This is a genomic window from Endozoicomonas sp. NE40 (assembly GCF_040549045.1).
Classification (GTDB): Bacteria; Pseudomonadota; Gammaproteobacteria; order Pseudomonadales; family Endozoicomonadaceae; genus Endozoicomonas_A; species Endozoicomonas_A lisbonensis.
The window spans coordinates 57,672-173,014 of sequence record NZ_JBEWTB010000002.1; the positions used below are offsets into that span (position 1 = coordinate 57,672).

112 protein-coding genes, 1 tRNA gene, 1 other RNA gene and 2 pseudogenes (2 of these 116 cut by a window edge) are annotated in these 115,343 nt (G+C 48.3%); 43 read left to right on the top strand and 73 right to left on the bottom strand.

Annotated features, from left to right (window positions below; translation table 11 throughout):
* Nucleotides 1-672, bottom strand: the 5' portion of a protein-coding gene (gene lhgO / locus V5J35_RS01275; protein WP_354009532.1) for an L-2-hydroxyglutarate oxidase. It extends 357 nt beyond the left edge of the window; the window shows 672 of its 1,029 coding nt (coding positions 1-672); the start codon lies at nucleotides 670-672; its stop codon lies beyond the left edge, outside the window.
* Nucleotides 673-1,133: 461 nt separating this feature from the next.
* Between lhgO and V5J35_RS01280 the strand changes: the two genes are divergently transcribed.
* Nucleotides 1,134-1,730: a hypothetical protein gene (locus V5J35_RS01280; RefSeq protein WP_354009533.1), complete on the top strand. Its 597-nt coding sequence runs from the start codon at nucleotides 1,134-1,136 to the stop codon at nucleotides 1,728-1,730.
* A 319-nt stretch (nucleotides 1,731-2,049) separates the two neighbouring features.
* A complete protein-coding gene (locus V5J35_RS01285) occupies nucleotides 2,050-3,393 on the top strand; it encodes a hypothetical protein (protein WP_354009534.1) in 1,344 nt (447 codons plus the stop codon).
* Between the two features lie 105 nt (nucleotides 3,394-3,498).
* On the opposite strand, the gene V5J35_RS01290 is transcribed toward V5J35_RS01285, so the two are convergent.
* Together V5J35_RS01290 and V5J35_RS01295 are read right to left on the bottom strand one after the other, a co-directional pair.
* On the bottom strand, nucleotides 3,499-3,621 hold the full coding sequence (locus tag V5J35_RS01290; RefSeq protein WP_354009535.1) for a hypothetical protein: 123 nt from the start codon (nucleotides 3,619-3,621) through the stop codon (nucleotides 3,499-3,501).
* A gap of 78 nt (nucleotides 3,622-3,699) precedes the next feature.
* A pseudogene (locus tag V5J35_RS01295) lies at nucleotides 3,700-4,664 on the bottom strand (IS3 family transposase).
* Between the two features lie 432 nt (nucleotides 4,665-5,096).
* Between V5J35_RS01295 and V5J35_RS01300 the strand changes: the two are divergent.
* Nucleotides 5,097-5,693: a hypothetical protein gene (locus tag V5J35_RS01300; RefSeq protein ID WP_354009536.1), complete on the top strand. Its 597-nt coding sequence runs from the start codon at nucleotides 5,097-5,099 to the stop codon at nucleotides 5,691-5,693.
* Nucleotides 5,694-5,796: 103 nt separating this feature from the next.
* Here V5J35_RS01300 and V5J35_RS01305 read toward each other — a convergent pair whose 3' ends face one another.
* Nucleotides 5,797-7,536, bottom strand: a complete 1,740-nt coding sequence (locus tag V5J35_RS01305) for a hypothetical protein (protein ID WP_354009537.1) — start codon at nucleotides 7,534-7,536, stop codon at nucleotides 5,797-5,799.
* Nucleotides 7,537-7,892: 356 nt separating this feature from the next.
* Between V5J35_RS01305 and V5J35_RS01310 the strand changes: the two genes are divergently transcribed.
* The 4 genes from V5J35_RS01310 to V5J35_RS01325 all read left to right on the top strand — a co-directional run bounded on the left by V5J35_RS01310 (nucleotide 7,893) and on the right by V5J35_RS01325 (nucleotide 14,805).
* Complete coding sequence (locus tag V5J35_RS01310) at nucleotides 7,893-9,101, top strand: multidrug effflux MFS transporter (protein ID WP_354009538.1); 1,209 nt, start codon at nucleotides 7,893-7,895, stop codon at nucleotides 9,099-9,101.
* Between the two features lie 73 nt (nucleotides 9,102-9,174).
* A complete protein-coding gene (locus tag V5J35_RS01315) occupies nucleotides 9,175-9,399 on the top strand; it encodes a hypothetical protein (RefSeq protein WP_354009539.1) in 225 nt (74 codons plus the stop codon).
* A gap of 221 nt (nucleotides 9,400-9,620) precedes the next feature.
* Nucleotides 9,621-13,337 (top strand): methionine synthase, encoded by a 3,717-nt coding sequence (gene metH / locus V5J35_RS01320; protein WP_354009540.1) that lies wholly within the window; start codon nucleotides 9,621-9,623, stop codon nucleotides 13,335-13,337.
* Nucleotides 13,338-13,479: 142 nt separating this feature from the next.
* Complete coding sequence (locus V5J35_RS01325; RefSeq protein WP_354009541.1) at nucleotides 13,480-14,805, top strand: MATE family efflux transporter; 1,326 nt, start codon at nucleotides 13,480-13,482, stop codon at nucleotides 14,803-14,805.
* A 27-nt stretch (nucleotides 14,806-14,832) separates the two neighbouring features.
* Here V5J35_RS01325 and V5J35_RS01330 read toward each other — a convergent pair whose 3' ends face one another.
* Complete coding sequence (locus V5J35_RS01330) at nucleotides 14,833-15,729, bottom strand: DUF4892 domain-containing protein (protein ID WP_354009542.1); 897 nt, start codon at nucleotides 15,727-15,729, stop codon at nucleotides 14,833-14,835.
* A gap of 115 nt (nucleotides 15,730-15,844) precedes the next feature.
* Nucleotides 15,845-17,464, bottom strand: coding sequence for a hypothetical protein (locus V5J35_RS01335; RefSeq protein WP_354009543.1), 1,620 nt, complete (start codon nucleotides 17,462-17,464; stop codon nucleotides 15,845-15,847).
* A 323-nt stretch (nucleotides 17,465-17,787) separates the two neighbouring features.
* Between V5J35_RS01335 and V5J35_RS01340 the strand changes: the two genes are divergently transcribed.
* Nucleotides 17,788-17,864, top strand: a tRNA-Pro gene (locus V5J35_RS01340).
* 283 nt (nucleotides 17,865-18,147) lie between these two features.
* Here the strand turns inward: V5J35_RS01340 and V5J35_RS01345 are convergent.
* The 19 genes and pseudogenes from V5J35_RS01345 to V5J35_RS01435 all read right to left on the bottom strand — a co-directional run bounded on the left by V5J35_RS01345 (nucleotide 18,148) and on the right by V5J35_RS01435 (nucleotide 38,218).
* Nucleotides 18,148-18,495, bottom strand: coding sequence for a hypothetical protein (locus V5J35_RS01345; RefSeq protein ID WP_354009544.1), 348 nt, complete (start codon nucleotides 18,493-18,495; stop codon nucleotides 18,148-18,150).
* A 915-nt stretch (nucleotides 18,496-19,410) separates the two neighbouring features.
* Nucleotides 19,411-20,232: a Cof-type HAD-IIB family hydrolase gene (locus V5J35_RS01350; protein ID WP_354009545.1), complete on the bottom strand. Its 822-nt coding sequence runs from the start codon at nucleotides 20,230-20,232 to the stop codon at nucleotides 19,411-19,413.
* A gap of 182 nt (nucleotides 20,233-20,414) precedes the next feature.
* Entirely contained in the window at nucleotides 20,415-21,212 is a 798-nt protein-coding gene (locus V5J35_RS01355) for an undecaprenyl-diphosphate phosphatase (RefSeq protein ID WP_354009546.1), read from the bottom strand.
* A gap of 142 nt (nucleotides 21,213-21,354) precedes the next feature.
* Nucleotides 21,355-22,179: a UTP--glucose-1-phosphate uridylyltransferase GalU gene (gene galU, locus V5J35_RS01360; RefSeq protein ID WP_354009547.1), complete on the bottom strand. Its 825-nt coding sequence runs from the start codon at nucleotides 22,177-22,179 to the stop codon at nucleotides 21,355-21,357.
* 124 nt (nucleotides 22,180-22,303) lie between these two features.
* Nucleotides 22,304-24,331, bottom strand: coding sequence for a polysaccharide biosynthesis protein (locus tag V5J35_RS01365; RefSeq protein WP_354009548.1), 2,028 nt, complete (start codon nucleotides 24,329-24,331; stop codon nucleotides 22,304-22,306).
* A gap of 24 nt (nucleotides 24,332-24,355) precedes the next feature.
* Nucleotides 24,356-25,535, bottom strand: a pseudogene (locus V5J35_RS01370) (DegT/DnrJ/EryC1/StrS family aminotransferase).
* Nucleotides 25,536-25,592: 57 nt separating this feature from the next.
* Nucleotides 25,593-26,264: an HAD family hydrolase gene (locus V5J35_RS01375; protein ID WP_354009550.1), complete on the bottom strand. Its 672-nt coding sequence runs from the start codon at nucleotides 26,262-26,264 to the stop codon at nucleotides 25,593-25,595.
* Nucleotides 26,261-27,244, bottom strand: coding sequence for an ATP-grasp domain-containing protein (locus tag V5J35_RS01380; protein WP_354009551.1), 984 nt, complete (start codon nucleotides 27,242-27,244; stop codon nucleotides 26,261-26,263). Before V5J35_RS01380 ends, V5J35_RS01375 begins: the two co-directional genes overlap by 4 nt.
* A 69-nt stretch (nucleotides 27,245-27,313) precedes the next feature.
* The gene (locus tag V5J35_RS01385) at nucleotides 27,314-27,943 is read right to left on the bottom strand and encodes a sugar transferase (protein ID WP_354009552.1); all 630 of its coding nucleotides are present in this window, start codon (nucleotides 27,941-27,943) and stop codon (nucleotides 27,314-27,316) included.
* Nucleotides 27,936-29,153, bottom strand: a complete 1,218-nt coding sequence (locus V5J35_RS01390; RefSeq protein WP_354009553.1) for a glycosyltransferase family 4 protein — start codon at nucleotides 29,151-29,153, stop codon at nucleotides 27,936-27,938. The genes V5J35_RS01385 and V5J35_RS01390 overlap by 8 nt, the downstream gene beginning before the upstream one ends.
* Complete coding sequence (locus V5J35_RS01395) at nucleotides 29,150-30,121, bottom strand: hypothetical protein (RefSeq protein ID WP_354009554.1); 972 nt, start codon at nucleotides 30,119-30,121, stop codon at nucleotides 29,150-29,152. The genes V5J35_RS01390 and V5J35_RS01395 overlap by 4 nt, the downstream gene beginning before the upstream one ends.
* A gap of 45 nt (nucleotides 30,122-30,166) precedes the next feature.
* Nucleotides 30,167-31,549: a polysaccharide deacetylase family protein gene (locus V5J35_RS01400; RefSeq protein ID WP_354009555.1), complete on the bottom strand. Its 1,383-nt coding sequence runs from the start codon at nucleotides 31,547-31,549 to the stop codon at nucleotides 30,167-30,169.
* 10 nt (nucleotides 31,550-31,559) lie between these two features.
* Nucleotides 31,560-32,537, bottom strand: coding sequence for a GNAT family N-acetyltransferase (locus tag V5J35_RS01405; protein ID WP_354009556.1), 978 nt, complete (start codon nucleotides 32,535-32,537; stop codon nucleotides 31,560-31,562).
* Nucleotides 32,534-33,487 (bottom strand): methionyl-tRNA formyltransferase, encoded by a 954-nt coding sequence (locus tag V5J35_RS01410; protein WP_354016240.1) that lies wholly within the window; start codon nucleotides 33,485-33,487, stop codon nucleotides 32,534-32,536. The genes V5J35_RS01405 and V5J35_RS01410 overlap by 4 nt, the downstream gene beginning before the upstream one ends.
* Nucleotides 33,480-34,031, bottom strand: coding sequence for an acyltransferase (locus tag V5J35_RS01415; RefSeq protein ID WP_354009557.1), 552 nt, complete (start codon nucleotides 34,029-34,031; stop codon nucleotides 33,480-33,482). The genes V5J35_RS01410 and V5J35_RS01415 overlap by 8 nt, the downstream gene beginning before the upstream one ends.
* 184 nt (nucleotides 34,032-34,215) lie before the next feature.
* The gene (locus tag V5J35_RS01420; RefSeq protein ID WP_354016241.1) at nucleotides 34,216-35,766 is read right to left on the bottom strand and encodes an asparagine synthase C-terminal domain-containing protein; all 1,551 of its coding nucleotides are present in this window, start codon (nucleotides 35,764-35,766) and stop codon (nucleotides 34,216-34,218) included.
* A 1-nt stretch (nucleotide 35,767) separates the two neighbouring features.
* Nucleotides 35,768-37,093 (bottom strand): oligosaccharide flippase family protein, encoded by a 1,326-nt coding sequence (locus V5J35_RS01425; protein ID WP_354009559.1) that lies wholly within the window; start codon nucleotides 37,091-37,093, stop codon nucleotides 35,768-35,770.
* A 26-nt stretch (nucleotides 37,094-37,119) separates the two neighbouring features.
* Nucleotides 37,120-37,764 (bottom strand): DegT/DnrJ/EryC1/StrS family aminotransferase, encoded by a 645-nt coding sequence (locus V5J35_RS01430; RefSeq protein ID WP_354016242.1) that lies wholly within the window; start codon nucleotides 37,762-37,764, stop codon nucleotides 37,120-37,122.
* A 43-nt stretch (nucleotides 37,765-37,807) separates the two neighbouring features.
* Nucleotides 37,808-38,218: a DegT/DnrJ/EryC1/StrS family aminotransferase gene (locus V5J35_RS01435; protein ID WP_354016243.1), complete on the bottom strand. Its 411-nt coding sequence runs from the start codon at nucleotides 38,216-38,218 to the stop codon at nucleotides 37,808-37,810.
* A gap of 58 nt (nucleotides 38,219-38,276) precedes the next feature.
* Here V5J35_RS01435 and V5J35_RS01440 point away from each other — a divergent pair, with 58 nt between their 5' ends.
* Nucleotides 38,277-38,711: a DUF29 domain-containing protein gene (locus V5J35_RS01440; RefSeq protein ID WP_354009561.1), complete on the top strand. Its 435-nt coding sequence runs from the start codon at nucleotides 38,277-38,279 to the stop codon at nucleotides 38,709-38,711.
* Here the strand turns inward: V5J35_RS01440 and V5J35_RS01445 are convergent, their stop codons facing one another.
* From V5J35_RS01445 to V5J35_RS01510, 14 genes are all read right to left on the bottom strand, one after another.
* Entirely contained in the window at nucleotides 38,712-39,296 is a 585-nt protein-coding gene (locus V5J35_RS01445) for an acyltransferase (RefSeq protein ID WP_354009562.1), read from the bottom strand.
* Nucleotide 39,297: 1 nt separating this feature from the next.
* Nucleotides 39,298-40,347: a Gfo/Idh/MocA family protein gene (locus tag V5J35_RS01450; protein WP_354009563.1), complete on the bottom strand. Its 1,050-nt coding sequence runs from the start codon at nucleotides 40,345-40,347 to the stop codon at nucleotides 39,298-39,300.
* Nucleotides 40,348-40,376: 29 nt separating this feature from the next.
* Entirely contained in the window at nucleotides 40,377-41,690 is a 1,314-nt protein-coding gene (locus V5J35_RS01455; RefSeq protein WP_354009564.1) for a nucleotide sugar dehydrogenase, read from the bottom strand.
* 352 nt (nucleotides 41,691-42,042) lie between these two features.
* Nucleotides 42,043-42,993, bottom strand: a complete 951-nt coding sequence (locus V5J35_RS01460) for a flagellar motor protein MotB (RefSeq protein ID WP_354009565.1) — start codon at nucleotides 42,991-42,993, stop codon at nucleotides 42,043-42,045.
* On the bottom strand, nucleotides 42,990-43,292 hold the full coding sequence (locus V5J35_RS01465) for a MotA/TolQ/ExbB proton channel family protein (protein ID WP_354016529.1): 303 nt from the start codon (nucleotides 43,290-43,292) through the stop codon (nucleotides 42,990-42,992). Before V5J35_RS01465 ends, V5J35_RS01460 begins: the two co-directional genes overlap by 4 nt.
* Nucleotides 43,267-43,854, bottom strand: a complete 588-nt coding sequence (locus V5J35_RS01470) for a motility-associated protein (RefSeq protein WP_354016244.1) — start codon at nucleotides 43,852-43,854, stop codon at nucleotides 43,267-43,269. Before V5J35_RS01470 ends, V5J35_RS01465 begins: the two co-directional genes overlap by 26 nt.
* Before the next feature lie 6 nt (nucleotides 43,855-43,860).
* Complete coding sequence (locus V5J35_RS01475; protein WP_354009567.1) at nucleotides 43,861-44,613, bottom strand: sigma-70 family RNA polymerase sigma factor; 753 nt, start codon at nucleotides 44,611-44,613, stop codon at nucleotides 43,861-43,863.
* Between the two features lie 2 nt (nucleotides 44,614-44,615).
* Nucleotides 44,616-45,056 carry a flagellar basal body-associated FliL family protein gene (locus V5J35_RS01480; protein ID WP_354009568.1) on the bottom strand — a complete coding sequence of 147 codons (441 nt, stop codon included), beginning with the start codon at nucleotides 45,054-45,056 and terminating at the stop codon, nucleotides 44,616-44,618.
* Nucleotides 45,057-45,069: 13 nt separating this feature from the next.
* Nucleotides 45,070-46,269, bottom strand: a complete 1,200-nt coding sequence (locus V5J35_RS01485; protein WP_354009569.1) for a flagellar hook-length control protein FliK — start codon at nucleotides 46,267-46,269, stop codon at nucleotides 45,070-45,072.
* Nucleotides 46,266-46,604 (bottom strand): hypothetical protein, encoded by a 339-nt coding sequence (locus tag V5J35_RS01490; RefSeq protein WP_354009570.1) that lies wholly within the window; start codon nucleotides 46,602-46,604, stop codon nucleotides 46,266-46,268. The genes V5J35_RS01485 and V5J35_RS01490 overlap by 4 nt, the downstream gene beginning before the upstream one ends.
* Complete coding sequence (gene fliS, locus V5J35_RS01495; protein ID WP_354009571.1) at nucleotides 46,591-46,989, bottom strand: flagellar export chaperone FliS; 399 nt, start codon at nucleotides 46,987-46,989, stop codon at nucleotides 46,591-46,593. Before fliS ends, V5J35_RS01490 begins: the two co-directional genes overlap by 14 nt.
* Nucleotides 46,990-47,004: 15 nt before the next feature.
* Entirely contained in the window at nucleotides 47,005-48,399 is a 1,395-nt protein-coding gene (gene fliD, locus V5J35_RS01500) for a flagellar filament capping protein FliD (RefSeq protein WP_354009572.1), read from the bottom strand.
* Between the two features lie 107 nt (nucleotides 48,400-48,506).
* Nucleotides 48,507-48,866 carry a hypothetical protein gene (locus V5J35_RS01505; RefSeq protein WP_354009573.1) on the bottom strand — a complete coding sequence of 120 codons (360 nt, stop codon included), beginning with the start codon at nucleotides 48,864-48,866 and terminating at the stop codon, nucleotides 48,507-48,509.
* A gap of 123 nt (nucleotides 48,867-48,989) precedes the next feature.
* A complete protein-coding gene (locus V5J35_RS01510) occupies nucleotides 48,990-50,096 on the bottom strand; it encodes a flagellin N-terminal helical domain-containing protein (protein ID WP_354009574.1) in 1,107 nt (368 codons plus the stop codon).
* 198 nt (nucleotides 50,097-50,294) lie between these two features.
* Between V5J35_RS01510 and V5J35_RS01515 the strand changes: the two genes are divergently transcribed.
* A complete protein-coding gene (locus V5J35_RS01515; RefSeq protein ID WP_354009575.1) occupies nucleotides 50,295-50,504 on the top strand; it encodes a hypothetical protein in 210 nt (69 codons plus the stop codon).
* Between the two features lies 1 nt (nucleotide 50,505).
* On the opposite strand, the gene V5J35_RS01520 is transcribed toward V5J35_RS01515, so the two are convergent.
* From V5J35_RS01520 to V5J35_RS01530, 3 genes are all read right to left on the bottom strand, one after another.
* Nucleotides 50,506-50,790, bottom strand: a complete 285-nt coding sequence (locus V5J35_RS01520; protein ID WP_354009576.1) for an addiction module antidote protein — start codon at nucleotides 50,788-50,790, stop codon at nucleotides 50,506-50,508.
* A 1-nt stretch (nucleotide 50,791) separates the two neighbouring features.
* The gene (locus V5J35_RS01525; RefSeq protein WP_354011348.1) at nucleotides 50,792-50,932 is read right to left on the bottom strand and encodes a hypothetical protein; all 141 of its coding nucleotides are present in this window, start codon (nucleotides 50,930-50,932) and stop codon (nucleotides 50,792-50,794) included.
* A gap of 320 nt (nucleotides 50,933-51,252) precedes the next feature.
* Nucleotides 51,253-52,398, bottom strand: coding sequence for a flagellin (locus tag V5J35_RS01530; protein WP_354009577.1), 1,146 nt, complete (start codon nucleotides 52,396-52,398; stop codon nucleotides 51,253-51,255).
* A 188-nt stretch (nucleotides 52,399-52,586) separates the two neighbouring features.
* Between V5J35_RS01530 and mntA the strand changes: the two genes are divergently transcribed.
* Both mntA and hepT read left to right on the top strand, forming a co-directional pair.
* Nucleotides 52,587-53,042: a type VII toxin-antitoxin system MntA family adenylyltransferase antitoxin gene (gene mntA, locus V5J35_RS01535; RefSeq protein ID WP_354009578.1), complete on the top strand. Its 456-nt coding sequence runs from the start codon at nucleotides 52,587-52,589 to the stop codon at nucleotides 53,040-53,042.
* Nucleotides 53,032-53,442 (top strand): type VII toxin-antitoxin system HepT family RNase toxin, encoded by a 411-nt coding sequence (gene hepT, locus V5J35_RS01540; RefSeq protein ID WP_354009579.1) that lies wholly within the window; start codon nucleotides 53,032-53,034, stop codon nucleotides 53,440-53,442. Before mntA ends, hepT begins: the two co-directional genes overlap by 11 nt.
* 15 nt (nucleotides 53,443-53,457) lie before the next feature.
* Here the strand turns inward: hepT and V5J35_RS01545 are convergent, their stop codons facing one another.
* Together V5J35_RS01545 and V5J35_RS01550 are read right to left on the bottom strand one after the other, a co-directional pair.
* On the bottom strand, nucleotides 53,458-54,798 hold the full coding sequence (locus V5J35_RS01545) for a hypothetical protein (protein WP_354009580.1): 1,341 nt from the start codon (nucleotides 54,796-54,798) through the stop codon (nucleotides 53,458-53,460).
* Between the two features lie 146 nt (nucleotides 54,799-54,944).
* Nucleotides 54,945-56,399, bottom strand: coding sequence for an AAA family ATPase (locus V5J35_RS01550; protein WP_354009581.1), 1,455 nt, complete (start codon nucleotides 56,397-56,399; stop codon nucleotides 54,945-54,947).
* A gap of 272 nt (nucleotides 56,400-56,671) precedes the next feature.
* On the opposite strand from V5J35_RS01550, the gene V5J35_RS01555 reads away from it, so the two are divergent.
* Entirely contained in the window at nucleotides 56,672-57,073 is a 402-nt protein-coding gene (locus V5J35_RS01555; RefSeq protein ID WP_354009582.1) for a hypothetical protein, read from the top strand.
* A gap of 135 nt (nucleotides 57,074-57,208) precedes the next feature.
* Nucleotides 57,209-58,624, top strand: coding sequence for a hypothetical protein (locus tag V5J35_RS01560; protein ID WP_354009583.1), 1,416 nt, complete (start codon nucleotides 57,209-57,211; stop codon nucleotides 58,622-58,624).
* A gap of 156 nt (nucleotides 58,625-58,780) precedes the next feature.
* On the opposite strand, the gene flgL is transcribed toward V5J35_RS01560, so the two are convergent.
* Together flgL and flgK are read right to left on the bottom strand one after the other, a co-directional pair.
* Nucleotides 58,781-59,704 (bottom strand): flagellar hook-associated protein FlgL, encoded by a 924-nt coding sequence (flgL, locus tag V5J35_RS01565; RefSeq protein WP_354009584.1) that lies wholly within the window; start codon nucleotides 59,702-59,704, stop codon nucleotides 58,781-58,783.
* A gap of 26 nt (nucleotides 59,705-59,730) precedes the next feature.
* Nucleotides 59,731-61,056, bottom strand: coding sequence for a flagellar hook-associated protein FlgK (gene flgK, locus V5J35_RS01570; protein ID WP_354009585.1), 1,326 nt, complete (start codon nucleotides 61,054-61,056; stop codon nucleotides 59,731-59,733).
* A gap of 177 nt (nucleotides 61,057-61,233) precedes the next feature.
* On the opposite strand from flgK, the gene V5J35_RS01575 reads away from it, so the two are divergent.
* Nucleotides 61,234-62,994, top strand: a complete 1,761-nt coding sequence (locus V5J35_RS01575) for a type IV secretion system DNA-binding domain-containing protein (protein ID WP_354009586.1) — start codon at nucleotides 61,234-61,236, stop codon at nucleotides 62,992-62,994.
* Nucleotides 62,995-63,060: 66 nt separating this feature from the next.
* Here V5J35_RS01575 and V5J35_RS01580 read toward each other — a convergent pair whose 3' ends face one another.
* The 9 genes from V5J35_RS01580 to flgB all read right to left on the bottom strand — a co-directional run bounded on the left by V5J35_RS01580 (nucleotide 63,061) and on the right by flgB (nucleotide 69,864).
* The gene (locus V5J35_RS01580; RefSeq protein WP_354009587.1) at nucleotides 63,061-63,369 is read right to left on the bottom strand and encodes a rod-binding protein; all 309 of its coding nucleotides are present in this window, start codon (nucleotides 63,367-63,369) and stop codon (nucleotides 63,061-63,063) included.
* Nucleotides 63,370-63,379: 10 nt separating this feature from the next.
* The gene (locus V5J35_RS01585) at nucleotides 63,380-64,519 is read right to left on the bottom strand and encodes a flagellar basal body P-ring protein FlgI (RefSeq protein WP_354009588.1); all 1,140 of its coding nucleotides are present in this window, start codon (nucleotides 64,517-64,519) and stop codon (nucleotides 63,380-63,382) included.
* A 10-nt stretch (nucleotides 64,520-64,529) separates the two neighbouring features.
* On the bottom strand, nucleotides 64,530-65,225 hold the full coding sequence (flgH, locus tag V5J35_RS01590) for a flagellar basal body L-ring protein FlgH (protein WP_354009589.1): 696 nt from the start codon (nucleotides 65,223-65,225) through the stop codon (nucleotides 64,530-64,532).
* 32 nt (nucleotides 65,226-65,257) lie between these two features.
* Entirely contained in the window at nucleotides 65,258-66,043 is a 786-nt protein-coding gene (flgG, locus tag V5J35_RS01595) for a flagellar basal-body rod protein FlgG (protein ID WP_354009590.1), read from the bottom strand.
* Between the two features lie 72 nt (nucleotides 66,044-66,115).
* Complete coding sequence (flgF, locus tag V5J35_RS01600; RefSeq protein WP_354009591.1) at nucleotides 66,116-66,853, bottom strand: flagellar basal-body rod protein FlgF; 738 nt, start codon at nucleotides 66,851-66,853, stop codon at nucleotides 66,116-66,118.
* Nucleotides 66,854-66,869: 16 nt separating this feature from the next.
* Nucleotides 66,870-68,024, bottom strand: a complete 1,155-nt coding sequence (flgE, locus tag V5J35_RS01605) for a flagellar hook protein FlgE (RefSeq protein ID WP_354009592.1) — start codon at nucleotides 68,022-68,024, stop codon at nucleotides 66,870-66,872.
* A 68-nt stretch (nucleotides 68,025-68,092) separates the two neighbouring features.
* Nucleotides 68,093-69,028 carry a flagellar hook assembly protein FlgD gene (locus tag V5J35_RS01610; protein ID WP_354009593.1) on the bottom strand — a complete coding sequence of 312 codons (936 nt, stop codon included), beginning with the start codon at nucleotides 69,026-69,028 and terminating at the stop codon, nucleotides 68,093-68,095.
* Nucleotides 69,028-69,438 (bottom strand): flagellar basal body rod protein FlgC, encoded by a 411-nt coding sequence (gene flgC / locus V5J35_RS01615; RefSeq protein ID WP_354009594.1) that lies wholly within the window; start codon nucleotides 69,436-69,438, stop codon nucleotides 69,028-69,030. The genes V5J35_RS01610 and flgC overlap by 1 nt, the downstream gene beginning before the upstream one ends.
* Before the next feature lie 36 nt (nucleotides 69,439-69,474).
* Entirely contained in the window at nucleotides 69,475-69,864 is a 390-nt protein-coding gene (gene flgB / locus V5J35_RS01620; protein ID WP_354009595.1) for a flagellar basal body rod protein FlgB, read from the bottom strand.
* Between the two features lie 414 nt (nucleotides 69,865-70,278).
* Here flgB and flgA point away from each other — a divergent pair, with 414 nt between their 5' ends.
* The 3 genes from flgA to V5J35_RS01635 all read left to right on the top strand — a co-directional run bounded on the left by flgA (nucleotide 70,279) and on the right by V5J35_RS01635 (nucleotide 71,927).
* Nucleotides 70,279-70,956 carry a flagellar basal body P-ring formation chaperone FlgA gene (gene flgA, locus V5J35_RS01625; RefSeq protein WP_354009596.1) on the top strand — a complete coding sequence of 226 codons (678 nt, stop codon included), beginning with the start codon at nucleotides 70,279-70,281 and terminating at the stop codon, nucleotides 70,954-70,956.
* 167 nt (nucleotides 70,957-71,123) lie between these two features.
* A complete protein-coding gene (gene flgM / locus V5J35_RS01630) occupies nucleotides 71,124-71,408 on the top strand; it encodes a flagellar biosynthesis anti-sigma factor FlgM (protein WP_354009597.1) in 285 nt (94 codons plus the stop codon).
* A 6-nt stretch (nucleotides 71,409-71,414) separates the two neighbouring features.
* The gene (locus V5J35_RS01635; RefSeq protein ID WP_354009598.1) at nucleotides 71,415-71,927 is read left to right on the top strand and encodes a flagella synthesis protein FlgN; all 513 of its coding nucleotides are present in this window, start codon (nucleotides 71,415-71,417) and stop codon (nucleotides 71,925-71,927) included.
* Nucleotides 71,928-71,981: 54 nt separating this feature from the next.
* Here V5J35_RS01635 and V5J35_RS01640 read toward each other — a convergent pair whose 3' ends face one another.
* Nucleotides 71,982-72,614: a putative adhesin gene (locus tag V5J35_RS01640; RefSeq protein WP_354009599.1), complete on the bottom strand. Its 633-nt coding sequence runs from the start codon at nucleotides 72,612-72,614 to the stop codon at nucleotides 71,982-71,984.
* Nucleotides 72,615-72,833: 219 nt separating this feature from the next.
* On the opposite strand from V5J35_RS01640, the gene V5J35_RS01645 reads away from it, so the two are divergent.
* From V5J35_RS01645 to V5J35_RS01715, 15 genes are all read left to right on the top strand, one after another.
* Nucleotides 72,834-74,390, top strand: coding sequence for an arylsulfatase (locus V5J35_RS01645; RefSeq protein WP_354009600.1), 1,557 nt, complete (start codon nucleotides 72,834-72,836; stop codon nucleotides 74,388-74,390).
* Nucleotides 74,391-74,537: 147 nt separating this feature from the next.
* Nucleotides 74,538-75,836, top strand: a complete 1,299-nt coding sequence (locus V5J35_RS01650) for an anaerobic sulfatase maturase (protein ID WP_354009601.1) — start codon at nucleotides 74,538-74,540, stop codon at nucleotides 75,834-75,836.
* 56 nt (nucleotides 75,837-75,892) lie between these two features.
* Nucleotides 75,893-76,867 (top strand): AAA family ATPase, encoded by a 975-nt coding sequence (locus V5J35_RS01655; protein ID WP_354009602.1) that lies wholly within the window; start codon nucleotides 75,893-75,895, stop codon nucleotides 76,865-76,867.
* A 5-nt stretch (nucleotides 76,868-76,872) separates the two neighbouring features.
* A complete protein-coding gene (locus tag V5J35_RS01660) occupies nucleotides 76,873-77,358 on the top strand; it encodes a DUF58 domain-containing protein (protein ID WP_354016245.1) in 486 nt (161 codons plus the stop codon).
* Nucleotides 77,339-77,785, top strand: coding sequence for a DUF58 domain-containing protein (locus tag V5J35_RS01665; RefSeq protein WP_354016246.1), 447 nt, complete (start codon nucleotides 77,339-77,341; stop codon nucleotides 77,783-77,785). Before V5J35_RS01660 ends, V5J35_RS01665 begins: the two co-directional genes overlap by 20 nt.
* Nucleotides 77,786-77,802: 17 nt before the next feature.
* A complete protein-coding gene (locus tag V5J35_RS01670) occupies nucleotides 77,803-78,291 on the top strand; it encodes a DUF4381 family protein (RefSeq protein WP_354009604.1) in 489 nt (162 codons plus the stop codon).
* Entirely contained in the window at nucleotides 78,284-79,330 is a 1,047-nt protein-coding gene (locus tag V5J35_RS01675) for a VWA domain-containing protein (RefSeq protein ID WP_354009605.1), read from the top strand. Before V5J35_RS01670 ends, V5J35_RS01675 begins: the two co-directional genes overlap by 8 nt.
* Before the next feature lie 14 nt (nucleotides 79,331-79,344).
* The gene (locus V5J35_RS01680; RefSeq protein WP_354009606.1) at nucleotides 79,345-80,898 is read left to right on the top strand and encodes a VWA domain-containing protein; all 1,554 of its coding nucleotides are present in this window, start codon (nucleotides 79,345-79,347) and stop codon (nucleotides 80,896-80,898) included.
* Nucleotides 80,891-82,159: a hypothetical protein gene (locus V5J35_RS01685; RefSeq protein ID WP_354009607.1), complete on the top strand. Its 1,269-nt coding sequence runs from the start codon at nucleotides 80,891-80,893 to the stop codon at nucleotides 82,157-82,159. The genes V5J35_RS01680 and V5J35_RS01685 overlap by 8 nt, the downstream gene beginning before the upstream one ends.
* A gap of 267 nt (nucleotides 82,160-82,426) precedes the next feature.
* Nucleotides 82,427-82,693, top strand: coding sequence for a hypothetical protein (locus tag V5J35_RS01690; RefSeq protein WP_354007673.1), 267 nt, complete (start codon nucleotides 82,427-82,429; stop codon nucleotides 82,691-82,693).
* Nucleotides 82,690-83,733, top strand: a complete 1,044-nt coding sequence (locus tag V5J35_RS01695; RefSeq protein ID WP_354007956.1) for a UPF0236 family transposase-like protein — start codon at nucleotides 82,690-82,692, stop codon at nucleotides 83,731-83,733. The genes V5J35_RS01690 and V5J35_RS01695 overlap by 4 nt, the downstream gene beginning before the upstream one ends.
* 32 nt (nucleotides 83,734-83,765) lie before the next feature.
* On the top strand, nucleotides 83,766-84,257 hold the full coding sequence (locus tag V5J35_RS01700) for a Crp/Fnr family transcriptional regulator (RefSeq protein WP_354016247.1): 492 nt from the start codon (nucleotides 83,766-83,768) through the stop codon (nucleotides 84,255-84,257).
* A 50-nt stretch (nucleotides 84,258-84,307) separates the two neighbouring features.
* Nucleotides 84,308-85,213 carry a LysR family transcriptional regulator gene (locus V5J35_RS01705; protein WP_354009609.1) on the top strand — a complete coding sequence of 302 codons (906 nt, stop codon included), beginning with the start codon at nucleotides 84,308-84,310 and terminating at the stop codon, nucleotides 85,211-85,213.
* 135 nt (nucleotides 85,214-85,348) lie between these two features.
* On the top strand, nucleotides 85,349-86,149 hold the full coding sequence (locus V5J35_RS01710; RefSeq protein WP_354009610.1) for a hypothetical protein: 801 nt from the start codon (nucleotides 85,349-85,351) through the stop codon (nucleotides 86,147-86,149).
* Nucleotides 86,150-86,200: 51 nt separating this feature from the next.
* Nucleotides 86,201-87,328, top strand: a complete 1,128-nt coding sequence (locus tag V5J35_RS01715) for an OmpP1/FadL family transporter (RefSeq protein WP_354009611.1) — start codon at nucleotides 86,201-86,203, stop codon at nucleotides 87,326-87,328.
* Nucleotides 87,329-87,371: 43 nt separating this feature from the next.
* On the opposite strand, the gene V5J35_RS01720 is transcribed toward V5J35_RS01715, so the two are convergent.
* From V5J35_RS01720 to V5J35_RS01760, 9 genes are all read right to left on the bottom strand, one after another.
* Nucleotides 87,372-87,803, bottom strand: coding sequence for a flagellar FliJ family protein (locus V5J35_RS01720; protein WP_354009612.1), 432 nt, complete (start codon nucleotides 87,801-87,803; stop codon nucleotides 87,372-87,374).
* Between the two features lie 14 nt (nucleotides 87,804-87,817).
* On the bottom strand, nucleotides 87,818-89,176 hold the full coding sequence (fliI, locus tag V5J35_RS01725; RefSeq protein WP_354009613.1) for a flagellar protein export ATPase FliI: 1,359 nt from the start codon (nucleotides 89,174-89,176) through the stop codon (nucleotides 87,818-87,820).
* A 30-nt stretch (nucleotides 89,177-89,206) separates the two neighbouring features.
* Nucleotides 89,207-90,193 carry a ParM/StbA family protein gene (parM, locus tag V5J35_RS01730; RefSeq protein WP_354016248.1) on the bottom strand — a complete coding sequence of 329 codons (987 nt, stop codon included), beginning with the start codon at nucleotides 90,191-90,193 and terminating at the stop codon, nucleotides 89,207-89,209.
* A gap of 82 nt (nucleotides 90,194-90,275) precedes the next feature.
* Complete coding sequence (locus tag V5J35_RS01735) at nucleotides 90,276-91,778, bottom strand: FliH/SctL family protein (protein WP_354009614.1); 1,503 nt, start codon at nucleotides 91,776-91,778, stop codon at nucleotides 90,276-90,278.
* Between the two features lie 46 nt (nucleotides 91,779-91,824).
* Nucleotides 91,825-92,847 (bottom strand): flagellar motor switch protein FliG, encoded by a 1,023-nt coding sequence (locus V5J35_RS01740; RefSeq protein WP_354009615.1) that lies wholly within the window; start codon nucleotides 92,845-92,847, stop codon nucleotides 91,825-91,827.
* A complete protein-coding gene (gene fliF / locus V5J35_RS01745; protein WP_354009616.1) occupies nucleotides 92,847-94,457 on the bottom strand; it encodes a flagellar basal-body MS-ring/collar protein FliF in 1,611 nt (536 codons plus the stop codon). The genes V5J35_RS01740 and fliF overlap by 1 nt, the downstream gene beginning before the upstream one ends.
* An 18-nt stretch (nucleotides 94,458-94,475) precedes the next feature.
* Nucleotides 94,476-94,733: a flagellar hook-basal body complex protein FliE gene (gene fliE, locus V5J35_RS01750; RefSeq protein ID WP_354009617.1), complete on the bottom strand. Its 258-nt coding sequence runs from the start codon at nucleotides 94,731-94,733 to the stop codon at nucleotides 94,476-94,478.
* Between the two features lie 234 nt (nucleotides 94,734-94,967).
* Complete coding sequence (locus tag V5J35_RS01755; RefSeq protein ID WP_354009618.1) at nucleotides 94,968-96,395, bottom strand: sigma-54-dependent transcriptional regulator; 1,428 nt, start codon at nucleotides 96,393-96,395, stop codon at nucleotides 94,968-94,970.
* A 67-nt stretch (nucleotides 96,396-96,462) separates the two neighbouring features.
* Nucleotides 96,463-97,299, bottom strand: coding sequence for a MotY family protein (locus V5J35_RS01760; RefSeq protein WP_354009619.1), 837 nt, complete (start codon nucleotides 97,297-97,299; stop codon nucleotides 96,463-96,465).
* A 573-nt stretch (nucleotides 97,300-97,872) separates the two neighbouring features.
* Between V5J35_RS01760 and V5J35_RS01765 the strand changes: the two genes are divergently transcribed.
* The 9 genes from V5J35_RS01765 (at nucleotide 97,873) to V5J35_RS01805 (ending at nucleotide 106,116) form a co-directional block, all read left to right on the top strand.
* A complete protein-coding gene (locus V5J35_RS01765; RefSeq protein ID WP_354009620.1) occupies nucleotides 97,873-98,922 on the top strand; it encodes a FliM/FliN family flagellar motor switch protein in 1,050 nt (349 codons plus the stop codon).
* A 154-nt stretch (nucleotides 98,923-99,076) separates the two neighbouring features.
* On the top strand, nucleotides 99,077-99,436 hold the full coding sequence (gene fliN / locus V5J35_RS01770) for a flagellar motor switch protein FliN (protein ID WP_354009621.1): 360 nt from the start codon (nucleotides 99,077-99,079) through the stop codon (nucleotides 99,434-99,436).
* Between the two features lie 5 nt (nucleotides 99,437-99,441).
* Nucleotides 99,442-99,870: a flagellar biosynthetic protein FliO gene (gene fliO, locus V5J35_RS01775; RefSeq protein WP_354009622.1), complete on the top strand. Its 429-nt coding sequence runs from the start codon at nucleotides 99,442-99,444 to the stop codon at nucleotides 99,868-99,870.
* A gap of 110 nt (nucleotides 99,871-99,980) precedes the next feature.
* Nucleotides 99,981-100,730 (top strand): flagellar type III secretion system pore protein FliP, encoded by a 750-nt coding sequence (fliP, locus tag V5J35_RS01780; protein ID WP_354009623.1) that lies wholly within the window; start codon nucleotides 99,981-99,983, stop codon nucleotides 100,728-100,730.
* A gap of 47 nt (nucleotides 100,731-100,777) precedes the next feature.
* Nucleotides 100,778-101,047, top strand: coding sequence for a flagellar biosynthesis protein FliQ (gene fliQ / locus V5J35_RS01785; protein ID WP_354009624.1), 270 nt, complete (start codon nucleotides 100,778-100,780; stop codon nucleotides 101,045-101,047).
* 3 nt (nucleotides 101,048-101,050) lie between these two features.
* On the top strand, nucleotides 101,051-101,815 hold the full coding sequence (gene fliR / locus V5J35_RS01790; RefSeq protein ID WP_354009625.1) for a flagellar biosynthetic protein FliR: 765 nt from the start codon (nucleotides 101,051-101,053) through the stop codon (nucleotides 101,813-101,815).
* Nucleotides 101,815-102,972, top strand: a complete 1,158-nt coding sequence (flhB, locus tag V5J35_RS01795) for a flagellar biosynthesis protein FlhB (protein ID WP_354009626.1) — start codon at nucleotides 101,815-101,817, stop codon at nucleotides 102,970-102,972. Before fliR ends, flhB begins: the two co-directional genes overlap by 1 nt.
* A 13-nt stretch (nucleotides 102,973-102,985) precedes the next feature.
* Nucleotides 102,986-105,094: a flagellar biosynthesis protein FlhA gene (gene flhA / locus V5J35_RS01800; RefSeq protein ID WP_354009627.1), complete on the top strand. Its 2,109-nt coding sequence runs from the start codon at nucleotides 102,986-102,988 to the stop codon at nucleotides 105,092-105,094.
* Between the two features lie 170 nt (nucleotides 105,095-105,264).
* The gene (locus tag V5J35_RS01805) at nucleotides 105,265-106,116 is read left to right on the top strand and encodes a FliM/FliN family flagellar motor switch protein (RefSeq protein WP_354009628.1); all 852 of its coding nucleotides are present in this window, start codon (nucleotides 105,265-105,267) and stop codon (nucleotides 106,114-106,116) included.
* 151 nt (nucleotides 106,117-106,267) lie between these two features.
* Here V5J35_RS01805 and recR read toward each other — a convergent pair whose 3' ends face one another.
* The 6 genes from recR to V5J35_RS01835 all read right to left on the bottom strand — a co-directional run bounded on the left by recR (nucleotide 106,268) and on the right by V5J35_RS01835 (nucleotide 111,777).
* Entirely contained in the window at nucleotides 106,268-106,867 is a 600-nt protein-coding gene (gene recR / locus V5J35_RS01810; RefSeq protein ID WP_354009629.1) for a recombination mediator RecR, read from the bottom strand.
* Nucleotides 106,868-106,885: 18 nt separating this feature from the next.
* A complete protein-coding gene (locus tag V5J35_RS01815; RefSeq protein WP_262567309.1) occupies nucleotides 106,886-107,212 on the bottom strand; it encodes a YbaB/EbfC family nucleoid-associated protein in 327 nt (108 codons plus the stop codon).
* Nucleotides 107,213-107,273: 61 nt separating this feature from the next.
* Nucleotides 107,274-109,442, bottom strand: a complete 2,169-nt coding sequence (gene dnaX / locus V5J35_RS01820; protein WP_354009630.1) for a DNA polymerase III subunit gamma/tau — start codon at nucleotides 109,440-109,442, stop codon at nucleotides 107,274-107,276.
* 204 nt (nucleotides 109,443-109,646) lie between these two features.
* Nucleotides 109,647-109,743: signal recognition particle sRNA small type (ffs, locus tag V5J35_RS01825), an RNA gene on the bottom strand.
* Between the two features lie 148 nt (nucleotides 109,744-109,891).
* Nucleotides 109,892-111,103 (bottom strand): nicotinate phosphoribosyltransferase, encoded by a 1,212-nt coding sequence (pncB, locus tag V5J35_RS01830; RefSeq protein WP_354009631.1) that lies wholly within the window; start codon nucleotides 111,101-111,103, stop codon nucleotides 109,892-109,894.
* A 5-nt stretch (nucleotides 111,104-111,108) separates the two neighbouring features.
* The gene (locus tag V5J35_RS01835) at nucleotides 111,109-111,777 is read right to left on the bottom strand and encodes an isochorismatase family protein (RefSeq protein ID WP_354009632.1); all 669 of its coding nucleotides are present in this window, start codon (nucleotides 111,775-111,777) and stop codon (nucleotides 111,109-111,111) included.
* 144 nt (nucleotides 111,778-111,921) lie between these two features.
* Between V5J35_RS01835 and V5J35_RS01840 the strand changes: the two genes are divergently transcribed.
* Nucleotides 111,922-112,599 (top strand): NUDIX hydrolase, encoded by a 678-nt coding sequence (locus V5J35_RS01840; RefSeq protein WP_354009633.1) that lies wholly within the window; start codon nucleotides 111,922-111,924, stop codon nucleotides 112,597-112,599.
* Here V5J35_RS01840 and V5J35_RS01845 read toward each other — a convergent pair.
* On the bottom strand, nucleotides 112,589-113,710 hold the full coding sequence (locus V5J35_RS01845; RefSeq protein ID WP_354009634.1) for a hypothetical protein: 1,122 nt from the start codon (nucleotides 113,708-113,710) through the stop codon (nucleotides 112,589-112,591). The two genes, V5J35_RS01840 and V5J35_RS01845, sit on opposite strands and share 11 nt — an antisense overlap.
* Nucleotides 113,711-114,267: 557 nt before the next feature.
* Nucleotides 114,268-115,343, bottom strand: partial view of a NupC/NupG family nucleoside CNT transporter gene (locus tag V5J35_RS01850; protein WP_354009635.1) — the 3' portion only. 175 nt of this gene lie beyond the right edge of the window; the window shows 1,076 of its 1,251 coding nt (coding positions 176-1,251); the start codon falls outside the window, past its right edge; its stop codon occupies nucleotides 114,268-114,270.

Here is a 115,343-nt window from a genome sequence, read left to right on the forward strand (position 1 = left end):
GCTCAGGTTGATACGCCCATACCCTTCTCGCTTCCAGCCCTGCACCGCATTGGGACCCACGGTCACAGAACCATCCATCATACGGGTCAGATGCACACCCAGAAATGGCAGGTCCGGATCAGGAATCGGATAGATCAGATGGTTGACGATATGATTATGCTGTGGAGCCAGCTGATAATACTCGCCCCGGTAAGGAATAATCTGAAAGTCTGTCCTGATTCCAAGCATGCGTGTCGTTCGGTCAGCCATTAAGCCACTGCAACACACCAGATAACGTGCCATTAACTCCTGATGTCCGGAGTCATTCTGTACTTCCAGACGGATGCAGTGAGACGTCTCCTCCATAAAGACGACGTTGGAGCGCAACTGAACCTCACCACCCAGCTGCTCAAAACAGCGCGCCATGGCCCTGGTCACCTGTTTGTAGTCGACAATTCCCGTCGCTTTTACATAGAGAGCACCAACCCCGGTAATGTTCGGTTCACGTTCCTTTAACGCTTTCGCATCAAGCCATTCCACTTCGATACCGTTTTCCTGACAGCGTTTATACAGCGCTTTCATACGCTGAATCACTGCATCCTCTTTACCTGCCACCAGAACAACAGGTAAACAAACCCACAAACGGTCAGCCACCATAAGCTTCCAGCCCAACCATAGGCTGTACTTAGCCACGGTGAACCAAAATATTCAGGAAGATTATCCAATCTCTGGCTGCGCACATAGCCCAGGTTCTGGCGCAACCGGGGGCATGCTGATTCAGCTGTTCAGCACGCCGAAGCCACAGCACACTGTAACCATATTGCCCGGCAAGGAACCAGCTATTGCCCCAGCAGCACTTATCCGGAAAACAGTTATAGAAAGGGGTTGTAAATACTGGACCCGGATCAATTCTGGACTCAACGTCTTGTGGACCCTCTGGCTGAAGGGATCACTGTGCACGAACTGCCAACATTTCGATACCGAAGCGAGGCAAGTCAAAAAACCTGAAACGATTACTTCAGCAAGCCGGAACAGAGACCGGATGGCAGCATACATACTCTGGCAACGGGCTTTCGATTCCCCGTATGGTGACTGGCGAGCCATGCTTCAAAAAAACGGTGGGAGGACGGCACAAGAAAACCAGGCCTGCCGTCGTGCATCTTGATGCTGTCGTTTTGCAGGAACTGAACAATATCCATCTTATGTGGAAAAATAGTAGGGGCGAAGAGGCTACCCGCCTGAATGACTCAGAGTCATCCGATACCCGCACCACTTTCCAAACAGCGAACAATGACAGCCTGGGCAGCAGCAGTTATAAAACCGCATTAGAAGGGCTTGTTGAGTACACCCTGCCTGAGTCCGGGATTGAATTTGATAGTCAGGCATCCAGTGTTATACCGAGACTGGGAAGAAAGCGAAAGCAAGGACAGGACCCTCCCTTTGAGCAGGAGCTTGAACATTTTTTCCAGTGGCTTGCCGGGCAGGACACCAGCAAGGATGGACAATGGTTGATAACAAGAGTCTGTAAAAATGAGAAGGGCGGCACCATTGAGCCGGGAAGCTATCAGTCACCCCCTGAAGCCAGCGATATTAAAGCAATATCCTGCTTTGATAACGAGCCGGGATACAAAACCTATTTAGATCAGAGGCGCATTCGAAAAGCGCTTAAAAACCCTTCAGCCGTTCTGGTTCAGGACAACATGCTACATGTTCTGCTCAAGGAGTGGCTATCACTGAAAAAACCGCTATAGTCATAACCCATGACTATTCCTGAAGCCACTGCCCCTTTTGACTGAAAACAGTGACCCACACCATTAATATAAATCCGAAGTGTAGGTGAGCCTGCTGACAGGGTTTGTGTTGATGGCTGTCGCTTTGTGCCATGTAGAGAGTCACCGTGTTGGGAGTCGTGTTCCGCTCGTCCCAACCTACAGCTAGGGGGGCTTAAGTCAGTACCATTAACCTTTAGATGAGTTCTTTAACAGTTGCTATCAATAGCGGCACAAGCAGGCATGCCTGTCTCAATTTTCTTGACAGATAAAGTATTTAAGCAGCTGTAAGGGGTTATAGATGAGAAAGTTTGTTATCGGACAGGTTTTTATCATTGTTGCTATTGTGATGCTTTCACCAAATATTTCAGCGGATGATGATTGTCTGAACATTTGTTACGGCAATATTATTTACGGACCTGATGACGTTTATTTTAACAACCAGGCAAAAGAGGCTGAAATAAAGTACCAGGTAGAGTTACTGAATGTGAATGGTACATCTGTTTCCAGCGGGTCGGTTGTTAAGAACATAGATATTTATTACAAGGAAAAAAACCGCGTTAAAAGCTTTGCAAGCCACTATAAAAGCGTTATTGCAAGCAGATATAACTGCGAAGAGTCACACTGGCAGCATGCTAATAATTACTTTGATGTCGGGTGTCAATATAAGACCTTATTACTGACGGTAAGAAATCCACGGGAACTCTACATCACAGCGAAACTAATGGGTGACAATCATTCAGTTATTCACAGCTATACAACCCACTTAAAAGAAAAGTCAGTAACAGAAACATCAGGAAGCGATTATTACTCCTCCGGGCAATGCATTTCAGATTACGATGACAGGAAAAGACCCTTCACTGAAGGTATTGTATCCATTAAGCCTGTTGAAGGGCCGGGTGTTGTTAAGGTTTCTCGTAATACCTACAAGCTGTATGTAAACTATAACGAAACCTCCCATGAAAAATATAAGTATGCCATTGCGCTTCAAATTGAAACATCTAAAAAGAAGAAGTTTTATGGGCTGGTGGTGACTGAGTGCTCGCCCTGCGAGAAATACGAAAAAGTGATATGGCTTGATCCCCATTGGAGTTTGTTACGCCACTTCCACACCAAAGGTATAGACAGATACGATTTCGCGGTCAGTAATGATGACAAAAAAATTATTTTTTGGAACTACAGCAAAAAATTTATAAATCGTAAGTTGGTCTTTCATACCATTCGAAGCCATGTGCACCCACTCCGGATTGACGTCATCAAAGATAGTCAAACTCAACATTGCGACAGGTTTCGAGCAGGTGGGTACAGTCACACCCCCATACCCGATGAGTCTGCTGGTTATTTAGGCGATGAACCGTGCGACTTACCTTCTTCAGCTATCTCTGGAGTAAGTTGCAAGCCAACAACACAGTTCACTAAGCCAGGGATATCTCCCACTACACCATTAGAGTTGATGACCGCCTCTCTTTTACCGGAAGCTCCTACATCAGAAGTGATCTTAATTGCTTCTACAAATATCACCGGGGATGGTGATATTCGGAATCAAACGGGTAACGCAACCCTCCATTCTGACGGCGACAGGCTGGACCCATTTATCTTCAGTCTGTTGGCAGTCGCTGCACTCGTTGCTCTGGAGTATGATTGACCATTTAACGCTTAGCTGCACTGGGTTGATTCCGTTTTTCCTAACAAGCCTGTTAGGTAGCTCCCTCATTTATAGAAAACCGCTTGTCTAATATTCTACTTCTTGTCAGTCTTCGTTATTGGTTTTCAGCATCAGTTTCCTGAACACAACTGCGTTATGGTCTTCAAAACTGCGTTCCGGCTCACCATCCAGTTCAAGGCTCGGGAATTGTTTGAACAACTCGGTCATGGTCAGGTACTGAAGTGGTCCCCAGTAATCAAACAACCTGAGTGGTAAGTAAAGCTCTAATCCATTGTTATTCAGGCCTCAGGCTGCCTGTTTAAAGTACATCTGATCCGGAGTATTATCATCCAAACTCTGATGGGGACGTTCCGAGTTATACAGCTGGAAATAGCTCTTTAGTTCTTGTTTCAGTTGAGCCCCATTATCGAATGCCTTCAGGTAGACACATTCATACTTTACACTGCGCCAGAGTCGCTCCACAAATATATTATCCCGGTAGCACCCTTTGCCATCCATGCTGATCCTGACATTGTGCTTCTTGAGAACACCCGTGAAAGCATCACTGGTAAATTGACTGCCCTGATCACTGTTGAAAATCTCCGGGGCTCCATAGCGATTCAGAGCCTCTTCAAGAGCATCCACACAGAAATCAGCGTCCATAGTATTGGATACCCGCCAGGACAGAACCCGGCGACTGTACCAGTCCATTGCCTCCAGACCCATTTGCCGCATCAGGCGACGGACTCGTTTCCTGTTAATGCAATAGCCTAAGTTGCGCAGGAATGTGTACATCTTTCGTGACCCGTAAAACGGTGTTTTTAGATGCTGCTCATCTATCAGACGCATCATTTCAAGATCCTTTGTCAGATCCTTGCGCGACTGGTAATACGGCGATGATCGTGAAATACCCAACAAACGACACTGCCTGACGACTGAGACTTCTGGATGATGGTGCTCGACCATAGAAACGCGTACGCATTTTTTCAATGATCGAGCTTGCGTGCTAAAAAATCGCGCTCCACAGAGAGCTGGCCAATCTGCCGGTAAAGGTTATCAACTTCATCCTGATGACTTTTGGAATTCTTGTCGGCCTTGCTGCCAAATAGCTCGGCAGCACGTTCCAGCAACTCCCGCTTCCAGGCACTAACCATGGTGGGATGAATTTGAAAATGCGCCGCCAGCTCAGAAGTGGTCTGGTCTCCCTTGATGGCAGCCAGGGCAACTTTAGCTTTGAAGTTTGAACTATATTGTTTGCGTTTTCTGCTCATGATCGCATTATCCTTCTTGCTCTGGGTCAGAGCTTACACCCATTAAAGAGCTAAACAGCCCCCACAATTCCGGGCTGAACGCCTTTCAGCCCGGGTTTACTTCTTCAGCTAAACCTTTGCAGGGATAACAAATATACAGGCGGGTCTGAACAGTCTGGCTCATCGTGACACAGCTATCTGCTGATTGTCTATCCTAAGAATTTAAGCTGGGGGGGGGATACAGAAATGAAAAACAGCTTTATCGCTCATTCGGTTAATACAACAGTTCAAGGGTTATTGAGCGAATACAATACACTGGGTACATCATTCAACATTTATAGTCAGAAAAATTTTTTCATGAATCATGTGCATGAAAAAATACAACAGCATGCCGCTTACCCCCGTTTGAAAAAGGCTTCTGTTTTTTTATACACCTCGCGGGGGTACTGCCGTTTGAGCAATCACAATGATTATGAAGCGGGGCGCAGGCTGTATGATCATTGCATGACACCTGGTTTAGCTGAAGAAGGAATAGCTGCCAATGCCCATGAGTGTACAGCGCTTGTTATTTATTCAGCTCTGAGCAGCACAAACCTGGTTCAGGTTAATCGTGCCATTGTCTTAGACCCGGGGCGCACCCCTTCCAGAAGAATCCTCCATGAGTTTGCCATCATTGGTGAGGTGACGGGCAATAAAACTCGCGTGGCGATGCCCATGGATGGAATAGCTGGTTTTTTAACAAAAAAACTGCTGCCCCGTTCAGAGCTTCCCTGGGCGGTTGATGCCGCTTTCAATGTTGTCTGTCCATTAAAGGATTATATCAACAACCTTGGTCAGGCTATTTCTACTGTTAACCAGGCAGGAACCAGTGGACAGGCTGAAGGCAACAACAGACTGCCTCCGCTCCAGATAGGCCCGGAAATCACGCCAATGGCTTTCTACGCCTTGATTTCTGGTGGCCATTTGCTAGCTATTGAAGTGACTCAGAAATCAACGCGCCTTAATATTTCCGAGAATGAGGGCAAGCTGAACTACAGTGATTTCTTTTAGCCGCAATGAGAGCGCCAGAAAGGCATTATCAAGTACACTACCGTCCGGTTAAGCGTTCCAGATCCAATAGAGGCTGAACTAACCGCTCTCCGGACGAAGAGCGTTAAAATGGTAACATTCTGGCTGAAATGTAAACAGTCACCAATAATCTGGCTATCGAATAACGATTGACCGCTTCTCCACTATGGTAATTTTTTGCAGTATCGCCTTGTTCCCCACCATAATTACTGGTCGGCATAGTGATGGCAGGTGTGGAGGCAGGTGCAAACGGAGAACCGTGATAAGTCAGAAAATTAGTATTGTCACTATTCTGGTATTTCTTCGCCCAGATAGCCGTCTTGTCCAGCCCTTTGTTCAGTGTGTGCTTTACAACCATATCAGTTCCCAGCCAGAAACAGGTACACGGGACACCTCCAGAATTACATTCCCTTCTGCTGATACTGGCAGCAAACAGGTACAGGTTCCCACTATTTGATAACACTGGCGCACCGACCACCCAGAAAGGCCTTCCCGTTTTATCGTTCTTAAAGTGTGGCGGAATGATCGTACTCCTTAACACCATGTCTTCCTGGCTGATGAGACTGAGAGTACCATTCTCAACCCTGAACTTATGCAAACGAAGCGTGGGTTTCATTTCAGGCTGTCCGATTGTAACTGGCCGAGTGGTGGTATTTGACTGTCTGGCGGGTGTTGTCTGGTTAGTATTTACAGCCCTGTCAGTACTGCCAGAGGAACTGTCCTGGTTAAAAAACTCAGGGCTTGCGACAAACGGCGTTTCGTTGTGAATAACAGCTGGAGCGATCAGGGTGCCACCCTCTGCCAGAAGCAAGCCTTCTGCTGGTGTAACAGCCTGAGGATAGATGTAGACACTGGATCTGAATTCAGCATCGAACAGATAAAGAGCTTTTTCCCCCTGGGTAAAAAATCGACCGTCTTTATCGATCACCAGGCCTTTGAGCGGCTGTGTTTCGCTTCTTTGCCGGGCCTGGAATTTTGTCTGCCCACTATGAACATCAAGCACCAGAATATCCTGATTACAAAGCAGGAACACATTGTCGTTTGAAAGTGCCATCTCAGGGCGACAGTTCAGTGATTCTTTCTGATCAGGCTCAAACTGACTGCGCCAGAGCAAACGTGATGACTCCGGGGCTGTAGACAGAAAAGCAGAAACCTCCAGCTTCCGCTGATCGTTTGAGCGTACAGGGGTCGATACCAGAACAACGTCTCCCAATACCGAAATGGCAGCCCTGCCACTGATTTTGGCATTAGTGTATGGAAATCTGTAAACAACTGTCTGATCGGCATGAGAGAAAGCCAGAAGCTTTTTGCCTTCTGTGGCCCATGTTAAACCGGCTTCGTTGTTTGTGGCCATATCGTTAGAATGCTTCCAGTACTGCCTTCCATGCTTTTTGAGTTGAACAACCTCATCCTCCCCATATTCCTCAAATCGGGCAAGGTATATGCCTGTATCATTATTGGAAATAAAAGAACCATTGCTGGTCTTTACCATATGAGTTCTCTGTCTGTAGACATAATCCACAGACCCCGGCAGTTCGATGCTCTTCAGGGTGATCGCTTTGCCGTATTCAGGTTCCGAAAAGGCATATATTCGTTTTTGATCAGTAAAAACAACTCGTCCGGAAGCCTCAACAACGATATCACCGGGTCCTGACAGGCCATCTTTAGAACAAAATATTCCAGTACAGGGTGTCTCTTCAAACAGGTCCAGAGAACTCCACCACTGATTCGCGTCCCTTCGCTTTAGGCGACTGGATTTCTGCTTTAACACTACCTGTTTTAAAGGAAAAGCAATCATTAAAGTATTGTCATCAATGTATTTCACTTGCGGCTCTTCGGACCGCGCTATAGACGAAAGCAAAAGAAGTAAAGCCACTGAAAGACATCCAAGGAGCCAGCCCGGATATCGTGGAACCAGGAAACGATAAGAGACAGGGCAGGCTAAGGTGGAATGGATCATGGCAAGCACTCCTCAAGATGAACAACGAGCACATATCACACTGCAGGCTCATTAAAGACCCCGTTTGACTTGATGTCTACCTGAACCGGTAACAGTTTGCCGAATGCGATCACCCCAAAGGCTGAAACGGAAGAAGCAGCTACAAATATGTGAAAACCACGAATTGATCTGAATCAAAAATCTCTGCATCCTGCCCTGCTTTTTGGTTAGATAAGAGTTACATGCGTCAACTAAACCCTGAGAAACATACCACCGCCGTACTGGTCGTACTGACCCTGTTTGCTGTTGTCGGTCCGGTGTCCATTGATATATTCACACCGTCACTGCCTGCCATCACACAGTACTTCAACACGGACTATGCCACCGCTCAATGGAGTGTGGGTATTTTTATGCTGGGTTTCTCTCTGTCCATGTTGATCGTTGGCCCGCTGAGTGACCGCTTTGGCCGTAAAAATACCCTGCTGGGCGGATACTCCCTGTACCTGCTGGCCACCATTGCGACCCTGACCACCAGCAGCATTCACCTGTTTATTGCTGCCCGTTTTGCCCAGGCAATATTCGGCTGTTTCGGTACAGCTGTTGCGCGAACCATCGCCCGTGATTATTACTCCGACAAAATGGAAGTAAAAATTCTGGCGTATATCAGTGCCTGTCTGACCATTGCCCCAATGGCAGCACCGATTGCCGGTGGTTATATCCAGCAGTACGCTGGCTGGCAGTACAGTTTCCTGGTTATGGCTGCGTTTGCGATTATCGCCATGCTGGCACTGACCCTGCTGCCGGAAAAAGCCGAGCGCAATGTTAACGCCACCACAGGTATGTTCAAAGGCTACTCCGCTGTTCTGACCGATCTGCGCTACATGCGTTTCTCGGTGGCTGCCGGTGTGGCTTTTGCCGGTGCCTTTGTCTTTGTGGCCGGTGCGCCTTTTGTACTGATCGAACAGCTGGGCATTAACCCGAAAGATTATGGCTTTATCTTTGCCTCTGCTATTGCCGCTTATCTGGTCAGCGCCACCATGGGGCCAAAGCTTACCGATCGCCTGAGCCGTGAACAGGTCACCCTGCTGTCTGGTTCTACCCTGGTGGCCGGTGCCCTGATCTCCATCGCCTCAGCGTGGTTCAGTGGTGGCGAGTCCGTCATGGGTTACGTGGCCGGTATTGTGGTCTACGAGCTGGGTCTGGGTATTTTCAACCCGTTGTGCCAGGCTCGTGCTACTGAGCATATGAAGAACAATATCGGCACCGCATCGGGCCTGATCTTCTTTATTGAAATGCTGATGGCGACCCTGATCAGTGGTGCTGTTGGCCTTCTGCCTGTTGCCGGAACCATGACCCTGGCCGCCGTAACACTGGCCTCTGCAGCTTTTGCCTCCCTGTGCCTGATGGGAACTGGCAAACCGGTTGAACAGCTGACTGCCCAGGCAGCATAAACCGCCGAGTGTTGTGAAGTTATTTTGAGGGTAGCCGATATATCGAGTGCAATTAACACACTTGAGGCTGATTATGAAAAAATTGCTGCTTGGTATCGCCAGCTTGGCTGTCTCGTTCCCATTGCTTGCTGGTGACGGTCCGAATCCTTGTGAGTTTCAACACTCCCCTAAGACAATGAATTGTGCTATTGATGAGCTGAGAAGCCCATCGCACTTTAAGTATGGAAAAAACAAAATAGAAAATAACATTGAGCCACCAAAAAAATGGCCTTTGCATCCGGAAGATGCCAGACCCTGAATAATTTCAGCAATAAAAAACCCGCTTTTCGCGGGTTTTTTATTGCTGAAATTATTATGTAATGTTTGGCATGCACCGATGCTTTTTATGTTCTGCCCGGATGTCATGACAAGGGTACTCTGCGATTCTTACTGTAGCGAGTACATCACTGCCGCTTTCTGATACCATTCCAGCTTCATCTGATTGACTCAACAAGAATGAACGGGCTGGAATCTGTACGCATGCCGCAACTATCAGAACAACGAATTCAAGAGGCACAGGAACGTGCCAGACTGCTGCAGGAACGACTGCAACAACAGATTTTAATTCTGGACGGTGCCATGGGTACCATGATCCAGGGTTACCGGCTGGAAGAGGACGACTACCGGGGTGAGCGTTTTGCCAGCCACCACTGCGATGTGAAAGGCAATAACGACCTGTTGTGCCTGACCCGACCAGACATCATTCAGGACATACATCAGTCCTATCTGGATGCCGGTGCCGATATCCTGGAAACCAATACCTTCAATGCCACCACCATTGCCATGGCAGACTATGAAATGGAAGGTCTGGTTCCGGAAATTAACCGTGAAGCAGCCAGGCTGGCCAGGGCAGTGGCTGACGCAGAAACCGCAAAAAATCCGGACAAGCCTCGCTTTGTTGCGGGCATTCTGGGACCCACCAACCGTACCGCGTCTATTTCACCAGACGTAAACAACCCCGGCTATCGCAACGTCAGCTTTGAAACGCTGACCACCGCTTACCGTCAGGCAGCCATCGACTTGCTCGAAGGCGGTGCGGATATCCTGATGATCGAAACCATTTTCGATACGCTCAATGCCAAAGCCGCCATTTACGCCGTTAAAGACCTGTTCGATGAGCTGGGTTTTGAACTGCCCATTATGATTTCCGGCACCATTACCGATGCGTCCGGGCGCACCCTGTCAGGTCAAACGACAGAAGCCTTCTGGAACTCAGTGGCGCATGCTAACCCGCTATCGGTGGGGCTGAACTGCGCCCTGGGCGCTAAAGAACTCCGCCCTTACCTGGAAGACCTGTCAAACATTGCCGACACTTTCGTCAGCGCCCACCCCAACGCCGGTTTGCCCAACGCCTTTGGTGAGTACGACCAGACACCGGAACAGATGGCAGACATTGTTGCTGAATTTGCACAATCCGGACTGATCAATATCATTGGTGGCTGCTGCGGCAGTACGCCTGACCATATTGCCGCCATTGCTCAAAAGATGTCGTCTATTCCACAACGAAAAGTGCCGGTTATCACCAAAGCCTGTCGCCTGAGTGGACTGGAGCCGTTCAATATTGCTGAAGATTCATTGTTTGTAAACGTCGGCGAACGTTGCAATGTGACTGGTTCTGCCCGCTTCAAGCGCCTGATTGTGGAAGAAGATTATGACACGGCACTGGACGTAGCCCGCCAACAGGTGGAAAACGGCGCTCAGGTCATTGATATCAATATGGACGAAGGCATGCTGGATGCCCGGCAGGCCATGGTCACCTTCCTGAACCTGATTGCTTCAGAACCGGATATCTCCCGCGTGCCGATTATGGTGGACTCTTCCAAATGGGAGATCATTGAAGCCGGCCTGCAATGCATTCAGGGCAAAGGCATCGTTAACTCCATCAGCCTGAAAGAAGGTGAAGAGCTGTTCCGTCACCATGCCAGACTCTGCCGGAATTACGGTGCTGCGGTGGTGGTGATGGCGTTTGATGAAGCGGGTCAGGCCGACACCGAAGCCCGCAAGATTGAAATCTGCCAGCGCTCATACGATATCCTGGTGAACGACATTGGTTTCCCACCGGAAGATATTATCTTTGACCCGAATATCTTCGCCGTCGCCACCGGCATTGAAGAACACAATAACTACGCCGTTGACTTTATCAACGCCACCCGCTTTATTCGCGACCACCTGCCCCACGCCATGGTGTCCGGCGGCGTCAGTAACGTCTCCTTCTCATTCCGTGGTAATAACCCGGTTCGTGAAGCCATTCATGCCGTTTTTCTGTATCACGCCATTAAAAATGGCCTGACCATGGGCATTGTCAACGCGGGGCAGCTGGCGATCTATGAAGACATTCCTGCCGAACTGCGTGACCGGGTAGAAGACGTCGTACTGAACCAGACTCCGGAAGCTACCGACGCACTGCTGACCATTGCCGACCAGTATCGTGGCGACGGAACGGCACAGAAGCAGGTGGAAGATTTAAGCTGGCGGGAGCTGCCCGTTAATAAACGACTTGAACATGCGCTGGTTAAAGGCATCACCACCTATATTGTCGAAGATACGGAAGCTGCCCGGCAGGCAGCGGAACGCCCCATACAGGTCATCGAAGGTCCATTAATGGACGGCATGAACGTGGTGGGTGACCTGTTTGGTTCCGGTAAAATGTTTCTGCCCCAGGTGGTAAAAAGCGCCCGGGTGATGAAACAGGCTGTCGCTCATCTGGTGCCGTTTATTGAGGAAGAAAAAGGCGACAAGGTTCGTTCTAATGGCAAGATCCTGATGGCAACGGTCAAAGGCGATGTCCATGATATCGGCAAAAATATTGTTGGCGTGGTGTTGGCCTGTAATAACTTTGAAGTGATTGACCTGGGCGTTATGGTTCCCTGCGAGAAAATCCTGCAAACGGCTGTTGAGGAGCAGGTCGATATCATCGGCCTGAGCGGGCTGATCACTCCTTCCCTCGATGAAATGGTCCATGTCGCCAGTGAAATGCAGCGTCAGGGCATCAATCTGCCGCTGATGATTGGTGGTGCCACTACGTCTAAAGCGCATACAGCGGTTAAAATCGAACCGGAATATCACGATGACCTTGCCGTCTATGTAACAGACGCCTCCCGCAGTGTCGGGGTAGCTACCCGGCTGATCAGCCAGGAACTGAAGCCCAAGCTGGTAGAAGAAACCCGTGCCGAATACGACAAAATCAGGGTTCGCCATCATAAGCGTAACAATAAACGTCAGCTGTTGACCTATCAGGAAGCCCTTGATAATCGCTTTCAACCAGACTGGAAGGGTTACCAACCACCGGTTCCCACTTTTACAGGTGTAAAAGTGTTTGAGGACTTCCCACTGCAACAGCTGGTTGACTACATTGACTGGACACCGTTCTTTATCACCTGGAACCTTGCGGGCAAGTTCCCCGCCATTCTGAATGACGACGTCGTGGGCGAAGCTGCCACCAGTTTATACAACGATGCCCGAACCATGCTGGATGAACTGATTCAGCAGAAAAAAATCAGGGCTCGTGCCGCCATCGGTTTCTGGCCAGCTGCACAAACGGATTTTGATGATATTGAGTTGTACAGCGATGATTCCCGCTCAGAGGTGCTGACCCGTCTGCACCACCTGCGCCAGCAGACACCCAAACCTGAAGATAAGCCTAATTACGCCCTGGCAGACTTTGTTGCACCAAAAGCAACGGGACTGAACGATTACATAGGTGGCTTTATCACCACGGCCGGTATCGGTGCGGAAGAACTGGCAAAAGCCTATGAAGAGGCCGGTGACGATTACAACAGCATTATGGTCAAAGCACTGGCCGACCGGCTGGCAGAAGCCTTTGCCGAGTGCATGCATGAGACAGTGCGGAAAGAGTTCTGGCACTATGCTCCAGAAGAGTCTCTGAGTAATGAGCAGCTCATCAAAGAGCAGTACACCGGCATTCGCCCTGCCCCCGGTTATCCCGCCTGTCCTGACCACACTGAAAAAGCTACATTATTCAAACTGCTGAAGGGTGAACATAACGCACAGGTGTCGCTCACCGAGCATTTCGCGATGATGCCCGCCGCCAGTGTCAGTGGCTGGTATTTCTCACACCCGGAATCCAAATACTTTGGACTCGGCAAAATCACGCCTGATCAGGTAGCTTCCTACGCCACCCGTAAAGGCATTACTGTCGAAGAGGTTGAAAAGTGGCTCAGACCTAACCTGCTGTAATTCTGTCAGGCAGCCTTTCTGTGCGCAGAAGGGCTGCCTTCCTTTATTCAATCCTCGCCAACCTGATTCCGAACCATTACAATCGCCCCTGAATTTTAACCCCCCTTTTCTCTTTTACTTTTCCCATGAGGCAGAGGCAGCCTTGAAGCAGCGCAGTCTGACCATTGTAAAACTGGCAACCCCCATTATTCTTGCCATGCTGTCACAGAGCCTGCTGAACCTGGTGGATGCCGCGCTGATTGGCCCACTGGGTGAAGAGGCGCTGGCAGCGGTTGGGGCGGGCAGTTATGCCAACTTTGTTGCTCTGGCTTTAGTGGCTGGGCTGTCTGCGGGTGTTCAGGCACAAGTGGCACGTCGCTGTGGTGCTGGCCAGAAGAGCCGTTGCGCAGTGCCTGTTAATCACGGGATTATTATTGCCCTGCTCTTTGCCCTTCCAGTCAGCCTTTTGTTAATGATCATGGCACCCTGGATTCTGCAACTGTTCAGCCAGGGCGGTGTGATACACAATGCGGCAGAGACCTATTTTCGTATTCGCGTTATGGCACTGATGGCCGCAGCCATGAGCCTGTCCTTTCGTGGGTACTGGAACGGTACGGGTCAGCCGTCCGGTTTTTTAAGGATTCTGGTAATTTCTCACCTGTTCAATGCCGTAATCAGCTATATCCTGATTTATGGAAAACTCGGCCTGCCTGCCATGGGTGTTGCCGGTGCGGCGATGGGTACTTTCCTTGCCATGTATCTTGGTGCATTACTGAATCTGTCTGTCCTGTTCAAACAGGTCTCTCATCATGGTTTTCTGCAACCGTTCCGTCGTAGCGACTGGCTGAACCTGAAAACCCTGGTCAGACTGGCTGCCCCCGATTCGTTGCAGCAAACCCTGTTTGCCCTGGGCATCATGCTGTTTTTTGCCATTATCGCCCGGCTGGGTACCCGGGAAATGGCTATTGCCCATGTATTGATGAATATTTCGCTGTTCCTGATTCTTCCCGGTATCGGCCTGGGTATGGCGGCCAACACGCTGGTCAGTCAGGAGCTTGGCGCACAGAAGCCGGAGATGGCTATTACCTGGGGTTGGAGTACCGTCCGGATAGCCACAATATTGCTCAGTATTCTGAGCCTGCCACTGTTATTTATCCCTGAATGGGTGCTGGGTCTATTCCTGCATGAGCCGGAACTGGTTAACGCTGCCAGACTGCCACTGCAGTTGACAGGCGTTGGCATTATTCTGGATTCTGCCTCTCTGGTACTGACCCAGACCCTGCTCGGAGCGGGTGCTAATAAGACTGTGCTGGGTATACGATTCGGGGCTCAATGGGGTTTCCTGCTACCTGTCAGCTGGCTACTGGGAACGGTTGTGGGGGCAGGATTAACGACACTCTGGCTGCTGACGATTTTACAGCGGCTGATCAGTTCTGCGGCTTTTATTGTGGTCTGGCAAAGACGGCAGTGGAGTCATATCAGGATTTGATATGACTCCCTTACCAAACGAGTTCTTCTATTGAGTCAGCAACAGCCTGATGCCTGCCTGACGGCTGGATGATGTACTGTAGGACGATAAGACTCTGAAGCGTTCAGACGCTATACCATCAGCCTTTAGCTGTTGCTGCAACATGGCCTGCTGCCGCTGCTGAGTAGCTATCTGTTCATCTGCACCATTAACTCCTTCAGACAGTACAACAGATAACTCTATATTAACCAACAACTGTCGTGAATCATTACGCCTGAGTGCCGAAAGTACTTCCCGGTACGTATCATTACGCGACAGCTGACCGGCGCTGACTGGCAGCCGGTCAATATAAAAAGCCATCGGCGAATCGTCGCTGCCTGACACAGCCCCGGCCTCTACGGTGAATTCATCCACCAGGGTATAAACCCGTCGATTGCCCCGCTTAACGGAGTACACGGTGTAATAAACGACCTCCTCTGGCCTTACCTTCCTACCAAGAAAGTAGTGCTGTTCCCTGCTCATACCGTAGAGTGTTGATACACGAAAGATATTGTTGGCCCAGAAATTACTGTCACCACAACCAAAGCTGTCACAACTGAACAGGGGATCAACATTCCGGGCTTTTAACTGTTGTATAAAAAACTGGTAACCATCGTCACTTTCGTGACCTGATGGCAGTTGATAAACCCGTCTTTCCAGGTGTCCATCCAGCCGTTGCATTTCATCTGCCAGTACGACACTGTTCACCTTTTTCATTGGACTGCTGACAATCGGGTGGTTACTGCGCTGTTCATTGACCCTGAGGCTGACAGAAGCGGCTGGATACGACTGAAGGTCCAGTGCTGTGGCAGTCGTTGGAATAAAGGCTGTCAGCAGAAATACGGTTCTGACAGACGACAGGCAAACTTGCCGGAGGCTATGAATAAGTTGATTCGCTCTAACCATGAGTCGGGTTCTACATCTTGTTATCAACGGTGACAGATTATCACAGGGTTACCAGTACATAACAGTACTGAAAGCACAATGAGCTTTTGTAGAAACCGGAAGGAAGGAAAATATCCTATGACTTGGGCTTGTATGCCTTTATAGCTTTTTCAAGTATTCTTTTGATGCCTGCTTTTCGTTTGGCAAGAATGATGCTGGTCAGCGATTCTATCGTATTCCCCTCCTTGTCCAGCAGCTTTTTCTTGCCCCTTGCTGTTCCTTCTGCATCTTTTTTTAACTCGGATTCAGCAGCTTGCATAATCTTGTCAGAGTTTAAAAAGGCTTTTCTGGACGTCGGCAATAATGGCAGGTCATGGTAGGTTTGAAGATCTTTATGCAGGCGTGTTGTTAATCGCTGTTCCAGAACGGCGTAACTGCGATCCCAGACATCATCCAGAGAGCGTCTGTCTCCCTCTTTCATGACCTGGTCGTGGGTTTCGATCTTGTCGCGCAGTGATGCTACGGCTGAATGTTTCTTGTTTAGCTCTGCGTCCAGCCCTCTGCGCTCAGCATCGCCAGTTTCCGGATTGGCCAACTTTGCCTCAAGCTTGTCAATTTCCCTGAATGTGCTTTTTAAGTCAGCCCGCAGGGCTATGCCGGAAACCGGCTCCAGCCCCATACAGGTTTGAAACAGGAGCTCATGCTGAGCTTTAGGGATTAAGCCTTTTCGAGTCACAGTGCTGGTGATACTGCCCACCATTGCCTCGTCTTTTGCCGCTCCTGCCTGTTGAATCTGCAATATTGTAGAAGCCAGCAATGCCAGTTTTTTCTTGTTCCGGGGTTTAAAGAGAGTGACACCTGAAACAGTAAACGACGAGGATTTAAGGTAGTCGCCATGGGCTCCAAGTTCAATCATGCCATTGAAAAACGCTTCCTGGAGTTCCGGTGGTGGACTGCTTCCCTTGTACTGTTCCTTAACATAATCCATGACCTTGGTAGTATATTGCATAAACGCCTTATGCAGGCTTTTTTCATCCTTCGCTTCCAGTCCGTTTTTGACAATTTCTCGAACAGTATCGGGTAATGGCGACGCCTCTATATTGGCTCTGCCGGAGGGAACCAGTGGAGGTATATCCCGGCTTTCTTCAACAGAGCCACCTACCCCTTCAGTTTGACCTGTCAGAGGTTCAGCCTGAGAAGCCTTTGAAAGCGACTCCATATCGTCGCGTTTTTCATTACCCTGAAGCTGAACATTCTGGATCTGATCTTTAGAATCTCCAGCAGACACAGCCAGTGTCTTAGAGGACTGTGGCATTATTTCGGGCTTCTGATGCCCGGCTCCAGCCTTTGACTTTAAATCAGGCTTGGGAGGGACTGGAGGCTTGGAGGAAGTCTGATTTCTGGTCTTTGGCTTTAAGTTTCGCTTTGGAGGAATTGCAGGCTTGGTAGATGCTTTTGATGCCTCGCTGACTCTGCCTCCATTATGAATCTGGCTGGGTTTGGGATTTTTAAGTATCTGTTCAACGGCTTCATCGGGAAGAACTTTTGCCATCCTCTCCCGAAGTAACATGTGCCTGGACGTACCACCGGTACTGCCTGACTGCTGCTGTGGAAGATATTTTGCCGGTTGCGCAACGCCGGTAATATTGATTTTCCCCAGACCGCTACCGACTAAATGCTCAGCTTTTTTGTCTGAAGCCTTCAATCCAGCAGTCTGAAGGTTCACTGAGAATTGGCTACCGGGAATCTCTGACATAAGGAGTTCTTATTTCATGGTCAAAAGGTGTATTTTTAATAGTAGTTAAATAAGTCTGAAAACTTGCCTGCTTTGAATTAAGCTCAATATTTTAAAAACTTTTGCTTATAAATTGACAACACTCAGTCGTTTTTGCAGTAACCCTGTTCCCTGCGTCAAAAACCGGACTCATAGAATTCACCCACTGATGTTTTATTGTCTTTGCTGTTTTCTTTCAACCATTATCTTTGAACTTCCAGAGAGGCCGAAAGTTCAAAGATAATGGTTGAACTCTAACAAAATCAAGGTATTATAAGCGTCACATGAGCAGTGATGCTGCTCGTCGGAGCGTAGCGCAGCCTGGTAGCGCACCACAATGGGGTTGTGGGGGTCGGAGGTTCAAATCCTCTCGCTCCGACCATTATTTTCAATACTTACAGCGTAAGTATTCACTCCTCTCAAAGCTTATTCCCCAAAGGCTTCCCAAAAAATCCATCTGGTTCCCTTATTCCTCAACGGTTTTCGAATATAGTTCTTCTGCGCTGACGCTGCTTTATGTCCCGATATTTTGGAGCCAGGCAATGCCTTCAAACGTTGCATCAAATAAGCTGTGACCGCTAAAAAAGCCTTCGTCTGGTTCGACTGTAACCGCAGCAATTACGGCGAGTGGTTCACCAACTCGAAGGCTGTTCGACCAGCATAGTTCAATTGATAAACAGTTTTCTAACGTTCCACCATAGTCGAGCGAATATTCCGCCTTTTTGCGCCTGACTTTCTGGCGAGGGGCGGTAAGGCGTGGGGGCTGGATCACCGATCATCGTAACAGTATCTTCCGGGTAGCGAACCTTATGATCTGGATCATAAGTTCTTTGAATGGCTGCACATCGCTCCTGCCTGGCAAGATCAGACAGTTCCTGAGCATCTCTCGCCAGAAAAACCGGCTTCTTGCACTGCTGGCAAAACCGCACATTGTCTTCAGGGGTCTTATCCAACTCTCTCCATTGCTTTGAACACAGGAAGCGGAAGGCAGGGGCTTTATCGGTTTGACTCATTTGCTCACCTTTCTTTCTGGCAGCGGCAATGTAATCCGGAGCCGGATGCATTTCCTGAAAATGAAAAATTTTTGAAGAGTTTTCAGCAACCACCTGACAAGTAAAATCGGATATACAGCGTTTTTTGAACGAAATACAAATCGCCTCCAAATAATGCACCCACATCACTGTATGCAAACCCCGGACTGCCTGTCATCAGTGCCTGGCAGGCAGTTGACCAGTTTTAATATTGTTACTCTGGCCTGGTCGCGTCGTGCTTTTCCTCTTTTTTAAATCGCGTTACTGGCTGTGGGGATGAGCGGCTAGTGGGACCAGTAGACAGTACTTTTTGTACTGTTGCTGCCTCTGTAATGATTCGTGAGATCTCGCTCATAATTATTCGCTCAGACCCAGAATAATAGATCTTTTCCTCTGGAGGGTCTGCTCTTTTGGTCATGAGATTGATAAGTTCCCGGGAGCAGTCTTTGTGATTTGGGGATATATGGTTCTGGCAGAGACGACATGCCTCCATTCGGATCAAGATGTTATCGAACTGTTCAGTTAGCGTTCCAGGTGTGTTGATCGTGCTGGCTTTTTCAACAAGGTGTTTCAGTCTGGCTTTATAGCTGGATATCCGGTCATTCAGTAATCTGTCGAGAGCTTCGTACTGCATTTTCTCTCGCCTTTTCTGTTGGTGAGAGAGAAAGCGTAGCAGTACAAACCCTATGTCCAAATACCGTTTTGTTGTTTTATCTGGAGTTGATATTAAAACAAATGATTCTTTGCTTCATGCCATCACTCAGCTATCCGACTCTCTGAGTTAATTATCCTGATCAGAAATAACCGTTATGGCGAATAACGAGCTATGTACTATCAGTGAAGGTTAAGCCGAGTGAACAGCTGAACCTTCACTTGGATTTTCAGGCAAAATACTATTCAGGCAGTACACAACGATGAAGAATTATCCAGCAACTGTCTGATGACCTGCATAACCCCGGACTGTTCATTACTTGGAGCATCAAAACGGGCAAAGGCTTTAACGTCTTCGTGTGCATTTTCTACAGCATAGGAGTAGTAGCTGGCTTTCAGCATTTCAATGTCATTGAAGTAATCACCAAAACTCATGGTTTGCTCATAGGTGAAACCCAGAGATTTTTGCAGGTATTCAATGGCTTTACCCTTAGAGGCTTCAATGTTCATCATGTCCAGCCAGATCTGACCACTGACCACAACCTGATGCTCTTCGCCAAACTGTTTTTTGAGTACAGGATAGACATTCGCCTCTGTACCGCCAAAATGACAGATGGCGACTTTAATAAAGTCATCTTCGACCGCTAAGAGATCATCAACCTGCTCACAGCGATGATAATACTTCTTTATTTCTTCCAGCGCCTGATGGTCGTCGGTTTCAATGTAGGCTGACCGTTTGCCGCACAGCACCAGGTAAGACCCTTCAATCTTTCGGGCTTCATTTACGATCTGGTTAATTGCAGCCTTCTCCATGGTGCAACTGTAAAGCTCTTTGTCCTGCTGCATGACCAGCGTGCCGTTTTCAGCAATAAATATCATTCGATCCCTGATAGGCTCGAAGGTTTCCCTGAGGCTGTAATACTGTCTTCCGGAAGCGGCGGCAAAAATAATGCCCCTTTGTTCAAGCTGCTGATGCAGATCAAAAAATGCTGAGTCGAGTAAACCCTGTTCATTCAGCAGGGTTCCGTCCATATCAGTAGCAATAAATTTGATAGAAGAGTCTGTCATGTATTACAACGCTGGTTTTAAAACCCTAAAAAGATTAATAGGTTAAATGATTAATAACAGCAAGCTTAATGACTGGGTAATCGAAATACAATGAGTGTAAATCTCATACTTGCCATATGGCGCATACAAAAAAAGCCTTGCCCAACAAATCAGGCAAGGCTTTTTTCGAATACTGACAGCCATTAAATAATGATTAACAGCACGAGGGCCAGTAGCAGTCGGTAAATGACAAATGGCATCAAACCTGCCCGACTGATCATGCCAAGGAAAAAATGAATACACAGCATAGCGCTGACACCGGATATCAATGCTCCGGCAATCAGTTCACTCCAGACCACCACTTCTGTCGACTTCACCAGATCCAGAATCACCAGCAAACTGGCACCCAGTGTAACGGGGATTGAGAGCAGGAAAGAAAATCGTGCGGCGGCTTCCCGCTTAAAACCCAGCATCAGGGCAGCAGTAATAGTGATTCCAGAACGTGAAGTACCCGGAATCAGGGCGATGGCCTGGGCAAAACCAATCATCATGGCAGACTTCAGAGTCATACCTGACATACTGGTTCTGCGTTTGCCAAAATAATCAGCTACGCCCATTAAGGTGCCAAATATCAGGGTGGTTGCAATAATGACATGGGTAGAACGCATGGCTTCGTCAATCCCGTACATTTTCAACAGCAACCCGAAAATAACCGCAGGGAAAGTCGCCAACCCAACATACCATGCCATTCGGCTGTACTCTGTGGTTCCCTTACCTGCCAGTGAAAGGGTCCAGTCACGAATCAGCAACCAGATATCCTTGCGGAAATACAACATAACAGCCACCAGGGTACCTATGTGAACGGCGGCATCAAAAGCAATTCCCTGGTCTTCCCAACCCAGCAGTTGCGCTGGAAGAATCAGGTGTCCAGAGCTTGAAATCGGCAGAAATTCGGTAATGCCCTGTATCAGGGCCAGTACAGTAATTTGGACAGCATCCATAGTGATTAAGCGCTACAACTTGTTAAACGAAAATACAGACAATAAAAAAGGCATACAGGTGCTGCAATCGGCTCCCGTATGCCTTTGAAATACTATTAACAGCCAGTACCCTGGCTACAAACAACTCGCTACATACAGTTAGTTACTTGCGGAACGCATCATAACAGTAATTCGTGGCCTCGATAAAACCTTCAATACTGCCACAATCGAAACGCTGCCCTTTGAATTTGTACGCTAAGACACAGCCTCGTTCAGCCTGAGCCATCAGGGCATCGGTGATCTGTATTTCACCACCCTTTCCTGGCTGAGTGTCGGTGATCAGATCAAAGATATCCGGAGTCAGAATATAACGACCAATAATGGCCAGGTTGCTGGGCGCATCTTCCTTAGCAGGCTTCTCAACCATATTCTCAACGCGAATCAGGTCATCAGAAATTGCCTGACCCGCAATCACACCGTATTTATGAACTTCATCCTCCGGTACCTCCATCACCGCAACAATACTGCAACGGAATTGCTGGTACAACTGTGCCATTTGCGACAACACCCCGGAGCCATCGGTATTAATACAAAGGTCATCGGCCAGAACAACGCCAAATGGCTGGTCTCCAACCAAAGTCTGCCCGGTGAGGATGGCATGTCCCAGCCCTTTCATTTCCCTCTGTCGGGTATAGGAGAATGTGCATTCATTGATGATTTTACGGATACCGACCAAAAGCTCTTCCTTAGAAGAGCCGGAAATCTGGTGTTCCAGTTCATAGTTGGAATCAAAATGATCCTCCAGCGCACGTTTACCCCGACCGGTAACAATGCAGATATCAGACATGCCTGCTTCCAGGGCTTCCTCTACCCCATACTCGATCAGTGGCTTACTGACGATTGGCATCATTTCCTTGGGCATGGACTTGGTGGCAGGCAGGAAGCGGGTTCCGTAACCTGCGGCGGGGAAGAGGCATTTTTTGATCATGGGTGTCCTGGAGTCTTGGGGTAACCTGATTAGAGCAATAGTACAATAAATAGTTCAGCATGAAACAGAGAAAAATCAGAACTTCAGCCTGCTTTCAATTTGCTGGTCTTTAAGCGACCATTTCTCAAGCAACTATATCAACATCAGCCTGATGAAGTGGCTGCCTGTATAACCAGTCAACCACCTTTGGACTAGGAACATAGCCATTGACATACCTGAGCAGCAATTCACTGGTAGTCTTGTACCTGTGTTCACCAAGTGTCCGGTTGATATCATCCAAAGCCCGCTTGAGCTCGCTCCAGGGCATCATTTCTTCAGTTGCGCGACAAATCAGTGGATGTTCGGTTTCTGTTACATTGTCTCCAATAAGTAACTCTTCATACAGCTTTTCACCGGGTCTCAAGCCAGTGTATAGAATACTGATATCGCCATCAGGGCAATCTTCATCCCGAATGGTTAAGCCAGACAAAGACACCATACGCCTTGCCAGGTCAGCAATTTTCACAGGCTCCCCCATTTCCAGAACAAAGACATCCCCACCTTTACCCATGGCACCGGCCTGAATAACCAGCTGAGCAGCCTCAGGAATGGTCATAAAAAAGCGGTTAATATCGGGATGTGTCACGGTAATGGGGCCTCCTGTACGAATTTGCTCACGAAAAACAGGTATAACAGAACCGCTTGAACCCAGCACATTACCAAAACGCACCATCGAAAAATTCGTTCCGTTTCTAATAACCTCGCCTGATCGAACCCCGAATTTTTCCGCGTGGTAAAAAGTCAGGTGAATTTCTTTGCTAAGAGCCTGAAGTGCCATTTCAGCAAGCCTCTTGGAGGCTCCCATAACATTGGTAGGCCTGACTGCCTTATCCGTTGAAATAAGTACAAAGTTCTTAACGCCTGACGCTATAGCAGCCTGTGCCGTGTATAGCGTGCCAATAACATTATTTTTTAACCCCTGGGACACATTGTATTGAACAATAGGAACATGCTTATAAGCTGCGGCATGATACAGGGTGTCGACCTTGTACGTTTTCATCACATCCAGAAGTCTGGTGGGGTCATTAATCGATCCCAGCACTGAAATGACTCTGGTATTATGACCAGTGGCTCGGATTGTCTTTTGCAATTCCTGGTCAATGGTGTAGAGATTATATTCAGAATGCTCAAACAAAACTAATGCTTTCGGCTGCCTTTGCAAAGCCTGCCGGAGCATTTCAGAACCAATAGAGCCACCTGCACCCGTCACCATTACCACCTGCTGGGTAATGTGTTTTGCAATCAGTTCAGGTATAGGTTTAACCTCTTCCCTGCCAAGAACATCAGCAATATCGACTTCCTGAACATCCTGAATTTTAAGGCGCCCGGAGGTCAAGTCTTGCAGATCTGGCATGGTTTTTATGGGAAGGCCGGATGACTCAAGGGATCGAACAATATCGGTCCTGCGCCTGCGACTGACAGATGGTAATGCCAGCAACACTTCTTCAACTCCGGTATCAGAACGCATGGCATTTATTTGAGAAGGCTGATAGACAGGCTTCCCGGAAACAACTCTCCCTCTTAATGCCTGACTATCATCAAGAAACGCGACGGAACGATACTCTTTTGAGTGTTCAAGAGCATGCGCTAATTGAACACCTGCAGACCCAGCTCCATAAATTGCTACAGGTTTACCCCGCTGAGTTCGGGTAGTCGCATTTTTGTAGGCAACAGGAGAAAGAAGAATGTCACGCAATCGATAGCCCATCAACCAGTACCGAACAGCATACCGACTCAACCCGAGAAGCAGAGCAGAAATTAACCAGTACAAAGCAGGAATGCTCCTTGGAACATTCAAACCAATAAATGATTCAGCTACTGTAAACCCAATAAAGGCAATAAAAGATGCCCTGAAAATTGTGAAGGAGACTTGGGGTCCCATGTAGCGCAGGACAGCCCTATAGAGGCCCAGACGTATATAAATGGGTAATGAAACTACAACCGCCAACGCGCAGGACTTGAGGTAAACGGTTGAATAACTGTATATCCAGCCTTCAAAACCAAGACGAACACTAAAGGCTGCCGCCAGGGATAAGCAAATCAGAAGCGTATCAATTCCCAGAGTCACCAATCTTTTTTTTACTCTGGAAAAGCCCAGTATTTTCTCTCTCACAATCATTCCCGAAAACGTACGACCTTAACTTCGAACAGCCGATGCTACCACTTCAGAAATTACATCGCAGGTTTTTCCAATCTCTGCTTCCGTCAAAGTGGGATGCACTAAGAACATCAAACTGGTTTCGCCCAGCTCCTTAGCAACTGGTAAACGTTTTTCAGGTCTGTAGCCAGTGCCATCAAACGCTTTTTCAAGATACACTTCAGAACATGACCCCTGAAAACAGGGAACTCCCCGTTTAACCAGCTCGTCAACAATACGGTCACGACTCCACCCAGCTCGAAGGTAGTCAGGTCTCAAAAAGACATAGTGCTTATAACAGGCATGCTTAATATGGAAAGGTACGACGGGTACTCTCAAAGCAGCAAACTGTTTGCATACTTCATTAATACGCAGAGCATTTTCCTGTCTCTTTGTCGTCCAAATCGGCATGCGGCGCAGCTGAATTCGCCCAATAGCTGACTGCATTTCCGTCAAACGCCAGTTAGTGCCAAAGCTTTCATGCAACCAGCGAAAGCCAGGAGGGTGCTGCTGGTTATATACAGCATCATAGGATTTGCCATGGTCTTTATAAGACCACATTGTCTTCCATAAATGCTCATCATTAGTGGTCACCATGCCGCCCTCACCACCGGTTGTCATGATTTTATCCTGACAAAAAGACCATGCACCGAGATGACCGATACTACCAACCGGCCGCCCTTTATATGTAGCTCCGTGAGCCTGAGCGCAATCTTCAATCACAAACAAGTCATGCTTTTCAGCCAGCTCCATAATGTCGTCCATTTCACAGGGCCAGCCCGACAGGTGAACGCAAATGATGGCTCTTGTCTTATCCGTTATCACATTTTCGATCGTCTCTGCCGTCACATTCTGAGAATCAGCATCAACATCAGCAAAGACCGGAACAGCACCTGCGGTGACAATAGAGCTGGCAGAAGCCAGAAAAGTGCGGGAGGTAACAATGACTTCATCTCCTGCCCCAACAGGCAGTGGCCTTTAATGCAAGATCAAGCGCTACTGTACCGTTTGCTACAGCAATGGCGTACCCGGCCTGACAGAAGTCGGCAAATTCTTTTTCAAATTCACGTCCTTCATTTCCTGTCCAGTAGTTAACACGGTTAGACAGCAAAACATCAGAGACTGCATCAGCTTCTTCTTGAGAGAAGGAAGGCCAGGGGGAGAAATTTGTATTTAACATGACAGATTCAATTATAAAGAAGAGCTTGGTTATCCGAAAAACGGAGAAACAACCAGATTACATCGGTAAAATATGTTTGAGTTCTGATAATGAATGGATTATGAACTCAGCCTGAAAATCAGGTTGTACAGCTGCATGACTGTACTCACCGCTATCAGACGATAGACGTACTGTCATCCAGCCCATTTTTTTTGGCGTAACGAAGTCTTTATTAGGGTTGTCAGCAATATATACACATTGCTCAGGTTTAACTCCAAGCCCGTCCTGTACCAAAATATAGGGCTTCGAATGGGGTTTCCAAAATGCTCTTCCCAGTTCATCTGTCACACAAATTGCCTGAAAGTATTCTGAAATCCCCAAAGCTTTAATTTTGTTGCGTTGGGCTTCCTGATAACCATCAGTTATTAAACCTAATTTGTACTGACCTGAAAGCCAGTCGAGAATATTTACAGTATCCGGACTTAAAGTTATAGAAGGCACGTGACTACGATAAACAGCAATCAACCTTTTAATTAATGCTTCATCGTATTCGAAGTTTAAACGATCAAGAACTTCATTAAAAATTCTCCCCCTGTGACCTTTTTGAAAAAGGTGTTGAGCGTGACGATAAAAACCTGGAACACCAAGCTCTTCACAAAAGTATCGATCAACCGCTTTAAATCCACTCATTACATAGCTGGCTTCAGGATAAAGCGTATCATCCAGATCAAAAACAACGGCCTTTATCACCGGATGTCTTCCCCCTTAACTATAATTTCATCGTCATAACGCAACATGGCAAGATCATCCTTCCAGCATTCCTGATGAGCTTCACACTTACGACCTGTTAACTCCTGAATGATCCATTTTGGAAAATCCGCGCCAGCATGAATGGTAAGAGGATGGCCACCACCAAACCGGGGATTAATTTCAATAAAACTAATGCTTCCGTCAGGTTGTTTAAAACACTGAACTGTCATACACCCCACTGCATGAGGCAAAGCATTCAGAACCCGGGTGACTGCAGCGATTATCTCAGGATCATTAACGGTCAGACCTTTACTAACTTCACCACCTCGTGTTTCAAGCCTCAGACGAGGAACAACACAGCGAACCTTGCCCTTGAAATCAACATATGCATCGCAGGTATATTCATCACCTTGAATATATTCCTGCACCATTGCGTTGTTTACATAGTCTTTGAAAAAATTCAGCTCTTTCCGACTACTGACGACATGAACACCAACACTGCAACTACCATCCCACGGCTTAACCAGTAGGGGAAAATCGCTTTCAGCAATATCTTCCAACTCTTGATTACTATAAGTGTGTGGAGTATCAATTTTATTTTTTACAAAAAACTCGTAAGTATTTTTTTTATCAAAACAGATTTGATTGGTATCATAGTCACAAACCAGAACTTCTGTCCCTATCACTTTGAACTTTTCTCTATTTTCAGACAACAATGTCAAATCAGTATCAATAAGGGAGACAAGAAGCTTAATGCTTTTTTCTTTGCACACAGAAACAAGCGCATCAATGTAGTCCGGCGAAGATACCTTGGGAACATTTATATAATCATCAGCAATAAAGCCTGCAGGTGCACTTGAACCTGCATCCGCTGCAATGACATGCCCTGTGAGATTAAGTTCGGTAAGTGTTTTTTTTAAATGACGAAGTAAAGAAACTCTTCGCCCTGCTGCAGTACATAAAATATTGAAACTTGACATGACACTGTATTTTAGAATTAAAACCAAGAAATATAAGGCTTTATCAATACTTATAACTCTGACTATTAGTTACTTCTTAGAATTCTCAACATTACGATCATCTTGCACTGAACTTCCTGTAAAAACAGGCATCGTTGCATGGTTATCAGCACTGATATTTTCTTTACAAATAACTTTTTTAATAGTTAAAAATAGTATTTTAAAATCAAGCCAGAGACTGTGATTGTCTACATACCAGACATCCAAATCAAATTTCTTTTCCCAGGATATTGCGTTGCGGCCATTGACTTGAGCCCAACCCGTAATGCCCGGCTTTACCTCATGACGTCTGTATTGTTTTTTGGAGTAGCGCGGCAGATACTCCATTAAGAGTGGCCTTGGGCCTACTAGGCTCATATCACCTTTGAGTACATTCCAGAACTCGGGAAGTTCATCAAGGCTGGTTCGTCGCATGAAGTCGCCGAAAGGCGTAATACGATCTTCATCCGGCAGCTGATGCCCCTCTTTTCCTACAGAATCTTTCATAGTCCGAAATTTAATCATTTCAAATGCCTTGCCGTTTTTTCCTGGACGTATTTGCCTGAATAAAACAGGTGAAGCCATTGTCTTTGAAACTTTAAAAGCAACGTATGCCATTAACGGAGTAAATACAGCAAGTGCGAACAAAGAAATAACGATATCAAAAAAACGTTTAATCATCAGCGTTTAGTAATTTATCTATAGTTTTAAAAATTCGTTTGTAAGTTATATTTCTATCGAAATTATTTTCACCAATACATCTACTACTATTTGCCATTTTTTGCAATTTAGCAGCATCTGAATTCAACTCAACTATCTTATTAGCCAAATCAGAACTATCACCTGGTTCATAAAAGCAGCCAGCCGCATTACTTTCAATCAGATCTCGGACTTCCTTATTTTCTTGGCAACTTAGAACGGGTAATCCCGTACAAAAATAATCTGAAATTTTATTAGTGACACTCTGTGCAGCACCTTTTCTTATTGGATTAAGAGCTACATTACAAGTTTTGATGATTGAAATCATTTGATCATAAGGCATTGAACCCAAAAACTTTACATTAGAAGCTGATAAGTTTTCAGCATATCGCTGTACTTTCATACGGTGTGGCCCATCACCTATGATCAGTAGCTCAGTATTAACATTTTTTTTATCTAACTTCGAAAATGCTGTAACTAGAGTATTAATATCGTAGCTATGACTGATAGTACCTATATAAACACACCTGAATGTGTTGCTCGTTTCAAGATAATTGGAGTTAGTATTAATTTGATCTATCAAGGCAATATCTGCACCAATATAAACAACATCACTATTTAGGCTAACGTTTAAATTATTCTTTACATATTCTTGGTAAGTATTTGAAACACTAATTAAAAAATCAGCATTAGCAAAAGCTTTTTTCGCTCTATAAATAAATGGTTTAAATAAAAATTTAAAAATTTCTTTATTTAAAAATGGTAATGCAGAATAGATAGAATGAGGCCAATTATCTTGAATATCAATAACAAAAGGGATATTATTTTTTTGAGCAAAGCTGGACAAAATAATATTGCTTTTTATTAGAGGGTACGCTGAATAGATCAGATCAGGCCGATCTGTTTTTTGTAAGTACGACTCCAAGTTATTACAAAAAACTGTGTGGCTATACAACCTAGAAAAGGAGACATTTTTTCTATAACCGGGTTCATCCATTAACTCAAGCTGTAAATTTTTTATCTTAAATTTATCATTTCTCTCTCTATGCTTTTTCTCAAAATGTGAGTATCGACTAGTCAAAAGTGTAACATTATATTTTTTTGAAAGCTTTATGGCTATATATGAAAATCTATTAAAATATGGTTCTCCTGGCAAATTACAGTAAGGTGCTACTAGTAATATTTTCTTCATTTTAGAACTCTCAAAAACTGTTCTTTTGTATCAAGTCTTAATTTTTCATATCGTTTTATTGTTTTATTGTAATCTATTACTTTTTCAACAGTGCTACTATATAACAGTTCGTTGAGTTTTATTGTCCAGCTAGGAAACTTTAAATTCATTTCAAACAAGTTACTAGAACTTATTATAGGAAGCCTATATTGAATGGCTTGAAAAAGCTTGTTTGGTAAGCAATAGCGATAATTAAGGCTATTAGAATGGGGGACATGAAAAAGAAGATAATTGTAATTATTCAGAAAATCTAAATTATCACTTGAATATTTACCACACATTTTTATAGTGCCGTTTTTAAAATACTTGCTACTTTCTATATATTTCTTACAGCTATCAGATGCCCAGACCCCATATAAATCAAGAGTATATCCACACGCGAAAATTTCATCTAAAGAATCAAGTGGCAAGCGGTCTTCGTATATTAATCCAAAATATACAAGCCTTTTTTTAGCATCAACGTTACAGCATGTCATCGAAGTATCGATGCAGGGAATATTACTGATGACGTCAGGCGATTTTCCATACCTCTGATAGTATATTTTCGACAATCCCTTTGAAACCGTGATTACACTCACGTTCAAGTTGAAAACAATAAATTCAAGTATATACAAAATTGAATTTCTTATTTTTAACTGAAGTGTTTTTGCAGAATTAATCTCATTTATATCATGAATATCATATATACAATTTAGATTTTTCCAAAACAATAATACTTTAAAAATAATCAAGTATGGTAATGAAGCCTGCTGATGAAAAATAAATGTATATTTAGAAGTATCATTCTTAACACAGAGTACTACTAAAATTATAAGAGATTTGATTGATAGTTTTAGGGGAGTACTCTCAAATAGTTGATTTTGTAACTTAAAGCGTGTTGAATATTTAGGGTCAGGCTTGAGCAAGTGGAATACATTTTTACTTTGCACCAAATATAGTCTCGCACTCATATTGTTAATAGATAATTTAAATTTTCAAGACAGTAATTCTTCAAACAGGATACGGTCTTCCGAGTTATTAAAATTAGAGTTATGCCATAAGAAGGTAAATTCCCCTGAAAACTTCATGGATAAATCTTTCAATTTGTTCACATAGTCATTAGTTTTTTTTGAATACCCCATATTCAAATATCTTTCTGCTAGAACTGTACATTCCATAATAATCAATGGCCGCTGACGCAAATTAAGAGCACATTTTTTCTGCCAGCTCCACATTTTAAAAGTGTTAGATGTTCCATACCTAAAACCAGGATGATCAGCATAGCCACCAGTTGTATCATATGAAAACCCAGCCATATCAAGATAGTCGGGCGTCTTAGTTACATCCCACCTCAAAAAATGCTGACGATTACCATTTATTTCCGCTGCTATATTATTACTGTAACAAACATCTAAAAGTAGTTTACGTTCTTTAAATATCTGTTCAGCACTAGAAAATGAATTATAGCTTCCATGAAGACCAATCTCATGACCACGATCATGAATACTTTTCAGTAAGTTTATAATTCTTGGATTTTTAAGTGAATAGCTTCCATCAATTCTTCCGGCTGGATTATCAGCAATAAAATAAAATGCTGCTTTATGATTATTTTTTTCACAAGTATCCATATACCAGTTAAAACAGTCATAGGGATCTTTGTAAGATCCTGATAATTTCTGAAAAATCGACAATACAGAAGTTCCAAAGCTAGCGATACTCTTTCTTTTGAGTATATCACCTGCTAACGTTCTAGAAATATTCAGGGGACTACTAAATCTCGTATCATATGGAACATCAACATCACAAGTTACCTGAATTTTTGCAGTCCTTTTTTTCCTCTCGACATCTGGCCAAAGGCTTTTTATTGTAAGCCAGAGAATTTCTACATATTGATCAACAATTGGCTGCTCAAGTAAACCGGCCTTAAAAGCCATAGATTCAGATGCTGGAAATCTACTATGGCTATCTAGCTCATGGTTTATTGCTTCTTCATATCGAGACAGCATGAAAAAGCAGCTACCAAAAATGTCGATAGGTAAGAACAGTGATTCTGCTTTTTTACTTGGAAAATTTTCAACTCTGTTCATTCCAAAAATGACTGGTAAAGAAGTTGTGCCTGACAATTTAGAATTCTTAATTAATGCACATGGCAGAATCCAGTTTTTTAATGGTAATTCTGGTAGCCCTAATTCCTTAGCAAAAAAAACATCTGGTAAATTTATTTTTCTCCTATATCCATCACTTTTATGTTGAATTGTGTATTGATCAAAATCATAAGGTATTGCCTCAAAATCAAGACCTAAAAAATCATTAATAAGAACCTCATGAATATAAGCTCTTTCGGAAAGGTAAGAATTTGGATATAGGATCTTGAGCATGCTAAGGTGATTACTTATTACTCTGAGAGTATTGCTTGGCTGTTAATAGCAATGCTAATGGCAGGCTGTTTGTTTTAGATAAGGAGAAATAAGGCGTTTGTATAGCTCCAAACGCTTTGAAAAAATTTTCAATTGGCTCAATCATAGAGCCTTCAAAATCAAAACACTTTGCTACAGTTTTGCTAAATTTGATAGCTTCCCACATTGCTAAACTTGTAGCACCACTATTACGTAAATCTGGATCACCACCACCCATAAGATAATATGCATATTCATTATGCCAAACAATATAAATAGCGGCATGTATAATATTATTTTCATCTCTGGCAAAGAATATTCTTCTGCACTGTTTTTCCAGACATACTTTATCAAAATCAATAATAAATTTTTTTGAATATGGCAGTGTTAGCCCTTGTCGCGAAAATGTTTTTTTATTAATTTCAATAAAGTCTTCTATAGAACTATTCGAATCAACAACTATTTTATTTCGTCCTTCCGCTTTCTTTATTTCTTTACGAATATTACCTGAAAAGTTATTCCACAACTGGTTGCTATCTGCAATGTTACTTAAACGATATGTGTATCTTGTAGTTTGATCAAAACCTTCCCAATAAAAGGGTAGCCAGTTAGTTAGACTTGAATCAGCGTTTATTTTACAAAAATCATATTCAGGTAGCCCTTCTATCAAATCATTTATTATCCTTTTTTCGTAAGCTAATTTTCGTTCATATTTTTGATTGTCGGGGTACTTTAACCATGGCCCAAGTGTCTGTGTGAGTTTTGGCATTGTAATTAGTTTAAAACCATATTTTTTTTTAAAAACATATGGTAATGCTCCTACGATATCCCCCCCTTTTTCACTAATCACTACACCCCAATTTTCGTTACCTGCTACAGCATCAAGCCACCAATCTTGAGAAAAAATAGGTATCGTATGCTCTTTTTTACATAGTTCTCTATACTTTTGTTTGTTTGAAAAATCATTCAATTCCAAATACCTAATTTTATCAAAATATAAATTAATGTGTTTTTCATTTTTAATGATACTTTCAAATTAATAATACCATCCTTGCACACTAGGAAGTATTTACTATTTTTTTTATATATCTTACCAACTTTATAGTCTGATGTATCACACTTATGATAATCTAAAATTTCCCAACGCTGCCCAGAGTAAAGCCATCTAGGTTGTGGTATAGAATTTAGCCATGACTCAGTGCCTCTTAGCAAATGCCAAACTCTGGTTATTTCCCATTCATACCAACTAACAATTTGACTGTGTTCTTCAGGCTTGATGTTTCTCGCAATTTTTAGTTTAGTAATCGGTTGCTTTGTTCTTTGTAATTCATGTCCAAGTGATATTTTCTCAATAAGTCGATAAAGCATTCTTACTGCAATATCACCAATTGCATGATCATGCATTTCTGGCGATTTCATACCTAAAGGTACAGGATATTTTTCTTGATAAATTATATCTCCTGTATCCATTCCTTCATCAATATAATGAAGAGTCACTCCGAACTCTTCCAGCATATCATAGTATTGCCAAAACCAAGGGTTTGCCCCTTTATAGTAAGGTAAATAAGAAGGGTGTATATTAACAACACCCAGTCTAGGGATTTCGAGTGTCGTTTTCTTTAGCAGCTGCGACATTGAATATACAATAATCAAGTCTGGATTTTTTTCATCTATCCAGCTATCAAAACAGTCATAATTATTTTTTCTTAGATAGTAATAGTCTAACTTTTCTTCTTTGCAGTATTTTTTTAAGTCATTATGATTGAGAATATTTTTTAGCTTTTTTTTGAAAATTGTGTCTTCCTTTCTAAGTGATGATTCACAAATTCCAACTATATTAACTTTACTGTTTTCAACTAAAGGCCTTATTATGCGACTAATGCCTTGTGTTATGATAACTACTCTAATTAATTTATTCATTCAAGTATTTTGATCTAAACTTTTCAAACTTACTAAGCTCATAATATCCTATATATTCATTTTTATTTTTATATTGTTGACATTTATCCTTTTTAATTTTTTTAATTGGTTTAGCTGGATTGCCCGCGATTACTTGATAACCGTCTGTGAATGACTTTGTTACTACTGATCCAGCAGCTACTACAGTATGATCACCAAGTGTTACACCAGGTAAAATTACACTATTCATTCCTATCCAGCAATATTTCCCAATCTTAACACTTGATGGATTGTGTTTTCGATAATCATTTATGTCATGATTTCCAGAAATAATGCCAACGTTTGGTGCAATTATTGTATAGTCACCAATTTTTACTTTTCCAATACCTTGAATATAACAACCTGGTGATAGTCCTGGCGCTGTTCCTATTCCTATAAGTATATTATTTACAGAAGTTACTCTGCTTGTACTATCAACAGGCCAGTATGGTACTTTTTTTGGTAAAGCTTTATGTTTAAGATAGCTTGTAATTTTTATCGGCGCGGAGGTGCCTTGTGTTTCCAAAAAGCATTTAACTATGGGAATAAATTTAACAACAGATAAACATCGTAATAATATTTTGAGCATCGAATTCAATTTAGCATTTAATAGAAAATAATTTTATGCTATTGCTTAGCATACTCACTCTTAGTTAGGCAGTACAACTAAACATAATTAAAAATTATGTTATTTACCCTTAATCTAGATACTATTGGTTAAAATGTCTTTTTAGATATTGAATGGCTAAATAGCTATTAATATTAGCCTTACCTAAAGCTTTCATTTTCAACCTATAAATGAAAAATTCAAGCTTACTTGATGAAATACCTAAATTATCATCTTGGTTATAGATTGATTTTAGTTTATTTATAATTTTATAAATCTTATTATATTCAATGTTATTACCCGTAATTGCAGGCAATTTACTACTCATTTTATTCGCAATATAATTATCGTATTTTTTATAAAAGGATCTTCTAAATCTTTTTTCAGTATCAATCTTGGACCAAATGTTTACTATTTTTTTGTCCCAGAGCGGCAATCTCCATTGATAACCAAACCACTCATAGACCCTGGTTGAATTTATTATGAATTTAGCCTGCCTCTCTTTCCAATTCCATCGTTCAAATTCATCCACAGCTTCATCTCTGGTAAATTTATTTTTATTTGTAAGTAATGAATTTAATCTGGATGAAAAATTCATCGACAAGTACTTTTCACTTCTCCTTATCAATCCATAGTGCGTTTTGTATATACATTGTACTATTTCATTTCTTGTTAGAGTTTCTTTGTGGAATAAAAATTTTGGTATATGACCACCTGCTATAAAATCACCTGTATGGCCAGGTATAAATACTGCATCGTCTGGTACTAATTTGTTTGCTTTTAAATATTGAACTGCTGGCCAATCTTGCAAAAGAGCAACAGACGTTAGATTACTAGCATTTCTTTCATAATTTCTAAAGTTTTTTGACTCATAACAATGATCCCACATAACTTTAGTATATGGCACAAAGAACCACTCATAACCAAGTGCATCTGCCGTCAATTTAGAAATTTTTGATTCTTTGTTATCTGAAGCACCATACGTAAAACATATAACTTTTTCATAACCCAAACGTTTTAACATAACCACAATCAAGCGCGAATCATATCCGCCACTTAGCGGAACAACTACAGTTTTATCATTTAGAGACTTAATCAATTTACTAAATACGCTTTGATAAACAGAATCCATTCTCTCTAATAGTTTTATTTCTGTTTCGCAGTAAAAGTCTCTATGAATATTTAGTATATCCTTTTTTTGTTTATCTAATTCCCCTGTATTACTAAATTCCAAAATTTCCGCGGCTTGAAGTTGTTTGATATTTTTTATAAGTGTATGAGAGCCTGTAACATAACCTGTCTGACTGAACTCTAAAACTGACGTTTTATCTATCTCTTCGGCCATCAGCTTACTTCTTAGAAAATTAGCATCATCAGATACTAATAAACCAGATGATTCTTCAGCATAAAATAAAGGAAACGATCTAGTTTGATCCGAAATAACAAGAGTTTTACTTTCAGATTCTACAACACAAGAGTAACAACCATTCAAATTCTTATTAATTTCTTCTATATTTTCTATTGAATGAACATATTCACAAAACTCTTTTCCTGTAAGATAGGAATCATCTTCCAGCCATGCATACCCTTTAACACTAACACCTTTTGATTTATGCCATTTAAAGCCTTGATTATTTCTTAGATAGACATTCATATTAATTAAAAAACAGCCTGTATATTATAAACTGAGTCATATATATGGGCAGAATTATACCCATTGTACTAATAATTTTTAATTTACTCACTCCAGATAAAATCAATATAATATAACTCTGAGCAACCCATAATAGCATTCCAGTTAAAGCAAAACTTAAAACAACATGATCAATAGGCCAACCACTCACACTGGGTATAACGATTGATAATGCTCTAGCAATGAAAAAAATAACATTAACAGCAAGGCCATACTTTTGCTTCTCTAATATTGTATAAAGATTAGAAATTGGTGAAGCAGAAAAAACAAATAATAGCCATACTGATAGATATCTAGCGAATTCACCTGATTTTTGCCAATCTCCTCCAAAAGCCATACTAAAAATCGATTCTCCATAAAATGTTATTATTGACATACAGGCAGCACCTGTTATCAGCAATTTCAAGTATGTGTTTATGATCAGGTTAGAAAATAGCAATTTATCATTTTTTAATCTTGCTGCTTTCTGAAAAAAAACTTGCGCTACTGCAGCTCCCATTACTGAGATTGGTAAATTCAAAACTCTATGAGCTAGAGCGTATTGTCCAACCAATATCGAATTAAAATACAGTGACAATAACAAAACAGGAAGTTGAACAGAAAGGGTATTTAATAAAGCTGACCAGACATCATATTTTGGAAAACTCTTATATCGAACAGCTACATCTTTCATACCAATTATTGAAGATGGCCTACTGAGCTTCGCTCTATACAAAAGTACAACAACTATAGCTAGTTGACTCAAAATAACTGATGCAATCAAGCCATACTCTATATCATATATTCCGAAACTTAATGCGACTACAGCATTTGTAATAGCTTGAACAAATCGCCCTTTCGCCATTATTTTATAATTTTTTTTCCTGTTATGGTAATTGCTCAGTGCTTGCCAAAAACCTATTAACAAAATGCTTACAGGTAAATAATAAAGCCAATAAAACAATATTGGCTTAGAAATAAAGCCTGTTATTATATCTTTGAATACTATTAGAAGTACACAAACCATCAAGGCAAGAATAATAGAAATAAAACAAGACAACCAGAATAAATCATTTGCTTTTATTTTACTTTCAGGCAGCATAATAGCAAGTTCATAACGCCCGTTTGCTACAACTCCAAAAACCAACGTTATAGACATGTATAATGCCCACATTCCAAACTGCTCTGGAGAGTAGAGTCTGGTTAATAATGGGCTTATTAGAACCGGAATAGCTTGAGCTGCAACAGTACCACCCATAAGAGTGAGTACATTTTTCATAAAGTCATTATTTGAATTCACTATTCTCATTTCATAACTGCTTTTTATACTATTTTTTAAGATAAAATATAGCTTTGTAACTCATTTATTTTTCTTGTAATGCTTTTTTGAGTATTAATTGTTAGTACTGGTGAAAAAGGTAAGCTTATTACTCTTCCTGAAAGGTATTCACTAACATTAAATCTTTCTGAGGAAGAAACAGCAGGCTGCAAATGCAAAGGCAACGGATAATGCACCGCCGTAGGCACGCCCACCTCTTTAAGCCTACTCTGCAAACCATCCCTATCATCCACCTGAATAGTATACTGAGCAAACACACTGCTATTATGCGATTCAATAAAAGGCGTAACCACTTCAGGCACAGTCGATAAAAGGCGACTGTAACTCTCGCCAATCTCAGCCCTTTTCTTTACCTCATCATCAAACACTTCCAGCTTAGCCAACAGAACTGCAGCCTGAATCGTATCCAGACGACTGTTCACCCCTACCCGAATATGGTGATACCGGCGATCCTGACCATGTCGTGCAATTTGACGAAGTACAACTGCCAACTCGTCATCATTGGTAAACATTGCCCCCCCATCGCCGTAACAACCTAAAGGCTTGGATGGGAAAAAGCTGGTACATCCAATGGTGGTTAAGCTGCAGGAGCGCTTGCCTTTATAAGTTGCACCAAAGCTCTGGGCACCATCCTCAATCACAGGGATATTGTGCCTTTGGGCAATCTCGTTGATAGCATCATAGTCAGCACATTGTCCATACAATGAAAACAGGAATAATCGCTTTGGTCCGATCTGTTATGGCTTGTTCCAGAAGTGTAGGGTCAAGATTATAGGTTCTGGGATCAACATCCACATACACCAGCTTTGCGCCCAGCAATGCAGCGGTTTCAGCGGTTGCAATGTAGGAAAAGGCCGGGGTGATCACCTCATCTCCTGGTTCAATGCCACACGCCATCAATGCAATCTGCAAAGCGTCTGTGCCGTTGCCACAGGAAATACAGTGTTTTACCCCTACGTAATCCGCCAGTCGTTCTTCCAGTTCGTTCACTTCCGGACCCAGAATATACTTTCCGTGTTCCAGCACGGCTTTTATACGACGGTTTACGTCGTCTTCAATGCGTCGGTATTGGGATTTGAGGTCAATAAATTGCATATTGTTTCTATTCGTTCTATATCTTGCTGTACAGATAATGCTACGGAGGCAGAACACCATGGCCGAAGCACTCTACAAAACGGATTTCTATAGCTGGACACAGCAGCAGGCCGGTTTAATTCGACAAGGACGACTGGGAGAACTCGACTTGGATAATATCCTTGAGGAAATCGAAAGCATGGGCAGAAGTGAACGCCGCCAGCTAGGCCACCGGCTTGATGTTCTGCTTATGCACTTGTTGAAATGGGTATACCAGCCTGAACAGAGGAGCAACAGCTGGAAAGGCTCTGTTATGGAACAACGTTACCGCATCAACCGGCTTTTAAAGGCAAATCCGGGCTTAAAACCCGAAATCACCGAGATTATGTCAGAGGCTTATGATGCGGCACGTATAACAGCTTTTAAAGAGACGGGCTTGCCAGAAAACACGTTTCCTGAAGATTGCCCGTGGTTTTTTAAGCAAGTCATGGATAATGAATTCTGGCCTGAATAATCAGGCCTTGCGAACAGCCTTGTCCTGCAACACATAATGTTGACCGGTAGCAGGACAACAAGCCAGCCCCTTGCCCTCCAGAGGCAAGTCCAGACGTTCACCATGTTCACTCATCCAACCAATCTGTCTGGCTGGTACACCTGCCATCAGGGCGTAATCCGGCACATCTTTCGTGATCACAGCGCCAGCGGCTACAAAAGCGTTTGAGCCAATTGTAACGCCACAAACGATTGTCGAATTCGCCCCAAGGGTTGCTCCTTTCTGGACTAGGGTGTTTCGGTATTCATCCTTTCTGCTGACCGCTGAACGAGGATTATACACATTGGTAAACACCATACTGGGACCACAGAACACATCATCTTCCAGAATAACGTTATCGTAAACAGAGACATTATTCTGAATTTTGACGTTGTTACCAATACGAACCCTGTTGCCTACAAAAACATTTTGACCCAGTGAGCACCGCTCGCCAATGACAGCCTGACTACAAACATGTACCCAGTGCCAAATACGGGTTGCTTCCCCTATTTCAGCTCCAATATCAACAATCGCAGTCTCATGTACCGAGTACTCTTTCCCTGCCATGTTAATACTCCAGAGGCAATGAGACGGTTCTGCCATCCCTTGCCGAAAGGTATGCGGCAATCAGCAATTCCAGGGACTTCAGGCCTTCCCTACCATCGGTTTCAGGCTCAGCTTGACCCCGAAGTGTATCAATTACATTTTTATAATAAAGTGGGTGACCAAAACCATAGACGGATGTGGTCTCATAGTTAGCGGTTTCGATTTCTGCATCATAAGATTTGGGCTCAGCAAAATTCCATTCCTGGATCTCATTGACAGCAACGCCCCCTACTCTGACGGTACCATTTTCGCCAAGAATGGTAATGGAACCTTCCAGATTTTTAGGGTAGGTACACATGGTGACCGCCATAGAGCCCAAGGCCCCATTACGCCAGCGCACATTCATAACGCCAGTGTCTTCAACTTCAATATTACGATGGGTTGAGGTCATGCACTGAACATCCGCAACGGGTCCAATCAGCCAGTCCATCAGGTCGACGTAATGGCTGGCCTGATTCATAAAGGCTCCGCCATCCAGCTCCCATGTGCCGCACCATTTGGCACGATCATAGTATTCCTGAGGCCGTGTCCAGAAAACATTCAGATGAACCATGTGAATTTTTCCAAAACGGTTCTCTGTAATTGCGCGTTTTAACAGCTGCAGTGTGGTATTACGGCGATTTTGCTTAACTATGAACAGCCGCACGCCCGCTTCATCACAAGCTTTAACCATTTTTACGCCATCAGCCCAGCGGGTTGCCATCGGTTTTTCACTGATCACATCCACGCCTGCCCGGGCAGCCATCATCGCCTGTTCAGGATGTAAACCACTGGGGGTACACAGTGCAACAGCGTCAGGTTTCTCATTACTCAGAAGGTCTTCCAGCTTTTGATAACCCGGCACCTGGTATTGGTCACTGACTTTTGCCAGAACATCTGTGTCTATATCACAGACAGCTACCAGCTCAATATCATTGTCATGACGTTGAAAAGCTTCAATATGCTTTTGAGAAATTCGGCCACAACCCACTAAAGCAATGCGGATTTTACGCTCTGAAATCACTTCAAACATAACGTTCCTCTTATACGCCTTCAGACGCTTTATGCTTTCACAAGGTTGTCAGCAGGTTCGGAGTATTGACCACGGGTATCCACCAGTAACTGCGCATGCTCAATAATCATCGGATAATTAAACGCATTATGGTCAGTCGCCAGTAACACACAGTCATAGTCAGCGATACGTTCAGGAGTGAGTTCAATACTGGAAAGATCAAAATAGTGTTCACGCATTTTCGGGAACGTTGGAACATGAGGATCTGAATAATCCACTAACACCCCTTTTTTCTGCAAACGCTCCATTAGCTCAACAGACGGAGACTCTCGCATATCGTCTACGTTCTTTTTATAAGCGATCCCCAGAACCAGAACCCTGCTGCCTTTCAATGCCTTCCCGCGCTGGTTAAGGGCATCACTGACTTTATCAACCACAAATCTTGGCATATAGGCATTAATTTCACCTGCAAGTTCGATAAAACGGGTATGCAGGCCATATTCACGAGCTTTCCAGGTCAGGTAAAAAGGGTCAATGGGGATACAGTGACCACCTAACCCCGGCCCGGGATAATAAGGGGTAAATCCAAAGGGTTTGGTTGATGCAGCATTGATCACTTCGTGAATATCAATGCCCATGCGATCTGCAACAATCTTCATTTCATTCACCAGACCAATATTCACAGCACGATGAATATTCTCCAGCAGCTTGGTCATCTCCGCCGCTGCGGTTGATGAAACAGGTACAACAGTATCAATAACTGAATCATAAAGTGCTATGCCAGCCTTTAGGCAAGTCGGTGTGTGACCACCGCAGACCTTTGGAATCGTTCTGGTTTCAAAATCAGGGTTGGCAGGATCTTCACGCTCCGGTGAATAAACAAGAAATGCATCTTCGCCTACAGTAAAATCTGCGCCTTCAAGTCTTGGCAGAAGTTCCTCTACTGTCGTGCCCGGGTAAGTGGTGCTTTCTAACGACAATATCTGCCCCTTCCGCATATAAGGCGTCAAAGCGTCTGTTGTATTCAAAACAAAGCTTAAATCCGGTTCACGGTACTTATTCAGCGGAGTTGGGACACACAAAATCAGGGCATCAGGTTTTTGTGCTTCTGAAAAATCGCTTGTTGCACGAAACTGTTTATTATGAACGGCACTGAGAATGGATTCTGATGAGATATGCTCAATGTAGCTCATACCATCATTCAATTGATCAACTTTTTCCTGGTCAATATCAATACCCAGTACCTTATAGCCTTCCTCGACATACCGGAGCATCAGAGGCAGCCCCACGTATCCTAAACCAATGATACCCACCAGCGCATCACGTTTTTTGAATTTTTCAATTAATTCTTTTTCATAGCTCATATTTTCGCTCCGTGCGGGGCAATCTACAAACGGCTAAACACGCTACCGCCCGTCGAATCATGCATTTCTCGAAACTGCGGCGGGAAAGTCCGGATTTGGATAAACCTGCACAAATCAGAGACAACAGCCCCCCTCTGCACAGGCTACAAGCAACAATGTTCAACCTTGCCATCTACTTTGGCTTTTCATTCCACTACAAAAATTTTTTGTGCGTAGATGGGATAAAAAAATCTAAAAGACAAGGAACAAATCGCAAGCATTCTAGCCGCTTACACCAAACTTACAATACGTATTAAAGGCACGCTCATTTTACAGTGAAGGGGAAAAATCATACATAAAAACAACAAACATATCACCCGCGCCCAGGCATCCGGTTATCCTCCGCCAACCGCCGAACATCAATGATACGACCGGTATCAAACTCACGCCGTACCCTCTCCGTCTCAACAGCTTCTTCCTCATCACCAGAATCAGCCACCAGACTCATGGCATCAAAGTCGACTCCGGTCAGACGAAACTCACTGTCTGCTGTCATCACAACAATCTCTACACGACGATTGATCGGGTTATAGGGGTTTTCCTTATCGACCAGCGCACGATCTGCCATCGCTGCTACCTGAACAATTCGCTCTTCAGGAAAACCACCATGGATTAATGTCTGTCTTGCTTCATTGGCTCTATAAGACGACAAATACCAGTTATCCATATCACGCTGATCCGTGAAACCAACACCATCGGAGTGTCCGGTAATAGACAACGCCCGTCCGGTCTCAGCAAGGTAAGGCGCCAGCCCGAGTAACATATCTTCGAAGAAAGGCATCAGGTGCTTACTGCCCTGATCAAACATCGCCTTTTCTTCAGACTCTGAAATATAAATCTTGATACCCTGAGGAATAAACTCAAGATTCAGATTTCCCTGATAGTCTCCCTGCGCACCGGTCAAACCTGCCTCTTCAAGGTCTTCCATCAATCCCCAGAGTGGCGAACTGGCTGGCATGGAAGAGTTACTCAAACCCTGCTGAGGCTGCCCGTGAATCACAGAGGCAATAGGCGGGTATGGAAAGCCCATATCAATCAGGCTGGCATGACCTCCCTCTTCAAACACACTGTCCGGGTCAGAAAAGTACCGCCCAATCACCGCTTTTTCCGAAGGTGTTGCAGTGCTTACGACCCACAGAACAAGAAACACCGCCATCATTGACAATGTAAAATCAGCAAAGGCTATTTTCCAGGCGTTGTTCCCATGCCTGCCTCTGGAACGCCTACCCCTGCGACGAACAACAATAATCTGTTCAGCACTCATGGTGTCTGCCGGTTTTCCAGTAACCAGCCCTCCATCTGCTCAAACGACGGCCTTACTTCTGCATACAACAAACGACGACCTGCATCCACAGCAATAGCCGATGGACGACCACAGACCTGAGCGACAATAGCCGTTTTTACACAGTCAAACAGCAGCACTTCTTCTTTGACATTATGCTGAATAGCCTGCGCCAGGGGAGCAGCAAAACCGTAGCATAAGAGAATACCCAGAAAGGTACCCACCAGCGCCTTGGCAATCGACATGCCAATAATTTCAACCGGCCCACCCATGGCTCCCATGGTCACAATAATGCCTAACACAGCCGCTACAATACCAAAACCCCGGCAAGGCATCTGCAATCGACTGAATACTGTGGGCCGGTCGCAGCATATCGTCTTCCATGGTTTCCAGCTCACTGTCCAGCAGACTTTCCAGCTCATGAGGCTGAACTTTACCCAGAGCCACCAGACGAAGGTTGTCGCAGATAAAGCTGACCAGCCTTGGATTTTCCAGCATTCCGGATTCAGTAAAAATGGAACTCTCCCCCGGACGCTCGATATGATCTTCCAGCACAGACACACCGGATCGACGACGCAGTTCAAACAGCTGATACAATAACGTCAACAGTCGCTGATAATAAGCCTGATTCAGATGTTTACCACGAAACACCTTAACCACCGCCCTGAAGGCATCCTTAACACCTGTCCAGGAATTGGAGATCAAAAAGGCGGCAAAGGCACCGCCAAAAATAATCACAAATTCGGGCGGCTGCCACAGCACCATCGGCGCGCCCCCAGCCATGACAAATCCGCCAATAATGCTGACTGCAAGCAGAATAACGCCACCAAATTTCAAAAACATATCTTGTTACAACCACTCTAACAGTTTCTTGCGCAGCGACTTCACCGCCTTACTGCGCAATTGGGAAATACGTGCCTCAGTCAGCTCAAGCACACTGGCAATTTCCTTCTGATTCAGCTCTTCATCATAATACAGCTGCATAATAATCTGCTCACGCTCAGGCAGTTGCTTCAGAGCTTCAGACAGGGCTACCATCAACCGCTGTCGTACAACAGGGCTGGACACCTTGTCCGGCTCAACAGGTAGAAGGCTTTCACCAGACTCAAGAATCACCTCAAGACTGGCAACATTGGCTTCGTCCACCTGCATTTCCGTTTTACGACACTCTTCAACCGTTAAACCGGTCGCATCGGCCAGCTCATAATCCGTAGGATTTCGCCCCAGTTTCTGCTGCAGTCCAGAGCGTGCCACCTGTAGCTCCCGTCCCATCCTGCGCACATTACGTGAACACCAGTCGTTTTTACGCAGACTATCAAGCATCGCACCACGAACCCGTGGCAGAACATAAGCTTCGAACGGAATATTATCCATGGGACTGTACCGCTCAGCCGCTTCCAGCAAACCGACAAGTCCCGTCTGTATTAAATCATCCGGATCAACAGCGCCATCCAGCCGGTCTGCCAGATGCAGCGCAACCCGCCGCACCATTTCAGCATGCTCCATCACCAGGGCATCCCGCTTATCTGCGGCACTGCCAGCATGACGGTTGGCAAAGCATGCCTTGCCTTGCGAAGAATAGGTAAGAGCTACAGCAGACATCACTATTGAATCACATACTCGTTAAACAGGACTTCCGAAACCGAATGGACACCATCATTGCTTCCAATAACACCATGCACTTCAGCCAGACTCTTTTCCCGCAGACTATCAAAACCATCTTCAGCCAGAAGCCCCTCAACCGATTCACGGGAGTACAGCGCAATTAAACGACTACGAATAACGGGCGAATAATGTTTAATCTCTTTGAAAGAAGAATCATGGCTAACGACCAGTACAGGTTTCACTTTAAAGTAACGATTGCTGGCGCCAGTTCTCGAAACATTGACCACGACCGGCTCCATCTCGTAATACACCGGTTTCGGCGCAATCATTCCCGCCCCGGCCCTTCCGGACAAAACCCAGAACCAGATAACTGCAATACCCACCAGCGCCAATACTGCAAAAGACACAGTTCTGACAAAACCTGTCTTTTCTTTAGACATCCCTTCTTCCTGATTAAGCAAATGTGTTAATAAAGCCAGTTGGCAAAATGTCTACAGAAGTCGTTTCGCTGGTTTCAGGCTGCTGAGCAAGACCACTCTCAGAACCTGTATGACTTCCAGACTGAGACTCACGATGCTGTGCAAACTGTCGTTCACTATCAGAGCCGACATTCACATCAACCTGATCGTACCCCTGAGATTCCAGGGCAACCCTCAGGCGATCAGACTGAACATCCAGCAGCTCCCTGACCTGAGGCACGGCAGAAGCCATTTGAACACTGACGCCTGACTCTTCAATCACCAGTCGTACACCAATGGTTCCAAGCTCAGGCGGATCTAAACGAATCTGAGCCTCCTGCCGCCCTTCACTGATCATCGCCACCAGTCGCTGCCCCATGGCATCCGACCAGTTTTCCTGACGCAGACTGATGTCCGGGTTAGCCTGCGTAGCGGTTTGAGCCACTCCGGGATTACTGCCGATCTGAACAGGAGTCGCCTCTGTCCTTTGAACCAGCGTTGCAGTGGCAGGCACTGCCCCCATCAGCTCAATGGATGACTGACCAGACTGCATCGCCAGGTTCTCAGACAGGGTTTCCGTCATCACCTGCAACTTCATATCCAGCGCAGGTTGATAAGATAAGGTTTGCTCTGCTTTTAGGGCATCCACTTCAGCCGGGGAAAATGCGACAGCCTTTGCCGAAGCGTCAGTAGCAGACTCAAGTCGTTCTTTATTCAACAACTCTCTGTCCAGCAACTCTTTACTCAACAAAGTGTCTGCCTGCCTTTCAGACTCATCGGCTGGCATATACTGTTCAAGGGCTTTCTCCAGCGCCTTACCGGCTGCTTCAGACAAAAGAGGCTGACCTGCGCCCTCTACAACATCCTGCACCGTTGCCTCAACCTGCTGCCGCCACGTCTGCAGATCCACAACCTCCGCCAGAGGATGCTGCTCGACCTGCCAGTTAAACTGGCTTTCCAGCATCGCCAGAAAGCCTGTCACTTCACTGTCGTCCATGGTTTCGATGGTCGAGCGTAACGCATCCAACCGCTGATCCTGGGCTTCAGAACCAGCGGTTTCCTCAACAAACTGTTCAAGCACATCGTCAAACAGCTGTTCACCGGACGACCTTTCAGAATTTGATGAAGAAATCCGAGTCGAACCCTGTGCGGTCGCACTTAACAAATCCATGCCGGAAATCACACTGGTAGTCATGCATTTTTCCTCAATTCACGATTACCGGCAGCCAGCGAGTTTTTATACCCTTCAAGAGCGCCTTTTTTACTGCGCATGGCTTCCATCTTATCCTTCAGCTCAAGGCGACGCTGACGACACTGAACAAATATCTGTTCATAGGTTTGTTTCATTTCACTGATGACATCTGCCAGCTCACCCTGCTTCCATTCAGGGTTGACAGCCTTCAGAAGTTCACGGATATCGTCGTCAATTTCCTGAACAAGGGGCCAGTCTTTCTGCTCACTGGCTTCTATCAGCTCCTGCTGCAGAATAGCCAGGTCATCCCGAACAGCGGCAGGGTTATTCGCCACCATTCAGCTGTCCCCCAATCTGATCCCAGGAACCCTTGATCCTGGTCATCAGGTCCATCACTTCATCAATCGGTTCAGCCGAATTAGTCCGGGTTGCTTCCAGCAGGCGGGTATTGCAGTACTGGTAAATCTGAGCCAGGTTCTGACTCATCTCTCCACCAATTTCATGATCAAGAGCGCCGCTCAGCGCACCCAGAATATCCATACACTTGCCAATACTTTCGCCGCGCAATGCCATATCCTTGCGCTCAATGGCACCTGCCGCCTTGGACAGATTGTCGATCAGGTTTTCGTACATAATCACCACCAGCCGGTAAGGGCTGGCCACTTCGGCACGGGTTCGGGTCTGGTTACTCTGGTAGGCGTTCAGGCCGCGTTTTGCATTCATAACTTAACTGGAAACTTAAAAGGTAAACATGGATTGCTGCATCTGGGCGACTGCCAGATCCATTGCGATAAATTCATTCAGGTAGCGCTGGTAAATGGACTCATAACGGGTTTCAACCACTTCCCACTCCGACTCCACAGCACGCAGATTGCGTTCCAGCGTTTCAACACGGGCATCAATCAGACCATCTTTCGGGATGTATTTGTCATCATTACTCGGTGGTGGTACATAGTCTTCATCTTCTTCATCACCTTCTGACTCATCTTCTTCAGGGCGACCAATGTACTTGGTTGAAACATCCTGCCACTCTTCCACCACTTCCAGAAACATTTCAGTCACCGCTTTCGGGTCTTCATCCAGTGCTTCCTGCAACACACTGGTATCGACTTCAAGATCACCATTACGGTTAGTCATGACACCAATGCTGGCAAGGTTCGGATAAGGACCATCAAACGTCATCTGCTGCACATGGCGAAGCTCATTACGGATACCATTGATCATGGGGTCACCCGCCAGCGGGCCGCGAGTCACATTACCGTCGTCGTCCATAGAACGACTGCCCAGAGAATCCAGCGTACTCAGCACATCATTAAAACTGTCTACAATGGCGCGGGCAGAAGATGTCATTTTTGAGGTATCTGAACGAACCTCAAAGGTGAAGGCTTCATCATTAGTGCTTTTAAGGTCAATGGTTACGCCGGGAATGGCATCTTCTACACGATTGGTAGCACTGGTCATCCTTTTACCGTCAATAAAAAACTCTGCATCCTGAGCATCCTGCAGAGTTTCCAACATCAGCTTGTCATTACCCTGACGAACGGTAATCGCATTATCAACACCAGTTTCGTCTGATGTCAGCGTCAGATAAGACTGCTCACCATCGCTTAACAGACTCGCAGTAACACCGGGATTATCAGAATGATTGTTAATCTCTTCTGCAATGTCTGCGATATTGTCACCTTCCGCAATTTCAATTGTCAGACGCTCACCAGCAACAACAATGGTATACTCGCCTGCCAGCTCTTCGGTAATTTCACCGGCATTATCACCCGTTGCATCCACAGCAAACAGCTCAACCTTATGTTGCTGAGCCAGCTCATTCACTTGCAAAGAATAAGTATTGGTAATCGCCGTCTCATCAACACTGATACCCGCATACTTTTCATCGTCTTCCGCCATGGACACCGACACGGAACCAAACCGGGTCACATCCGAATAACGATTCAGCGAGTTATAAAAACTGTTCAGAGAACCGGTCAGCTCATTCAATGCTGCAATTTCTTCATTAATCGCGCCTTCACGACGGGTCAGCTGAGTAGCTTTCGGCGTGATCTGCAGTGTCGCCATTTGGGTAGCCATACCGTAGATATCCAGCCCGGTACCCATTCCACCCATGGAGATGCCTGACATACTTTACTTCCTCATTCCCGGCGCAGGTTAAACGACAGCGCCTGAATCCAAAGGCTGACAAACGCCTTCAAATAATACAATTAATGGGTTATGCAAATGCTGTGCCATCAACATTCACGATCAATAAAAAAAGCCGTTTCATCACCAGAGTCAGCCCGGCTAATCGCATCATCTGCCATCATCAGCCCAATACTTTCACCAGTAGCATCCAGCACCGTCACCGCAAGCTCACCATCCAGCTCGACCATTTCAAAACCCATTTCATGTCGAGCCTCACGCTCCTGCAATACAAGAATGGCAGCCTGCAATTTTTTCCGGAAATCCATTTCCGTTGCCCGACGGTGTTTTTTCTTATCAGCATCACTGCCTACAAACCCCTTCAAAGGCTTGACTCCGGAAACAGACGTCACCCTACTGGATGAAGAGCTAAACGAAGACACATCAGGCAGATCCGGATCAGTATTCATGGCACAGCACTTAAAAAATTAAGGGTTATAAGTTGAAAACGACAGAGGATGCCTTTTCTTAAACCCATAAAAAAAGCGAGCCATCAAGACCCGCCTTCCAAAAAAACCGTTTCTGACCAACTATTACTGCAATAACATACCCGCGTACTGAGGCATACCTTTCGCCTGCGCCAACACTGACACACCCGCCTGCATCAACATCTGGTTACTGGTCATTTCAACCGTTTGCTCAGCAAAATCAGCGTCCTGAATACGCGCCTGGGAAACACCCAGGTTTTCTTCCATAGACGTCAGATTGCTGATGGTAGACTCCAGACGATTCTGCACCGCACCCAGATCCGCACGCTGCTCATCCAGCTGAACCAGCGCCTCATCCAGAATAATCATTGCCTTGGTGGCACCCGCCTGAGTTTCAACGTTAATGCTGTCAACACTCAGGTTCTTACCAGTCAGTTCGTTATCATCTTCATCGCCAACCAGGTCTACCTCACCCTCATGACCAACAATCTCCAGCTTAACAGGGTCAACAGAGTATACAGCTGTAGCATCAACATCATACTGCACCAACAATTCATCCAACTCTTCTGCAACATCTGAAACATGTTTAGGCCCCGGATCAGCAGACAGCGTTACTTCCTCACCACCAATCGTTAATTCCAGATCAGCGATCATAGTCCCTTCAGTATCAAATTCAGCAGGAATGGTCGCCTCCCGAATCTCCGATCCCAGATCAGCCCCCGTCACAGAATCAATACCAAAGCTAATGGTATCCCCTGCCGTCTCACCAATCTGAAACTCCAGATGCTCCGAAGTACCGTCCAGCAGATTAATACCAGCAAAGTTCGTAGTATTGGCAATACGGTTGATCTCATCCTTCAGATGATCCACTTCTTTCTGGATCGCTTCGCGGTCTTCTTCCGTATTCGTATCGTTAAACGCCTGCATGGACAGGTCACGAATACGGTTCATAACATTGGTGGATTCACTCATGCCCGCTTCTGCGGTCTGCGCCATAGAGATTGCATCCGACGAGTTACGCTGCGCTACCGCCAGCCCCTGCATCTGGGTCTGCATACGGTTGGCAATCTGCATGCCTGCTGCATCGTCAGCCGCCGAATTAATTCGCAAACCCGTTGACAACTGCTGCATATTGCCGGTCAGCTTCAACTGGTTGGAATTAAGGATATTCTGCGCCATCTTGGCGGAATTATTGGAGTTGATCGTGATCAAGAGGGGTCACTCCACAGTATCAAAAACGTTGAGCGCCGGTTAGACAGAGCGCATTTAACGCAGTAAACGACCACTCTTAAAATTATTAAAATAAAATTCGTCTTTGACAGATTTTCAGACAAGCATTATGTTGTGTAACACCTCCCCGCAAGAGGATACCATCATGCCCAGCCCCCCACCAATGAAGACATCGAAAGCATGGCAGGCTGCCTGACGGATGATCACCAACAGCAGATTATCAGCCTGGAAGACATGGAACAGGCAATAAAATCAGGCATAATCGAATCGTGGAGCAAGAACAAAAAGGAACTGACCGGCGTCACCGCCGAGCTGGCTGGCATTATTGACAGAGACGAACTGAACACGATTGACAGCTACACCGACCACCTGCAGGAAAAATATTTCTAAGTCAAACCGACTTCGCCATCAAATGAAGCCCAAGGGCTTTCATCACCGCAAGGGTGGTTTTCAGGGTGGGGTTCCCCTGCTCGCTGAATGAACGATACAACTGCTCACGGGACAGTCCGGTTTCCTCTGCCACCTGACTCATCCCCTTCGCACGTGCCACCACGCCCAGCGCTTTGGCAATATAAGCCGCATCCCCTGTCTCAAAAGCGTCTGCCATAAACACTTCAATTGCTTCCTGACTATCCAGCGCTCCGGCCGGGTCGTAGTCAAATATAGGCTCCTTCATGCTAATCCCTCCATTCCCTTGCCAGACACCTGGCTGTTTCAATATCCCGCTTCTGAGCACTTTTGTTGCCACCGCACAAAAGCAAGACAACCTCTCCTTCCCGACGCTTGAAGTATACCCTGTACCCAGTTCCGTAATGAATTCTTTACTCACTCACTCCTTCACCCACTGGTGATACATCCCCTTCAAGACCATTAACCAGCCGAAAAATCCGGGCTGCAATCGCCGCCTTTGCACGCTTATCCCTGAGCTTGCTTTCCCATCTTTGGTACGTAGCCGTCTGCTTGATAACTATCATCAATACAGTGTAGTCATTAAACTACATATTGCAAAAAAGGCGAACCCCGAAAGATTCGCCTTGCAACACGCCCATCGCCATCCCCGCGCAGGCGGGAACCCACTACTCGTAGCAGATTCTCACTTTCATGGGAATGACAAAAAAAGACATGACAGCAGCCAGTATTACAGCAGCATAGTAGCGTACTGTGGCATACCCTTAGCCTGCGCCAGAACAGAAGTACCGGCTTGCATCAGCATCTGGTTAGAGGTCATCTCTACAGTCTGGGTAGCAAAGTCAGCATCCAGAATACGGCTCTGGGCAACACCCAGATTTTCTTCGATGTTGGACAGGTTGCTGGTTGTAGACTCCAGACGGTTTTGAGTCGCACCGAGATTGGCACGTTCTTCATCGACTGTCTCCAGAGCACCATCCAGAATTTCGATAGCCTGCTGAGCACCCAGAGTAGTAGTGATATCGATATCTTCCAGACTCATGAACTGTGTGTCTTCAGTCGTGGTGCCACCTGCGCCAATACCTTCAATAGCTACACCCGCCTCATCAGATACAAAAGTGAACGCACCCTTGTCTTCATGCACTTTAACACCTTCAACACCAGCAGCTTCCATTTGCGTGTTAATTTCAGCAGCCAGAGATTCAGCGTCATGAGATTCACCGCCATTTGCAGTACCAGCAATAACAACATCAGTACCACCAACTTTCAAAGTTACGTCCTGACCGTCAGTACCGTCACCTTCCAGTGTTGTAAGCATTGCGTTCACATCAGCAGAATCAAAAGTCATAAGATTAGTGGTCACGTCAGCACCCAGCGCAGAAGCCGACATATCACCAATACTGAATTCAATGGTCTCGTTAGCATTGGAACCGATCTGGAACGACATATCCTGAGCGGTTCCGTCCAGAAGATTGATACCAGCAAAGTTAGTAGTTTCAGAGATACGATCCACTTCTTCAACCAACGCATCCACTTCTTTCTGCATGGCTTCACGATCTTCCGTAGTGTTCGTGTCATTCGCAGACTGCAGGGACAGGTCACGCATACGATTCATGATCGTAGTGTTCTCAGTCATGGCACCTTCAGCAGTCTGAGCCATGGAGATCGCGTCGTTAGCGTTACGCTGGGCAACGGACAGGCCGTTCATCTGCGTTTCCATACGGTTGGAAATCTGCAGACCAGCTGCATCGTCAGCAGCAGAGTTGATGCGCAGGCCGGTAGACAGCTGTTCCATGTTGCCTGTCAGGGCAGTCTGGGACTTATACAGGTTATTCTGCGCCATAGTGGCAGAAGCGTTGGAATTGATGGTAATCATTACCGACTCCAGTGTCATTGAGTACAAACAAATGTTGGCTGAAGCGCACTATTCACTTGCGTTACAAGGAAAAGCACCAACAACCGGGTGGTTACCTTGGAAAACGACACTGCTTTTTTATCCTTAAATGTTTTTTTGAGTTTTTCTTAAATAATTTGCGGGGGGGGACTGGCTTTAAGGGAGTCACCGTGTTGGGAGTCACACACTCGCCTTCACCACAATTTTCCGATACTTTATCTACTACTGCCGACACAGGATCAAACCCATTGAGCCACCCTCACTCCAACATTGCAGACTCTATCCGCAAACACATCTGCGAGCTTGAAACGGTCGATGCCATCTACCTTTATGGCTCCCGCAGCAAAGGCACCGCCCGCCCCGACAGCGACTGGGACATTGCCGTTCTGTTCAGCACCTTTGAACCCGACCTTCTGGAGCGAACCGTCAGACCCCAGATGCTTGAAGCACAGCTGGAATCACTACTTCCGGAACACGACATCAGCATCGTCGATCTCCGCCAGGTTCCCGTCCCGCTGCAATGGAATATCATTCAGGGCATTAAACTGTACGACCGTTGGGTACCCGCCGTAAGGCGTATGGAAAACGCGATCATTTCCGCCTGGGAAAAAGATTATGAGAGATAAAGCTTACGAACAGGAAGTCGACAGGGTTCAGCAGGAAATGCTGCTGATGCTTGACGACCTGCACACCGACATCGACCACTGGAACGGTCGCGACCTGCTGGCAGCACAACGGGCATTACAGATTATTATTGAAAGTCTGATCGGGCTGTCTCGTTACACCTACCAGCAAAAATACAATATTTCCGTCAGCAAATCCCGGAGCGCACTCGACGGCCTTGCCAAACAGGGCGACATCTGCAAGACCGATTATGAACTGTCACTGAAAATGATTGGCTTCAGAAACGTACTGGTTCACGACTATCTGGATGTTAATCAGAAGATTATCGAAGCCATCATCCGAAAAAAACAGTATCACGACATTCAACGCATTTCGGAGATACTGCTTCAGTCCCTGCCATAGCAAACGCCCCCCGGACTAGTTTTCTCCCTGCCCGCTGGAAGAACCACCCTTCCAGCCTGAACGGGGCGCATACGGATCACTGCGAAACAAAACAACAGAACCATCCCTGATAATGATCGGCCTGTAATAAGTTTCCCCCCAGTAAGCACCGTAATGTTTTTTGACAAGAGCCTGTATCATTGTGTGCAGATGACTGATCAGAATGGACTGCTGCTCCTGAGCCTTCGTCTTCTGATCGTCGCTGAGACCCAATGAATACGTCACTATCGCCATGCGGTTAAATTCCAGCATTTGACAACGAATATGAAGAATCAGCAGCAGTTGATGGACATAACTGGAGGGATTAAATTCAATAAACACCCGCTCCTGACTGAAACGAATGGGCAAGCGCTCACCATCACCGGGGAAGCCACCCTGCGAATGATGAGTAATCGCTAAACTTTGAGTCGTTCTCAGAAATCTGAGAAATAACTGGTTAAGGGTTAAACTCGAACTGCCACCCTGTACCTGACGCCCTCTCGCAGAGAGGTCCATAATAAACCCAAACACATCACCATACTCAAGCAATTGCCCAATGAACCTGACCTGTTCATCTACCTCAAGACCCTGCATCAGCGCACTGAACCCGGAAATTGAGTAAAAGCGCTGCATCACTGCCATTGCCGACCGGAACTGAACAATATAATTACCACCATCTCCACGCTCGCCATCAGAAATCGTTGCCAGCAAACGCCTGAGCCGCCTGAACCAGTCAAGTACCGTTGCCTGCCCCTGTACCAGCTGATTACCCGACTGACTCCACGCTTCATCAAGCAATTCATCAATGCGCGGGATCAGATCAGTCAGATAACGATCAACAGACCGCCTCCGATACACTCTCCCATCACGCCCGGTGGTTATCGGGTACCAGACACCACCTACTTCAAGCAACTGAACAGCTGGAACAGGAAAACCGGAACCCTGCAAAGAATGAATAGGAAAAACACCCTGCTGGTTTACCAGAAAACTTCGGTCACTCACCCGCCCCGCCTCATTGAGAAGCAGCACCAGTATGGGCTTGCCCAGACTATGAGACAAAAGCACCGCTCCAGCCCTGCCCGGATGCTCACCGGAAAGGCGGTAAGTGTCGAAATCCAGCAACCGCCTGCTAACCGTTAACACATCTCCCTCCACAAGCTCATTATTCACCCGGTCGTTCATCCTGTGCGAATAACCCAGCTGGTCGACATAATCCACCAGATTACCAAACAGCTCCTGAGGCCAACTGCCCGGAATCAGCACACTAACTGCACGAAACAACGACAAACCATCTTCCCTGACAGTGGCAATCAGGCTGGCGCTGGCACAGGGAGCCACTCCCCCTAGCCCGAAAACCCACACAACCAACAGGACAATTCGGCACCCATGTTTCAGCCAGCCAGTGCAGTACAACGCGTTTTTCCCGAATATAAAAAAAGAGACTAAAAAGCTAGACCATCAGTCCACTTTTATCAGCCTCTTTTTTAATACGCCCACAAACCATCCCCTAAATGAACAATCTCATCAAAATAATCTTCTTCAAAAACCGACTCGGCTACACGATTTCCGTGAATCAGTACAGGATGGAACGAAATACCAGAAGGTCTGTGAAGTTTTGCTATTTTGGTCTGAACTTCCGGAATGATGGATCGGGTAATTTCCTCGTTATAAAGTTTGCATTCGCACACATACACCCTGTTTCTTGCCTGTATCAGAAGGTCAATCTGACACCCTTCACGCTGAGCGGTAGCCGTTTGCAGATAGGGGGCAGCAAAAGCGGCATCCGACGGTTTTATATGAAGCTGATCCAGAATAAAGGCAACATTATTATGAACCAGATTTTCAAACTGCAATCCCAGTAGCGACGGCAGGTGCTTAGGTGCTTCTGAATGAATACCGCTTTGCAGCCTGGTGGGCTGAATAGCCCTGAAATAGAATGCCGTGTAATTGTCACTGATTTTCAGTGCGTATTTTTTTCCCTGCTTTCGTCTGGCAATATCCCACGTATACTGTCGTTTAAGAAAGCCGACCTCTTCCAGCACAGCAATCGCTGTTGAATAGCGGCCAGAGTAAGTCAGCTTCATCTGTTCAGCCAGTTCTTTAGCCGTCAGCCCACGCTTCGACTGACTAATGGTCTCAAGAATGGTTCGATAGAACCGGTTTTCCTTCGAAAACAGGTCGTAAAACATTTTTTCAAATTCATCGTGCAAAAAACCACTTTTATCAAAAGCCAGTCTGGACAGGTTTGTCCCGGCAGTCTTCGCAAGATCCAGCTCTTCCAGATAACGAGGTACTGCGCCAACAGCACTGAGCATCTTCAGCACCTCAACAGACGGTGTTTTTTTGATTCTAGCCCCAAAAAAAGTGGGCATGTCATTCAGAGACAGCTCTTTGAGCGTAATGGCCACAGACACCCGCCCAACAAAGCCCTTGTTCATCAAGATATTTTCTTCGATCCACGAGGACAAAGAGCCGGACAAGATAACCATCACTTCTTTTTTATGGGTAAACTGATTTTCCCATAACTCAAAAAACACCGACATAAAACCGGATGACCGGGTAGCCAGCCAGTTGATCTCATCGATAGCCAGAATAGTCCGCCGGGTTGAGCACTGGTCAGCAATAAACGCGAAAAGCTCACGCCATGTTGTATGAGGTGGCATGTAGGACAGCTCAAACTGCGACTTAACCTGCTCCGCATACAGAACCCGCTCCTCACTGTCGCTCATTTTTTCAACAGGCGGACTGGACGTGAGATAGCGCAAGGTAATATTTCTGCCAACGACAGGCAACTCTTTGATCAGTCTGGTTTTACCAATGCGTCTGCGCCCCCTGATAACATTCAGGGTTCCTTTTGTACGGCTGAAGCTCTCAAGAAGCTGTTTTATCTCTTTTTTTCTACCTGCAAACATGTTGTAGATCATCAATATGCTATACATGAAAATATTATTTAATAATTTTATGTATAGCAGAAATCCAATAATTTGCTATACATGAAATTAATATAGTTATTTTTAATGTATAGGATTAGCAGGTTCTTTAAGCCCATATAAAAAAAGAGACTGGATTGATTAACCCATAGCCGTATTTTGAACATTGACAGGCATTTATCCTGATCTAAATTCAACCGGGGCCTATCTCATTCGCCCTGAAAAATAACCTGCTGAACAAGCCATGAAACTTCAATAGAATGAGGTATAAGTTTACTTCTATGCATTTCTCCATCGTTAGAAAAAAAACCTTTCCAGCAATTTCAGTAATGAAGTGCTTTTTTTGCAGTGGCTTCCTCTTTTCTTTTAATGCGAGTGTACTGCTGTCTTCTTATGTATGGGCTGCGCCGCCTTATCTATTTCCAGGGATGGAACTTAATACTCCCCTGGATGAGTGGTTGGGGAACGATATAAATTTCGGAAGTGCCGTCATTGGTAAGCGAACTGATGGTTTCGATTTGATCCCTGACAAGGGTGGAATACTGAATGACCGGTATCTGTTTCTACCCCACAGGCAACAAGAGTACATAACTTTTCCGCTAACGCTTCAGCAGGACAAGGCAGACCCGGAAGAAAGTCGTGATGGTAACCCATCTTCATCAGAAGGGGCATCTCCATCATAAGGGACATCTTCATCAGAAGCGAGTAGCTCTGACCGTGAGCAGGGAGCTTACGATAATAATGAAGCTGATCGCCTTCCTGATGCCTATTTATCGGTTTTACGTGATCGATTGGCTCTGATAGGCCCTGAGCGTGTAATGGAGCTAAACATCGCTTCATGGTTAAGAAGTACAGGATTCCTGATTCCGGAAAGGATGACTGCCCATTTTCAGGACACGGTAGCCAGTCTCAGGAGAGGCATGGAAGAAGAGGAGACTAAGGAAATCTATGAAAGTATTATGGAAAATACCGGTACTCAGCTACGTATCATCATTGACCATATGGTGGAGCTTGATAAGAAACAACGTGTTGAGTGGCTTACCGCCATTACAGGGGCGCTGCCCCCAGAGCAGTGGGATATGGTAATGGGGGTGCTGAAACCGGAACTTTATGAAACGGCGTACGCTCTTCTGCCTCCTTTGCCCGATGCGATGCGTAATGGATTGTCAGGATTGCCTGAAATGGCAGATGGGCAAATGAGGGTGCTGCTGGCCACTGTACTGGCGATTGTTCAAAACTTTGAAGGTAATATATCCACGGAGGCGAATGACTATTTTACGGCACTGGATGATGGCGTACTGCCAGACAGTCAGCCACCCCAAAGGTCAATGCTTTTGAGTCTTGAGGACTTTCAGCGTTTGCTCGATGAGGGAGCAACTGAAGCCCTGTCAACATTGCCGTTCATGCAGGAAAATGATTTTGAGGTGAATAATACGGCACAAGCCTACTATCAGGCTTACTGGCAATCCATCGTGACAATAATGGTGAATAATTCCGGGTACCTTATTGACAACTTAATAAACTTTTACATTAAAGTCATAGGCGTTGACCACCCCTTGAGAGAGCGGGGCATTTTTTATGTACCGTCCAGCCAGTGGCTTGATCCTGTGGTTAATGAAATTAACAGGCAAACAGGTGGTCATTCCATAGGACTTGGTATAGGTTCTGGTAATGGCTCACTCGAGCATTTTTTACATTCCCGCTATAACCTCGAGATTGAGGCAACAGACTTGAATGTTGGATCAGATATCTGGGGTGAGGATACGGTTGGAACACGTCCTTTGAACTGGTCATTTCCCATTACACAGTTAGATGCTGTTCAGGCAGTCAGAAATAATCCCGCGGCAAATTTTCTGGTGCTCAGCTGGCCTTCGAGTATTGACAACAAGGGACAGGAGTATGGAGATTTGATGAAGAGTTTGGGCTTTGACCTGAGTGTGTTTGAAGGCAACTCACAGGATAGTATCAACTTTTCAGCAATGCTCGGGCTTTCAGACCCTTTTCATGATGCGCTTATTGAGTGGGGAAACAGAGGGCCGGTTTTATTTATTGGCGAGCATATTGAGAACAGCATGACCGGTTCCCCGGGGCTCAGGCGTTATCTTGCAGAAAATTACGACGTCATTAGTTTTCGGGAGCACTATCAGCCACTTCCTTTCTGTCAGGACTACCCAGTTCTTTATATTCCCAAAAGCAACCAAGCTAAAGCTCAAAATGACTTGCCAGAAAAGTAAATGATCCACGTTCTTAGAACATGGTTTTGCTTTAAGCCCCCCTAAAAGGGGGCTGTTGTTGCGGATGCGAAAGGAGGCAGAAAAAGCCAGACCATCAATCCGCTTTCACCAGCCTCTTTGTCAGATTACCGGGATAATCCTGAGTTATACCCTGAGTTATACATAGTCAAACAATGACGCGCTCCCGACCATCGCATACGCCTTCTGACTCGCCGCATACTGCGCCTGCATCATGGTAAAGTCAGTAATCGCCGAGGCAAAATCCACTGCTTCCAGACTGTTTATCATGTTCTCGTTATACATCTGCATATCCATATTGGAAGCCATGGCCTGATCAATGGTATTCAGCGTACCACCAATATGGGTCAGCGCCTGATTCATGTTATCCAGGGTTTCATCAATGGCATCCAGGGTATCCGCCGTAATCTGATCCATTTCATCCTGTGACAGCGACGGGTCATTCAGTGCATCCACGAAATCATTCATGACATCAAAAATATTGCTGCCATCCTGAAGAACAAACAGGTCACCGGCTACCACACCCAGGTCAACAGTCTGAGAATCACTGATTTTGATCTGCCGGGAGCTATCGCTGCCACCCACTGAGTAGGTACCATCGTCGTCTGAACCCACCGGCGGAGAATCTCCCATAGTGCCACCAAAAATGTACTCACCACTGCTACTGCGGGTATTGGCAAGCCCTTCCAGGGTTTCTACCAACATGGCAATTTCCTGTGCCTGGGCAGAGTTCCCTCCCTCCTCATCATAAGGCGTTGGAATACCACCAGTACCCAGCGTCAGATCCCGCATGCGATTGAGTACATCAACCATATCACTCACTACGGTCTCTGCCAGCACCAGAGAGCTTTGAGCAGCCATCATATTTTTCTCATAGGAGCCAAGCGCCTCATTAGCGTCTTCCAGCCCCAGAATCTGGGTCGACGCCAGCGTGTCATCAGATGGTTTGAGAATCTTTTTCCCGGTACTCAGCTCCATCAGAATGCGATTCATGGAAGACGATGTCGACATCATGTTGTTCGTCATCGTATTGTTCATCTGCATGGTACTAACGCGCATCATAATACTTCTCCCCAACTCTTCCCTGATCAGATAGCCAGCAACATATTCATCATGTCATTTGCCGAAGCAATGACCTTGGCGTTTGCCGCATAAGCCTGCTGGAACACAATCAGATTGGCCGCTTCCTCATCCATATTCACACCGGAAACACTGGCAACATTATTAAATGCTTCGTTATAGACCAGTGCTGCTGCATCGTACTGATTCATAGCATCCGATGCCTTGCCAGCCACATCAATCACCAGCCCGTTGTAAGCATCGGTAAACGACAGATCGCCCAGCTCTTCCCACTTTTCATGGCGCAGGTCACTCAGTGCCATCAGGTTTTCGTTATTGCCCGGCTCATCCGGATCAGACGAAAACGCCAGTTTAGCCGGATCATCAATCAGAACCTTCAGCTCACCATTGCTGGTAAACTCAAACAACGGCTCACCCGGATCCCCGTTGAGGTCATAGCCCTGAGTCAACACAGCGTTAAACTCTTCCGCCAGCACTTCACCAATCAGCATCAAGTCATCATAAGCCGGTGCCAGAACCTCATCACGAAAATCCAGCTGCCCCTGCACAGCACCACCAATGTCGTTTATCGGCTTGGTGTGACTACCCGTTTTCAAAGCTACCGAGCTTTCCCAAGGACTGTTCCCTTTTTCCACCACCAGCTCGCTGGCCGTTCCGCCGGTCACCAGTGGCTCACCGGAAGGCAGATACAGGTTGACCGTATTATCCGGCTGAATCATGGACTCCACACCCACCAGCTCCGACAGTTGCTGCACCGAACGGTCTCGCTCATCCAACAAGGCAGCAGACGCACCACCGGCAGCCTCTGCCTTCTGGATTTCAGTGTTCAGCTCCGCAATCCGGTTCATCAGTGTATTGACTTCCCCGACCATCACATCAACCTGTTTGTTGACCTCATCCAGCTGCTTGTTCATATCCGATACCAGTCCGTTATAACGACTGGCGACATTCTCAGCACCGAACAGCACTTCCTGACGGTAGGCAATATCCATCGGATCAGCCTGGGCACTGTCAAGACTGTTAAAGAAATCGTTCAGCGCCGGGGAAAGACTCATCGACTCACTGCTTAACGTGACTTCAAGCAAATTAATCTGGCTGGCCTTTGTGGTAGCATAACCCAGCGATGTACTGGCCGTCTGGACCTGCGACACATAGAACTGATCGGAAACCCGCTGGATATCACTGACATATACGCCACCTGTCCCCGAAGTAGAGAACATCGCCTGTTGACGGGAATACCCCGCGACAGAGGCGTTAGCGATGTTGGTACTGGTCACCATCAGTGCGGTCGAGGCAACATTCATGCCTGCGATACCGTTGTGAATCATGCTCATGCGTCGGACTTCCCGGCCAGAAAATATAACTATTCAGGAAAACGGCATAAGCAGGATGTGTTTAAATTTTTTTTCGCGTTTCACTTAATTTTTTCCCGACAGAGACGTTTACATGGATACCCGGCCAACTCTGCCAACAGAGCCTGAAATTCTTCACCAGACATTCAAGACCATTCCATGCCATCAACAAAGTTAAAAACACTTGAACGGCTGTCACCCCTGCTGGCCTTACTGATATCTGTTGCTGTCTTTACAGGTATCACCAGCTCGCAGGCACGACACGAAACAGCAGCCCTCCTGAGCGCTACCCTGAACGTCCAGGTACTGCAGGACTCCAGCTATAACCTCCCCGTACGTACCAGTGACGGACAGGTTTACATACGCAGTGGCAACAGCATCATTGACGATACCACTATCCAGCGCAGCGCCATGGTTACGCTGGCAGCCACACTGGCCACCGTCATTCTGTTCGTTGCTTTATGGATGACCCTTAAAGTTTTCTGTCGCAGCACCAGCCATGTCATCCAGCGCCGGAAAGCGATAGAGTCGGACAAAAACCGGCTGATTGAAGCCGCCGACCTGCGCAAAATTACGTCCGAGCGCGCCAGTTCATCAAGAATGCAGTTTGCAGGCATCCCCATGCCGGACAAATCCGACACCAGCCACCTGATTGTTGTCGGTTCTCCCGGCTCCGGCAAAAGCGTCAACATCAAGGAGACCCTGATCGGCATCCGGGCAGCCGGGCGCAAGGCAATCGTCTTTGATATTAACGGTGAATTCATCAGCCACTTCTATCGTCAGGACAAAGACATTATCCTCAACCCGATGGACGAACGCAGTGCAGCCTGGGATATCTGGTGCGAATGCAACCGTAATTACGATTACATGCGCATGGCCAAAGCCCTGATCCCCGAACATAAAATGGAACAGGACTGGTCAACCGGCGCACGCATCGTTCTGGCAAAACTGGCTCAGGATATGGGAGAGACCGAAAACCCCAGCACTGAAGCCCTGCTGGAACAGATTCGTGATATTGAAGACAGCCAGATTGTTGAAACCCTGTCAGAAACCGATGCAGCCCCTATCCTGGCCAAATGGGGTGAAGAAGAAGCCTGCATGGGTATACGTGGTGTACTCATCTCCAGCATCACTCCGATGCAGGAACTGTCTAACGACAACTTCCGCTTCTCTGTACGTCGCTGGGCGTTTAATGAAAACGACGATAGCTGGTTATTTATCAGCACACACTCCGACGAAATCGACCTGTTGCGCCCACTGACCACCGTATGGCTTGAATTTGCCTGTAGCACCCTGATCAGCCTGCCACCCGATCACCTGCGTCGCTTCTTCTTTGTGGTAGATGACCTGACCCAGGTTAACCTGATCCCGTCCCTGCAGAACTTTATGATCCAGTCCCGAAAAATCGGTGCCTGCGCCATTCTCGGTATTGATTCGGTAACCCGACTGACCGAAATATACGGCATGAGTACTGTGCAGGCGATCAGTCGCTCCTGCGAAAGCTGGGCAACCATGAGGTGCAGTGACTACACAACCGCCAAATGGGCTTCTACCAAACTGGGAAAACGCAACACCGTACAGAAAACTGAAATCACCTATCACGGCAAAAACCAGACCCAGACAACTGAACGTCAACTCACCATGCCGATCGTCTCTCCGGAAGAGATCCACGAACTGTCAGACATGCAAGGATTTATCCGCATGGGAGGCGACCATCACCCGGTTGCCAAGTTCAACAGCGTTGCCCGCGGCTGGCCCATCATTGCCCAGGCCTTTATCCCCCGCGCTATTAACGAGGAAGAAGAGGAAGAGAGCATTCTCAACAGCTCAGCTGATGACAACACAAAAAGCCCTGAAGTTACAGAAAGTGTAGAGAGCAGCAACCGGAGCGAAGTCGCCACTTCCAGTTCCGCAGCCTGACCACAGACAAAAAAAGAGCGCTGACAAACTCGTCATGCGCTCTTTTTTTGTCAACCTGCAGCCTGCCTATTTATCCTGAACCTGAGCAAAAATAGCATCTGCCAGCCCCAGCCCCTGACTTCTTACCAACTCCATAGCCAGCTGAGAATCCTGAAACTCCTGCCAGAACTTCTGCTCACGACTGCTCAGCAGTCCATCTTCTGCCAGCGCCTCATTAGCCGCCCGCATACTTTTCAGCATCTGCTCTACCATCATCGCTTCAAAATCCTGCGCAGCGGAGCGCAAGGCCTGATCTTCTGAGTCCGCTTCGCGAATAGCTGGTTTTATTGCACCCGCCGACTGGGCAGAAACACTCTGTAACGTCAAAATATCCATCAGATCACTATCAAATAACTACCAGCTCTGCCTGCAAAGCACCCGCTTGCTCCAGCGCCTGCAACACCGCCATCAGGTCTGCCGGTGTTGCACCCACCGCATTAATGGCATTCACCACATCCTGCAGAGAGTTGCCTTCCGGCACCATAAACAGGTGCTTATCACCCTGATCAACAACAATGTTTGAATCAGGCATCACCACCGTATCGCCACCACTGAAACCGGGCGGCTGACTGACATCAAAGCTTTCCCGAATAGTAACCACAAGATTACCGTGACTCACCGCAGCACTGCGCAGACGAATATGCTCATTCATCACCACCGTACCGGTACGACTGTTCAGAACTACTTTGGCAATGGTTTCGCCCTCGTCAATTCGCATACCTTCCAGCACGGACATATAAGCAACACGCTGACTCGGGTCAGCCGGAGCCCCAACACGAATGGTCGCACCGTTCTCAGCCTGAGCCGTTTCCGGACCAAACTTTTCATTAATGGCACGAACAATATTGCCTGCTGTCGTAAAGTTCGGGGAACGCAGATTCAGCTCTACATAGTCTTTTGCCGCAAATCCGCTGGGAACTGCACGTTCAATAATGGCACCATTAGGGATACGGGCGGCCGTAGGAATATTCACCGTAACACTGGAGCCACTGTTACCCCGCGCCGACATGCCAGTGACAATCAGACTGCCCTGCGCCAGCGCATAGACCTCACCATCAGCACCTTTCAGCTGAGACAACAGCAGAGTGCCACCCTGAAGACTGCTGGCATCACCAATGGACGACACCGTCACATCAATAGTCTGACCCGGACTACCAAACGGTGGCAGGGTAGCGGTGACCGACACCGCCGCAATATTCTTCAGGTTCGGGTTGGCCCCTTCCGGCATCTGAATACCCAGCTGGCGCAACATATTATTCATGGACTGGGCAGTAAACTGCGTCTGCCGGGTTTTATCACCCGTACCGTCAAGACCCACTACCAGACCATAACCCACCAGCTCATTGCTCCGAACCCCCATGATATCGACCATATCCATCAGTCGACGCGACGACGACTGAGCCTGAACAGGGACCGGGGCAACCGTCAACAGTAGCGTCAACGATGCCGCCAACACACTGACGGTTCTTGTAAATAGCTTTAACACACGACAACCCTCACATCGGCATCACAGGACTATTAAAGAAGCGCATCAGCCAGCCTGCCTCGTTGGCATCCGCCAGCGGCCCGTCGCCTGAAAAGACCAGTCGCGCACTGGCGAGCCGCTGGGATGACACACTGTTATCCGGCGCAATATCCTCTGGCCTCAGAATGCCGGACACGCGGATATAGTCATCCCCCTGATTCAGGGTCAGCCACTTCTCCCCCCGCACCAGCAACGTGCGGTTAGGCAACACCTTCAGAACGGATACCGTAATGGAACCGTCCAGCATATTCTCCTGCGAACTGGAGCCACTACCACTGAAACGACGATCCATAGAGATTCCCGAGTCCGGCTCCTTACGACCAAACAACAGCGGACCCGGCAAATTCACCGAGTTGTCTTTTTTAAAATCGGTACCCGATGTGGTATTCGACCGGGTCTTTTCGTCCAGCACAACTGTCAGGATATCCCCAACCCGGTAAGCCATGCGATCTTCATACAGGCTATTGCTGTATGAAGCATTAAAAAGGCTACCATTCACCACGTCCTGGGACTCCGCATCCGGCATGGGCAGCGCCATCATCTCAAACATCTGCTCCGGAGTGGCTGCCTGATCAGCCTCCTTAGGACCTGACGACGGCGTGGTCACGCACCCCGTCAAAAAGATCGCCATAACCGGCAACAGAGCTTTTTTCGTAGAACTCATCATTGATGCAAAAGCTCTCTTAATTCCCACAGACATTAAAGTGTCTGGTTAGCAAAACGCAGCATATCGTCCGCAGCAGAAATCACCTTGGCGTTCATTTCATAACCACGCTGTGCGGTAATCATGTTCACCATCTCTTCCACCATGTTGACATTGGAAGATTCCAGCGTGTACTGCTTTACAGCGCCCACACCGTCTTCGCCCGGAATCGCCTCAAACGGCATACCACTGGAAGCCGTTTCCGCAAACAGGTTACCACCCAACGCACTCAGACCCGCCGGGTTAACAAAGTTCGCCAGGGTAATCTGACCCAGCTCCTGAGGGTTCGGATCACCGGCCAGAGTTGCACTGACCAGGCCATCAGCACCCACTGTCAGAGACAACGCATCTTCCGGAATCTCAATCGCCGGCTCCAGTGGATAACCGTTGGCGGTCACCATCTGTCCGTCCGAATTCAGGTGAAACTGACCATTACGGGTGTAGGCCATGGTTCCGTCAGGCTGCAACACCTGAAAAAAACCCTGCCCCTCAATTGCCATATCCAGCTGATCGGAGGTAGTGACATAAGAGCCGGTGGTAAATACTTTCTGGGTACCCGACACACGCACACCGGTACCCATCTGAATACCATTAGGAATCTGGTTGCCTTCCGTATTATCTGCACCCGGCTGTCGCTGAACCTGATAAAACAGATCCTCAAATACCACCCGGTCACGCTTGAAACCAATGGTATTGACGTTAGCCAGGTTGTTGGAAATAACACTCAGCTGCTTATCCTGAGCGGTCAGACCTGTCTGACCGGTCCACAAAGCTGGATTCATTAGCAAACACTCACAATAAAAAACAGGCTGGCACTTCTCTTTAACAAGAGCCGCTACCAGCCTGTTGATAAATTAACGCTTCAGCAACTCATCACCCGCCTGTGCAACACGCTCAACGGACGACATCATTTTCAGCTGCATTTCAAAGTTCCGGCTCAGGTTGGTGACCGCCACCATCTCTGCCACCGCATTAGTATTACTGCCTTCCAGATAGCCACTGACAAGGGTAACCGCTTCATCCTCAGGCACGTTGACACCTTCCTCGACACGGAACAGGCCATCCATACCCTTTTGCAGATCACCCGCTTCCGGATTAACCAGACGCATGACCCCCACCATAAAGACCTCGTTCTCCGCAGCACCGTTCATCACCACAGAAACACGACCATCAGCACCCACTGTCAGCTTTTCATAATCCGGCACCTGAATCGGGCCACCCTCACCGGCGACCATCCAACCCTGGGCATTACGCAACACACCATCGGCGTCGGCAAAAAAGCTGCCATCACGGGTATAAGCTTCCTCACCTTCGTCATTAACCAGTGTCAGCCAGCCTTCACCCTGTATGGCAACATCCAGTTCCCGGCCAGTATAAGACAACTGACCTTTACTCAGGTCCGTCCACTGCTCCCCATTGGAGACATGCACCCGGGTCTGCTCTCCTTCCCCCCGAACCAGGGTAGACACCGCATTCAGGTAATCAGCACGAAAGCCATCGGTGGAGATATTAGCCAGGTTATTGGCATGCATTCGCTGAGAGTGCATTGCCCGGGTCGCACCACTGAGCGCGGTATATAACGCCTTATCCATTACGCTTCAGCCCCGCTTAGAATGCATTCAGCAGATAACGGGTGTTTTCATTGGCCGTAGAAATGGTCTTGGTGTTCGCCTGATAAGCACTCTGCGCCACGATCATATCCACCAGCTCACCGCTCATATTAACGTTGGAGTTTTCCAGCGCACTGCCGGTCAGTGTTCCCCTGGAACCACTGCCCGGCAGTCCAATAATAGCGTCACCGGATTCAGGTGTTTCCGTCCAGCTGGTATTACCCGCCGCAGCCAGTCCACCATTATTAGGGAAGCTGGCAAGGGCAACGTACCCCTGTATACGACTTTGGCCGTTAGAATAGGTGGCAACAATAGCACCTTCATCAGAAATAGTGATACCCAGGAATGAACCCGGTCCGTAACCATCCTGAGTGTTTGTGGTCACAGAGAAATCACTGGCATACTGGCTGAAAGAAGACACGTTGATATCAATACCTTCAACCGTGATCGTTCCTTCACTGACCAGCTGACCATTTTCGTCAAACTGCATGGTCTGAGGTTCACCAACCGGCTCACCATCCATCTCATAGTGAACCGTCCACTCACCATCCGCCTCATTCTTGACATAATAAGCCGTGAGCTGCTGCTCATTGCCCAGACTGTCATAAACCGTGGTCGTGGTTGTACTGTTGTAGGATTCCGGATTTTCAGGATCAAAATCCACACCCGGAACTTCAGCACGGGCATCCAGGTTAGCAGTCAGATCGACCTGGTTCGTGGCTTGAGCCCCCTGATCTGCCGTATCAACTGCCAGCTCAACCAGCTGGCCTTCGATGACATTACCGTTTTCATCGACCGCAAAACCCATCAGCTTCTGCCCCTGGTGATTGACCAGATAGCCGTCTTTGTCGGTACTGAAGTTACCGGCGCGGGTGTAGTATTGCTGTCCGTTAGCGTCTTCCATAATAAAGAAGCCATCTCCCTCAATGGCCAAATCGGTTGCACTGGTGGTGTACAGCAAATCACCCTGGGCAAAATTCGTTTCCACCGCAGCAACATAAACACCGCCACCACCTGTTGACGAATAAACGTCTGCGAACTGGGCATCCATGGACTTGTAGCCCGTGGTATTAGCATTGGCGATGTTATTACTGATGGTGTTCAGGCTTTCACTGGCGGCATTCAGACCGCTAACTCCGGTATTCATTGACATTGAGTACGACTCCCACTCGGTTTCTGTTATTCGGTTAAAAACTTTGTCAAAAACTATCTTGTCAAAAACTATCTGACCCGCCTGAACATGGCATCCCGATGTGAAACCGGCTGACTCTTCTGCCGTTCATTCGAGCGCATACTCTGGGGTTTATAAAAAGGATTAATGGTCCAGCGTTCGCCATCACGCACAGTCTTTTCCATATGACCTGCCAGACTGGCGAAGGGGTCAACACCCGGCCCCGGACTTGGCAAATGCTCCGGCTTTCCGGGCTGATCACCACCCCCGGCAACATAATCGCCCTGGAACTCGGTAATACTGTAGAGAGGCACCAGACCAATACCCTTCACATCAACCAGCACATCCTGCCCACCACCTGGAATAACCACACTCAATACAACACTGCGCTGAATAACAGCCTGCTCCAGATCGTTACCATCCACTACGGCATAGGCGTACATCATATAAGTGTCGTCTTCCAGCGGTTTTCCCAGATCGTTCAGGTCATAAGGCACCTTGCCACTCTCTGTCTGCTCGCCTAGCGGGAGAGTATCAACAGGATCAGTCTCTTCCGGATCATCATCCTGCTTATATATCTCAATGTTCAGGTCACTGGCGGCATAGTTCAGCAGAACCTCACCAGCTGGCAGCCGGCCGTCCTCAACCTTGAACAGGTTGGCAATGACCATCACTTCTTTACCGACCAGATTCGAAGCGTATAAGCCCTGGGACTGGTACATCTGGTCACGTAGCTGATTCATGGCATGAACCAGCTCAGCGTTCTGCTCCATCATGGTCAGGTCAGACAGCTGAGACACCATCTGGGCGTTGTCCATAGGGGCCGTGGGGTCCTGATACTGCAGCTGTACCAGCAACATATTCAGGAAGGCATCACTGTCCAGAGTGTTAACACTGGCACTGACTGAAGCGCTTGCCAGTACACCCAGCAACAGGACAGAGAAAAAATGACGCAAAATACTGATTACTTTGATTACTGTTGTCATCACTGCCCCAGAGTCAGCAGTCGTTCCTGCATACGACGTGCGTTACTCATCACCTCGACACTGGTCTGGTAGTTGCGGGTAGCGCTCATCATATCGGCCATCTCCGCGACAACATTCACATTCGGATAAAACACATGACCTTCTTCATTAGCCAGCGGATTATTGGGCTCGTATCGCATCAGGGGGTCAGCCTGACTCTGCATCACCTGGCTGACTTCAACCTGACTGCCCAGTTCCATCTGTGCAGACTGCATCACTTCAGAAAACACCGGTCGACGGGCGCGGTACACCTGGTCAGGGGATGCAGCTGCGGTTTCCGCATTGGCCATATTGCTGGCAATGGTATTAAGGCGCAGGGTCTGGGCATTCAGGCTGGACCCGGCAATGTCGTAAATAGTATTCAGGGACATAAAGGATTACTTACTTCCAGTCGGTCTTGCGGTTGGTCATTGACCGTTGATGGCACGCTGCAGACCTTTCATCTTCATATTCAAAAAGGTAAAGCTGGTTTGAAACTCCATGTTGTTACGCATAAAAGCAGCCTGTTCGACACCCAGTTCAACACTGTTGCCATCACTTGAAGGCTGTCGTACATCACGTTCAACCACGGACTCTTCCAGCTCTGTTCCGGGCAGAGCGATATGACGACTGTCACTCTGTTGCAGTCGCAACTGTGCCTGCTGCTGCCCCAGGATATGATCAAAGCTCAGGTCTTTCGCCCGGTACCCAGGCGTGTCAACGTTGGCAATATTGCTTGCCAGCACCTCTGCCCGCTGGGTTCGATACTGCAATGTACCGGGCAACACCCCCAGCGCATTTTCAAAGCTAATGGCCATTTCAACCTCGGATAGACAACACAATTCAAACAACGCTAAGTAGCTAAAATAAAAAGCAAACGGAAAAAGCAAATAGCATGCCAAAATACCCCCCTTAGGTACAACACCCTACCCGAAAACAAAGCAATCTCGGCAATCCCTAACTGAAAAAGCAACCAGCGATATAAAAAGCTATGTAAAATCACTCAATAGTCATTCTCGCCGATACTGGTATGATTCAGCCCGGGCCGACCATTAAACGGTTTGCCTGTCTATTCACCCTTCTGACAGCAAACAGGGCGAAAACAGCGGAAATCTATTTCCTCTTGTGAAAAAAACACCATGACATTCCGCATAAACATTCAAAGGTTCAGCCAGAAAAAAAACACGCTAATAACGACTGTTATCGTGTACTTTTTATGCATAATTATTCTTATGCCAGTCACCCCCGCAATGGCCCGGCCAGCAGTGACTGAAAGCACCGAAAAACAGTTACTGGAACTCTGGGTACATGAAGCCCTGGAAGAAAAAGCTCTGGAACTGAGCCGGGAAATCAGTAACAGCCGTTACGAAAGCAGCCTCGACAGTCTGCCATCACTACCTGTCGACCGCTGCAAAACGAGACCCGACATTACGTTCCTGAACGGAATGGAAGCAGGTAGCCAGCGCATCAGAATTGAATGCTCACAACCCAGCCGCTGGTCTTTATACGCAAGAGGCCATATCAGCCTGTTTGTTCCGGTTCTGGTCGCCACCCGCAGCCTGACGAGGGGAGACACCATCAGCGACAGTGACGTTACGTTAAGAGAGATGGATGTCAGCCAGCTGCGCCGTGGCTACCTGATGGACAGCAGCAGCTTTACCAACCAGCAACTGAGCCGACGGATTCGGGCGGGTGATGTCATTACCCCGAACGCCCTGCAGGAAGCCCGCCTGATTCGCCGGGGAGACCGTATCGCTATTGTCGCCGGCAGTGAAGACTTCAGCATCAGCATGCCCGGCGAAGCACTGGAAGACGGAAGGCTGAATCAACAGATCAGGGTACGCAACCTGTCCAGTGGTAAAACCATTCGCGGCATGGTTTCCGGAAACAACGAAGTCAGAGTTTTATGATCTTCGCTTAATGTTTCTATAACTCTTAATATTTCCGCAGCGCTTAATATTTCCGTAGCGCTTAATATTTCCGTAACTTGGTCGTTTCCGGAAACAGACAACGACGACATCTGCACATCAGGTTTATGCTGTTTAAAGCTGCTGTGCAACGATAGAAAAGCGATTCTATGACCACGATTACAGACATTAACCACCTGCAACTGGTGAGCAGCAGCTCCCGGAAAAAAACTCAGAACAGAGAGCCGGAAGTCGATACCGACGGCACCCTGTCCATCAGCTCAACCTCAACACTGCTTACAGAAGCAGAAGGCAAGGCCAGCTCCGCGCCCGATATTGACGAAGCTAAAGTCGAAGCAATCCGGCAGGCTATTCAGAACGGCGAGATGACAATTGATCACCAGAAGCTGGCACAGAAAATGCTTGAGTTTGAACTCACATTATTTGATGACTGAGTTAGCATGCAATTTCCTCAACAAGCTCCCCAACTTTCCTGCCAGCGAGAGCAGACCGTAATAGCAACGATTCAGCAGGACCTTGATCTATACAGCGAGCTGCACGAACTTCTGGAACAGCAACAGACTTTTATACTGAACCGGGACCATCAGGGACTAGCCGAATCGGCACAGAACATCACCTCATTAATGCTGAAAGCACGGGAAAATCGCACCAGACGGTCCAATGCCATGAAAGAGACAGGGCTGAATAATACCCGAATCGGCATGGAAGCGTTTCTGGACAGGCTGACAACAGCTCACAGAGAGGAAATCAGGGAAGACTGGCAGGAGCTGGTAGAACTCGTGGAAGATTGCCAGATCATCAATAAAGTGAACAGCCAGGCATTAACACTACAAAACAAGATGGCAGAAAAAATACTGAGCCAGCTTCCGGTACAGGGCGGTAATAACAAAACCTATTCCAGCTCAGGCCAGGAACAGACATCCAGCCGTTCCATCCTGAACAAACAAGCCTGATGTGGTTGACTGCCAACACCACCAGGCTTGCGTCAGCGCGGTAGATATTCATTTTCACGGAGGCAAATCTTCCCGATCAACCATAACCCACGAGTCAGACAGGTTGTGATAACCAGGCCTGTATTCACGCGTTAACGTTCCTTCTTCATAGCGACAAAATGAGCAATGAATTCTGGGATAGGTGCGCCCTGTCTGATAAAGCAATCGGAGTACGGTTTCAAGACTGACCGAACGAAAGAACCATGTCGGTGTTGTTAAAATATCAAACACCCGAAAAGGATGATGGCTCAAATCCGGGTCATTAAGGGGTCGACTTTTTCTTAAATACGATCTTATTAATCCGGGTTTTGTATAGTCGCCATCATAATGCAAATCATAATTGAACACTTTTTCACCAGACAGATAAGCCTCCAAAGGAGGATATTTACCAACCAGATAATAATCATGCCAGCTACGAGTAACAGTGCCATGCGGGGCATAGAAGAACAGCGTTGTCCATGATGGCGTTGTGATCTGGTACTTTCTGAATACGCGCCTCAAAATCCCCTGAGCTGAACGCCTGTTAACGATAGTACCGTGCGCCATGATAATCAGGTTCTGGACATTTTCACCATGCCAGTTATGAGTATACAGGCAGACGTCGTCTCTCAATGATATCTGGGTCGTTTTGGGGGAAGGATGATCCATAGTCGTTCACTCTTACTGATTACCGACTGCATAACATAATAGAAGACACCCCATTAAATACCTTCCACTCCTGCCATTGTGAAATATTCCGGCACAAGCACAAAAAGCCTCTTCTTTTGCACTCTGAGTGCAAATCTCCAACTTTTGTATCTTTATACTCCCCACGTGATGGCAGTAGCAGCATAGGATAATGCTGCCCATCCACTATGGGGACTATGGATGAAAAAACTATTTAAACGGACGGCTCTGGCCGCAACAATGGCAGGCGCTGCGCTCGCAGGCACTGGCGCACACGCCGCACCGGCACCTTCTGCTGAGAAACCGAACATTCTGGTCATCATGGCCGATGACGTTGGTTACTGGAACCTGAGCACCTACCACCAGGGTATGATGGGTTATGACACACCTAACATTGACCGTATCGCCCAAGAAGGTGCTCTGTTTACTGACTGGTACGCCCAGCAGAGTTCCACTGCAGGTCGCTCCGCCTTTGTTCTGGGACAGATGCCTTACCGCACAGGATTAACCAAGGTGGGTATGCCAGGTGCTGACAGAGGTATCAGCGAAGAAGACCCAACCATGGCGCAGATGCTCCGTGATCTGGGCTACACCACCGGTCAGTTTGGTAAAAACCATCTGGGTGACCGTGACGAGTTCCTGCCAACCAACCACGGTTTTGACGAGTTCTTTGGCAACCTGTACCACCTGAATGCGGAAGAAGAGCCGGAAATGCCGGACTATCCGGATACCGTGGCACGTCCTCGCGGTGTTATCCGCTCATCAGCTGATGGCAAGATCGAAGATACCGGCCCTCTGACCCGTAAGCGTATGGAAACCGTTGACGCGGAATTCCTGGGAGCAACCAAAGAGTTTATTGAAGGCGCGGTGAAGGAAGACAAGCCATTCTTCGCCTGGTTCAACCCATCTCGTATGCACCATTTTACTCATCTGTCCGAGAAATATGAGGGCATTTCCGGTAACGGCCTGTATGCCGACGGTATGCGCGAACTGGATGATTATGTCGGTGAATTGCTGGATCAGCTGGAAGAGCTGGGCGTTGATGACAACACCATTGTAATGTTTACCACTGACAACGGTTTCCAGTTGATGGCCTGGCCTGATGCGGGTATGTCACCGTTCCGCGGTGAGAAAAACACCGGCTGGGAAGGCGGTTTCCGTGTACCTGCCCTGATGAAGTGGCCTGGTACTATTGAGCCTGGTAGCCGCTTTGGTGATATTGTCAGCCATGAAGACATGTTCCCGACGTTACTTTCCGCAGCGGGCAACCCAAATATCAAACAGCAGCTGCTTGATGGCTATAAATCCAGTAATGGCAAAGAGTACAATGTCCATCTGGACGGTTACGACATGACCAACTACTTCGCTGGTAAGGAAGAGAAAGGCCCTCGTGACCAGTTCTGGTACTTCTCTGATGATGGTGATCTGCTGGCAGTTCGTAATGAACGCTTCAAGATTCATTTCATGATTCAGGAAGCTGAGAATGGCCAGGATGTATGGCGCCGTCCTTTCACTCGTCTTCGTGGTCCCAGAATGTACGATCTGAAGATCGATCCGTTTGAACGGGCAGACAAGGGCTGGGGCTATGAAGAATGGTACCAGAAGCGCCTTTACCACATGTTTGACATCATGGGCAAAATGCAGCCAACCATTGAGTCTTTTGCTGAGTACCCACAGCGTATGACTCCGGCATCTTTCACTATTGATGATGCTCTGGAAGCAATGAATCGTATGAATCAGATGTCTGTTAATAGATAAGTTTCCAAACAGCCCTGAGCAGAAATGCAGCCGAACCCTAGCCGTAAAAATGGTTGGCTGTATTTCCAGCTTAAGAGCTCCGAAATATCAGGCAGTTCTGAATATTCAGGGCTGCCTTATTCTTGTATTCCCTCGATTGAACCATTTATGAAGGCCAGTACCTTAATTCCAGTAACGCCCTTACCGTCCGCCAAAAAAGACCTGTCACCCACACCTGCCTACCAGCGTCGTTTTCATGTGATGGCCAAACCCGCCGGAGCCCAGTGTAATCTGGACTGCGACTACTGTTTCTATCTGCATAAAGAAGACCTGCTGCAGCAACCCAAAAAACCGGTTATGGACGACGCGACCCTGGAACGTTTCATTGCCAATTACATTGACAGTCAGGACGGCGAAGAGATCGTCTTTTCCTGGCAGGGCGGTGAACCCACACTGATGGGACTGGATTTTTACAAAAAAGTAGTGGCATTACAGAAGAAGTACCAGCCACAAGGCGTTCGTATTGAGAACGACCTGCAAACCAATGGCGTTCTGCTGAATGACAAGTGGTGCGAATTTCTGGCAGAGAATAATTTCCTGGTCGGCATCTCCATTGATGGCCCCCGGGAGTTGCACGACAAGTGCCGAAAAATGCGCAGTGGCAAGCCGACCTTCGACAAGGTCATGGCGGCTATTGACTGCATGAAACGTCATGGCGTTCGTTTTAATGTGCTGGCTGTGATTAACCGTTACAACGCTAAGTACCCACTGGAAGTGTACCGCTTCCTGACCCGTGAAGTGGGTGCGACGTATGTCCAGTTTACGCCATGCGTTGAACCAAAAGACTTCACCACCACTGCGCCGCAGTTCTGGAGTGAAAGCATGATACCGGTGCAGGATTCCCCACGCTGCAAGCCCGGTCATCCACTGTCTGTGGTCCATGACTGGAGTGTCGATGCCGATGACTGGGGTGAGTTCCTGAAAGTGACCTTTGAAGAGTGGGTTAATAACGACATGGGACGGGTACTGGTCAACCTGTTTGAGACCGCTGTCGCCCAGACTCTGGGTAAACCGGCACAAATCTGCGCAACCGCCGAGTTCTGCGGTAAGGGTGCTGCTGTGGAGCACGATGGCAAGGTGTATTCCTGTGACCACTATGTCTACCCGGAATATGAGCTGGCTAACATTCACGATATGTCGCTGGCGGACATGGTCATTTCCGATCGTCAGAAAGCCTTCGGACTGGGCAAACGCAATACCCTGCCAAAACAGTGTAAGAAATGTCACTTCCTGCGCCTTTGCTGGGGTGAGTGTCCAAAGAATCGCCTGCTGAAAACCAAAGATGGCGAACCCGGACTGAATTACCTGTGTTCCGGTATGCATGCCTTTTATCAGTATGCAGCGCCGATGTTGGTGGGCATTGCAACGCTGGTTAAGCAGGGCAAACTGCCACTTGCCCGGCAATAGCCAACAAGAAACCGTACTTTTTATTGCCAATAAATTCAGGATGGAGACTAAATCAGGTGGATTGTCGTCAGCAGTTATTGTCCGTTGAGCACGCTCTTAATCAGGCCGTTATCGGCCAGCATGAAGTAGCACGCAGCCTTATCATTGCCATGCTGTGCCGGGGTAATGTTCTGCTCGAAGGGATGCCGGGGCTGGCAAAAACCAGAGCCATTAAAACGCTCGCCACATTGGTAGAAGGCAGCTTTTCCCGAATCCAGTTTACGCCAGACATGTTGCCATCGGATGTCACTGGCACCGAAATTTATCTGGGCGCAGAACAGGGCTTTGAATTCAGGAAAGGCCCGATCTTCGGGAATCTCATTCTGGTCGACGAAATTAACCGTGCTCCGGCCAAAGTACAGGCTGCCCTGCTCGAAGCTATGGAAGAACGTCAGGTAACGGTAGCCGGACATACCCATCCACTGCCCGCTTTTTTCCTGACGCTCGCCACCCAGAACCCGGTGGAACAGGAAGGGACCTATACCCTGCCGGAAGCCCAGCTGGATCGCTTTTTATTAAAAGTACAGGTCAACTATCCGGGCAGGCAGGATGAGATCGAAGTGCTCCGTATCGTGCGGGAGGAAAAGCGCCTTCAAACCGCGACAGCAGAAGAACAACAGGCAATAGAGCCATTATCTCAGGAAGCTGTTTCAGCCTGCTGGAAGGCAGTCAATGACGTTTATGTGTCTGAAGCCGTGGAACAGCTGATTGTTGACCTGATTCATGGCACCCGCGAGCCGACGGAAACTGATGCTTCTTTAACCGAAAGCCTGCGCTATGGTGCCAGCCCCCGTGGCAGTCTGGCACTGGAACATACCGCCAGGGCTCAGGCCTGGCTGGAAGGTCGTGACCATGTCATTCCGGAAGATGTGATAGCCATGGCCAAACCTACCCTTCGTCACCGTATTGCTCTGTCCTATAAAGCCCAGATGCTGGAACAAACTGCGGATTCCATTATCGATACCCTGATTGATGGCGTACTGAGAGGTTAAGAGCAGTGACGGTTGATCTCTACACTGACGTTGACCGCCTTATGGCGCTTCAGGCTGAAGTCCTTGGGCTGGGGCTGACCAGCAGAGAGCGGCTGCGCAGCCTGTTACAGGGGCGATCCCGTACCCGCATTCGGGGCAATGGTCTGGATATTGACGAAGTACGCCCTTATCAGTGGGGAGACGACCCCCGCCATATTGACTGGAAAATGACGGCCCGGCTACAAAAGCCCCATGTGAAGCTATTTACCGAGGAACGCGAAACCCCCATGGTGATCCTGGTGGATCAGCGTCAGGATATGTTTCTCGGCACCCGGCTGATGACCAAATCCTATGCCGCAGCTACCCTGGCCGGACTGTTCGCCTGGGTCGCCACCTTGCTGGGCGAAAAGGTGGAAATGCTGATTTTTGATGATCAGGGAATCACACCAACATCGGCAGTGAGTCGTGCCGCTCAATTGCCAGAGTTTATTTATGCCATTAGTCCGCTATAACCAGCGACTGCGGGCTAATAATGACGTGCCATCGAACCCTCAACAGCTGGTCGATGCGCTGGCATGGACCGAACAGCGGGCATTGAGCAACGGTCAGTTGGTAGTGATCAGTGACTTTATTGGTCTGGACGACAGTGGGTGGCTACTACTGGAGCGTATGAACCAGCGCAGCAGTGTTATTGCGGTAACCGTACACGATTTCCTTGATGAACACTGGCCTGAAAGCGGTCAGTACCTGTTATGTGAACCGGGCAATCAGGCCGAGTTTGATCTTGGTAATAAAAAGACCAATCAAACCCTGCAAAAACAACGGCAGCAGCGACTGCAAACCGTCGATGACCACATGGTGCGCTGTGGTGCCCTGTCACTTCAGGTAAACACCAGTGAGCCACTGATGATTCAGCTATCACGACACCTGTCTGTTTGATGAGGCTCAGGGAATATATGGTCGAATTACCGTTTCTGGATCCGTTAAATACCTATCAGTCTGCTGAGTTGCTGACTCCGGGCTTACCTGATCCTGTCAGTCTGATTCCGCAAACCACAGGCTGGTTGTGGCTGGGGGCTTTATTGCTGGTTATTGCCGGAAAACTCTGGCTCAACCACAAGGCAAAGCAACTGCAGAATGTCTGGCGTACTGAGGCTCTGAACATCATTGATCAGGCAGCCAGTGATAAAGACCTGAGTGGCCTTTTTACCCTCATATTACGAGTCGCCCGACTGTCCATAGACAAAGATGTGATCAAATCCTTGCTGGCTGGAGGATCGGCGAAAGAGTCAGTCGAACAGCTGCTTAACCAGTTGAACCTCAGCCTGACATCAACACAGCTTGATCATCTGCTGGCTGCCCGTTACCGGCCGCCCGGAGACGTGGTCGACGATTCCTTGTTTCCTGTATTAAGCGAATGGGTGAAGACATACCCTCATGTCTGAAATCATACTACTTCTTAAGTCCATCTCGTTTGGCTGGCAGCCGCTGCTGCTACTGTTACCCCTGCCATGGCTGGCAGCCCGCTGGCTGCCACTGTACCGACCACCCCGTCTGGCGTTACGAATTCCCCAACTGCAAAAGCTGCTGGCATTACCGATCAGTCATCAGACAGGTGCCCGACAGTCTGCACCTCCGGCATGGTCCGAACGGTTACTGCGTAGCCTGATCTGGATACTGGTGGTGGTCGCCGCCGCGCAACCCTATCGTCTGGGGCCACCCATTGAGCATATTGAAGTGTCACGGGAAATTCTGCTGGCACTGGATGTTTCCGGCTCCATGGATATCCGCGACATCTTCATTGAAGAGTTTGCGGAAGAACAGCGCATCAGCCGTATGGACTCGGTGCAGCGGGTTGTGAATCAATTTTTGCAGGAACGGGAGACCGAGCGTTTTGGTCTGGCCGTGTTTGGCTCTCAGGCATTCCCTTATGTGCCGTTCACGTCCGACACCGCGCTGTTGCAACAAAAGACTGATGAAATTTATCCCGGTATCGCGGGAGAGCAAACCGCTATCGGTGACGCACTCGGAGTCGCTATTACTCTGTTTGAGCAGAGCAATGTACCGGAGAAGGTGGTTATCCTGCTGACCGATGGCAGTGATACCGCCTCATCCCTGCCACCACAGGCAGCAGCCCGTCTGGCGGCCGACCATGATGTAACCGTTCACGCCATCGCTTTCGGACAGGTTGATCCCGGCGAGGGCATTAATCAAAGAGCCAGTCAGGAAGAGATCATCGACCTGCAAATGCTGGAAACCATCGCAGGTATGACGGGAGGTCAGGTGTTTGTGGGTGATAACCATGACAGCCTGCAGGGAATATTTGAGGAACTGGATAGTCTGCTGGTGTCTGATAACGACCCTCAATACTGGTCACAGCATGAATTCCTGTTTCACTACCCGCTGGCACTGGCAGCCCTGATGTTTGCATTGCTGGCATTGCTGTCACTGAACAATACCCTGCACCGTAGAAAAGAGGCCTGATCATTATGGAGTGGATGACAGATTTTCATTTTCTGCGCCCCGGCTGGCTGTTATTACTGCTTCCTGCGCTGATACTGATCATCAAAGGGAGCAACCGGAACAGCGAACGCAGACACTGGTCCCGGCTGATTCACCGGGCTATGCAGCCACATATGCTGCTGTCAATGGCGGGCAGCGCCAGACTCTCCGTACAACAGTGGTCCGGTATTGTGCTGGTAGTGGCCAGTTCGGCGCTGGCCGGACCCAGCTGGCACCGTGAACTGCCCGAAGGGTTTGAACAGGAAGGCGTCGTATATGTGGTACTCGACAGTCGGGCTTCCATGAATGTCGATGATATCAAGCCAACCCGCTTACAGCACAGTAAGTATAAGCTGGTGACACTGGCGCAACAGCTGCCGAATCTGCAGTTTTCAATTTATGCTTACGCAGATACTGCCCATCAGGTCACACCGGCCTCCAGTGACTGGGTATTTCATGATCTCTATTTACAGGGGCTGTCATCCAGTGTTATGCCGGTACGACTTAGCGGAACATCGGCACTGTCATCAGCACTCGATCAGGTCAGCGAAGCGATGCAGCACAACGATATTCCCGGCTCAGTACTCCTGATTACCAGTCACCTGACTGAACAGGAGGTTACTGTCGTGCGTCAGTTTGCTTCCGGCCATGGTATCCAGATATGGGCAACAGGCACCGCTGAAGGTGCCAGCCTGCAGACAACGAACCGACTGGTCGAAACACAAATGTCAGTAGACAGTTTTCGTACACTGCAACGACAGGGAGTACCCACCGTACTGATGGAAACCAATGATAACGACCTACAGGTTATCAGCGCCCGCCTGACACACAATCTAATTCGTTCTCAGGTTGATAACCCTGAATTTCTCTGGGCCGATTATGGTCGCTATCTGGTGCTGTTGCTGCTGCCTGCCCTGTCGTTCTGGTTTCGAAAAGGTGTGAGGTTGCTGGCCCTGGTCATTCTGTTTGCTACCGGAACACCAGAGGCCGAAGCCAGCCGGGACTGGTTTTTTACGCCGGACCAGCAGGGACAAATGGCTTTCAATCGTGGTGATTATGCCAGAGCGGCAAGCCTCTATTCAGACCATTACCTGAAAGGTGTTGCTTATTATCAGGCAGGTGACTGGTTACCAGCCTTACAGCAGTTTGGTCAGGTTGATACCCATGAGAGCAGACACTTTAAAGCCTTAAGCTATGCCCAGCTTAAATACTGGGATGAAGCGTATGAACTGCTTGCCGAACTGGTTCAGTCTCACCCTGAGGATGCTCTGATCAGCGCTAATTATCAGGCAGTGGCTGAAGTGATGGTGACACTGGAAAAATACCGAAAACAACGTCTGGACGATCAGGCGCTGATGGACAGGGGTGAGGATGAGGCGGATGGCTTTGTTGAGAGTGAACTGGCAGAACACGGCATTGATGCAACACTTGAGGTACCGGGTGGTCTGCTAAATCCCCTGAACTGGCTGGAAGGGTTGGAAATGACACCTGAACAGCTGTTACGAAATCGCTTTCAACACGAAGTGTCAGCAGGTAATGCCCATGAATAAGCGCTTATCAGCCATAGTACTGTTGTTAGTTATCTGGACCGCACCCACACAGGCTCAGGTCATAATAGAAGGAAGCCTGAAAACACTGGATGGCCAACAATCAGGTCTGACACTGGACGTGGTACCCCGGCAGGTCATTCGCATGGACTGGCAACTCGGTTCCGACAGCTGGTTTACCAGCCCACCCCTGATGCCTGACTGGCAGGTTGATGGTGCCGTCATTCTGTCCAGCAGTGAAGAACAGGGTAATTTCTCCCGACGCTCCGGGCGAACCACCTTCAGCGGTGTTAACCGCTATTACTGGTTAGTACCGGAACAGCCAGGTAACCTGACGATCGCGCCCCACGACGTCTGGCTGACCAGAGCACACGACACTGAGGCACGCTTGCACCAGACACCTGTCCTGAATGTTCGAGTAAAGCTGCCTGAGTCTGCCAGCAACAGCTCTGTTAACAACAATACATCTTTCTTTCCGGCCGATGACGTCAGCCTGAGCCAGTCACTGTCATCCATCGAAGGGCTCAAAGTGGGTGATCAGGTGGTTCGCGAGGTCTCTGTTTCTGCCCGGGGTACGCTTGGTTCATTGATTCCCGGGCTGGACGCACTACCTGAGTCTGTCAGCGTGCAAGGCTATCAGGCATCCGCTGAAGTCACCAACCATACGGAACCCCGGGGACGATTAACGGGTGGACTGCGCAAGGAAATCTGGGTCTACCGTTTTGACGAAAGCGGCACCCTGACACTGCCCGGGGTTGAGCTGCAATGGTGGGATCTGCAGAATAAACAATTCAAAACGGTAAGCCTGCCTTCTGTCACCGTAGAAGTTGCCAGCTCAGTAGCCGGCGGTGAAGAACTCAGACTGCGACAGAGTCGTTTTCTTTTTGATCCGATGTTTATTGCGATAATCAGCCTGCTACTGGTTTCAGCGGTCTGCTGGTACTTTAGAAAAACTGTCGCACGTCGTTTCCATCATTTTGTAGCCCTCTTTAAATCAACCCTGGTTAGTCATCCCTTTTGGGTATCCTGCCTGCTATTGCTTACGGCAGTATTTGGCAGCTCGCTATCATTGCAAAATGGCTATTTACACTGGCAACGATGCAACAGTCTATACCTGCACGACTGGCCACTGCCCAACTCTGCCAGTCTTGCCAACCGTCACCGCCCGGCAAGAGTCTGTGTGCTGGTCAGACTGATGACCGTTTTACAGATTCAGCGTTGGAAGCACCGACAAAGCCGTTATTTACCCGATTTGAATGACTGACCGTACGCTGTAATGACATGAAACTGAACGTGCAAGAAATTCTGAAAAGCGAATTCGGATATTCCGACTCCTTAAGTAATGCCCTTATTAACCATGGAAAAATTCGCACTTACGCCAAGGGTGTAAGGCTTGGTTTGCAGGGCGAAATGCATCGACAAATGATGTTCATACTGTCGGGCAAGGGTGCAATTAAAAGTGTTCCCCGGTCAGCAATTTCCCAGAACTTGGCCATAATGCTAAGAGTTCATTTTTCACCCGATGCGTTCCATGTCTACTTCCAAAACCCTTGCGGAAAAACTTGCTGCCCATCCAGAGCTTGAAAAAAGAGTATCTGAATTGATCAGTCTGGTAGAAGCCAAGTCCGGTCATCTTGACCGGGCTGATGAAGCAGAGGAAGCTGTCATTGAAAACCTTAAAGAACTGGGGAATGAGCTTCTGACGGACTGGGGAGCCCATAAAGAGAAGCAAAAGTTTGAAGAGGCCCACGATCTTCACTCTGAATCAAATACTAAAAAAAAGACCTCCACTGGATGACCACTTACGGCAAAGTTCGTCTCTGTGAGCGATGCTTGACCGTTGCAGGGCATCGTATACGCCCTTTTTCCGAGAATGCCCATATCCACTGTCGTGACTACTCTTTACCGTTACAACGGCGATTGGTGGATTTTGCATCAGACAGTTCTTTTGCAACAGCTTCACAGAAAATGGAAGAGCATTATGGCGTTATCGTACCTGAGTCATCAGTACGAGCCATTACCCTGGGTCACGCCCGCTGCATGAGTGAGCAATCTAAAGCTTCCCTGAAAAATTGTCAGGAATGTGTAGGAGAAGGCAAGCAGCTGATTGGTGAAATGGACGGCAGCATGATTCCAGTGGTTCTTTTTGATGAAGAAGCTGAAGGCGACAAGCGCAAGGCCAGAAAAGTTGACTGGCAAGAGGCCAAGCTTTGCTTGGTTTATGAACAAGGAAGTTGCGATAAGCGACATCGTGTAGTTATGGGAGAGCCCGGTGAAGCAGGCGATCAGTGGTTGAGTTGCGCTATTGAGCAAGGTTTGAATCGGCAGTCATCTATTCATTGTGTAAGTGATGGGGCTAAGTGGATTGCCAGCCAGGCAGACCGCGTATTCGCATCTCAGGGAAGTTTTCTGGTGGATTACTATCACCTTTGTGAGTACATCGCAGATGCTGCTAAAGAGTGCATTGGAAAAGATGAAAAAGCCCGTAAAAAATGGACTGATGAACAAAAAACAAGAATGAAAGCAGGTGAGTCAGAGAGAGTTCTGGCAGAGCTTGAGCCTTATCGTAACGGTAAGGTTGGAAAGGAAGCCAACAAATCGGAAGAGTGTCATCGCTATATCAGGAATCGTCCCGGACAATTTGATTATCAGGCGGCAGAAGCTGCCAATTTGCCTATCGGTTCAGGTGAAATAGAGAGCTCCAATCGTTCTGTTGTTCAAACCCGGTTGAAACTTCCCGGAGCATGGTGGAAACCAGAGCATGCTCACGATATGTTGAACCTTAGAACTTTAAGGGCTAATGGTGACTGGAATAAGTACTGGAAAGCCACTGGATAGAACACTTTTAATTGCACCCGTCGGGCAACCTGATGTTGATAAGAGATAATCCCGATGCAACGGAGCAGCTGGCTGGCATTCTTTCTGTCGGCAGTCCGGTGAATGAAGCCTGTTTTTATCACGAACAGCCTTTTAATACTCACCCCTATACCCTGTCGGAAGTCACCTGTTTATGCCTGCCTCCCAATGAGGTTCATCAACTGATCAGAAAGAATATCGAGTTCAATCAGGCTATGGCCTGTTCACTGTCCAAAAAACTGCTAGCGTTCTCGAACCTGACTTTCTTCGGCAAAGAACGCGACAAAAGTGCAAAAGTTCAGAAAGCACTGTTTTCCCTTTTCCAGATCACACGGCAATCCGAGCTTCCCATTACCAAAAGCCAGCTGGCCAGCTTGCTGGGCATGTCACGCAACACGGTCAGTCTCGCCCTCAAGGAGTGCGAAGAACTAAACGCGATTCGTACCTGTTCTGGTTCCATCGTTCTTAAAGACCTTCGAAAGCTCGCTTCCGAACAGCCAAATTAAAGCCAGAAAGCTCTGTACCTGAAGATTTCAGCCACAGGGAAATTGTGACCATGAATTTTTCCACCTTTGATCTGAATCTACTCAAAGCCCTGCTGATCCTCTTGCAGGAAAAAAACACCAACAGGGCTGCCGAACGTCTCAATACCAGTCAGCCTGCGGTCAGCCGTACCCTGGCAAAACTGCGAAAAGAACTTAATGACCCGCTGTTTGTTCGCCAGTCCCGGAACATGACACTGACCCCAAGAGCTGAAGAGATCGCCCTGCAGCTCCCCCGGATCATGGACAGTCTGGAACAGACACTGCAGCTCACTCGCTTTGATCCCTCACAACAGACCGGCAAACTGTCACTGGCACTGAATGGTTTTATTATTGAGAGCCACGGCTATCAGATCTATCAGGCCGTTCGGGAAGTCGCACCACAGCTGCAACTGCAGCTGCACAGTTACAGCCAGGAAACCGTTTCACAACTGATCAATGGCGAAATAGATGCTGCCGTTAACTTTTACCCACTGGATATCTCCAAAGAGTTACGTCAGGTACCTGTAGCTGAACTGACATTCGGACTACTCTGCCGCTCCGGGCATCCTCTGGCCAATAAGCGCATTGAAAAAGACGAGGTCTTTACTGCCGAGCTTGCCACTTTAATTATTCCTGATCACAATCTACGCCGGCTATCCATTCAGAAGTACGCCGATGCGCGTATCAAAGTCGAAGCCCGCTTTCGCAGTCAGCAGTTAAATCCCATTATCAAAGCATTAGAAACATCAGACATGCTCTTTGTTGCTCCTGTCTGCCTGTTAAAAGAACTGAATGACGAAAAATTCTCCCGTGTCTATGTCAACTGCCATGAAGACATTCTGAAACAAAAAGTCGGATTGATTTACAACCATCGCCACTCGGCTTCCTGTCGATTTGACTGGTTACAAAATCTTGTGATCGATACCTTGTCAAAATGATGATTGTGTTAAATCACAGTAAATAACAAATGTGGTATATCCGGTATATCAATAACAACATTGGTGCAGCCTTTTAATTACTGAAAAATAGTCATTATTTGTTGTGATTTTTCCTACCCTCAAGGCTGTTTTTGCATGCAATTCACCAGAACTCTCTCTGCGTCATCACTTATGATGGGAGCAGCACTTTTTATTAGCCCGATGGTTTCTGCCGACACTGCAGACGAGGAACTGCAGGATATGTCAGACCCTCTGGCCGTTTACACCCAGGTCGGTGCCGGCTACACCGATAAAGGTCTGAACATCAAGATTGGTCGAACCTATGATACTGGCAATCCTGCCACAATGGGCATGAACGTTATTGAGCTCAAAGGTGTGGCAGGCGACGCTCTCGGCTGGAATGGCGGCAGTGACCAACGCAAAGCATACAACCGGAATAACAGCGCTGACTCTTTCCGGTTCCGTAATACCACTGCCGACTTTTCCAGAGGTGAAGGTAAAGGTCGAGGCAATCAGCTTGACCTGAATTACGACTTTCGCTCTGAATCAGGAACGCTGTCGTACAGCTTCCTTCAGGAAATACCAAAAAATCTTGGCCGTATAAACATCTACCCTCTGGCAGGAGCTGGCGTTGCTTTTGGTAACAACATTGGGGACGACAACCGTGGTTACAGCGTTCCCGGATCGTTTGCCATTGTCGGAATGTACGGCAAACTGGAAGTGACCGATAAAATCTGGCTGAACTACAACCCAATGTACAGCAGACCTCTGTCAGGTGCTGATGCGTTCATGAATGCAGGCTCTAACACCATGCACGAATTTGCAACCAGCTACCAGATCAACCCACGAACCAATATCCGTTACTTTGCCAACTGGAGCAACAGCATCTCTTATCGGGATGGCGACCACCGCATAGAAATCAATTACCAGATCTGAGACCACTTCAATAAAGCCTTCCTCTGGAAGGCTTTTGCATTCTGATTCACTATGAAAAAACAACTTGTATTACTTTCACTGCCATTCTTCTCGCTGAATGCTCTGGCAGGCGGTATTTTACTGTCAGAAGTTGCCACCTTTGACAGCGTCTCTTCAGCCGGAGTTGGCAATGCCCTCAACCGGAAAGACGCTTCCGCAGCCATTACCAGCCCTGCGGGACTGACCAGCATTGAAGACTCCAGTTACTCGCTGGGTATTCAGTACATTGATGTTGCCAATACCTTTCACGGCGAACAGCCTCAGGCCGGATCACTGAAAACCAAAGCCTCCGGCCAGCAGTTCGCCCCCAGCATGGCCTATGCCCGACGAATCAGTGACAGCACAGTCCTGGGAACATCCCTTCATGCAGAAGGTGGTCTGGGCATGGAGTACACCAACGGTCTGAGTGGTCTGAACCTGATGGATGAAATGTCGATCACGGCCATCAACCTGAATTTTGCCGCAGGCTATCAGGCATCGTCCAACCTGTCACTGGGTGGAGCCATAGTGGTTCAGCATGTGGTAGCGGATCTGGAGGCCAGTTATGAAAGTCATCGCTTTGCAGCAGACGGTTCTTCGACGGCCCCTGGCTTTATGCTTTCTGCCATGTACGACCTGAGTGACAGCACCTATATCAGTGCCAACTACAAAAGCCAGATTGACCACCGTTATAAACTGGAACCCAATCACAACCTTCCCCGTATGGGAACAAAAACCAGATGGCCCGCCATCGTTGACCTGGGCATCAGTCATAACCTGAGTGATCAGCTCAACCTCAAGGTTCGTCTCGCTTATGAAGACTGGAAGGCCTATGGTAAAGCCGATGGCAAAACCATGGAGAATGTTTACAGTGTTGGCGCAGCGCTGAGTTATGCTCAGGATCGCTGGACATACCAGACCGGCTTCAGGTATGACACCAGAATGGTGAAAGAGAAGCACATGGAGCCTGACCTCTCCATTGGCCGCCAGTGGGCATTTGGCCTTGGTGCAGAAAAACAGCTGAACAACAACCATCGCTTGGGTATTGCGTATGAATACCGCGATATGGGCGAGCCAGAGGTTCATTACGGGCTGACAGACATTAAAGGAAAGTTTTCACGCAACAGGCTTCACTTTGTGTCACTGTCGTACGCTTATTAAGTCCTTCGCCTGTTAAACGTATTGATGTTGCGGGTGGAGTCCTTTAAAAAGACTCCACCCGCAACATAACCGAAGACACCTCGTCAAACACCTTCTGCTCCTGCCTTGCCGCCTTCTTATCCAGCTTTTTTTTATGACTGTTATAAAGGGATTCAGCGGTGCGCAGCCGCAAGCGTTCATGGGTGTATTTGTTACGGGAAGCGCGACACTGCGCCTGTTGCACATCGACCTGCTGGCGCTGGTGCAATACCGCCTGATGCACCGACTGCGCCATCATATAGGCACTATTAAGCAGCAGACCATCAGCCTGCCGCTCCTCATCCCAGACGTAATTCTTCTGATAGTCCTCAAGCTGTTGAAGGCGCATCTCTTCCTGCGCCAGCCTGCCCTGATGCTCAGCCAGTTCCTGCTTAACCTGCTGACACTGCATCTCTCTGAGCATCTTCAATTTATCGAGCTGACGTCGTTTTTTCATACAACCATCACCGTTTAGGGCTGAGCAACTTTGGCATCACGCCGGACATTGGGCCAGAGCTCCTGCAGACTATCCAGTGACTGCCGGAAGTCTGAAGCCTCGTACACACCCTGCTGCAACAGGCCAGCCATAGCCGGATACATCTGAATCGACTGGTCAATCATCGGGTCAGTCCCTTTACGATAAGCACCAAGCGCCACCATTTCACTGTTCTTGTTGTAGCGCGCCAGTGTCTGGCGGAACTGACGGGCCAGCTTCTGATGCTCATCACTGGTGACCTGGTTCATTACGCGGCTGATCGACTGTTCAACATCAATAGCCGGGTAATGCCCGGACTCTGCCAGCTCACGACTCAACACAAAATGTCCGTCAAGGATGGCTCGCGCCGAGTCAGCAATAGGGTCCTGCTGATCATCACCTTCTGACAACACCGTGTAAAACGCTGTCATGGAACCCTGACCATTTTCACCATTACCCGCACGCTCAACCAGTGTCGGCAAAAGACTGAACACCGAAGGCGGATAACCTTTTGTCGCAGGCGGCTCACCCACTGCCAGAGCCACTTCACGCTGTGCCTGGGCAAAGCGGGTCAGGGAATCCATCAGCAACAGAACATCCCTGCCCTGATCACGAAAGTACTCGGCAATACGATGGCACAATCTGGACGCACGCAGTCGCATAACCGGCGAGCTGTCAGCCGGAGCGGCAATCACAACAGCACGCTTCATACCTTCTTTACCAAGACTGTGCTCGATAAATTCCTGCACTTCGCGCCCACGCTCACCCACCAGTCCAACCACAGTGATCTCAGCACTGGTATAACGGGTCATCATGCCCAGCAGGACACTTTTACCCACACCACTGCCCGCAAACAGACCAAGGCGCTGCCCCTTGCCCACGGTTAACAGACTGTTGATGGCCCGGATACCCACATTCAGTGGCTCTGCAATGGGGCGACGCTTCAACGGGTTTATCGCCTCACCTTCCAGCGATGTACTGTCATCCACATCCAGCGGACCTTTGCCATCCAATGGACGACCAACGCCGTCAATAACACGCCCCAGCAGATTATCACCGACCGGGATGCGGGTATCGGTATGAATCGGGCGAACCCAGTCACCACTGCTGAGGTTTGCGGGCTGCTCCAGCGGCATAAGAAACAGGCGCCCACCTTCAAAACCGACCACTTCAGCTTCAAGAGTCGATCCATCCTGTCGTTCAACCAGACAGCGCTGCCCGGTACTTAAACGACAGCCAGAGGCTTCAAGACAAAGCCCCTTCACGCGCTGCAGGCGACCATACACCTTACCGGCAGGCACATGCATTTTCCTGCCCGCCGACTGCAGCCGGTCAGACAAACTGGCTTCTTTCATGGTCGCCCACCTCTACTCATCACCAAGGTATCAACTTCTGGCTTTCAACATTTCCAGCTTGTAAATACCACGGGAAATCGCCATATCCGGCTGTTCTGGAATCAGAACCTCAACCCCCATGGCTTCGGCCAGCTCACGCCCCATCAGTGCTGCACCACCACCAACGATCAGAATTTTATCCAGCAATGACGGCGTGGAAACCATGGCTTCCAACTCACGCAGAATCGTCTGCATCACATTTCTGCTGGCTCGCTGGATCAGTTCAGAAACGTTCATATTTTTCAGGCGACCGCTTTTAACCGCTTCTTCCGCCAGTGCGCGAGGGATACGCTTCAGGCCAAACTCCGGCGCTGCCAGCTCGGAGAAACGCTCAACAACAGTCAATACACCCGTACTAAAACTGTCGTAGGATTCGATGGTACCATTGGGTGTTACCACCGATACGTCGGTTGTCGTACCACCAATATCCACCACCAGAATCTTCATGCCTTCTTCAAAACCCGACTTCAGGGAACCGTCGTCATTACGAATGGTATCGAACAGGGCAGGAATACCTTCCGGATAGACCTTACAGTCAATAATCTCCGCCAGCTGATGACCGGCTGCTGATTTAATACCACCCAGAACATTACGCTTCTTGCTGGCAATCAGCTTCTGATTAATAGGCGCACCCTGTACTTTGGAAAAGAACTGGTTCATTGGCAGCGTGACCGCAACCCGCACCGGGCGTCCACCAAAGCCACTCTGGCGCAGCGTTTCATGCACCAGCGCACGGTTAGCTTCTGAGGTCTGATAGGAGGGTATATTCGTACGAATTATGTCGTCAAAATCACCATTGACGGTGTATTCACCACCCTCTTCTGTAAAGTAGGCAGACTCGGCATAACCATTAATATCTACCTTGGCCTGCTCCGCCACACGGGATGGCACAACATGGGTAACAATAGCGCCATTGTCAGCCCGGTAAGTCGCCTTTGCCTGGGCAGAACCTTCATCAATAACGACCAGAGAGGTCATAGATCACTCCAGACCGTCAAAGCAGAAACCAGTCTTAAAACAACACAGGTTTTCGCTGACGGTGTTTACATAAGAAAAATAATTACTGCCCAAGGTCGCCCCAGGCACCCAGCCCGGACGATCCTGACTCAAAGAATGAATCTTTTACATTGTCAGCCGGTTTAGCAGCCACTTCTGTCAGCCTTGCCGTCGGCAGCTCAGGTTCAGGGAATGCTGCCACAGAGACTGGCTTTGCTATATCATAAACCGGAGAGATATCAATGGGCGGAGCCTCCTGAGGGTCTTCCAGCAGGCCGGTACGCAACTGCTCTATACAGTCTGTCAGTCGCTCTTCAAGGGTTGCATCCACATGCCCCAGCCGCCCTTCAATGCGACAGCCGCCACGGGTAACCGCAGAATCAGGACGAATAACAAAGGCATCGGCGCTGTTTTCAACAAACCCCTGCAACCAGGCAGCATCGTCCGGATTGACCCGCAGACTGATGGACTCATGCTCTGTCCGGTCGAGCAGGTGTACAGCCTCTTCAACCACGGCACGAATCTGTTCCGGGGAGTGGCGCAGTTCGGTACGCACCACCTCAATAACAAGCCTTTCCAGCAACCGGGCAGCCCCCAGCACCTGCTGATGGGATAACAAACGACGATGCTCATCCATAGCCTGCATCAGCGCCTCAATACCCGAGAACCGCTGATTCAGTTCGTCAGCGGCAGCCGCCAGCCCCTGCTGCAAACCTTCCTGGAAACCAGCTTCACGCCCTGACTCAACACCCTGCTCAAAGGCTTGCTGATGAAACCCTTCCGCCTGCTTCTGCAAAGCTTCCTGACGTCCCTGCTCCAGACCTTTCTGAAACCTGTCGTCCAGTGCTTTCTGCAGCGTCGCGGCTGCTGAAGGAACCTCCTTCTGCGTATCCACTGACGTCTGCAACGATCCAGTAGCAGCCGGGGAAGAATTAATGGCTTCGTTAAGATTTTGTGTCTTTGAATCCGGGCCAGAAGCATCGACTGATACTCCTTTTTCAGCTGGTTCTGCAACGGAGTCGATCTCAGCCTGAGAGGTGTCATCTGAATTCTGTGACTGGACAGTCTCACTACCAGGCGACGTATCAGCACTCTCCGCTACAGCCGTCACGATATCCTGCTCATCAGAAATTACAGACTTTCCGCCGGCCTTGTCAGCAGGCGTCAGGTCAACAGAATCATATTCCAGTTCAGTCGCATCGGATTCCGGTTCAGCGTCCACTTCAGTAGACACCTCACCAACCTGCGCCCGCCTGCCTCTTCGATGCAATCTTCCGTCATCCGAAGCCTTACCGCCTTTCGCAGACAGCGAAAATGCCGGAAGCAAATCTGTTTTACCAGACTGTTCAGATTCAGGTTGCCCAGGACTGATTTGCCCACCGCCAACAAGCTGGCGCAGCCGCTTCCTGCCACTCCCACCATTACCGGAAGAATCCTGCTGCCTGCGCCGACTGCGACCCGTAAAAACCGACAACTCCCGTTCCTTTTGATCATCGCTGGCCGTCTGCTTCAGCGTTTGACCGGGTCCGGGGAATGCAAATGGCCTGACATGCTCATTACTGTTCACAGGCCACCTTCTGCCGCGCAGACTTATGAGTCATCAACATCAGCGATCACCCAACCATTTCGTCAGCAGAAGAAACCAGCTCAATCTGCCCTTCCCGTGCCAGCTTGCGCGCCAGCGCTGTCAACTGAACACGCGCCTCGTTAACACGGCTGGCACGCATACTGACACCAGACTCGACTTCTTCACGGAGCATGGCAGCAGCACGTTTACCCATACAGGAGTAGACATGCTCCTGACGCTCAGGCAACACACCACGCAGCGCAACAGCCAGCATTTCATTGTCTGCGGCTTCACACACCACACGCAGGGAATCCAGCTCAAGCTCCAGCACATGCTCAAAGGTAAAGCGCAGGGACGCCACCTGGTCCGCCAGCTCATCATCCATAGAGCGCAGGTTATCAAGCAGGTCATCACCCGATTCAGCGTCCATGTGGTTAAGCACTTCCGCCAGCTGCCCCACACCATTAACGGCGTAGGTGCTGACCTCCTGCTGGGTCAGACTGTCCAGCAGGCCCGCAATGGCTTCAAGGGAGGACGTAGGTACAGAGCTGAGGTTAGCCATACGATGGGTCAGATCATTCTGACGGTCTTCCGGGAAACTCTGCAGAATATGCGCACTCTTCGCAGGCTCAATACAGGCCAGGGTAATCGCCTGCAGCTGCGGATGCTCATTGGCAATCAGCCGGGCCACCAGTTTCGGGTCAAGCATCAGCAGTTTTTCCAGAACTTCGCCAAACTGATCACCCTGGGAAGACTGCAGCAGGTCACGGGCGCGTTTCTCGCCCAGCACCTTGCGCAACGCCTGGTCGATACCCGACTTGTCACTGAACAACGGAGCGTCGTTACATTCCGCTGCCATGGTATCCATAATGGTTTCAAGCTCACTTTCCACCACACCATGCACTCTTGGCATCACCTGCATCAACTGGGCAACGTTTTTGGCTGACATCAGGCGCAGCACACGAGCCGCTGCCTTGTCACCCAGCCCCAGGATAACAATGGCCGCCTGCTCCAGCTTACTGCGATTGACGGCTACAGAATTATCATCTGATGACATCACTGAACTCATCAGTCCGCCTCCTTAATCCAGCGTTCAAGAATGGTTGCTATCTGATCAGGACTGGAAACCGCCAGATCCCGCACACGGTCCGACGCTGTTGCATCGACCTTGCTGAACGCATCATCGTCGTCTGAATCTTCATTGCCAGCACCCGCATCCAGCAACGCCAGCTCTGCTGCCAGTGCCGCCTGTTCATGACGTTGACGTCGCTGACGTACACTGTAAAAAATGGCAGCAGCAATCACTCCCACCAGGGCCAGTGCCAACAAACCAATCATTACCGGCATCATTGAACCACCTTCACGTACCGCCATTGCCACGGAAGAAATCTGAACCTCTTCAGCAACAGCCTCATCAAAAAACGGCAGTGAACGTACAGAAATACGATCACCACGGTCCAGGTCAACACCCACAGCATTCCGCACCAGGTCGTCTACTGCAGACAGTGTCAGTTCAGCATCCACCCCATCAATACGACTGTTGAGAATGACAGAGGCATTGATACGTGCAATGCGGAACGCCTCCTGGCGCTGAAAGCTCAGGGTACGGTCCACTTCATAATTACGAATAGTACTGACAGACGATTCACTGCCCTCAGGCGTCTCTACTTCTTCGTTCAGATTATCGACATTGGAAGAGGCCCCCGGCACACCACTGGCCCCTTTGGGATTGCTGCTACCACTGTAACTTTCGCTTCTTAATACCGATGTTTCAGGATCGAATCCCTCGCGGGAGTGCTCCTGATAACTGAAATCAATGTCAGCATTCACTGCCACACGCAGGTTATCCTTGCCAACCACCGGTTCCAGCAGTTGCGTCAGCCGCTGAACATACTGCTGCTCAATCGTCCGGCGATACTGCATCTGCTTATCAGTCTGACTCGGGGTATTCTCATTAGTCGTCAGCGGATTACTGTTCTGATCCAGAACATGGATACGTTCAGGTTTGAGGTCAGGAAAACTACCCGACAGAAGATTGATAATACCCTGCACCTGACGCCCTTCCATCCGAATACCCGGATACAGATCCAGATAGACCGACGCAGAAGGCTCAACCTGTTCACGCAGAAAGGCTGTACGTTCCGGCACAGCCAGATGAACTCGGGCGGTACGGACCGGCCTCAGACTGGCAATGGTCTGCTCCAGCTCGCCTTCCAGTCCCTTAAGATACTGTTTGCGCTCAACAAACTGACTGCGACCCAGCTGACCACCACTGGTCAACAACTCCATGCCGGCTGAAGCCGCAGGTTTAATACCTGCTGTAGCCAGCTGCATACGGGCGGTATTCAACTCGTCAGCTGCAACCATTATCTGACCACTGGTCGGATGCAAACGGTAATCCATCTGACCGGCATCCAGCGCTTCAACCACTGCTGCAACATCGTACAACTCCTGACGACCATAAAGCGGACGCCAGTTGTCGCTTTCATTGCCACTACTGAGCCATAGTCCGGTCACAATCACCAGACTGAGCAGCAGTGATGCACCCACAGCAACCGCTGCAGGGTGCTTCCTGATAATACCGGGAAAGTCTTTACCGGCTCTTGATGAAAAATACGATACCCCGTCTCGCATGCGTTGCATGGCTGCGGCCGGATCCATCTTTGCAGATGCACTCACTCTTGCTCTCCCCGACCGTTAGACCGGCATGTTGAACACGGTTTCGTAAGCGGACACTACCCGGTTACGCACCTGCACAACAGCCTGAAAAGACAGAGACGCTTTTTCACTGGCAATCATGGTTCCCACCAGATCAGAGCTAAGCCCCAGCTCGTAGTCGGTTCGCATCTGGTCCGCCTCATGCCCAAGCTCACTGACATGCTGCAGCGCACCATCCAGAACCTGGGAAAACTGTACCTTGCTGTCGCTCTGAATACGCCCGGTTTCGTTGGGCATAATCCTGGTATCCTGTACATCGGTTGCCCCAGGGAGCGTTATACGCTGCTGAACAACACCCGCAAAATTATGTATTGGCTGCATTTAACCACTTAACTCTTATATCGATGGATGACTCGTAGGTTGGGACGAGCAAAGCGACTCCCAACACGCGTACTTAATGTTATTCACCGTGTTGGGAGTCATTTCATTCGTCCCAACCTACCAGCACGTCAAATTCATTAAAATTATGTATTAAGATGCCATTACCGAACCGGCAATAATTGAATCGACATCAACGCCTGATTCGCGCAATTGCGCCAGTTTGTAGCGCAGCATTCGCGTTGTCATTCCCAGCTCTTGTGCTGAACGACTACGGTGACCACCGTGCCGTTTCAACACTTCCAGAACATGCTGCCACTCCTGCTGCTTTCTTGCAGGTCCGGGATACTTGCCGGTAATCGACGATCCTTCGGCAAAATTCCCGGCATCGGCGTCCTGACGACCGGCAAATTGTTTGATACCCACTACATTAGCGACATCTGCCTTACAGTGCGCCGCCGCATGCCCAGGCAGCATCAGATCTTCAGGCAATACCACCCAGCTGCGCTTCAGAACACCGGCTCGCTGAATAACATTTTCCAGTTCACGAATATTACCGGGCCAGTCATAGGTCTGCAGAGCTGTCATGGCTTCAGCGCTCAGCTCCGGTGCAGGCTGCCCGGACTGACTACAGGAACGACGCAGAAAAAACTGGGCCAGCGGGACAATGTCCTCAGTACGTTCACGAAGAGGCTGCAAGTGCAGGGGAAAGACATTCAGGCGATAATAGAGGTCTTCCCTGAATCGCCCTTCTTTTACGCACTCTGCCAGATCACGATTGGTGGCAGAAACAATGCGGATATCTACCTTAACCGGCTCAGTGCCACCCAGTCGCTCAACTTCTTTTTCCTGCAGTACCCGCAACAGCTTTGCCTGCTGCTCCATAGGCATTTCAGCAATCTCATCGAGGAACAGAGTACCACCGGATGCCTGTTCAAATTTACCGGCATGGCGACTGACAGCACCCGTGAATGCACCTTTTTCATGACCAAACAGAATCGACTCCAGCATCGATTCAGGAATGGCTGCGCAATTAACTGCGACAAAAGGGCCGTCAACACGGGGAGAGCAACGATGGACAAATCTGGCCAGGACTTCTTTGCCAGTACCTGACTCACCGCCAATCAAAATGGCGGCACTGGTCGCAGCAGCCCGCCTGGCCAGCTGTGCGGTATGATGAGTAGAAGGCGAATGGGCAATAAAACCATCCGCACCGGCCACACTGCGGAGCTGGTTCACCTTTGACACCAGCACATCCGGATCAACGGGAGAAACCAGATAATCTGCCGCCCCTGCTGAAATAAGCTCTACAGCCTGCTGCCTGTCAGCTTCCGGTGAAATAACAACGACCGGAACACCCGGCATACTCTGCATATACCGGGCAAGCAGTAAACGACAGCTTTCAGGAGCAATGCTCACCGGGATAATTGCAACATCTGGCCTGTGCTGAGTGGAAGTATCCACCAGCTCAGCTCCGTCAGTAAACGACACTTTCCAGCCGTCACTCACAAGTGCTGAAATCAGTGATTCAGGAACACTTTCATCATGACCGGTCACCAATACTTCTTTATCTGGCATCATGATCAAAAACCATTTAGCAGGCAGTAGATGTTTTCAGGAAGGCTTATCGGAGCTATCATCGGAGCTATCACCGGAACAACCTGACTTCTACACGTCGGTTTTCCTGATGAGAAGCACCGGGAATGGGATAGCGCTGGCCATGATGTCGCACAGCGGTTATCAGCCCGGCATCAACCCCCAGTTCCAGAAGATAAGCCTGAACAGCCCCTGCTCTCTGCTGGGACAGCGTCAGGTTATTCAGCCGGTGTCCGGTCAGGTCGGTATGACCATCTATTTCAATAGAGGTGACTTCGCCATCGTAAGCAATCAGGTCAACGAGGTCTTTCAGACCATCTTTCTGATCCTGACCTAACGCATATCCGGCAACATCAAACTGAACAGCGTACTCTTTGCCCTGCTCCCAGCCGAGCAGAGGGAACACACTGCGTCTGTTATTAAATTCCTGCAGAGGCTGGATAAAATCAATGGCCGGGATTTCCAGGACATTCTGCACACCAGAAGGCATCTGCAGCTCAACAACACCCCAATCACCTTTTGCCATTGCGTCCAGCAGTCTGGGTACATCACTGACAAATGTTATTTCACGCCCATCAGATAACCGGCGACCAGACTTGATAAGTTCTCCAACCGGTTCTTTATTTTTATACGCTTTCAGGGGGGAACTCATTATGAACAGAGTTGCATTATTGGCTTTTTCAATCAGATTCGGGGCTGACAGTCTGAATTCAACCGGCAGACCAGCCTGTTTATAAAAGCTGACGGTTACCGATGGCTCCAGCTGCCAATATAAAGTGGCATCATAACGGGTCGAATCCACCTTCCACTCAACCCCGTCAAAAGAGCGCACTGATGCCCCGACTGAAGCAGAAACGATTAATAAAGCCAGAAGCGCTCGAGTCAACATGTCATTCCCGATTTCTTTTTAATTCAACAAGCTGCCATCAGGAATAATCACCCTGACCAACAAAAAACAACAGATGTTAAAAACACATCGCCGCACAATTTACAAAAATGATCATTTAAATAATACGACAACAATCAAATAATAAAAGGAAGTTAATACCACCGGAGTGTTGTGCAGATGGCACATGATGACAAACCAACCACGCTACCTACATACGTATTATTCACTAAATAAGCAATTCTATTCATTGCGTAAAGCCAGGCAACAATGCATAGATATGCAGGAAACGTTAAAAACACAGGCGACAATGATATATTTTGTTTATTATCAATAATATACATTACATTTTACTGACACAAATCAAGCATTGCTCATTCACTGACCAGACTAAATATCATTTTTATATATATGAATATTTATCTATTTGGTTTCGCAAAATTTACGAGGTTTGTACGTATACTGCCAGCAAACGTCAGGTGTCTATAATCCTGAGCCTTCTGTATTACGCTAAATACTTTTTAACCCGGCTATAACACGACTATAACCCAACCATTATCCAACTATGACACGACTATGAAACAAGAAGACAATTCCTATGAGCCATTTAATCTGTATCTCGCAGGTAACATTGTTCATGGTCTAACTACATTTCTGGAAAAGATTGCCGAACAATGCGCCAACAAATTCCAGATAATGCTCAGTCATACCCTGAATGCTGAAATTAGCGTAATGCCCGTCGTCGAAATTGAGCAGATGATTCTGCACGCTAACCACGACGACAGTTTTCTCCGCACCTGGGTAATCAACAACGAAGACACCCAGGACCTCTCTGTTGTCGCTCTGGACAGGGGCATCATCACTGCCTGTCTGGATCTTATGTGTGGAGGCTCCGGAACATACCCGGACAAAACCTACAACGTCGCGCCCACTATGGGCGACCGACGAATGGCCTATAAGTTAATGCAGGGACTGTTCAAGAGCTTCGAAGAATCTTTTGAATCCATTAATCCCATTAAGTTCCGCATGACAAACAAGTCTGAAGACGCTGCTGCAGAGCAAATCGATCGCTCAGCCATGGATTTTGTTGTCTGCATTTATTTTATTATTTCTATTGGCGACATCTCCGGTTCCGTTCAGTTGATGTACCCTGCCAACAGCCTGACTAAAATGGGCAACACCAAGGCTGTTGTTAACCGCAAGGAAATGCAGCAACAGCTTGAACATAGAATGCTTGACGTTGCCATTCCAATGACCGCCAAACTCGGACAACAGGAAACTTCCCTGCGAAAAGCACTATCGATTAAACCAGGCGACATCATTCCGCTTTTCAATCCGATTGATGCCGACGTCTTTGTTGGTGACCGACTGTTCTGTAAAGCTCAGGTGATGACCGATAACAACAAACTGATGCTTAAAATTGCAAGCAGCAATACCGATACTCCGCCTTATACAGACAAACAGGCCACCATACGTGAGGATTCACAAAAACTTACACAGGAAATAGAGAGCGAATCCCCGGCAATCGATGCCGACGAAGCTCCAGCCAGAAGAAGCAGAAGCAGAAGACGCAACCGAAGTCGGACCCGTGACAAAGAAACTGTCGCTGAGAAATCTGCAACCTGATCAACGTATTAAACACAACGTTACCAGAACATTGCAATCAGAGAGTGCTGAGTCTTCATATCAAGTCAAATCACTCTCTACCGTACTGACTCTTTACCGTTGCGACTCTTTATTGTTAAAGAAGAGAGCAACAGCAAAATATTTGGAGTGACTAATGTCCGCCATCATCAACGAACCAGAAGTAAACGACAACGTAGAAACAGAAGATGCCGTCCGGGAAAATGTCGACAACAAAGTGGACAACAAGCCTGCCGGACCAGATCTGAGCATGATTCTGGATATTCCGGTTCAACTCTCTCTGGAAGTCGGCAGCACCGAACAGACCGTTGAACAGATTCTGGCTCTGGCTCAGGGTTCCGTTATTGAGCTGAACCGCAAAGCTGGCGAACCTCTGGACGTCAAGGTCAACGGCACCCTGATTGCCCGTGGTGAAGTGGTTGAATCCCAGGGCAAGTATGGCATTCGTATTATCGACATTGCAGGCGGCAATGATCGTCTTAACTCACTGCTGTAATGCCAATGATCAGACCATGCCATCCTTTCAGGCTGATACCCCTCCTGCTGCTGACTCCCACAGTCGCTATGGCGGACACATCCCTGAACAGCCAGCTGACTCACAGCATCCTGCTAACGACAGGCATGCTGATGGTTGTTATAGCCTGCTTTCTCGGACTGGCATGGCTGACCAGAAGACTTCAGGCTAGCCACACCGGGCAGCAGCGATCCCTGAAGATTGTAGAATCGATCCCCGTTGGGCGAAATGAGAAAATCTGCATTATCAAAGCCGGTTCAAACTACCAGGTAGTAGGAGTCACCGCCCACCAGATCACCCTGCTGGACACTCTGGATCAGGTTGAAACTGAACAACCTGCCAACCACAAAAACCAGGCCTGGAACTGGGCTCAGTCGCTTTTGCAGAAACAGCCTTTACAGAGCAATTCTCAATAATGTCCTGCGAGATGACCAATCAGGCCAATCTGTCTATGTTCAAAACCGTACGCTTTAAACCAGCCTGTCGCGATAACACTTTCTTAAAGAAACAAGTGTGTAAGAAGCAAGTGCGTAAACAACAAACACCTTTGGCAATAACGGTTGTCGCTCTGACCCTGTGTCTGCTGCCTGCAATCAGCTTCGCTGCACCCGACATTCCACTGCTGACCATGACCGACAGTGGCGATGCCCGGGAATACAGCACGACTCTGCAAATCCTGCTGTTACTAAGCGCCCTGTCATTCCTGCCCGCACTGCTACTGGTTCTGACCAGCTTTACACGAATCATTGTCGTATTTTCACTGTTACGACAGGCAATCGGCCTGCAGCAGTCACCCCCGAACCCGGTATTGATCGGTCTTGCCCTGTTCCTGACCCTGTTTATCATGCAGCCGGTATTTAACAGCACATGGCAACAGGCCGTGGAACCCTGGATGGCAGAAGAGCTGACATTCAATGAAGCCGTTACAGAAGCCTCTATCCCCTTCAAACGCTTTATGCTGGAGCAGACCCATGCACCGGCCCTGCAACAGATGTCCGATATTTCAGGAGAAGCTCTGGCAGACAACGCAGACGACATGCCCTTAAGCGTTCTGGTACCCGCCTTTGTAATCAGCGAACTGAAAACTGCTTTCCAGATCGGCTTTATGCTGTTCATACCCTTTCTGGTGATCGACCTGGTCGTCGCCAGCGTTCTGATGGCCATGGGTATGATGATGCTGTCACCACTGGTGGTGTCCCTGCCCTTTAAGATCATGCTGTTTGTACTGATCGACGGCTGGACTCTGATTGTCGGCACCCTGGCCGCCAGCTTTTAACGACCAGCCTGTAATGAAACGTCACCAGACGTACGACGGAGAACTCTATGACACCGGAAATCGCTCTCGACCTGTTTCGTCAGGCGCAATTCCTGATCGTAATGATGGTCGTCGTCATTATCGGGCCGGGACTGCTGGTCGGACTGCTGGTTGCCGTTTTTCAGGCAGCCACACAGATCAACGAACAAACCCTGAGCTTCCTGCCCCGACTGCTCACCACGCTTCTGACCATTGTATTCGCCGGTCCGTGGCTGTTGCAGCAGATTATGGACCTGGCCACCTCGATCATTACCAACATACCTGTGAATATCGGGTGATACGTGCTCAGTAGTGCAGAACTCACCAGCTGGATTGGCCAGCTGCTATGGCCCATGTTCCGGATCACCAGCGCCCTCTGGCTACTGCCCATTTTTGGCGGCCGGGGCGTACCGCGCCACAGTCGTCTGGCACTGGCGGGAGCCCTGGCGTTTCTAATCGCCCCCCAGCTGCACAGCCTGCCCCAGGTTGACCCTTTGTCTCCTTTGGGCATGATGATCACTGTCGAGCAGATCATTATCGGATTAAGCTTTGCCTTTATCATCAAGCTGCTGTTTACGGTTTTCACTCTGGCCGGGCAGATGATGTCAATGCAGATGGGTCTTGCCATGGCCGTGATGAACGACCCATCCAGCGGGTCCACACCTCTGCTGGGAACCTGGCTACAGACCCTGACCTTCCTGCTGTTTCTCGCTATAGACGGGCATCTGGTGCTGTTTACCGTTTTACTGGAAAGCTTTGACACCCTGCCCATTGGTGGCGGACTCTTCGCCAGCGATTATCTCGATATCACCCTGATGGGCAGCTGGCTGTTCAGCGGTGCCTTTCTGATGGCGATGCCATCTATTTTCAGCATGCTACTGGTCAACCTCTGCTTTGGCGTCATGAGCCGGGCAGCATCACAGCTGAACATCTTCGCACTGGGTTTCCCCATGACCATGATGTTCGGCATGATCACCCTGCTTCTGGTATTGATTAACATTCCCTCAGTGTTTACTGAAATGACTGAACTGGCTCTGACTGCGCTGCGCAGTTACCTGCAGAACTGATGAGTGAAACGGATCAGGAAAAAACCGAAGACCCCACCCCCCGGCGATTAGAGAAAAGCCGGGAAAAAGGCCAGGTTCCCCGGTCCCGGGAGCTCAGCACTGCACTGATATTTCTGGTGGCCAGCGTCGTCCTGCGCTTTATGGCCGCGCCACTGGGCAACCAGATTGGAACGGTACTCTATAGCAGCTTTGCACTGGACCGGTCATCCATTTTTGACAACACGGCGATGGCCCGACAACTCCAGCTCGCATTAACCAGTGTGGCACCAATGGCCGCCTTCACACTGAGCATTATCGCACTGGCAGGCGCACTCGGGCAGATCATGCTGGGCGGGGTACTGTTCAACGGCGACTCCCTGATGCCCAAGCTGAACCGCCTGAGCCCGACACAATGGATAAAGAAAGTATTCTCGAAGCGCGGCCTTGTTGAACTGGTCAAGTCGATCCTGAAAATCCTGCTGATTATCAGTTGCCTGATCTGGCTGCTCTGGAACAACTATCCACTGCTGTTAAACCTGTCTCGTCTGTCGTTTTATGCCGCTGTTGAAGTGGGACTGACCACCCTGGCCAATGCTCTGTTTGCCTACGCCCTGTGCGTGGTGTTAATCAGCGCGATCGACGCACCGTTCCAGCTGTATGACCACAAAGAGCGGTTAAAAATGACTAAACAGGAAGTCAAGGACGAACACAAAGACATCGAAGGTCGCCCGGAAATCAAGCAGAAAGTACGACAGCTGCAGCGGGAAATGGCAAACCAGCGGATGATGCAGAGAGTCCCTGAAGCTGACGTTATTATCGTCAACCCAACCCACTATTCAGTCGCCCTTAAATACGACCAGGGGCGCGCCAGCGCACCCTTTGTACTCGCCAAGGGTGTCGATGAAATCGCCCTGAAGATGCGCGAAGTGGCTAACCATCATGAAATACAGCTGGTTGAAGCACCACTGCTGACCCGAGCCATTTATTACTCAACCCAGATCGATCAGGAAATACCTGACGATCTGTATCTGGCAGTTGCCCAGGTACTGGCCTATGTCCACCAGTTAAGACAGTTCCGTCAAGGTGCCGCCAGCACCGCACCGGTCATGGCAAACCTGGATATACCCGATTCTTATCAGGCAAACGGTAAACGCAAACCAGCCCACGCAAGGAGCTGATAACGGAGTCTCTATGAACACCCTTTCCGCAAAAAAAATATTGCCATCCGGCAACCATATGGGGGCTCCCCTGCTCTTGCTAGCACTGCTGGCCATGGTCACTCTGCAGATTCCCCCGTTACTGCTAGATGCCCTTTTTACGTTTAATATCGCCCTGGCTCTGGTCGTGCTGATGGTAGCTGTCTACACCCTCAGACCTCTGGATTTCAGGGTTTTTCCGACCATTCTGCTGATTGCCACCCTGATGAGGCTGGCTCTGAACGTTGCCTCGACCCGCATCGTACTGCTCAATGGTCACAATGGCGGTGCCGCTGCCGGTAAGGTGATTGAAGCCTTTGGTAATGTGGTGATTGGCGGTGATTATGTAGTCGGACTGGTGGTCTTTACCATTTTGATGATCATCAACTTTGTCGTGGTCACCAAAGGTGGTGGTCGCATATCCGAAGTGACTGCCCGCTTTACTCTGGATGCCATGCCCGGCAAACAGATGGCCATTGACGCTGACCTGAACAGCGGCCTGATTACTCAGGATGAAGCCCGAACGCGTCGTGAAGAAGTACGACAGGAGGCAGACTTCTACGGCTCAATGGATGGTGCCAGTAAATTTGTTCGCGGCGACGCCATTGCCGGCCTGTTAATTTTGTTCATCAACATTATCGGTGGTATCGCGATTGGTGTACTGCAACACGACCTCAGCTTTGGCCTGGCGTTTCAGACTTACTCCCTGCTGACCATTGGTGACGGTCTGGTTGCCCAGATCCCGTCCCTGCTGCTGTCTACCACAGCGGCCATCATGGTGACACGGGTCAGCGACTCTGAAGACATGGGTGAACAGCTCACCCGCCAGATGTTTGGCTCCAACAGGGCGCTTGCGGTGGCTGCTGGCGTACTGATTGTTATGGGTATCGTTCCCGGCATGCCACACTTTGCCTTCCTGAGCCTGGGCTTTGCAGCAGCTCTGGCTGCCTGGATGATGTCGCGTAACAAGAAAACATCAGAAGTCGTCGAACAGGTGACCAATGACCTGAAAGAAAACATCAACCCGCAACAGCCTGAAAAACGCGAACTGAGCTGGGAAGATGTACCCGTCGTACATACCATCAGCCTTGAGCTAGGCTACCGGCTGGTAGGGCTGGTTGATGAAAAGCGTGGTGGTGAACTGCTGGACCGAATCAAGGGCATTCGCAAAAACCTGTCGGCCATCAGCGGCTTCCTGATTCCTTCCGTTCATGTACGTGACAACCTGCAGCTGCAGGCGACTGGTTACCGCATCAACCTCAAGGGGGTAGGTATTTCGGAAGCAACCGTTCAGGTAAACAAACTGTTAGCGCTTAATCCGGGCGAGGTGTATGGCGAGATCGAAGGCAGCAAAACCACCGATCCGGCCTATGGCCTGCCCGCCGTATGGATTGATGAAGAACAGCGGGATAACGCCCTGGCACTGGGCTATACCGTGGTTGACTCGTCTACTGTCATTGCGACTCATATCAGCAAAATCATGGAAGACCACTCCCACGAACTGCTGGGTTACGAAGAAACACAACAGCTGATTGATAACCTGAAAAAAATTGCGCCCAAACTGTGCGATGAGCTGACCCCTGCAAAGCTTAGCGTCAACACCATACAACAGGTATTCCAGCACCTGCTGCAGGACAGTATCCCTCTGACTGACGTTCGCACCATTGGCGGTACACTCCTTGACGCCAGCAATCGCCACACTCACCCGATCGCTCTGGCACAAGAGGTTCGTGTCGCCCTGCGCCGAACGATACTTGACAACCTGGTGGGCATGGAGAGCCTTATTCCTGTTGCCACACTGGCCCAGCCACTGGAGCAACTGCTGCTACAGGCTTTTCAGAAGACACAGCAACAGGGAGGCGGACAGTTTGCGCCGGACGCAATTCCCCTGGAACCCAATGTGACCGAACAACTTCAGAAACACATGCCTGAAGTCACACAGACCATGCAGAACACCGGAAAAACACCGATTCTTCTGGTAGCACCGCAACTGCGCCCGCTGCTGGCACGATTTGCACGACTCTGCTCGCCTGAACTGGCGGTTCTGTCCTACAACGAAATACCAGACAACCGGCAGATTGTTGTAGATATAAACCTGGGTTGAAACAACATAAACGAATGAGTCATTTTTTCATCGTCCAACGGTGATAGTGAATATTTACCGTAAAAAAGCACTGAATTATCTGTTTAAAGATTGTTCAGTGCTTTTTTTTTGAACAGCTGTCCGTTATTTTAAGCAGCCACCCTGACGACTGACGGACGACCTATAACACAGTGACCGATGTAAAGCCCTTCGACCTGCGCCATGCCGGTAATGAAATCCACCTTGTCTCTTCAGTGCTGCGTAAAATTGCTGAGCAGGCTGGCCAACGATTTCAAAATCATGTCAGCCACCTTCTGAACTGCGACGCAACCATTACCACGGAAGTCACCCTTGAGCATGACTTACTGCACGCCAATGCCGACGCCAGATACTTTCGCAACTGGATCATCGTTGACAACGACATCAATGACCTGTCTGTTGCACGGGTCAGTCGTTCTCTGGCCAGCGCATTCACCGACATGACCTGCGGCGGCACCGGTACCAGTATTACCAGGGCCGGTGAAGACCGCCCCCTCACCAGCGAAGGCAGAGTCCTGACCATGATGGTTAAGCACTTGCTGGATGAACTGGCCTTTGCCTACAGCGCTCTCGCCCCCACCACCCTGAGACTGACCAGCAACAAAGAAACGACAGAAGCAGAACACCAGCAAACCTATAAGCCCGCCTTTCTCTCCTGCATGAATTTCCATCTTCAGGCAGGAAAAGCCCGTGGAACCCTGTCGATCCTTTACCCCACCAGCCAGTTCAGTTCAGACGCTTATTTCAGCGATGGCCACTCCAACCATGACCGCCTGAGTGCTCTGAAGCAACGGATGCTTGATATAAAACTACCGGTGTCGGCTATCCTGACCAACCAGAAAACGAGCCTTGCAGATATGCTTGAACTGAAAGCCGGAGATATTATCCCACTTGAGGACATTACAGACGCCGGGATTTTTATTGGCAACAAGCGCCTGGGAACAGCCAGCGTGCTCACTGACGGCCAGAATATTCTGGCCCATATTTCGAGCATAACCCGCTGACCTCGCCCTGTCAGACAAGCCAGACAACAGGAGATAAGCAGAACTGTATTATCAGGATGGAAAACGACCGAAGGGATTGGGAAAAGACTTTTTAAAAGCAGTAATGGCTTTCAACAGTATCTGTGAAAGCCGTTACCTTTCAGACAGCCACTCAGGTCAGCAACTTACGGCGACCTGCCAGCGCGTGGGCCAGAGTACCACCATCGACATACTCCAGCTCCCCACCCAGTGGGACGCCGTGAGCAATACGGGTAGCCTCGACGTCTCTGCGTTTCAGCTCTTCAGCAATATAATGGGCCGTAGCCTCACCTTCCACAGTAGGGTTCGTCGCAAGAATCACTTCGGTTACCTGATTCTTTTCCACCAGCTGCATCAGGTCAGTCACCCCGATATCACCAGGACCTATGCCATCAATAGGCGACAAGTGTCCCATTAGCACGAAGTATCGCCCCCGGTAACCACCTGCCTGCTCGAAAGCCATGACATCAGAAGGGTTTTCAACCACGCAGAGCGTTGTCGACTCCCGCCCCCCATGAGCACAAATTTCACACAGATGATCTTCGCAGAGGGTTCGGCAGTCCCGACAGCGACCAACACCTTCAGCTGCTTCCTGCAAGGCTTTAGCCAGCCGCAGAGCGCCTTCCCGGTCCCGCTCCAGCAGGTGCAGGGCCATCCGCTGGGAAGAACGGGGACCAACCCCGGGCAGACAACGCAGGCTTTCCATCAATTCCCTGATAAGAGGACTGAACATAAGTGACCTGTCTCTCGATTAAAATGGCATCTTGAAGCCATCAGGCAGATTCATGCCTGCTGTCAGGCCGGACATTTTTTCCTTGTTATTGCTCTCAACCTTGCGAACAGCGTCGTTTACCGCCGCAGCCAGCAGGTCTTCCAGCATTTCCTTGTCTTCTTCCATCAGGCTCGGATCAATTTCGACACGCTTAACATCGTGGCGTCCTGTCATAGTGACCTTTACCATACCGGCACCGGATTCACCCTGAACTTCCGCATTCGCAAGCTCTTCCTGAACCCGCTGCATATCTTCCTGCATTTTCTGGGCCTGCTTCATCAGATTGCCCATACCACCCTTGAACATAGTGACTCCTTATTAGGTTCGTGTGATTAAATACAATCGCCCGTCGACCAGCAACTAACCGCTACTTTATGACATTACCGACGGGCTGAATGCTGTCGTCCAGAACAACAGCAGTGAATTGATCAACCAGTGACTGCACATTGGCATCACTGTATATACTGTCGCGGGCCTGCTGCAGACGCTCGGCAATTTTCCGTTCACGCCAGGCTGCTGGTGTTTCAGTCTGCACAACGCCCACCTCTACCTGCAGGCGCACCGGTTGCTGAAAATAGTCTGACAGTGCCTTTTCAATACGTTCACGATGGGTATCGTTGTAAAGCGTGCTGCGTCCTTCGTCCAGACGCAGATCTATACGTCCACTGCTGTGTGCAACGTATTCACAATGAGACCCAATCGTCCGGGTAACACCGCCCAGCGGCAGACTGCGATAAACCGGAATCCAGCTCAGGGCATCCAGATCGGTCAGACAGACCCGTTCGGAAGGGTCAGGCAATACCGGAGCCTCATCTGCCACCTGTGGCACAACCGCTGGCTCAGGCATGGGAAGATTCTGCAAATCCATGCTGGCTGCATAACTTTCATAGGTTGACATCGGCGGAGGCACATCGTCATCATCCCGGTCGTCCGGCTCTGCACCAGATGCGACAGCAGGCGTATAGTCAGCCTGAAAAACCGGATCTCCCGCCTGATCGTCATCTAACGGCGGCACCTCCTGCAAATAGTCCGGCTGCTCAGAAAAAGGTGGCTCCTGTCCTGTCAGAGATTCAACCTCCTGCTCCACCTCCGGAACAGATTGAGGTGCTGCCGGTGCAACCGGCTCAACGACCGCCATAGCGGGTGAAGGTGAAAAATCCTCTGGCAGAGGGTTCACTGCCATGGTCGGAGCCGGCTGAACAGATTCTGCGGCAAGAGCAGCTTCCTGCTGCGGCAGAACCGGCGGCATCGTTGCAGATTGCACCGGTTCAACAGCAGGCTCTGCAACAACAGACTCTTGGGCAATGGATTCAGTAACCGTTGATTCAGTAGCTATTGGTTCAGCAGCAAACGCAGGTCCGGGCTCAGGCTCCGCCGTTTCAGAGGACTCAGAAGCGGGTCCGCCAACATTAGCAGGAGAGCGCTCAGCACCTCCGGATTCAATCCGCACCGGCTCAGGCCGGAAGGCCAGCATACGCAGCAACGCCATCTCAAAGCCGCTTCTTGGCTCTGGCGCTAACGGCAGGTCACGCTTACCTACCAGACCAATCTGATAGTACAGCTGAACATCTTCTGCCCGCATATTACCCGCCAGCTGCAACACCTGCTCACGATCGCCCTGACTGTTATCCACCGCATCAGGAACTGCCTGGGCAATAGCCACCCGGTGCAGCACCGACAGCATATCATTCAGTACTGCCATATAATCCGGCGCATGCTCTGCCAGATCAGCAACTGCTTTAAGAACGCTTCCGGCATCTGCAGTCGACAGCGCCCGAACCATCTTCATGACCTGCCCCTGATCAATGGTACCCAGCATTGAGCTGACTTCACCTTCAGAAACCCGTCCGTTGCCGAAGGCAATAGCCTGATCCGTCAGACTCAGAGAATCCCGCATACTGCCATCGGCCGCACGCGCCAGCTGCCAGAGTGCCGAGGTTTCATAGGGGATATGTTCACTGCTGAGAACATTTTCCAGATGCCCGACAATGCGCTCCGGCGTCATATTTTTCAGACCGAACTGCAAACAGCGGGACAAAATCGTGATGGGCAGCTTCTGCGGGTCCGTGGTGGCCAGCAGGAACTTCACATGAGGAGGCGGCTCTTCCAGAGTTTTCAGCAACGCATTAAAACTGTGCGCCGACAACATATGTACCTCGTCAATCAGGTACACTTTGTAGCGTCCGCGAGTCGGGGCATACTGAACGTTATCGAGAAGCTCCCGGGTGTCTTCCACCTTGGTACGGGATGCCGCATCCACCTCAATCAGGTCAACGAAACGTCCGTCATCGATTTCACAACAGGCGGCGCACTGCCCGCAGGGCGTTGAGCTCACCCCTTCGTCACAGTTGAGACACTTTGCCAGAATTCGGGCAATGGTGGTTTTACCTACCCCGCGGGTACCGGTAAACAGATAAGCGTGGTGCAGACGATCCTGATCCAGTGCATTCACCAGAGCCTGCAGAACATGCGTCTGCCCAACCAGCTCCTTGAAAGAACGAGGTCGCCACTTGCGAGCAAGAACCTGATAGCTCATTGAAAAGCGTCAATACCCAGTAATAGAAATGTGTGAAACCTATGCTAACGAAGATGTCATAAGAATGCACTAGGAGCCTGATCAACATTCAGGGTGAATGCGTACAGAAGCATCAGCCATCGGACCGTATCAATAAAAAATAGCTTAATGTGAATCAGAGCGCCTGACAGGCAGAGAAAGGATCAATTCGAGATTGGAGGCAAACCCTGCCAGCCACACCCCGGCACATGATGTCACTGCTACCGTTGCTCCCTTCCGGGCCTGGCGGAGTTTACAGCTGATCATTGCGGGGGGACCGACAGGGTCCACCATAATGCAAGCTCCGGATCGGTTTGCCGTTTCAGCGAATCGCCCCGTCGTCTTGATGCTGCGCATTCTCCATATTTAACCCCTGCCCGTCAACCACCAGTTATAACTATTTTTATCGAAACTGCTGATTTTTCATAATCTTATGCTGACTTCCTGAGAAAGGAAGCCCTGAGCCTGGCAATAAACTCATCATCCTCACACATGATTTTACCCGGACTGTCTGACAGTTTGGCGACTGGCTGGCCATTCAGTTCCACCAGCTTGAGAACAATATTCGGCGCAGCCTGACCCATATCGTTAGTCAGGTAAGTGCCTATACCAAAGCTGACTTTCACCCGACCTGAAAAATGCCGGTACAGCATGACTGCCGTATCAAAATCCAGCTTGTCACTAAATACAAATGTCTTGTCACGGGCATCAATACCCAGGCTGACATAGTGCGCCAGAGCCTGCTCACCCCATGCAACAGGGTCACCGGAATCATGCCGGATACCGGCATAAGCGGTGGCAAGACGGTAGTCAAAGTCCTGCAGAAATGCCTTCATGCTGACGGTGTCCGTCAGGGCAACACCCAGCTGACCATCGTAATAATCCAGCCAGGTAAGCAGCGCGTCCTGCTGAAAGTCAGACAAACTGTTTCCCAGCGCCTGATGCGCCTGCAACCATTCGTGAGCCATAGTGCCGACAGGTTTCAGACCAAGGGTTCGGGCAAGGTGTAGATTACTGGTACCCGCAAATGCCGAGGGCAACTCTTTCTGCAGGGTTCTGACAACATGTTCATGCCACTGTCCGGAGAAACGGCGTCGGGTACCAAAGTCCACCAGGTTAAAATCAGCACGATCACCCAGGTCAGCTTTAAACCGTTGAATCTTAGTCTGCAGCCGCAGTTCTCCTGAGCGCTCAGGTTTACCACGAAAATGACGACGGCAATGAAGCTCGCTCACAATGGCCAGAATAAAGATTTCGAAGTGCGTAATCTCAGCCCAGTTGCCGGTAACAGTAATGTCCACATGCCCGCCGGACTCTGCAATATGAACCGTTTTCGGGTCAAGACGAAAACATCGCAGCCAGTTAACAAACTCCGACGTTATAAAAGGCAACTCCCCTAACCAGAACAGTTCCTCTTCGGTCAGAGACAGCTCAGCCAGTGAATCGATCTGGGTGCGCAGCTCTTTCAAATCCAGATCCAGCTGTCCCGAACGACAACGAAAGCTCATCTTGCCCCTGGCATTCGGGTAACAACTGAACATCACCTGCTGCATGGTGTACTTGTAGAGGTCAGTATCCAGCAGCGAGGTAATTATTGGTTTTACAGTCACCGGCTCGATAACACCGGCTGTGCAATCAGTCATCAAATTCAGGCTTCCATCAATTGCTGCGAACGAAAAACAAGCTCGTCCAGACTATTAATAAACTCTGCACCCGCCTCACGCATCTGCGTCATCGCCTGCTGCTCTGTCGCTTCGGAGAGACTTCGGGTTGCAGACAGGTTAACAACCACCCTGAACCCCGCCTGCAGCAGTTGCAGAACCGTCACTTTTACACAGAAGTCCAGGGCCAAACCTCCCACAAGCACAGTGCGGGTATTGCGGTCACGCAGAAATTCAATCACACCGGTACTTCGGGTATCGGCCAGATCGTGATAGCAGGCACCATAGGGGTGAAGGTCGGGCTCAATGCCTTTCCAGACAAAAAAATCATAATCCGTGACCGCTGGCAACCCCTCCAGCAACTCAAAACCATAGGTACCCGGTACCGCATGGAGATTCCAGTATCTGTCTGAGTTGGCATGATCGCTCAAAGGCGTCAGCTGCGGATTCTCGTTACTGGCCACCCAGATGGCTGACACAGGATGTGCATCTTTCGATCCAACCCGCCAGTGCGCCAACTCTGCCTGCGCATTCAGCGCATCGGCAATGGTATTCCCCTCTGGCACTGGCAATTCATCAGGACACAGTGGGGTAAAGCAGTTCTGGGCATCCACGTCGAAGGAGGCAATGATGTCAGAAGCGTCAATTTCAACCATGGATAACCTCAGGGTGACAAAATGAAAGTGGTTCACTAACATAGTGAACTTAGTTCACTATCCTGTCAAGCCGACACCTGTTCGGACGATTCAGGTAGAATAACGACGAATAACCGTTAATCTGTTGATACCAAAGGAATTTATATGAGCCTGAATACGGCACTCATTTCGGTCGATGTTGTTGCGTTCCGGCTATTCAATGGCAAACTGCATGTACTCGCCCAGAGGATACAGACAGACAGAAATGACTCACAATGGATGCTACCTGCCGGAAAAATTGATCCGGTAAAAGACCAGAGTGTGGACGATACCGCTTATCGTCAGCTTGAGCGCCTGACCAGTAAAAAGCCTGGCTATATGGAACAGGTAGTGACCCTGGGGGACAATCAGCGGGACTCGCGGGGATGGTCGTTGACCATTGTCTATTACGCACTGATCGACAGCAATGATGGTGAACAGCTGACCCCCGGAGCAAAGTGGCTGCCTGCAGACATTGAAACCCTGCAGGAACAACTGGCTTATGACCACAGTCGCCTGATCCAGCAGGCCCTTGACCGGTTAAGAAGCAAAATCCAGTATTCATCCCTGCCCGTCTATCTGTTACCCGACACCTTTACACTGTCAGAAATCCATGGTGTTTTTTCAGCGGTACTGGACAAAGCCCCTCCCATGCGTTCTATCCGAAACCGCTTCCTGCAAGGAGATTTGCTGATTGATACAGGAAAACTGAAAAGGGGCAGCAACCGGCCTGCTGCCCTGTATAAGGTTAACCAGAATTCAGAAACCTGGTTGTTTGACAGGCTGTATATTTCTACTCGCTGACAGGCCTCACATCGATCGAAAACCTGCTGCCATACTGCCGATTCAAGTTTTCAAGCCATGTCACAAGCTGATCGGCACTCACACCAGCTGGCATACGAGCACGAAAGGTCAGATCTTGTTGCCGGGTCAGAGAAGTCAAAGAGGATGCCACAAGGTCATATTCTCCAGTACACTGCAACATGCTGGCAACTTGTCGGAGATAGGTGATTTGCTCCCAGGTAACGGGAAGACTGCTCCATCTGAATGAAAATCTTATCTGATAGACACTGGAAAATGGTGTATATCCTAAAAACCATGTACTTGCGGGGGTACACATCGCCCCCGTCGTAACACAGCCAGCTCCCAGCCCATTAACACCCAGGCTAAATCCTGCATACGCTCCGCCTGAAGCAGCAAGCCCGACAAATGGAGCAATCCATCTCCCCCACTTCCAGCGAGGATTCGCACTGGAATCGAACACATATTTCCCCAGGCGACGCATTGGGCTGAAAGTATTTATTTGCTCGCCCTCCATACCCATCAGACTGACCATTAAACGGGTAAATTCTTCCACCCGGTTCCCAGGAACCCGAAAGACGGGTGACTCCTGCGATTCCTCCCCGGGAGAACCATCTTCCAGCCAGGCAGAGACATGAACATTGCCCGTAGACACCATCACTCCATGCAGAGACCTCAAAGCTTCAGGCTGCTTGTCTACAGATTCAGAACTGACCGTCTGCCTGACAATCTCTGCGGGACAGACATCAGTTTCTGATGATTCGGGAACAGCAGCCCCACTTTGATCGGAGCCCTGCAACCCTCCTCCCGGCCCCGCATCAGACAACGATTGATAAGTGTACCCGTTCATTTCGTACTCTTCAGGTGGTACAGCAGCCTGGACTTCACCACTTCGTCGCGAAAGGTAGTAGTTAAGAAAACCCCATAACCAGTTTGGACTGGCAGATTCATCTTCTACATCGTTAATCAAATCTACATAAATTCTGGCTTTTGTCTCTTTCGCCTGTATATAAAGCACATAGTTCTGAGCACCAGCTCTGGAGGCCATTAAACACACCAGAATAAACAGGAATAAATACTTATACATCACCATCTGGTCGCAGAATATTTCCACAACCACCCCTTAAGATAACAACTTAAAAACTTGTTACCAGCCCTCACAATCAACCATCGGATAATCAGGTTTTAACCGCTTTAGATACCACTGAGACTAAGCACACTGATCCCCCGATAACAAAGAAAGTAGATTAATTACTTAAACTGGCATTACTTGACAGAAGTTCTGTACTCTCAACAGGCCAAGACTTCGGAACAGACAAAATTGATGGCAGTTGTAGATTTACACTGCACACTCGCGCCAGAAATATCCAGACCAGCGCATCACAACTATTATGTTATTTAAAAACTTTATTGGTATAACAAGGATAAAAGATTAACTACATTTCACAGCCCGATCATATAAGCCAGAACAAACACGATTATTGATTGCCAAGCGCTTTTAAAATAGCTAAACCACCAAAAAAAGTTCTTTTTTATTTAGAATATTTCCGACTAGGGTCATTCTTAATTAGTTCAAACCAACAAACCCTGAATACAACTCGCTCATTAACTTTCACCACACACAAAAAAAGCCGCATAAAGCGGCTTTTTTGATGCAGGGCCAATCTCTTATTACAGGGCGAGAAAGAGTCCTGCAATCGTAGCACTCATCAGGTTAGACAGCGTACCAGCTGCCACAGCCTTCAGACCAAACCGGGCAATGTCAGTACGACGACTTGGTGCCATGGAACCCAGGCCACCCAACAGAATGGCAATAGAAGACAGGTTAGCGAAACCACACAGCGCAAAGGTCATGATCGCCTGAGTATGCTCAGAGAACACCTCAACACCTGCTGCCAGAGCCGCTTCCGGATCTACGTAAGTAGCAAAATTAGAAAACGCTACAAACTCGTTCAGAACAATTTTCTGGCCCAGGAAAGAACCAGCACTCAGAGCCTCAGACCAGGGTACACCAATAATGAATGCCAGAGGCGAGAAGAGGTAACCCAGAATCATTTCAACGGTCAGGTCTGGCTGGCCAACAAAGCCTCCAATCCAGCCCATAATGCCGTTAGTCATAGAGATCAGGGAGATGAAAGCCAGCAACATGGCACCAATCACCGCCGCCAGTTTCATACCGGAAGCCGCACCGCCCGCCGCTGCATCAAACAGGTTGGCTGGCTTTTCTTCATCGGAATCTTCCAGTGCTTCAGCGGAATCATGAGGCACTTCGGTTTCAGGCTTAATCATCTTCGCCATCAGCAGACCACCCGGTGCCGCCATGAAACTGGCTGCAATCAGGTACTGCAGATCGACACCCATGCTGGCAATACCCGCCATAACCGCACCAGCTACGGAAGCCAGGCCACCTACCATAACGGCAAACAGCTCAGACTGAGTCATCTTGGCGATGTAAGGGCGAACCAGCAGTGGTGCTTCAGTTTGACCGACAAAGATGTTACCTGCTGCAGACAGGGATTCTGTACGACTGGTTCCCAGCAGCTTCTGTAAGCCACCACCGATAACACCAATCACCTTCTGCATAACACCCAGGTGGTACAGAACCGCAACCAGAGCAGCCACAAAGATAATTACAGGCAGAACGTGGATAGCAAAGATAAAGCCAACCTTGAAGTTCGCCAGGTCACCAAAGACAAAACCAATACCATCGCTGGCGTAGTTCAATACGGCCTGCACACCGTTAGTCA

Coding starts and splice junctions, on each gene's coding strand:
- V5J35_RS01700 (WP_354016247.1), top strand. CDS start 83,766: ATGTTGATAAGAGATAATCCCGATGCAACGGAGCAGCTGGCTGGCATT.
- V5J35_RS01420 (WP_354016241.1), bottom strand. CDS start 35,766: ATGAATGTCTATCTAAGAAATAATCAAGGCTTTAAATGGCATAAATCA.
- V5J35_RS01685 (WP_354009607.1), top strand. CDS start 80,891: ATGAATAAGCGCTTATCAGCCATAGTACTGTTGTTAGTTATCTGGACC.
- V5J35_RS01330 (WP_354009542.1), bottom strand. CDS start 15,729: ATGGTTAGAGCGAATCAACTTATTCATAGCCTCCGGCAAGTTTGCCTG.
- V5J35_RS01580 (WP_354009587.1), bottom strand. CDS start 63,369: ATGGATATTTTGACGTTACAGAGTGTTTCTGCCCAGTCGGCGGGTGCA.
- V5J35_RS01550 (WP_354009581.1), bottom strand. CDS start 56,399: ATGTATAGCATATTGATGATCTACAACATGTTTGCAGGTAGAAAAAAA.
- V5J35_RS01285 (WP_354009534.1), top strand. CDS start 2,050: ATGAGAAAGTTTGTTATCGGACAGGTTTTTATCATTGTTGCTATTGTG.
- flgL (WP_354009584.1), bottom strand. CDS start 59,704: ATGATGCGCGTTAGTACCATGCAGATGAACAATACGATGACGAACAAC.
- flgB (WP_354009595.1), bottom strand. CDS start 69,864: ATGGCCATTAGCTTTGAAAATGCGCTGGGGGTGTTGCCCGGTACATTG.
- V5J35_RS01345 (WP_354009544.1), bottom strand. CDS start 18,495: ATGAGTCAAACCGATAAAGCCCCTGCCTTCCGCTTCCTGTGTTCAAAG.
- V5J35_RS01450 (WP_354009563.1), bottom strand. CDS start 40,347: ATGTTTGAAGTGATTTCAGAGCGTAAAATCCGCATTGCTTTAGTGGGT.
- metH (WP_354009540.1), top strand. CDS start 9,621: ATGCCGCAACTATCAGAACAACGAATTCAAGAGGCACAGGAACGTGCC.
- V5J35_RS01835 (WP_354009632.1), bottom strand. CDS start 111,777: ATGGTTGAAATTGACGCTTCTGACATCATTGCCTCCTTCGACGTGGAT.
- V5J35_RS01680 (WP_354009606.1), top strand. CDS start 79,345: ATGACAGATTTTCATTTTCTGCGCCCCGGCTGGCTGTTATTACTGCTT.
- V5J35_RS01520 (WP_354009576.1), bottom strand. CDS start 50,790: ATGAAGGAGCCTATATTTGACTACGACCCGGCCGGAGCGCTGGATAGT.
- V5J35_RS01490 (WP_354009570.1), bottom strand. CDS start 46,604: ATGGTGGCGAATAACCCTGCCGCTGTTCGGGATGACCTGGCTATTCTG.
- V5J35_RS01635 (WP_354009598.1), top strand. CDS start 71,415: ATGCAATTTCCTCAACAAGCTCCCCAACTTTCCTGCCAGCGAGAGCAG.
- V5J35_RS01815 (WP_262567309.1), bottom strand. CDS start 107,212: ATGTTCAAGGGTGGTATGGGCAATCTGATGAAGCAGGCCCAGAAAATG.
- V5J35_RS01410 (WP_354016240.1), bottom strand. CDS start 33,487: ATGAATAAATTAATTAGAGTAGTTATCATAACACAAGGCATTAGTCGC.
- V5J35_RS01480 (WP_354009568.1), bottom strand. CDS start 45,056: ATGTCTAAAGAAAAGACAGGTTTTGTCAGAACTGTGTCTTTTGCAGTA.
- V5J35_RS01705 (WP_354009609.1), top strand. CDS start 84,308: ATGAATTTTTCCACCTTTGATCTGAATCTACTCAAAGCCCTGCTGATC.
- V5J35_RS01460 (WP_354009565.1), bottom strand. CDS start 42,993: ATGAGTGCTGAACAGATTATTGTTGTTCGTCGCAGGGGTAGGCGTTCC.
- V5J35_RS01715 (WP_354009611.1), top strand. CDS start 86,201: ATGAAAAAACAACTTGTATTACTTTCACTGCCATTCTTCTCGCTGAAT.
- V5J35_RS01465 (WP_354016529.1), bottom strand. CDS start 43,292: ATGGGAGCCATGGGTGGGCCGGTTGAAATTATTGGCATGTCGATTGCC.
- V5J35_RS01310 (WP_354009538.1), top strand. CDS start 7,893: ATGCGTCAACTAAACCCTGAGAAACATACCACCGCCGTACTGGTCGTA.
- galU (WP_354009547.1), bottom strand. CDS start 22,179: ATGATCAAAAAATGCCTCTTCCCCGCCGCAGGTTACGGAACCCGCTTC.
- pncB (WP_354009631.1), bottom strand. CDS start 111,103: ATGACTGATTGCACAGCCGGTGTTATCGAGCCGGTGACTGTAAAACCA.
- V5J35_RS01470 (WP_354016244.1), bottom strand. CDS start 43,854: ATGTTTTTGAAATTTGGTGGCGTTATTCTGCTTGCAGTCAGCATTATT.
- V5J35_RS01765 (WP_354009620.1), top strand. CDS start 97,873: ATGAAACAAGAAGACAATTCCTATGAGCCATTTAATCTGTATCTCGCA.
- V5J35_RS01385 (WP_354009552.1), bottom strand. CDS start 27,943: ATGATTAAACGTTTTTTTGATATCGTTATTTCTTTGTTCGCACTTGCT.
- flgC (WP_354009594.1), bottom strand. CDS start 69,438: ATGTCCCTGAATACTATTTACGACATTGCCGGGTCCAGCCTGAATGCC.
- V5J35_RS01485 (WP_354009569.1), bottom strand. CDS start 46,269: ATGACTACCAGTGTGATTTCCGGCATGGATTTGTTAAGTGCGACCGCA.
- flhA (WP_354009627.1), top strand. CDS start 102,986: ATGAACACCCTTTCCGCAAAAAAAATATTGCCATCCGGCAACCATATG.
- fliS (WP_354009571.1), bottom strand. CDS start 46,989: ATGAATGCAAAACGCGGCCTGAACGCCTACCAGAGTAACCAGACCCGA.
- V5J35_RS01640 (WP_354009599.1), bottom strand. CDS start 72,614: ATGGATCATCCTTCCCCCAAAACGACCCAGATATCATTGAGAGACGAC.
- flgM (WP_354009597.1), top strand. CDS start 71,124: ATGACCACGATTACAGACATTAACCACCTGCAACTGGTGAGCAGCAGC.
- dnaX (WP_354009630.1), bottom strand. CDS start 109,442: ATGAGCTATCAGGTTCTTGCTCGCAAGTGGCGACCTCGTTCTTTCAAG.
- V5J35_RS01710 (WP_354009610.1), top strand. CDS start 85,349: ATGCAATTCACCAGAACTCTCTCTGCGTCATCACTTATGATGGGAGCA.
- V5J35_RS01515 (WP_354009575.1), top strand. CDS start 50,295: ATGGCAGGCTGCCTGACGGATGATCACCAACAGCAGATTATCAGCCTG.
- recR (WP_354009629.1), bottom strand. CDS start 106,867: ATGTTCAGTCCTCTTATCAGGGAATTGATGGAAAGCCTGCGTTGTCTG.
- V5J35_RS01650 (WP_354009601.1), top strand. CDS start 74,538: ATGAAGGCCAGTACCTTAATTCCAGTAACGCCCTTACCGTCCGCCAAA.
- V5J35_RS01530 (WP_354009577.1), bottom strand. CDS start 52,398: ATGATTACCATCAATTCCAACGCTTCTGCCACTATGGCGCAGAATAAC.
- V5J35_RS01675 (WP_354009605.1), top strand. CDS start 78,284: ATGTCTGAAATCATACTACTTCTTAAGTCCATCTCGTTTGGCTGGCAG.
- V5J35_RS01665 (WP_354016246.1), top strand. CDS start 77,339: ATGCCATTAGTCCGCTATAACCAGCGACTGCGGGCTAATAATGACGTG.
- fliE (WP_354009617.1), bottom strand. CDS start 94,733: ATGCCCAACGAAACCGGGCGTATTCAGAGCGACAGCAAGGTACAGTTT.
- flgA (WP_354009596.1), top strand. CDS start 70,279: ATGCCAGTCACCCCCGCAATGGCCCGGCCAGCAGTGACTGAAAGCACC.
- V5J35_RS01560 (WP_354009583.1), top strand. CDS start 57,209: ATGGAGCTAAACATCGCTTCATGGTTAAGAAGTACAGGATTCCTGATT.
- V5J35_RS01505 (WP_354009573.1), bottom strand. CDS start 48,866: ATGAATACTGATCCGGATCTGCCTGATGTGTCTTCGTTTAGCTCTTCA.
- hepT (WP_354009579.1), top strand. CDS start 53,032: ATGAGAGATAAAGCTTACGAACAGGAAGTCGACAGGGTTCAGCAGGAA.
- V5J35_RS01475 (WP_354009567.1), bottom strand. CDS start 44,613: ATGTCTGCTGTAGCTCTTACCTATTCTTCGCAAGGCAAGGCATGCTTT.
- V5J35_RS01670 (WP_354009604.1), top strand. CDS start 77,803: ATGGTCGAATTACCGTTTCTGGATCCGTTAAATACCTATCAGTCTGCT.
- flgE (WP_354009592.1), bottom strand. CDS start 68,024: ATGTCAATGAATACCGGAGTTAGCGGTCTGAATGCCGCCAGTGAAAGC.
- parM (WP_354016248.1), bottom strand. CDS start 90,193: ATGACCTCTCTGGTCGTTATTGATGAAGGTTCTGCCCAGGCAAAGGCG.
- V5J35_RS01425 (WP_354009559.1), bottom strand. CDS start 37,093: ATGAGAATAGTGAATTCAAATAATGACTTTATGAAAAATGTACTCACT.
- fliI (WP_354009613.1), bottom strand. CDS start 89,176: ATGAAAGAAGCCAGTTTGTCTGACCGGCTGCAGTCGGCGGGCAGGAAA.
- V5J35_RS01645 (WP_354009600.1), top strand. CDS start 72,834: ATGAAAAAACTATTTAAACGGACGGCTCTGGCCGCAACAATGGCAGGC.
- V5J35_RS01290 (WP_354009535.1), bottom strand. CDS start 3,621: ATGACCGAGTTGTTCAAACAATTCCCGAGCCTTGAACTGGATGGTGAG.
- flgH (WP_354009589.1), bottom strand. CDS start 65,225: ATGATGAGTTCTACGAAAAAAGCTCTGTTGCCGGTTATGGCGATCTTT.
- V5J35_RS01440 (WP_354009561.1), top strand. CDS start 38,277: ATGGCCGAAGCACTCTACAAAACGGATTTCTATAGCTGGACACAGCAG.
- fliQ (WP_354009624.1), top strand. CDS start 100,778: ATGACACCGGAAATCGCTCTCGACCTGTTTCGTCAGGCGCAATTCCTG.
- V5J35_RS01575 (WP_354009586.1), top strand. CDS start 61,234: ATGCCATCAACAAAGTTAAAAACACTTGAACGGCTGTCACCCCTGCTG.
- fliN (WP_354009621.1), top strand. CDS start 99,077: ATGTCCGCCATCATCAACGAACCAGAAGTAAACGACAACGTAGAAACA.
- V5J35_RS01350 (WP_354009545.1), bottom strand. CDS start 20,232: ATGACAGACTCTTCTATCAAATTTATTGCTACTGATATGGACGGAACC.
- V5J35_RS01720 (WP_354009612.1), bottom strand. CDS start 87,803: ATGAAAAAACGACGTCAGCTCGATAAATTGAAGATGCTCAGAGAGATG.
- V5J35_RS01610 (WP_354009593.1), bottom strand. CDS start 69,028: ATGACAACAGTAATCAAAGTAATCAGTATTTTGCGTCATTTTTTCTCT.
- V5J35_RS01435 (WP_354016243.1), bottom strand. CDS start 38,218: ATGCAATTTATTGACCTCAAATCCCAATACCGACGCATTGAAGACGAC.
- V5J35_RS01355 (WP_354009546.1), bottom strand. CDS start 21,212: ATGGATGCTGTCCAAATTACTGTACTGGCCCTGATACAGGGCATTACC.
- V5J35_RS01760 (WP_354009619.1), bottom strand. CDS start 97,299: ATGTTGACTCGAGCGCTTCTGGCTTTATTAATCGTTTCTGCTTCAGTC.
- V5J35_RS01690 (WP_354007673.1), top strand. CDS start 82,427: ATGTCTACTTCCAAAACCCTTGCGGAAAAACTTGCTGCCCATCCAGAG.
- V5J35_RS01695 (WP_354007956.1), top strand. CDS start 82,690: ATGACCACTTACGGCAAAGTTCGTCTCTGTGAGCGATGCTTGACCGTT.
- flgK (WP_354009585.1), bottom strand. CDS start 61,056: ATGAGCATGATTCACAACGGTATCGCAGGCATGAATGTTGCCTCGACC.
- V5J35_RS01380 (WP_354009551.1), bottom strand. CDS start 27,244: ATGTCAAGTTTCAATATTTTATGTACTGCAGCAGGGCGAAGAGTTTCT.
- fliO (WP_354009622.1), top strand. CDS start 99,442: ATGATCAGACCATGCCATCCTTTCAGGCTGATACCCCTCCTGCTGCTG.
- fliD (WP_354009572.1), bottom strand. CDS start 48,399: ATGTCAGGCATCTCCATGGGTGGAATGGGTACCGGGCTGGATATCTAC.
- flhB (WP_354009626.1), top strand. CDS start 101,815: ATGAGTGAAACGGATCAGGAAAAAACCGAAGACCCCACCCCCCGGCGA.
- V5J35_RS01335 (WP_354009543.1), bottom strand. CDS start 17,464: ATGTCAGAGATTCCCGGTAGCCAATTCTCAGTGAACCTTCAGACTGCT.
- V5J35_RS01840 (WP_354009633.1), top strand. CDS start 111,922: ATGAGCCTGAATACGGCACTCATTTCGGTCGATGTTGTTGCGTTCCGG.
- flgF (WP_354009591.1), bottom strand. CDS start 66,853: ATGGATAAGGCGTTATATACCGCGCTCAGTGGTGCGACCCGGGCAATG.
- V5J35_RS01455 (WP_354009564.1), bottom strand. CDS start 41,690: ATGAGCTATGAAAAAGAATTAATTGAAAAATTCAAAAAACGTGATGCG.
- V5J35_RS01445 (WP_354009562.1), bottom strand. CDS start 39,296: ATGGCAGGGAAAGAGTACTCGGTACATGAGACTGCGATTGTTGATATT.
- V5J35_RS01315 (WP_354009539.1), top strand. CDS start 9,175: ATGAAAAAATTGCTGCTTGGTATCGCCAGCTTGGCTGTCTCGTTCCCA.
- V5J35_RS01740 (WP_354009615.1), bottom strand. CDS start 92,847: ATGAGTTCAGTGATGTCATCAGATGATAATTCTGTAGCCGTCAATCGC.
- flgG (WP_354009590.1), bottom strand. CDS start 66,043: ATGAATCCAGCTTTGTGGACCGGTCAGACAGGTCTGACCGCTCAGGAT.
- V5J35_RS01390 (WP_354009553.1), bottom strand. CDS start 29,153: ATGAAGAAAATATTACTAGTAGCACCTTACTGTAATTTGCCAGGAGAA.
- V5J35_RS01400 (WP_354009555.1), bottom strand. CDS start 31,549: ATGCTCAAGATCCTATATCCAAATTCTTACCTTTCCGAAAGAGCTTAT.
- V5J35_RS01555 (WP_354009582.1), top strand. CDS start 56,672: ATGCATTTCTCCATCGTTAGAAAAAAAACCTTTCCAGCAATTTCAGTA.
- V5J35_RS01755 (WP_354009618.1), bottom strand. CDS start 96,395: ATGATGCCAGATAAAGAAGTATTGGTGACCGGTCATGATGAAAGTGTT.